Origin of the sequence: Streptomyces seoulensis (genome assembly GCF_022846655.1) — a bacterium.
Classification (GTDB): domain Bacteria; phylum Actinomycetota; class Actinomycetes; order Streptomycetales; family Streptomycetaceae; genus Streptomyces.
Genome location: NZ_AP025667.1, coordinates 1,017,994 through 1,132,975, shown reverse-complemented (window position 1 = coordinate 1,132,975; position 114,982 = coordinate 1,017,994). Strand labels below are relative to the sequence as shown.

General features: G+C 72.8%; 95 protein-coding genes and 1 tRNA gene (2 of these 96 running past the window's edge). 46 read left to right on the top strand and 50 right to left on the bottom strand.

The window, feature by feature from the left end; all coding sequences use genetic code 11:
- Nucleotides 1–1,013, top strand: the 3' portion of a protein-coding gene (locus tag HEK131_RS05210) for an amino acid permease (protein ID WP_217465543.1). 412 nt of this gene lie to the left of the window's left edge; 1,013 of the gene's 1,425 nt are visible here — the last part of the coding sequence; its start codon lies beyond the left edge, outside the window; it ends in the stop codon at nt 1,011–1,013.
- A 306-nt stretch (nt 1,014–1,319) separates the two neighbouring features.
- On the opposite strand, the gene HEK131_RS05205 is transcribed toward HEK131_RS05210, so the two are convergent.
- Nucleotides 1,320–1,898 carry a biotin transporter BioY gene (locus tag HEK131_RS05205; RefSeq protein ID WP_217465544.1) on the bottom strand — a complete coding sequence of 193 codons (579 nt, stop codon included), beginning with the start codon at nt 1,896–1,898 and terminating at the stop codon, nt 1,320–1,322.
- Nucleotides 1,899–2,290: 392 nt separating this feature from the next.
- Between HEK131_RS05205 and HEK131_RS05200 the strand changes: the two genes are divergently transcribed.
- Both HEK131_RS05200 and HEK131_RS05195 read left to right on the top strand, forming a co-directional pair.
- Complete coding sequence (locus HEK131_RS05200) at nt 2,291–3,673, top strand: amino acid permease (RefSeq protein ID WP_217465545.1); 1,383 nt, start codon at nt 2,291–2,293, stop codon at nt 3,671–3,673.
- Between the two features lie 140 nt (nt 3,674–3,813).
- Nucleotides 3,814–4,461, top strand: a complete 648-nt coding sequence (locus HEK131_RS05195) for a superoxide dismutase (RefSeq protein ID WP_217465546.1) — start codon at nt 3,814–3,816, stop codon at nt 4,459–4,461.
- A 111-nt stretch (nt 4,462–4,572) separates the two neighbouring features.
- On the opposite strand, the gene HEK131_RS05190 is transcribed toward HEK131_RS05195, so the two are convergent.
- A complete protein-coding gene (locus HEK131_RS05190) occupies nt 4,573–5,235 on the bottom strand; it encodes a DsbA family protein (RefSeq protein ID WP_217465547.1) in 663 nt (220 codons plus the stop codon).
- A gap of 138 nt (nt 5,236–5,373) precedes the next feature.
- On the opposite strand from HEK131_RS05190, the gene pepN (HEK131_RS05185) reads away from it, so the two are divergent.
- Together pepN (HEK131_RS05185) and HEK131_RS05180 are read left to right on the top strand one after the other, a co-directional pair.
- Nucleotides 5,374–7,944: an aminopeptidase N gene (gene pepN, locus HEK131_RS05185; RefSeq protein WP_244333839.1), complete on the top strand. Its 2,571-nt coding sequence runs from the start codon at nt 5,374–5,376 to the stop codon at nt 7,942–7,944.
- Between the two features lie 206 nt (nt 7,945–8,150).
- Nucleotides 8,151–9,188, top strand: a complete 1,038-nt coding sequence (locus HEK131_RS05180; RefSeq protein WP_244333838.1) for a hypothetical protein — start codon at nt 8,151–8,153, stop codon at nt 9,186–9,188.
- A gap of 25 nt (nt 9,189–9,213) precedes the next feature.
- Here HEK131_RS05180 and HEK131_RS05175 read toward each other — a convergent pair whose 3' ends face one another.
- Both HEK131_RS05175 and HEK131_RS05170 read right to left on the bottom strand, forming a co-directional pair.
- On the bottom strand, nt 9,214–10,971 hold the full coding sequence (locus HEK131_RS05175; RefSeq protein ID WP_244333837.1) for a TIGR03767 family metallophosphoesterase: 1,758 nt from the start codon (nt 10,969–10,971) through the stop codon (nt 9,214–9,216).
- A gap of 205 nt (nt 10,972–11,176) precedes the next feature.
- Nucleotides 11,177–11,677, bottom strand: a complete 501-nt coding sequence (locus HEK131_RS05170; protein WP_244333836.1) for an NUDIX hydrolase — start codon at nt 11,675–11,677, stop codon at nt 11,177–11,179.
- 200 nt (nt 11,678–11,877) lie between these two features.
- Between HEK131_RS05170 and HEK131_RS05165 the strand changes: the two genes are divergently transcribed.
- Complete coding sequence (locus HEK131_RS05165; RefSeq protein ID WP_244333835.1) at nt 11,878–15,180, top strand: S8 family serine peptidase; 3,303 nt, start codon at nt 11,878–11,880, stop codon at nt 15,178–15,180.
- Nucleotides 15,181–15,520: 340 nt separating this feature from the next.
- A complete protein-coding gene (locus tag HEK131_RS05160) occupies nt 15,521–16,537 on the top strand; it encodes an aspartate-semialdehyde dehydrogenase (RefSeq protein ID WP_244333834.1) in 1,017 nt (338 codons plus the stop codon).
- Nucleotides 16,538–16,589: 52 nt separating this feature from the next.
- On the opposite strand, the gene HEK131_RS05155 is transcribed toward HEK131_RS05160, so the two are convergent.
- The 3 genes from HEK131_RS05155 to HEK131_RS05145 all read right to left on the bottom strand — a co-directional run bounded on the left by HEK131_RS05155 (nt 16,590) and on the right by HEK131_RS05145 (nt 19,513).
- The gene (locus HEK131_RS05155; protein ID WP_244333833.1) at nt 16,590–18,011 is read right to left on the bottom strand and encodes an oxygenase MpaB family protein; all 1,422 of its coding nucleotides are present in this window, start codon (nt 18,009–18,011) and stop codon (nt 16,590–16,592) included.
- A gap of 36 nt (nt 18,012–18,047) precedes the next feature.
- Nucleotides 18,048–18,860 (bottom strand): polyprenyl diphosphate synthase, encoded by an 813-nt coding sequence (uppS, locus tag HEK131_RS05150; RefSeq protein ID WP_432215612.1) that lies wholly within the window; start codon nt 18,858–18,860, stop codon nt 18,048–18,050.
- A gap of 161 nt (nt 18,861–19,021) precedes the next feature.
- A complete protein-coding gene (locus HEK131_RS05145) occupies nt 19,022–19,513 on the bottom strand; it encodes a DUF1203 domain-containing protein (RefSeq protein WP_244333832.1) in 492 nt (163 codons plus the stop codon).
- A gap of 112 nt (nt 19,514–19,625) precedes the next feature.
- Between HEK131_RS05145 and pepN (HEK131_RS05140) the strand changes: the two genes are divergently transcribed.
- Complete coding sequence (gene pepN, locus HEK131_RS05140; RefSeq protein ID WP_244333831.1) at nt 19,626–22,196, top strand: aminopeptidase N; 2,571 nt, start codon at nt 19,626–19,628, stop codon at nt 22,194–22,196.
- A 73-nt stretch (nt 22,197–22,269) separates the two neighbouring features.
- On the opposite strand, the gene HEK131_RS05135 is transcribed toward pepN (HEK131_RS05140), so the two are convergent.
- The 4 genes from HEK131_RS05135 to HEK131_RS05120 form a co-directional block, all read right to left on the bottom strand.
- Nucleotides 22,270–23,688, bottom strand: a complete 1,419-nt coding sequence (locus HEK131_RS05135; RefSeq protein WP_244333830.1) for an FAD-dependent monooxygenase — start codon at nt 23,686–23,688, stop codon at nt 22,270–22,272.
- A gap of 158 nt (nt 23,689–23,846) precedes the next feature.
- Complete coding sequence (locus tag HEK131_RS05130) at nt 23,847–24,104, bottom strand: hypothetical protein (protein WP_217465561.1); 258 nt, start codon at nt 24,102–24,104, stop codon at nt 23,847–23,849.
- A 72-nt stretch (nt 24,105–24,176) separates the two neighbouring features.
- Nucleotides 24,177–26,291, bottom strand: coding sequence for a 4-alpha-glucanotransferase (gene malQ, locus HEK131_RS05125; RefSeq protein ID WP_244333828.1), 2,115 nt, complete (start codon nt 26,289–26,291; stop codon nt 24,177–24,179).
- Nucleotides 26,292–26,528 (bottom strand): hypothetical protein, encoded by a 237-nt coding sequence (locus HEK131_RS05120; protein WP_217465563.1) that lies wholly within the window; start codon nt 26,526–26,528, stop codon nt 26,292–26,294.
- Nucleotides 26,529–26,966: 438 nt separating this feature from the next.
- Here HEK131_RS05120 and HEK131_RS05115 point away from each other — a divergent pair, with 438 nt between their 5' ends.
- The 4 genes from HEK131_RS05115 to HEK131_RS05100 all read left to right on the top strand — a co-directional run bounded on the left by HEK131_RS05115 (nt 26,967) and on the right by HEK131_RS05100 (nt 30,054).
- On the top strand, nt 26,967–27,389 hold the full coding sequence (locus HEK131_RS05115) for a hypothetical protein (protein WP_217465564.1): 423 nt from the start codon (nt 26,967–26,969) through the stop codon (nt 27,387–27,389).
- Between the two features lie 339 nt (nt 27,390–27,728).
- Entirely contained in the window at nt 27,729–28,739 is a 1,011-nt protein-coding gene (locus HEK131_RS05110) for a hypothetical protein (RefSeq protein WP_244333827.1), read from the top strand.
- Nucleotides 28,694–29,314 carry a hypothetical protein gene (locus HEK131_RS05105; protein WP_244333826.1) on the top strand — a complete coding sequence of 207 codons (621 nt, stop codon included), beginning with the start codon at nt 28,694–28,696 and terminating at the stop codon, nt 29,312–29,314. Before HEK131_RS05110 ends, HEK131_RS05105 begins: the two co-directional genes overlap by 46 nt.
- On the top strand, nt 29,311–30,054 hold the full coding sequence (locus HEK131_RS05100; RefSeq protein ID WP_217465567.1) for an ATP-binding cassette domain-containing protein: 744 nt from the start codon (nt 29,311–29,313) through the stop codon (nt 30,052–30,054). The genes HEK131_RS05105 and HEK131_RS05100 overlap by 4 nt, the downstream gene beginning before the upstream one ends.
- A gap of 72 nt (nt 30,055–30,126) precedes the next feature.
- On the opposite strand, the gene HEK131_RS05095 is transcribed toward HEK131_RS05100, so the two are convergent.
- Nucleotides 30,127–30,663: an HNH endonuclease gene (locus tag HEK131_RS05095; protein WP_030814019.1), complete on the bottom strand. Its 537-nt coding sequence runs from the start codon at nt 30,661–30,663 to the stop codon at nt 30,127–30,129.
- A 289-nt stretch (nt 30,664–30,952) separates the two neighbouring features.
- On the opposite strand from HEK131_RS05095, the gene HEK131_RS05090 reads away from it, so the two are divergent.
- From HEK131_RS05090 to HEK131_RS05080, 3 genes are all read left to right on the top strand, one after another.
- Nucleotides 30,953–32,062 carry a mechanosensitive ion channel family protein gene (locus tag HEK131_RS05090; protein WP_161150921.1) on the top strand — a complete coding sequence of 370 codons (1,110 nt, stop codon included), beginning with the start codon at nt 30,953–30,955 and terminating at the stop codon, nt 32,060–32,062.
- Between the two features lie 116 nt (nt 32,063–32,178).
- Nucleotides 32,179–33,444: a 6-phospho-beta-glucosidase gene (locus tag HEK131_RS05085; RefSeq protein ID WP_244333825.1), complete on the top strand. Its 1,266-nt coding sequence runs from the start codon at nt 32,179–32,181 to the stop codon at nt 33,442–33,444.
- On the top strand, nt 33,435–34,427 hold the full coding sequence (locus tag HEK131_RS05080) for an N-acetylglucosamine kinase (RefSeq protein ID WP_244333824.1): 993 nt from the start codon (nt 33,435–33,437) through the stop codon (nt 34,425–34,427). The genes HEK131_RS05085 and HEK131_RS05080 overlap by 10 nt, the downstream gene beginning before the upstream one ends.
- Here HEK131_RS05080 and HEK131_RS05075 read toward each other — a convergent pair.
- Nucleotides 34,405–34,830, bottom strand: a complete 426-nt coding sequence (locus HEK131_RS05075) for an SMI1/KNR4 family protein (protein WP_244333823.1) — start codon at nt 34,828–34,830, stop codon at nt 34,405–34,407. The genes HEK131_RS05080 and HEK131_RS05075 overlap by 23 nt on opposite strands.
- Nucleotides 34,831–35,014: 184 nt before the next feature.
- Between HEK131_RS05075 and HEK131_RS05070 the strand changes: the two genes are divergently transcribed.
- From HEK131_RS05070 to HEK131_RS05040, 7 genes are all read left to right on the top strand, one after another.
- On the top strand, nt 35,015–36,430 hold the full coding sequence (locus HEK131_RS05070; protein ID WP_432215611.1) for a hypothetical protein: 1,416 nt from the start codon (nt 35,015–35,017) through the stop codon (nt 36,428–36,430).
- 14 nt (nt 36,431–36,444) lie between these two features.
- A complete protein-coding gene (locus tag HEK131_RS05065) occupies nt 36,445–37,479 on the top strand; it encodes a glutamate ABC transporter substrate-binding protein (RefSeq protein ID WP_244451940.1) in 1,035 nt (344 codons plus the stop codon).
- 49 nt (nt 37,480–37,528) lie between these two features.
- Nucleotides 37,529–38,836 (top strand): hypothetical protein, encoded by a 1,308-nt coding sequence (locus HEK131_RS05060; RefSeq protein ID WP_217465571.1) that lies wholly within the window; start codon nt 37,529–37,531, stop codon nt 38,834–38,836.
- A complete protein-coding gene (locus tag HEK131_RS05055) occupies nt 38,833–41,289 on the top strand; it encodes a serine/threonine-protein kinase (RefSeq protein ID WP_244333822.1) in 2,457 nt (818 codons plus the stop codon). Before HEK131_RS05060 ends, HEK131_RS05055 begins: the two co-directional genes overlap by 4 nt.
- 2 nt (nt 41,290–41,291) lie before the next feature.
- A complete protein-coding gene (locus HEK131_RS05050; RefSeq protein ID WP_244333821.1) occupies nt 41,292–42,596 on the top strand; it encodes a PP2C family serine/threonine-protein phosphatase in 1,305 nt (434 codons plus the stop codon).
- Nucleotides 42,597–42,736: 140 nt separating this feature from the next.
- Entirely contained in the window at nt 42,737–44,062 is a 1,326-nt protein-coding gene (locus HEK131_RS05045; RefSeq protein ID WP_244333820.1) for a vWA domain-containing protein, read from the top strand.
- 42 nt (nt 44,063–44,104) lie between these two features.
- Nucleotides 44,105–45,733: an FHA domain-containing protein gene (locus tag HEK131_RS05040; RefSeq protein WP_244333819.1), complete on the top strand. Its 1,629-nt coding sequence runs from the start codon at nt 44,105–44,107 to the stop codon at nt 45,731–45,733.
- Between the two features lie 9 nt (nt 45,734–45,742).
- On the opposite strand, the gene HEK131_RS05035 is transcribed toward HEK131_RS05040, so the two are convergent.
- Nucleotides 45,743–46,720, bottom strand: a complete 978-nt coding sequence (locus HEK131_RS05035) for a methyltransferase domain-containing protein (RefSeq protein ID WP_244333818.1) — start codon at nt 46,718–46,720, stop codon at nt 45,743–45,745.
- 96 nt (nt 46,721–46,816) lie between these two features.
- Between HEK131_RS05035 and HEK131_RS05030 the strand changes: the two genes are divergently transcribed.
- Nucleotides 46,817–47,221 (top strand): globin, encoded by a 405-nt coding sequence (locus HEK131_RS05030; protein ID WP_161149684.1) that lies wholly within the window; start codon nt 46,817–46,819, stop codon nt 47,219–47,221.
- A gap of 16 nt (nt 47,222–47,237) precedes the next feature.
- Here the strand turns inward: HEK131_RS05030 and HEK131_RS05025 are convergent, their stop codons facing one another.
- From HEK131_RS05025 to ettA, 3 genes are read right to left on the bottom strand one after another with little or no spacing between them, the layout of a single operon-like run.
- Entirely contained in the window at nt 47,238–47,921 is a 684-nt protein-coding gene (locus tag HEK131_RS05025) for a hypothetical protein (protein WP_244333817.1), read from the bottom strand.
- Nucleotides 47,918–48,334, bottom strand: coding sequence for an acyl-CoA thioesterase (locus tag HEK131_RS05020; RefSeq protein ID WP_217465578.1), 417 nt, complete (start codon nt 48,332–48,334; stop codon nt 47,918–47,920). The genes HEK131_RS05025 and HEK131_RS05020 overlap by 4 nt, the downstream gene beginning before the upstream one ends.
- Nucleotides 48,335–48,341: 7 nt before the next feature.
- On the bottom strand, nt 48,342–50,006 hold the full coding sequence (ettA, locus tag HEK131_RS05015; RefSeq protein WP_217465579.1) for an energy-dependent translational throttle protein EttA: 1,665 nt from the start codon (nt 50,004–50,006) through the stop codon (nt 48,342–48,344).
- A 181-nt stretch (nt 50,007–50,187) separates the two neighbouring features.
- Between ettA and HEK131_RS05010 the strand changes: the two genes are divergently transcribed.
- Nucleotides 50,188–50,409 carry a hypothetical protein gene (locus HEK131_RS05010; RefSeq protein ID WP_217465580.1) on the top strand — a complete coding sequence of 74 codons (222 nt, stop codon included), beginning with the start codon at nt 50,188–50,190 and terminating at the stop codon, nt 50,407–50,409.
- 43 nt (nt 50,410–50,452) lie between these two features.
- Here the strand turns inward: HEK131_RS05010 and HEK131_RS05005 are convergent, their stop codons facing one another.
- The 4 genes from HEK131_RS05005 to HEK131_RS04990 all read right to left on the bottom strand — a co-directional run bounded on the left by HEK131_RS05005 (nt 50,453) and on the right by HEK131_RS04990 (nt 56,402).
- Nucleotides 50,453–51,802: a Cys-Gln thioester bond-forming surface protein gene (locus HEK131_RS05005; RefSeq protein ID WP_244451939.1), complete on the bottom strand. Its 1,350-nt coding sequence runs from the start codon at nt 51,800–51,802 to the stop codon at nt 50,453–50,455.
- A gap of 336 nt (nt 51,803–52,138) precedes the next feature.
- Nucleotides 52,139–52,615: a single-stranded DNA-binding protein gene (locus HEK131_RS05000; protein ID WP_244333816.1), complete on the bottom strand. Its 477-nt coding sequence runs from the start codon at nt 52,613–52,615 to the stop codon at nt 52,139–52,141.
- Between the two features lie 355 nt (nt 52,616–52,970).
- Nucleotides 52,971–54,761, bottom strand: a complete 1,791-nt coding sequence (locus HEK131_RS04995) for a GTPase (protein ID WP_432215691.1) — start codon at nt 54,759–54,761, stop codon at nt 52,971–52,973.
- A gap of 30 nt (nt 54,762–54,791) precedes the next feature.
- Complete coding sequence (locus tag HEK131_RS04990; RefSeq protein ID WP_244333814.1) at nt 54,792–56,402, bottom strand: dynamin family protein; 1,611 nt, start codon at nt 56,400–56,402, stop codon at nt 54,792–54,794.
- Between the two features lie 271 nt (nt 56,403–56,673).
- Here HEK131_RS04990 and HEK131_RS04985 point away from each other — a divergent pair.
- Nucleotides 56,674–56,746, top strand: a tRNA-Arg gene (locus HEK131_RS04985).
- Between the two features lie 184 nt (nt 56,747–56,930).
- Here the strand turns inward: HEK131_RS04985 and HEK131_RS04980 are convergent.
- The gene (locus HEK131_RS04980; RefSeq protein ID WP_244333813.1) at nt 56,931–57,377 is read right to left on the bottom strand and encodes a hypothetical protein; all 447 of its coding nucleotides are present in this window, start codon (nt 57,375–57,377) and stop codon (nt 56,931–56,933) included.
- A 415-nt stretch (nt 57,378–57,792) separates the two neighbouring features.
- On the opposite strand from HEK131_RS04980, the gene HEK131_RS04975 reads away from it, so the two are divergent.
- On the top strand, nt 57,793–58,053 hold the full coding sequence (locus HEK131_RS04975; protein ID WP_244333812.1) for a hypothetical protein: 261 nt from the start codon (nt 57,793–57,795) through the stop codon (nt 58,051–58,053).
- Nucleotides 58,054–58,082: 29 nt separating this feature from the next.
- On the opposite strand, the gene HEK131_RS04970 is transcribed toward HEK131_RS04975, so the two are convergent.
- Complete coding sequence (locus HEK131_RS04970; protein WP_244333811.1) at nt 58,083–58,481, bottom strand: hypothetical protein; 399 nt, start codon at nt 58,479–58,481, stop codon at nt 58,083–58,085.
- 160 nt (nt 58,482–58,641) lie between these two features.
- On the opposite strand from HEK131_RS04970, the gene HEK131_RS04965 reads away from it, so the two are divergent.
- Entirely contained in the window at nt 58,642–59,025 is a 384-nt protein-coding gene (locus HEK131_RS04965; protein WP_244333810.1) for a DoxX family protein, read from the top strand.
- A 199-nt stretch (nt 59,026–59,224) separates the two neighbouring features.
- Nucleotides 59,225–59,536, top strand: a complete 312-nt coding sequence (locus tag HEK131_RS04960; protein WP_244333809.1) for a chaplin — start codon at nt 59,225–59,227, stop codon at nt 59,534–59,536.
- Between the two features lie 77 nt (nt 59,537–59,613).
- Here HEK131_RS04960 and HEK131_RS04955 read toward each other — a convergent pair whose 3' ends face one another.
- From HEK131_RS04955 to chpG, 5 genes are all read right to left on the bottom strand, one after another.
- Complete coding sequence (locus HEK131_RS04955) at nt 59,614–60,480, bottom strand: tyrosinase family protein (RefSeq protein ID WP_244333808.1); 867 nt, start codon at nt 60,478–60,480, stop codon at nt 59,614–59,616.
- On the bottom strand, nt 60,464–60,952 hold the full coding sequence (locus tag HEK131_RS04950; RefSeq protein WP_217465589.1) for a tyrosinase cofactor: 489 nt from the start codon (nt 60,950–60,952) through the stop codon (nt 60,464–60,466). The genes HEK131_RS04955 and HEK131_RS04950 overlap by 17 nt, the downstream gene beginning before the upstream one ends.
- 98 nt (nt 60,953–61,050) lie before the next feature.
- The gene (locus tag HEK131_RS04945) at nt 61,051–61,542 is read right to left on the bottom strand and encodes a DUF5949 family protein (RefSeq protein ID WP_244333807.1); all 492 of its coding nucleotides are present in this window, start codon (nt 61,540–61,542) and stop codon (nt 61,051–61,053) included.
- A gap of 156 nt (nt 61,543–61,698) precedes the next feature.
- Nucleotides 61,699–61,986: a hypothetical protein gene (locus HEK131_RS04940; protein WP_161149687.1), complete on the bottom strand. Its 288-nt coding sequence runs from the start codon at nt 61,984–61,986 to the stop codon at nt 61,699–61,701.
- A 204-nt stretch (nt 61,987–62,190) separates the two neighbouring features.
- Entirely contained in the window at nt 62,191–62,430 is a 240-nt protein-coding gene (chpG, locus tag HEK131_RS04935) for a chaplin ChpG (protein ID WP_030813959.1), read from the bottom strand.
- 568 nt (nt 62,431–62,998) lie between these two features.
- Between chpG and HEK131_RS04930 the strand changes: the two genes are divergently transcribed.
- From HEK131_RS04930 to HEK131_RS04895, 8 genes are all read left to right on the top strand, one after another.
- Entirely contained in the window at nt 62,999–64,162 is a 1,164-nt protein-coding gene (locus HEK131_RS04930) for a glycosyltransferase (RefSeq protein ID WP_244333806.1), read from the top strand.
- Complete coding sequence (locus HEK131_RS04925) at nt 64,159–65,571, top strand: exopolysaccharide biosynthesis polyprenyl glycosylphosphotransferase (RefSeq protein ID WP_432215610.1); 1,413 nt, start codon at nt 64,159–64,161, stop codon at nt 65,569–65,571. Before HEK131_RS04930 ends, HEK131_RS04925 begins: the two co-directional genes overlap by 4 nt.
- Nucleotides 65,572–65,574: 3 nt before the next feature.
- On the top strand, nt 65,575–66,888 hold the full coding sequence (locus tag HEK131_RS04920) for an O-antigen ligase family protein (RefSeq protein WP_244333805.1): 1,314 nt from the start codon (nt 65,575–65,577) through the stop codon (nt 66,886–66,888).
- A complete protein-coding gene (locus tag HEK131_RS04915; protein ID WP_244333804.1) occupies nt 66,885–68,543 on the top strand; it encodes a lipid II flippase MurJ in 1,659 nt (552 codons plus the stop codon). The genes HEK131_RS04920 and HEK131_RS04915 overlap by 4 nt, the downstream gene beginning before the upstream one ends.
- A gap of 67 nt (nt 68,544–68,610) precedes the next feature.
- On the top strand, nt 68,611–69,300 hold the full coding sequence (locus HEK131_RS04910; RefSeq protein ID WP_244333803.1) for a polysaccharide deacetylase family protein: 690 nt from the start codon (nt 68,611–68,613) through the stop codon (nt 69,298–69,300).
- A complete protein-coding gene (locus HEK131_RS04905) occupies nt 69,300–70,457 on the top strand; it encodes a glycosyltransferase (RefSeq protein WP_244333802.1) in 1,158 nt (385 codons plus the stop codon). The genes HEK131_RS04910 and HEK131_RS04905 overlap by 1 nt, the downstream gene beginning before the upstream one ends.
- On the top strand, nt 70,454–71,110 hold the full coding sequence (locus tag HEK131_RS04900; protein WP_244333801.1) for a lipopolysaccharide biosynthesis protein: 657 nt from the start codon (nt 70,454–70,456) through the stop codon (nt 71,108–71,110). The genes HEK131_RS04905 and HEK131_RS04900 overlap by 4 nt, the downstream gene beginning before the upstream one ends.
- Complete coding sequence (locus HEK131_RS04895) at nt 71,107–72,240, top strand: GNAT family N-acetyltransferase (RefSeq protein WP_244333800.1); 1,134 nt, start codon at nt 71,107–71,109, stop codon at nt 72,238–72,240. The genes HEK131_RS04900 and HEK131_RS04895 overlap by 4 nt, the downstream gene beginning before the upstream one ends.
- Here the strand turns inward: HEK131_RS04895 and HEK131_RS04890 are convergent.
- The 4 genes from HEK131_RS04890 to HEK131_RS04875 all read right to left on the bottom strand — a co-directional run bounded on the left by HEK131_RS04890 (nt 72,237) and on the right by HEK131_RS04875 (nt 75,889).
- On the bottom strand, nt 72,237–73,529 hold the full coding sequence (locus HEK131_RS04890; RefSeq protein ID WP_244333799.1) for a glycoside hydrolase family 26 protein: 1,293 nt from the start codon (nt 73,527–73,529) through the stop codon (nt 72,237–72,239). The genes HEK131_RS04895 and HEK131_RS04890 overlap by 4 nt on opposite strands.
- Before the next feature lie 305 nt (nt 73,530–73,834).
- On the bottom strand, nt 73,835–74,860 hold the full coding sequence (locus tag HEK131_RS04885; RefSeq protein WP_244333798.1) for a chaplin family protein: 1,026 nt from the start codon (nt 74,858–74,860) through the stop codon (nt 73,835–73,837).
- 121 nt (nt 74,861–74,981) lie between these two features.
- Nucleotides 74,982–75,209, bottom strand: a complete 228-nt coding sequence (gene chpD, locus HEK131_RS04880; protein WP_217465617.1) for a chaplin ChpD — start codon at nt 75,207–75,209, stop codon at nt 74,982–74,984.
- Nucleotides 75,210–75,478: 269 nt separating this feature from the next.
- The gene (locus HEK131_RS04875; protein WP_217465601.1) at nt 75,479–75,889 is read right to left on the bottom strand and encodes a rodlin; all 411 of its coding nucleotides are present in this window, start codon (nt 75,887–75,889) and stop codon (nt 75,479–75,481) included.
- Between the two features lie 259 nt (nt 75,890–76,148).
- Here HEK131_RS04875 and HEK131_RS04870 point away from each other — a divergent pair, with 259 nt between their 5' ends.
- The gene (locus HEK131_RS04870) at nt 76,149–76,559 is read left to right on the top strand and encodes a rodlin (protein WP_217465602.1); all 411 of its coding nucleotides are present in this window, start codon (nt 76,149–76,151) and stop codon (nt 76,557–76,559) included.
- A gap of 225 nt (nt 76,560–76,784) precedes the next feature.
- The gene (locus HEK131_RS04865; protein ID WP_131589631.1) at nt 76,785–77,192 is read left to right on the top strand and encodes a rodlin; all 408 of its coding nucleotides are present in this window, start codon (nt 76,785–76,787) and stop codon (nt 77,190–77,192) included.
- 68 nt (nt 77,193–77,260) lie between these two features.
- Here HEK131_RS04865 and HEK131_RS04860 read toward each other — a convergent pair whose 3' ends face one another.
- From HEK131_RS04860 to iolC, 12 genes are all read right to left on the bottom strand, one after another.
- A complete protein-coding gene (locus HEK131_RS04860; RefSeq protein WP_244333797.1) occupies nt 77,261–78,124 on the bottom strand; it encodes an ABC transporter permease in 864 nt (287 codons plus the stop codon).
- A complete protein-coding gene (locus HEK131_RS04855; RefSeq protein ID WP_244333796.1) occupies nt 78,121–80,757 on the bottom strand; it encodes an alpha/beta fold hydrolase in 2,637 nt (878 codons plus the stop codon). The genes HEK131_RS04860 and HEK131_RS04855 overlap by 4 nt, the downstream gene beginning before the upstream one ends.
- 118 nt (nt 80,758–80,875) lie before the next feature.
- Nucleotides 80,876–82,273 (bottom strand): APC family permease, encoded by a 1,398-nt coding sequence (locus HEK131_RS04850; protein ID WP_244333795.1) that lies wholly within the window; start codon nt 82,271–82,273, stop codon nt 80,876–80,878.
- 306 nt (nt 82,274–82,579) lie between these two features.
- Entirely contained in the window at nt 82,580–85,504 is a 2,925-nt protein-coding gene (locus HEK131_RS04845) for a hypothetical protein (RefSeq protein WP_244333794.1), read from the bottom strand.
- A 2-nt stretch (nt 85,505–85,506) separates the two neighbouring features.
- Entirely contained in the window at nt 85,507–87,351 is a 1,845-nt protein-coding gene (locus HEK131_RS04840; RefSeq protein ID WP_244333793.1) for an HSP90 family protein, read from the bottom strand.
- 89 nt (nt 87,352–87,440) lie between these two features.
- Nucleotides 87,441–88,418, bottom strand: coding sequence for a hypothetical protein (locus tag HEK131_RS04835; protein ID WP_244333792.1), 978 nt, complete (start codon nt 88,416–88,418; stop codon nt 87,441–87,443).
- Between the two features lie 126 nt (nt 88,419–88,544).
- Nucleotides 88,545–90,047 (bottom strand): CoA-acylating methylmalonate-semialdehyde dehydrogenase, encoded by a 1,503-nt coding sequence (gene mmsA, locus HEK131_RS04830; RefSeq protein WP_217465609.1) that lies wholly within the window; start codon nt 90,045–90,047, stop codon nt 88,545–88,547.
- 16 nt (nt 90,048–90,063) lie between these two features.
- The gene (gene iolD / locus HEK131_RS04825) at nt 90,064–91,941 is read right to left on the bottom strand and encodes a 3D-(3,5/4)-trihydroxycyclohexane-1,2-dione acylhydrolase (decyclizing) (protein WP_244333791.1); all 1,878 of its coding nucleotides are present in this window, start codon (nt 91,939–91,941) and stop codon (nt 90,064–90,066) included.
- Nucleotides 91,938–92,750 carry a 5-deoxy-glucuronate isomerase gene (gene iolB / locus HEK131_RS04820; RefSeq protein ID WP_244333790.1) on the bottom strand — a complete coding sequence of 271 codons (813 nt, stop codon included), beginning with the start codon at nt 92,748–92,750 and terminating at the stop codon, nt 91,938–91,940. Before iolB ends, iolD begins: the two co-directional genes overlap by 4 nt.
- A gap of 8 nt (nt 92,751–92,758) precedes the next feature.
- On the bottom strand, nt 92,759–93,658 hold the full coding sequence (locus HEK131_RS04815; protein ID WP_244333789.1) for a Cgl0159 family (beta/alpha)8-fold protein: 900 nt from the start codon (nt 93,656–93,658) through the stop codon (nt 92,759–92,761).
- Nucleotides 93,655–93,918 carry a hypothetical protein gene (locus HEK131_RS04810; protein ID WP_244333788.1) on the bottom strand — a complete coding sequence of 88 codons (264 nt, stop codon included), beginning with the start codon at nt 93,916–93,918 and terminating at the stop codon, nt 93,655–93,657. The genes HEK131_RS04815 and HEK131_RS04810 overlap by 4 nt, the downstream gene beginning before the upstream one ends.
- A complete protein-coding gene (iolC, locus tag HEK131_RS04805) occupies nt 93,915–94,865 on the bottom strand; it encodes a 5-dehydro-2-deoxygluconokinase (RefSeq protein WP_432215609.1) in 951 nt (316 codons plus the stop codon). Before iolC ends, HEK131_RS04810 begins: the two co-directional genes overlap by 4 nt.
- Before the next feature lie 126 nt (nt 94,866–94,991).
- Here iolC and HEK131_RS04800 point away from each other — a divergent pair, with 126 nt between their 5' ends.
- The 4 genes from HEK131_RS04800 (at nt 94,992) to HEK131_RS04785 (ending at nt 99,256) form a co-directional block, all read left to right on the top strand.
- Nucleotides 94,992–95,906, top strand: a complete 915-nt coding sequence (locus tag HEK131_RS04800) for a sugar phosphate isomerase/epimerase family protein (RefSeq protein ID WP_244333787.1) — start codon at nt 94,992–94,994, stop codon at nt 95,904–95,906.
- A gap of 298 nt (nt 95,907–96,204) precedes the next feature.
- Nucleotides 96,205–96,405 (top strand): helix-turn-helix transcriptional regulator, encoded by a 201-nt coding sequence (locus HEK131_RS04795; RefSeq protein ID WP_030816659.1) that lies wholly within the window; start codon nt 96,205–96,207, stop codon nt 96,403–96,405.
- A gap of 232 nt (nt 96,406–96,637) precedes the next feature.
- On the top strand, nt 96,638–96,877 hold the full coding sequence (locus HEK131_RS04790) for a heavy-metal-associated domain-containing protein (protein ID WP_217461810.1): 240 nt from the start codon (nt 96,638–96,640) through the stop codon (nt 96,875–96,877).
- A 123-nt stretch (nt 96,878–97,000) separates the two neighbouring features.
- The gene (locus tag HEK131_RS04785; RefSeq protein WP_244333786.1) at nt 97,001–99,256 is read left to right on the top strand and encodes a heavy metal translocating P-type ATPase; all 2,256 of its coding nucleotides are present in this window, start codon (nt 97,001–97,003) and stop codon (nt 99,254–99,256) included.
- 542 nt (nt 99,257–99,798) lie between these two features.
- On the opposite strand, the gene HEK131_RS04780 is transcribed toward HEK131_RS04785, so the two are convergent.
- Nucleotides 99,799–101,088, bottom strand: a complete 1,290-nt coding sequence (locus tag HEK131_RS04780) for a citrate synthase (RefSeq protein WP_161149461.1) — start codon at nt 101,086–101,088, stop codon at nt 99,799–99,801.
- Between the two features lie 132 nt (nt 101,089–101,220).
- Nucleotides 101,221–103,539, bottom strand: coding sequence for an SF1B family DNA helicase RecD2 (gene recD2 / locus HEK131_RS04775; RefSeq protein ID WP_244333785.1), 2,319 nt, complete (start codon nt 103,537–103,539; stop codon nt 101,221–101,223).
- Nucleotides 103,540–103,718: 179 nt separating this feature from the next.
- Here recD2 and HEK131_RS04770 point away from each other — a divergent pair, with 179 nt between their 5' ends.
- From HEK131_RS04770 to HEK131_RS04755, 4 genes are read left to right on the top strand one after another with little or no spacing between them, the layout of a single operon-like run.
- Nucleotides 103,719–104,777 carry a LacI family DNA-binding transcriptional regulator gene (locus HEK131_RS04770; protein ID WP_217461813.1) on the top strand — a complete coding sequence of 353 codons (1,059 nt, stop codon included), beginning with the start codon at nt 103,719–103,721 and terminating at the stop codon, nt 104,775–104,777.
- Nucleotides 104,774–106,306 carry a sugar ABC transporter ATP-binding protein gene (locus tag HEK131_RS04765; protein WP_244333784.1) on the top strand — a complete coding sequence of 511 codons (1,533 nt, stop codon included), beginning with the start codon at nt 104,774–104,776 and terminating at the stop codon, nt 106,304–106,306. The genes HEK131_RS04770 and HEK131_RS04765 overlap by 4 nt, the downstream gene beginning before the upstream one ends.
- Complete coding sequence (locus HEK131_RS04760) at nt 106,296–108,248, top strand: ABC transporter permease/substrate-binding protein (RefSeq protein WP_244333783.1); 1,953 nt, start codon at nt 106,296–106,298, stop codon at nt 108,246–108,248. Before HEK131_RS04765 ends, HEK131_RS04760 begins: the two co-directional genes overlap by 11 nt.
- Before the next feature lie 41 nt (nt 108,249–108,289).
- Nucleotides 108,290–109,192 carry a ribokinase gene (locus tag HEK131_RS04755; RefSeq protein WP_244333782.1) on the top strand — a complete coding sequence of 301 codons (903 nt, stop codon included), beginning with the start codon at nt 108,290–108,292 and terminating at the stop codon, nt 109,190–109,192.
- A 178-nt stretch (nt 109,193–109,370) separates the two neighbouring features.
- On the opposite strand, the gene HEK131_RS04750 is transcribed toward HEK131_RS04755, so the two are convergent.
- The 4 genes from HEK131_RS04750 to HEK131_RS04735 form a co-directional block, all read right to left on the bottom strand.
- Nucleotides 109,371–111,212 carry a glycoside hydrolase family 3 protein gene (locus HEK131_RS04750; RefSeq protein WP_244333781.1) on the bottom strand — a complete coding sequence of 614 codons (1,842 nt, stop codon included), beginning with the start codon at nt 111,210–111,212 and terminating at the stop codon, nt 109,371–109,373.
- A 158-nt stretch (nt 111,213–111,370) separates the two neighbouring features.
- Nucleotides 111,371–112,804: a S28 family serine protease gene (locus HEK131_RS04745; RefSeq protein WP_244333780.1), complete on the bottom strand. Its 1,434-nt coding sequence runs from the start codon at nt 112,802–112,804 to the stop codon at nt 111,371–111,373.
- Between the two features lie 87 nt (nt 112,805–112,891).
- Complete coding sequence (locus HEK131_RS04740; protein WP_244333779.1) at nt 112,892–113,305, bottom strand: hypothetical protein; 414 nt, start codon at nt 113,303–113,305, stop codon at nt 112,892–112,894.
- 85 nt (nt 113,306–113,390) lie between these two features.
- A protein-coding gene (locus HEK131_RS04735) for an ABC transporter ATP-binding protein (RefSeq protein ID WP_244333778.1) crosses the window boundary here: on the bottom strand, nt 113,391–114,982 show its 3' end. 2,128 nt of this gene lie beyond the right edge of the window; the window shows 1,592 of its 3,720 coding nt (coding positions 2,129–3,720); its start codon lies off the right edge, out of view — the gene reads right to left on this strand; its stop codon occupies nt 113,391–113,393.

Here is a 114,982-nt window from a genome sequence, read left to right as displayed (position 1 = left end):
ACCTGGTCTCGGTCGGCTCCTACGGCGAGTTCGAGTTCTGGTTCGCCGGGATCAAGGTCGTGGCGATCGGCGCGTTCATCGTGGTCGGCGCGCTGGCCGTCTTCGGTGTGCTGCCCGGTGCGCACAGCGACAAGGCCGGGCTGAGCAACCTCACCGCGCACGGCGGTTTCCTGCCGCACGGTCCGGGCGCGATCCTCACCGGTGTGCTGCTGGTCGTCTTCTCCTTCATGGGCAGCGAGATCGCCACGCTGGCGGCCGGTGAGTCGGAGAACCCGCAGCGCGCGGTCACCAAGTCGACCAACAGCATCATCTGGCGTATCGCGGTCTTCTACCTGGGCTCGATCCTCGTCGTGGTCTCGCTGCTGCCGTGGAACGACCCGTCGATCAAGACCGACGGTTCCTACGTCGCCGCGCTGAACTCCCTGGGTATCGCGCACGCCGGCGAGATCATGAACTTCATCGTGCTGACCTCGGTGCTGTCCTGCCTGAACTCGGGCCTGTACACCGCGTCCCGGATGGCGTTCTCGCTGGGTGAGCGCGGTGACGCGCCGAAGGCGTTCGCGAAGACCAACTCCCGCGGTGTGCCGATGGCGGCCATCCTGGCCTCGGTGCTGTTCGGCTTCGTCGCGGTGTTCTTCAACTACAAGTTCCCGGACTCGGTCTTCCTCTTCCTGGTCAACTCCAGCGGCGCGGTCGCGCTCTTCGTGTGGCTGGTCATCTGCTTCTCGCAGCTCCGGATGCGGAAGATCATCCAGCGCGAGGCGCCGGAGAAGCTCGTCGTGAAGATGTGGCTGTACCCGTACCTCACCTGGGCCACGGCCGCGCTGATCGTCTTCGTCCTCGGCTACATGCTGACCGACACGGAGCACGACGGCCGCGAGACGGTCCTGCTGTCCCTGATGGTCGCGGCGGTCGTCCTGATCATCGCCTTCGTGAAGCAGTCGGTCACGGCCAAGCGGGCCCAGCCGGAGATCCCGGCCACGGAGGACCCGGAGAAGGTGCCGGCGGCCTGACGTCCGCCCCGGTACGCACCGAAGCCCGGTGCCGTGAGGGATTCCCTCGCGGCACCGGGCTTTCGCTTGCGCGGGTACGGGGTCGTGCGGGCTGGGGGCTTCCGGCCGGGCGGGGGCTTCCGGCCGGGCGACGACCGGGGGCGCCTCCTGGCGGGACGGTCGGCGCGGGGCACCGCCGGATGCCTCCGGCGGGCGCGGTCATGGACGCGGGAACCGGCTTCGGGACACCCGCGTACCGAGGCCGGGAACGGCGAAGGCCCGCCCGGTCACCTGACAGGTGCGCGGGCGGGCCTTCGTCGCGGAGGCTCAGCTCTTGTTCGTCAGCTTCCAGGCCGTGGGCAGCGCGCCCATCGCCAGGGCGGCCTTCAGGGCGTCACCGATGAGGAACGGGGTGAGGCCCGCCGCGATGGCCGCCGTCGCGGACATGTGGGCCGCGAAGGCGAGGTAGGGGACGCCGACGGCGTAGATGATCGCCTCGCCGAGGAGCATCGTGCCCGCCATCCGCAGCGGGGAGCGGTCCGCGCCGCGGCGGGCCAGCGCGCCGACGGCCGCGGCGGCGAGCAGCATGCCGATGACGTAGCCGAAGGAGACCGACGCACCGGAGCCGCCCTGGGCGAACCACGGCACCCCGGCCAGGCCGGCGGCGGCGTACAGCGCGAGGGCGGCGACACCGCGGCGGGCGCCCAGCGTCGTGCCGACGAGCAGCGCGGCGAAGGTCTGTCCCGTCACCGGCACCGGGGAGCCGGGCACCGGGACCGCGATCTGAGCCGCGAGACCGGTGAGCGCCGCGCCACCGAGCACGAGGGCGGCGTCGCGCACGCGCGAGGTGGGAAGGAGGTCGGCGAGGACGGCGCCGGGCCGAGCGGTGACGCTGGCGGTGCTCATGGGGACTCCGCGGGTATGTGGACAGGTGGCAACACCGTGACGCTATACCGGCCCTCACGCACCGATCACCGTCTGTGCTCGACAAAGGCGTGAACAGGGGCTTGGTGGGCTTCGCACAAAGGATGCGCCTTACACCGGGTACGGCGTGATACCGGTCACTCGGTCGGAGTGGGCCGGGGCACCGCCGACTCGGGGCCGCCCGACTGTGGAGACCCGGCGACCCGCTGTGGAGACCCGCCAAAAGAGTCCGCACCCCCGCAGGGCGCCGTAAGCGGACGTAAGCATTCCGTAAGCGGATCGTCCGTATAGCGGACACCTCCCGTGCCCATCGGCCGACTTCACCCAGACTGGGGGAGTTTTTACCCACCTACCGCACTGGACGAGCCGCGCCGATGCCCAGCACCACCACGCAAGCGCCGCAGGAGCAGAAGCAGGGCGTCCCGCTCTCCTCCGGCCTCAAACAGCGCCATCTCTCCATGATCGCCCTGGGCGGGGTGATCGGCGCGGGCCTGTTCGTCGGCTCCGGCGCCGGTATCGCCGCCGCCGGCCCGTCCATCGTCGTCGCCTACACCCTCTCCGGCCTGCTGGTCCTGCTGGTGATGCGGATGCTGGGCGAGCTGTCCTCGGCGTACCCCTCCTCCGGCTCCTTCTCGGCGCACGCCGAGCGGGCGATCGGGCCGTGGGCCGGGTTCACGGTCGGCTGGTCGTTCTGGGTCATGCAGTGCACGGTGGTCGGCCTGGAGGGCATCGGCGCCGGGAAGATCGTGAGCGGCTGGCTGCCGGGGACCCCGCAGTGGGCCTGGGTCGCGCTGTTCATGCTGATCTTCTGCGGCGCGAACCTGACCGCGGTGAAGAACTTCGGCGAGTTCGAGTTCTGGTTCGCCGCCCTGAAGGTCGTCGCCATCTGCGCGTTCCTGCTGCTCGGCGTACTGGCCATCGCGGGCGTGCTGCCCGGCACCGACTCCCCCGGCGCCTCCCACCTCACCGACTTCCTGCCCAACGGCAGCCAGGGCCTGGTCCTCGGCCTGCTCGCGTCGGTCTTCGCGTACGGCGGCCTGGAGACGGTCACCATCGCGGCGGCCGAGTCGGAGGACCCGGTCAAGGGCGTGGCGAGCGCGGTGCGCACCACGATGTGGCGGATCGCGCTGTTCTACATCGGCTCGATGGCCGTCGTGGTGACCCTGGTGCCGTGGGACTCGAAGGAGATCGTGGCGCGCGGCCCGTACGTCGCCGCCCTGGACAGCCTCGGCATCCCCGGCGCCGGCCGGGTGATGGACGTGGTGGTGCTGGCCGCGCTGCTCTCCGCGATGAACGCCAACATCTACGGCTCCTCGCGCATGCTGCACTCCCTGGTCCAGCGGGGCCTCGGCCCGAAGGTGCTGGCGAAGGTGTCCGGCGGGGTGCCCCGGATCGCCGTCCTGGTCTCGTCCGTCTTCGGGTTCGGCTGTGTGCTGCTGAGCTACTGGCGCCCGGACGACGTGTTCATGTGGCTGCTGAACATGATCGGCGCCGTCATCCTGGTCGTCTGGATCTTCGTCGGCGTCTCCCAGCTCCTGCTGCGCCGCCGCGCCGAGCGCGCCGGTGACGCGGCGCCCGCCGTGCGGATGTGGGCGTTCCCGTGGCTGACCTGGGTCGCCCTGCTGGGCATGGTGGTCATCCTGGTCCTGATGGCCGAGCAGCCCGGCACGCGCGTGCAGCTCTACTCCACCGGCGGCCTGACCCTGGCCCTGGCGGCGGCCGGTTACGTCTGGCAGCGGGCGCGCGCCCGGAGCTGACGCCCCCCCCTCGAAGCCGAAGGCCCCCGCGTGGACGACACGCGGGGGCCTTCGTGCACCCCCCGCACCCGAGGCCGGGCCTCTTGTTGCTAGCGTGCAGTTGCAAGTAAGTTGCAATAAGGCTCGGAGGGGACCCGCCCATGTCCGTCTACACGCTGCCCGAACTGCCCTACGACTACGCCGCGCTCGCGCCCGTCATCAGCCCCGAGATCATCGAGCTGCACCACGACAAGCACCACGCGGCCTACGTGAAGGGCGCCAACGACACCCTGGAGCAGCTCGCCGAAGCGCGGGACAAGGACGCCTGGGGGTCGGTGAACGGCCTGGAGAAGAACCTCGCCTTCCACCTCTCCGGGCACATCCTGCACAGCATCTACTGGCAGAACATGACCGGCCCGAAGGACGGCGGCGGCGAGCCGCTGGCCCAGGACGGCGTGGGCGAGCTGCAGGACGCGATCAAGGAGTCGTTCGGCTCCTTCGCCGCCCTCAGGACCCAGTTGTCCAAGGCGTCGGCCACCACCCAGGGCTCCGGCTGGGGCGTGCTGGCCTACGAGCCGCTGAGCGGCCGGCTGATCGTGGAGCAGGTCTACGACCACCAGGGCAACGTCGGTCAGGGCTCCACCCCGATCCTGGTCTTCGACGCCTGGGAGCACGCCTTCTACCTCCAGTACAGGAACCAGAAGGTGGACTTCATCGAGGCGATGTGGCAGGTCGTGAACTGGCAGGACGTGGCCCGGCGCTACACGGCCGCCAAGTCCCGCGCCGACGTGCTGCTGCTGGCCCCCTGAGGGCCCCCGAGCGTCCCGCCTCGTGATCGTCTTCTCAACCTTCACCCGGCGGGCGGATGAAGGAAGCCCCCTGTGAGGACGTGACTCACAGGGGGCTTCTTCGCGCGTCGGCTACAGGTTGCTGAAGTCCGGGCCCACCGTGCGGCTCCGCTTGAGCTCGTAGAAGCCCGGCACGGAGGCGACCGCGAGGGTGCCGTCCCACAGGCGGGCCGCCTCCTCGCCCTTGGGGGCCGGGGTGACGACCGGGCCGAAGAAGGCGATCTGCTCGCCGTCCGGGCCGGGGACCGCGATGACCGGGGTGCCCACGTCCTGGCCGACCTTCTCGATGCCCTCCTTGTGGGAGGCGCGCAGCTCCGCGTCGAACTCGAAGTCGGTCTGGTCGAAGTAGTCGATCAGGTCGGCGGGCAGGCCGACCTCGGCGAGCGCGCCCACGACGGCCTCGCGGCTCGGGCCCTCGCCCTCGTTGTGGATACGGGTGCCGAGCGCGGTGTAGAGCGGGCCGAGGACGTCGGCGCCGTGCTTCTGCCAGGCGGCGGTGACCACCCTGACCGGCTGCCACGCCTTGGTGGCGAGCATCTCCCGGTACTCCTCCGGGAGCTCGTCGATCCGGTCCTCGTTCAGGACGGCGAGGCTCATGATGTGCCAGTGCACCTCGATGTCACGGACCTTCTCCACCTCCAGCACCCAGCGGGAGGTCATCCAGGCCCAGGGGCACAGCGGGTCGAACCAGAAATCCACAGGGGTCTTGCCCGACGTGGTCGCGGTCTCGGACATGTCTCTCCTCGCGAAAGGTCTTTTCCAGCGCCAACAGCGCCCCCGGCCGCGCAATTCCCCGATGCCGCCGGTCAGGGCCGCATGGCAGGATCGTGCCGTTCAGTGCCTGAATCTTGCGACCACAAGGGAGTGCCGCCCGTGCCCGGTGAGAATCTGTCCCGCGACGAGGCCCGCGAGCGGGCCGCCCTGCTGTCGGTCGACGGGTACGACGTGGCGCTGGACCTGCGCTCCGCCGTGGGCGAGGCCGGCGACGAGCCGCGCACCTTCCGCTCGGTCACCACGATCCGCTTCCGCTGCGCCGAGCCGGGCGCGACGAGCTTCGCCGACCTGATCGCGCCGAGCGTGACCTCGGTGTCCCTGAACGGCCGCGACCTCGACCCCAGCGAGGTGTTCGACGGCACCCGGATCGCGCTCACGGACCTGGCCGCCGACAACGAGCTGATCGTGGACGCCCGGTGCGCCTACTCCCGCACCGGCGAGGGCCTGCACCGCTTCGTCGACCCGGAGGACGGCGAGGTCTACCTCTACACCCAGTACGAACCGGCCGACTCCCGGCGGGTGTTCGCGGGCTTCGAGCAGCCCGACCTGAAGGCGCCCTACCGCTTCGAGGTCCGCGCCCCCGAGGGCTGGACGGTGTGGAGCAACGGCGCTGGTGAACTCGTGGACGGTGTCTGGCGGTTCGCGCAGACCAAGCCGATCTCGACGTACATCACATGCGTGGTCGCGGGCCCCTACCACTACGTCACCGACTCCTACGAGCGGGTGCTGGAGGACGGGAGCAAGCTGGAGATCCCGCTCGGCGCGATGTGCCGCAAGGGTCTGGCGCCCTACTTCGACGCCGACGACGTCTTCCTGATCACCAAGCAGGGCCTGGACTTCTTCCACGAGCACTTCGACTACCCGTACCCCTTCGGCAAGTACGACCAGGCGTTCGTGCCCGAGTACAACCTCGGCGCGATGGAGAACCCCGGACTGGTCACCTTCCGGGAGGAGTTCGTCTTCCGGGGCAAGGTAACGCAGGCGTCGTACGAGGCGCGGGCCAATGTGATCCTGCACGAGATGGCGCACATGTGGTTCGGCGACCTGGTCACCATGGTCTGGTGGGACGACCTGTGGCTGAAGGAGTCCTTCGCGGACTTCATGGGCACCTTCGGCAACGTGGGCGCGACCCGCTTCAAGGACGCCTGGACCACGTTCGCCAACCGCCGCAAGGCCTGGGCCTACCGCGCGGACCAGCTCCCCTCCACGCACCCCATCACCGCCGACATCCGCGACCTCCAGGACGCCAAGCTCAACTTCGACGGCATCACCTACGCCAAGGGCGCCTCCGTCCTGAAGCAACTGGTGGCCTACGTCGGCCAGGACGCCTTCCTGGAGGGCGCCCGGCGTTACTTCCAGCGGCACGCCTACGGCAACACCCGGCTGGAGGACCTGCTGTCGGTGCTGGCGGAGACCAGCGGCCGGGACATGAGCGCCTGGGCCCGCTCGTGGCTCCAGACGGCGGGCGTCAACTCCCTCACCCCGCAGGTGCTGGTGAACCCCGACGGGAGCGTCGACGAGCTGGCCGTGCTCCAGGAGGCCCCCGAGTCGCACCCCGAGCTGCGCCCGCACCGGGTGAAGGTGGGCCTGTACCGGCGCACCGGGGACGGCACGCTGGAGCGCTACCAGAGCACGGAGGCGGACGTCGAGGGCCCGCGCACGGTGCTGCCGGAGCTGGTCGGCGCCGAGGTCCCGGACCTGGTGCTGGTCAACGACGACGACCTCACCTACTGCAAGATCCGCTTCGACGAGACCTCGCTCGCCACCCTCCGCGAGCACCTCGGTGAGCTGACCGACCCGCTCGCGCGCGCCCTGTGCTGGTCGGCGCTGTGGAACCTGACGCGGGACGGTCTGCTGCCCGCGCGGGAGTTCGTGGCGCTGGTGCTGCGGTTCGCGGGCCGGGAGTCCGACATCGGCGTGCTCCAGATGCTCCACGCCTGGGCCGACACCGCGCTGGAGCGGTACGCGGCCCCCGAGTGGCGGGCCACCGGCGCCGAGCTGCTGGCGCGGGGCGCGCTGGAGGAGCTGCGGGCGGCCGAGCCGGGCAGCGAGCAGCAGTTGGCCTGGGCGCGCTTCTTCGCCGCGGTCGCCTCCGGCGCGGCCGACCTGGCCCTGCTGAAGGACCTGCTGGACGGCACCGAGACCGTCGAGGGGCTGACCGTGGACCAGGAGCTGCGCTGGGCGTTCCTGGAGCCGCTCGCCGCGCACGGGGTGGCCGGTGAGGAGGTGCTCGCGGCCGAACTGGCCCGCGACGACACCGCCTCCGGCAAGCGCCACCAGGTGCGCTGCCTGGCCGCGCGGCCCTCGGCGGCCGTCAAGGCGCAGGCGTGGGCCCAGGTGGTGGAGTCCGACACGCTGTCCAACGCCCTGGTGGAGGCGACCATCGCGGGATTCGGCCTGCCGGGTCAGCGGGAGCTGACGGCGCCGTACGCGGAGAAGTACTTCGCGGCGATCGAGCGGGTGTGGCGGGAGCGGTCGATCCAGATCGCCATGCACATCGTCAGCGGACTGTTCCCGGCCCACCAGGACCGGCCCGGAACGCTGGCGGCGACGGACGCGTGGCTGGCGGAGCACGCGGACGCGGCCCCGGCGCTGCGCCGCCTGGTGCTGGAGGCACGGGACGACCTGGCGCGGGCACTGCGCGCACAGGAGTGCGACGCGGGCCGGTGACCTTTGGCCTGAGCTTCGTCGCCCGGTGACCGTTACGGAATCCGGGCACGGCAGCCCGTAACCCCTGGTCCGCCCCGGACGGACCAGGGGTTTTCGCCGCCTACTCGGCATCCGAACACCCGTCCTTTAGTACCGTGTTGTCCGCATTCCTCGACGGACGTGTAACAGCGGTTACGGGTGGGCCGGGAGTAGGGCATTCCAGAGCCATGACGCACAACACCCCGCTCTCCCCCCGCCCGCTCCGCCACCTCGCCGAGGTCCACCGCCGTGTCCTGACCGCCGCCCAGCTCCGCACCCACGGGGTGACGACGGCCGAGCTGAACGAGCGGTGCCGGGCCGACGGACCCTGGCGGCTGCTGCTGCCCGACGTGGTCCTGCTGCACTCCGGGGCGCCCACGAGCGAGGAGCGTCTGCACGGCGCGCTGCTGTACGCCTCCCGCGAGTCCACGCCGGGCGTGCCGGCCCAGCCGAGCGCGGGCGACCCGCACCGCGAGGTCTACGCCGAGGCGATGCTCACCGGCCTGGCCGCGCTGGCCCTGCACGGCCTGCCGTCCGCGCCGCCGCTGGTGTCCCTGGAGCGGATCGACGTGCTGGTCCCGAGGCTGCGCCGGCTGCGCTCGTCCGGGTACGTGCGGGTGGTGCGTACCCCGGACCTGCCGCAGGCGCGGCCGGTGGCGGGGCTGCCGGTGGCGCCGGTGGCGCGGGCGCTGGCGGACGCGGTGGCCCACCTGACGGACGCGGACACGGTACGCCGGCTGCTGACCGAGGCGGTGCACGACGGCAAGTGCGAACCGGCGGCAGTGGTGCGGGAGTTGACCGAGGCGAAGCTGATGGGCCGGGCCCATGTGGCGGACGCGGTGGAGTCGCTGGTGGCCGAGGGGCGCGCGGTCGCGGAGGACCTGCTGTACCGGCTGGTCACCGGGCAGGGGCTGCCCGACCCGGTGTGGAACGTGGACCTGCGGCTGCCCGGCGGCCCGCATCTGGGCGGGGTCGACGCCTACTGGCCGGAGCAGGCCGTCGCCGTCGAGCTGGACACGCGGGCCCCGCGCCAGGACGAGGACGCGACGTGGTCGGAGTACGCCCGCAAGCGGGAGCACCTGGAGCGGCTCGGGATCACGGTCGTGCACATCACGCCGAGGAAGCTCCGGGAGACACCGGAGCAGCAGGCCGCGGTGGTCCGTACGGCGCTGATGGCCGCCGGTGACCGCGACCCGGCCGCGTACGTGATCGTGCTCCCCCGGTAGTCCCGCCCTGTGGTTGCGCCGGTCGTCAGCGCTTCCTCAGCAGCAGCTCCGTGTTGCGGTCGGCCGGGCGCCCGGCGAGTGTCGTGAGGGCGTCGGGGGCGTTGAGGGCCAGCTCGCGGTAGAGCGCGGCCAGGCCGGCCGGGGAGAGGTCGGTGGGGTCGGTGCGGTAGGGGGCCGCGGACTCCACCAGGGTGGTGAAGAGGGACAGGGTGCCGTCGGCGTTGTCCACCAGCTCGATGACACGGGCGAGTTGGGGGTGGTCGAGGTGCGAGGCGGTGGAGATCTCCCAGAAGGCGCCGCCGGAGGACGATCGGTGCGGGGTGACGATGTTCTTGTGGACATGGCCGTTCACCCAGGCCAGCACATTGCGGTGGGCGCTCAGCACGGAGACCAGCGCGGCCCCGTCGTGGCGCCGCTCGTCGGGCCGGGCGGGGTCGGGGCGGGTGTTGGTCATCGACTCGCCGGTGTGGTGGCTGAACACGATCGCGTGGGAGTCGGCGTGCTTCTTCAGGGTGCGCTCCAGCCACCGGAGCTGGGCGGTGCCGACGGAGCCCTGGTAGTGGCCGCCGGGGTCGATGGTGTCGAGGCTGATGCCGATCACGTCGTCGGAGATCCGGAAGGCGTAGTAGAGGGTGCCCGAAGCGACGTTGTGCGCGGCGTAACCGTGGCCCCGCGGACCGTGGCCCCGGTGGGCGGGGTCGAGGTGGGCGCGCACGTACTCGGCCGGGGTGAAGGGGGCGCGCCGCTCGTCCGGAGTGACCTGGCGCATCGCGCGGGCGTGGGCCTTCAGGAAGTCGCGGTACTGCGTGCCCCGCAGGTCCTGGCCGGCCTCGTAGGCCCGTTTGAGCGCCTGGGCCTCGGCCGGGGTGGCGTCCATCAGCTTGCGTCCGCCGACGGACACCTCCGTGAGGTAGGGGTCGTGCCGGGAGGCGAATCCTCCGCCGGGCAGGGCGTCGTGGTTGCCGACGGTGGAGTACCAGGGCATGTCGAGGCCGGGGCTGCGCACCTCACGGACGGCGGCGGCGAGGAAGTCGGGCAGGCGGGGGAAGCCGAGCGCCTTGTCCTGGTCGCGGACGGCGGAGCCGGGCTGCCAGTAGAGCGGCAGGCCGCTGTTCTGGACGCCCTCGTAGTGTCCGGGGTCGCCCGAGTCCGGGGTGATGCGGCCGCCGCTCATCAGCGTCAGGAACCAGTCCAGTTCCAGCCGGGAGTTGTTGTCGGTGTTGTCCCCGGTGGTCATGGCGAACTGGAGCGGGCTGCCGGTGACCGGCCCGCCGCGCAGGGAGTTGATCCGCTCGACCAGCGAGACGGCGCCGGGCACGGTGAGCGCTTCCTGCGGGCGCCAGCCGCGTGGGGTGGCGGCGCGGAGGAACTCCATCCGCCGCGGGTGCTGCACATCGGTCAGGTGCAGGTCGGTGAGCTGCACGAACGCGGCGAGCGTGGTGCGCCGCGCGGACCGTCCGGCACGGGGTGCGGCCAGCTCCTCGCGGACGACGCGCGGCCAGCCGGGCCCCTCGCCGAGTCTGCGGTAGGTGGCGGAGCCGCGCGGTGTGGCCACGGTGGCGAGGGTGGTGCCACGGGTGTACGGGGCGAGCGGGGCCGGGGCGCTCGTACGGGCGGCCGGCGCCGGGGCGGGCGGGGCGGTGGTCCGGGTGGCGGCGCTGCTCTCCACGGGACGCAGGGCGTAGCCGACGCTCGCGGCGAGTGTGACGGCTCCGGCGGCGGTGAGGACGGATCGGCGGTGGAGCCCCTGTTCGGGGGCGTCGGCAGAGCGTGAGCGCGACATACGCGGTCTCCCCTGGGTGCGGACGCGTCGGCGGTCGCGGGCCGCCGCTTCGACCGGCACCCCGCTCGTCTGGATCGTCGGCAGCGGGGATGAAACCCGCGTGAACGCCGGAGCAACACGCGACGCCGAACACCGCACGTCGATCAGCGTGTGCCGAGGGGAGAGCGGGCCGCCGCCGAGCGGTCGGCCGGCGGCCCGGCCCCGGTCACTCCTCGTTCACCGGCCGGGGAAGGGCCGCCTCCGTCTCGCCGGAGGGGGCGTCGAGCCGGCCGGTGGGCGGGCGTTCGCGCCACAGGCGCAGGGCGGTGTCGACCAGTGACACCCGGGTCAGGTCCGTCACGGCGGCCAGGTCGTGCCAGGCGGCGAGGTCGGTGGAGCCGCCCACCTCGTAACGGAGTTCACCGCCGGTGATGCGCGCGGCGTAGAGGATGCGTATGCCGTGGTGGTCGACGGCGCGGCCGGGGAAGCGGCCGGGCAGCACCACCCGGCCGGTGTGCACGCCGAGCAGGTCGGTCACCTCGGCCCGGTACCCGGTCTCCTCGGCGACCTCGCGGCGCACGGCGTCGTACGGGTCCTCGCCGAACTCGGCGCCGCCGCCCGGCAGCACCCACTCGTGGCCGCCTCCCGGTGCGGGCGAACGGGCGAGCAGGAGCTGTCCGTCCCGGACACACACGGCGTAGGCCGCCACCCTCAACTTACGTCGCATGCCGGGACGTTAGCGCGGAGCGCAGGGGAACCAAGTGAATTCGGGCGGATTCGGTCGCCAACCGCACACATCGCATCGCGGGTTTTCCCCATACATGGATCTCGATTCGGTCAACGGACCCCAAAATTCGGTCGCTTGGGAAAGGCTGCGCTGGTCCGGCACTGGACCTCGCGGACAACCCTCACCGACTAAGGGATGCGATGACCCACTCCCCCGACCGTGATCCGATACCTGGCCCGAGACGCCTGGCGCGCCTGACGCTGGCCGTCGGCGTGGTGGCCGCCCTCTGTGCGGCCGGACCCGTGCCGCTGGCCCTCGCCGCCGACTCGCCGCCCGCCCAGGCCGCCGACCCCGGCACCAAGTCCGCGCCCCGCAAGCTCGGCCCGGACGACGCCGACCGGCTCGCCGAGGCCAAGGCGGACGGCGCCAAGAGCGTCACGATGATGATCGCCACCGCGCCGGGCTCCACCGAGCAGGTCGCCTCGCAGCTCGACGCGGCCGGCACCGTGGGCCGCACCTTCGACAAGGTCGGCTACATTCGCGCCACCGTCCCGACCGCCAAGGCGGACTCGGTCATCGCCGCCGCGGCCAAGCTGTCCTCGGTGCACGCGATCGACCTGCGCCAGGAGATCCCGCTGGACGACCCGGCGCCGGGCGCGGACACCGCGAAGGACGCCAGGAACAGCCGTACCGCGGCGACTTACCCGGCGCCCGGCAGCAACACCCCGGCGAAGAACCCGTACAACCCGTCCTTCGAGACCGGTGCCGTCGACTTCGTGAAGAACAACCCGAAGGCGGACGGGCGCGGGGTCACCATCGGCATCCTGGACTCCGGTGTCGACCTCGGCCACCCGGCGCTGCAGAAGACCACCACCGGTGAGCGCAAGATCGTGGACTGGGTCACCGCGACCGACCCGGTGAGCGACGGCGACGGCACCTGGCGGCGGATGACCGCCGCGGTCTCGGGCCCCTCCTTCTCCGTCGGCTCCGGCGCGAGCGCCGAGACCTTCAAGGCCCCGGCCAGCGCCTACAAGTTCAACTACCTGTACGAGTCCGCCACCACCGGCGGCGACATGCAGGGCGACCTCAACCGCGACGGTGACACCACCGACGCCTGGGGCGTGCTGTACGACCCGGCCACCGGCACGGTCCGCGTCGACACCGACGACGACCTGGACTTCGGCGACGACGCGCCGATGAAGGCGTACAAGGACGGCTACCAGGTCGGTTACTTCGGCACCGACGACCCGAAGACGGATGTGGTCGAGCGCATCCCCTTCGTGGTCGAGGTCCGCAAGGACGTCGTCTACAACTCCTCCGGCGCCAAGGCCGATTACGTCAACATCGGCGTGATCGAGTCCGAGCACGGCACCCATGTCGCGGGCATCACCGCCGCCAACGGGCTGTTCGGCGGCAAGATGAACGGTGCCGCCCCCGGCGCCAGGATCGTCTCCTCGCGCGCCTGCACCTGGTCCGGCGGCTGCACCAACGTCGCCCTCACCGAGGGCATGATCGACCTGGTGGCCAACCGGGGCGTGGACATCGTCAACATGTCCATCGGCGGTCTCCCCGCGCTGAACGACGGCAACAACGCCCGCGCCGAGCTGTACACCCGGCTCATCGACACCTACGGCGTGCAGCTCGTCATCTCGGCCGGCAACTCCGGCCCCGGCGCCAACACCATCGGCGACCCCGGCCTCGCCGACAAGGTGATCTCGGTCGGCGCGGCCATCTCCAAGGAGACCTGGGCGTCGAACTACGGCTCCGCCGTGGACACCAAGTACGCGATGATGCCGTTCTCCTCGCGCGGCCCGCGTGAGGACGGCGGCTTCACGCCGACCATCACCGCGCCCGGCGCCGCGATCAACACCACCCAGACCTGGCTGCCCGGTGCCCCGGTCGCCGAGGCGGGCTACACGCTGCCCGCCGGCTACTCGATGCTCCAGGGCACCTCGATGGCCTCCCCGCAGGCCGCGGGCGCGAGCGCGCTGCTGCTGAGCGCGGCGAAGCAGAAGGATGTCGACCTCACCCCGGCCGTGCTGCGCACCGCGCTCACCTCGACCGCGCACCACATCAGCGGCGCCCAGGCGTACGAGGAGGGCTCCGGCCTGATCGACGTCGTGGACGCCTGGAACGCGATCCGGCTCGGCGCCTCGGCGCGGGAGTACACGGTCAAGGCCCCGGTCGACACCGCGATCGACTACGCCCTGAAGACCCCCGGCTTCGGCACCGGCCTCTACGACCGTGAGGGCGGTCTGAAGTCCGGCCAGCGCAAGACGTACGAGGTCACGGTCACCCGCACCACCGGCGCGGACCGCGCGGTCTGGCACCTGCTGAGCTTCGCCAACGACCCGGAGCACACCTTCCGCGTCGTCGGCAGCCACCTGGTGAAGCTGCCGCTGAACCAGCCGGTCACCGTCAAGGTGGAGGCCGCGCCCAAGGCGGCCGGGCTCAAGAGCGCGATCCTCCGGGTGGACGACCCGCTCACCGTGGGCGTCGACAAGCAGATCCTCAGCACGGTCGTGGTGGCGAGCCCGGTGGACTACACCCGCTCCTTCTCCGGCTCGGTGCAGCGCAACAGCACCCGCTCGTACTTCCTGACCGTGCCCGAGGGCGCGAAGTCGCTGGAGGTCGCCATCGGCGGGCTGAAGACCGGCAGCCAGACCCGGTTCATCGCCATCCACCCCTACGGGACGCCGGTCGACAACACCAGCACCCCGTACTGCTACAACAACTACCTCGACGGCAACGGCTGCAAGCCCGACGTGCGCTCCTACGCCGACCCGCAGGCCGGTGTCTGGGAGGTCGAGGTCGAGTCCCGCCGTACCTCTCCCCTGCTGGACAACCCCTACAAGCTGGACGTCTCCGTGCTCGGCGCGGTCTTCGACCCGGAGACCGTGACCGTGCCCGAGGCCAAGGTGGGCGTCCCGGCCACCGCCTCCTGGAAGGTCACCAACAAGTACGCCGCGCTCGACGGCAAGCTGGTCGGCGGCCCGCTCGGCTCCGCGAAGGCCGCCCGCCCGGCGATCAAGGAGGGCGAGACCGCGACCACCACGGTCGAGGTCCCGGCCGGCGCCAAGTCCCTGGACGTGGCCATCGGCAAGGTCTCGGACCCGGCCGCCGACCTCGACCTCACGGTCTACGACGCCTCCGGCAAGCAGGTCGGCCTGTCCGCCGACGGCGACTCGGAGGAAGCGGTCTCCATCCCCTCCCCCGCCGCGGGCACCTACACGGTCGAGGTCGTGGGCTACTCGGTCCCGGCCGGTTCCACCGACTACGACTACCGGGACGTGTTCTTCTCCGACACGCTCGGCGCCGTCACGGTCGACGGCTCGGCCCCGGTGAAGCTCGCCACGGGCGCCTCGGCCACCGTGTCCGGCAAGGTCACGGCCGCCGCCGAGGCCCCGGCCGGCCGCGAGTTCTTCGGCCGCGTCCAGTTGGTGAACGCGCGCGGCACGGTCGCGGGCACCGCCAGTGTGCAGATCGGGAAGGTCACGCCGTGACCGGCTGATCACCTGACCGAGGGGGCGGGCGTCCTGGTGGGCGCCCGCCCCTTCGCCGTGTCCGAGGGGGTGCGGCGTACGTCACACCGCCGTATGGCGCTGGGCCGGACGGGCAGGGACCGGACAGCACGGCTTGCGGCCGACGGGTCCGGGGGAGGGAACTTCTACGGCCGCTCCCGGCACGGAACCGCAGGTCCGCAACCGTCCGCCGCGTACGGATGTCCCACACACCGGGCACACCCGCACAAAGGATTGGACACGCGGCCCTGTGTCGGCCGCATGATGGAAAAGTGCCGGTCAAGCAAGTGACCCGGTATGGGAACAGACAGAGGGAGTCGTCGTGAGGGTCGGAATCGTCGGAGCCACCGGTCAGGTCGGCACGGTCATGCGCAAGATCCTCAAGGAGCGGGACTTCCCGGTCACCGAGCTGCGCCTCTTCGCCTCCGCCCGCTCGGCCGGGTCCGTGCTGGACGGGGTGACGGTGGAGGACGCGGCGACCGCCGACTACTCCGGCCTCGACATCGTGCTCTTCTCGGCGGGCGGCGCCACCTCCAAGGCACTGGCGGAGAAGGTCGCCGCCCAGGGCCCCGTCGTCATCGACAACTCCTCGGCCTGGCGCCGGGACCCCGAGGTGCCGCTCGTGGTGTCCGAGGTGAACCCGCACGCGATCGCGGACCGCCCCAAGGGGATCATCGCCAACCCGAACTGCACCACGATGGCCGCGATGCCGGTCCTCAAGCCGCTGCACGAGGAGGCCGGTCTCGAAGCGCTGGTCGTCGCCACCTACCAGGCCGTCTCCGGCTCGGGTCTCGCGGGCGTGGCCGAGCTGCACGGGCAGGCGCAGAAGGTCATCGCCGACGCCGACAAGCTGACCCACGACGGCGACGCGGTCGACTTCCCCGAGCCGGGTGTCTACAAGCGCCCGATCGCCTTCAACGTGCTCCCGCTGGCCGGCTCCATCGTGGACGACGGCCTGGGCGAGACCGACGAGGAGCAGAAGCTCCGCAACGAGTCCCGCAAGATCCTGGAGATCCCCGCACTGAAGGTCTCCGGCACCTGCGTGCGTGTCCCGGTCTTCTCCGGACACTCCCTCCAGGTCAACGCCCGCTTCGCCCGCCCGATCTCCGTCGAGCGCGCCACCGAGCTGCTGGCGCAGGCGCCGGGTGTCGCGCTGTCAGAGATCCCGACCCCGCTCCAGGCGGCCGGCCAGGACCCCTCGTACGTGGGCCGCATCCGCGCCGACGAGACGGTGGACAACGGCCTGGCCCTGTTCATCTCCAACGACAACCTCCGCAAGGGCGCCGCGCTGAACGCGGTGCAGATCGCGGAGCTGGTGGCGGCCGAGCTGAAGGGCTGACCGGACGCAGGCGCGCGCCCCAGGCATCCCACGGGTGCCTGGGGCGCCGCTGTCACGCCTCGGTGAGCAGGGGGTCGTAGGGGGTGGACCGCCGCCGTCCGGACATGAAGGTGAGGAAGTCCTTCATGAAGGCGCTGCGCGTGTACTCGCCGGCGGCGTCGGCGGTGTCGCGGCGGAACGCGGTCCGGAACAGGGCCCGGTACTCGGCCGCGTCGATGCGCTGGTTCCCGTCCTTGTCGGTGACGTCGAAGAGGACCTCGGCGACCCTGATCAGTGCGGGCCCGGCCAGGGCGGGAGCCGCGGCGGCGTACTCCTCCGCGCTGACCCGGCCGTCGCCGTCGGTGTCGAGGGCTGTCTGGAGTTCCCGCCACCAGTCGGCGTAGGCGTTGTAGAGCCTGGTCTCCTCCGGCTCGTCCAGGTCGAGGCGGGTGGACATCTCGCGGGCCATGGCGGCGAGGTCCGGCCAGTCGAGGAAGCCGTCACCGGTCTGGTCCAGGACCTCTTCGAAGAACTCCTCGGCGCTGCGCCGCGTCCCGGCCCCTCCGGCAGGGGCGGCCTGTTCCGGGACGGGCTCCGCGGGGACGGGCGTGATGAGCCGGAACAGCGCGCCCGCGCGTTTCATCTGCTCACGCAGCGCGGTGACCGTCCGCATACGCGGGTCGTCGCTGTCGGGGGAGAGCGACAGCAGGTCGGCGACGCCCTGGGCGTGGACCCAGCCCCCGGGGAGGAAGCGGGCCAGCCCGGCGGCGAGGTACGTGCCGTTCATCAGGGTCTGCGCGCCGGGTGTCTCGGGCAGCCCGGCCCGGCGGCGGAAGGACTCCGGCAGGGAGGCGACGGTGATCGCACCGATGACCGGTCCGGCGATGGCCCGGCCGGTCCCCCACAGGGTGGGCAGGCCGGCGAGCAGCGGCGGCGCCGGGAGATGGTCGAAGAGCTTGTAGAGGATGATGCGCATGGCCTCCGTGTTCTCCAGCTCCTCCTCGACCACGCGGTCGTAGTACGGCCAGAACTCGTGGAGGGTCGGCGGCAGGAATCCGGCGTCGTCGCCCAGGGCGGTGTGGAACGCCTGGAATCCGGCGTACAGCCGTTCCATGGCGGCCTGTTCGAGGACTTGTCCGCTCAGCCGGTGCATGGTGACGGCGCTTTCGAACATGGTCGCCACGACCCAGGCGCGCGCGTCGGGGTCCATCGCGCTGTACGACCGGTTCTGCGCGTCGGTGCCGTTCATCCGCGCGTGCAGGCGGTTGAGCCGCGCCGACTCGCGGCGTCGCACCTCGTCGTCGGGGCCGAACATGCGCTGCGTGCTCAGGAAGGTGTTGCGCAGCCGCCGCCAGGGGTGGGTCACGAACGACGAGTGGTCGACGAGAGCAGCCCCGATCTGCGGGTGGGCGGCCTCCAGTACGGTCGCGCGGATGAGCGCCAGCGCCCAGCGCGGGTCGTCGAAGAGTTCGCCGTGCTCGTCCAGCCGGCTCATAAGCGGGTCACCATCCCTGCTCGACGAATCCATGGGTCATCCGTTCACGTTCGGCCGTACACCGCCGAAGCGGCGGTCCCGTTGCCGGTAGGCGTGCACGCACTGCACGAAGTGGGGCGCGCGGAAGTCGGGCCAGAGCACCGGCGGGAAGATCCACTCGGCGTAGGCGACCTGCCAGAGCATGAAGTTGGAGATGCGCTGCTCACCGGAGGTACGGATGACCAGGTCCACGTCGGGCGTGTCCGGGAAGGGCAGGTGAGCGGCGAACACCTCCTCGTCCACACCGTCGGCCGGCAACCCGCTGCGGATCAGCGACCGAGCGGCCTCGACGATGTCCCCGCGCCCGCCGTGATCGAACGCGACCGTCAGCGTCATGCCGCGGTTCGCGCCGGTCAGCGTCGTCAGGTCGGTGAAGTCCCGGGCCAGCGCCGCGGGTATCCGCGGATCCGTCACCCCCAGGAACCGGCAGCGGATACCGCGCGCGTGCAGCAGGGGGGCGTGTTTGCGTACCACCCGCCGCACCAGCCGCAGCAGGAAGTCGACCTCTTCGTCCGGACGCCGCCAGTTCTCGGTGGAGAACGCGTACAGCGTCAGCCACTCGACCCCGGCCGCCCGTGCCGCCTCGATGACGTCGATGACCGTCGCCTCCGCGGCCCGGTGCCCCGAGGTGCGCGGAAGCGACCGCTGCGTCGCCCACCGGCCGTTTCCGTCCATCACACAGGCGACGTGACGCGGCACCTCGCGCCGTCCGGCGTCTTCCGGACGGCGACGGGCGGAGCCGGGAAGGGGAGCGGGAAAAGGAGAGGGAGAGGGAGAGACGGAATCGCCGGTCGCTCGCTGAGTGGCCATGACGCCCCTTCGCTGCTCGTCTCCGCGGAGCCGGCCCGCCGGGAACGGCGTGCCGCCCCTGGGCAACAGGAACAGCGTGACAGCGCCCGCTGCCGGGCGGCGGCTCGGGACGGCCCTTTCACCCTTGACGCGCCAGTGCGAATCGCTCCCGCCGCAGACCTCTACGGCCTGCGCACCTCGTACAGGAAGCAGCCGTACTCGACCGCGCGGACGTGCACGAGGGCCACCTCGGGGTCGGTGAACGCCTCGGTGAGCGCGGCCTCGAAGTCCTCGGGCGGGGTGACCAGGGTGCCGCCCATGATGTGACCGTCCCGGGAGTAGCGGCGCAGGACGCGGTGGGCCAGGGTGAAGGCGGGAGCGTCGGACTCCGGTCCATGGCAGGGCTCGGCGTGGATGAAGACCGGACCCTGCTCGTCGTAGGCGGCCGGCTCGGCACCCGTCTCGGCCGCCCAGCGGCGCAGCGGCGCGTAGGAGACCAGCGCGAGACGCTCACCGGGTTCGCTCCGGCGCAGACAGCAGCGCAGCGGGGCGCCGCCCTCGGTGTCGGTGGCCGGGCTCATCGGGCGTCCCGCGTCGTCCGCGGCGCGCAGCTCCGCGAGGACGTGTTCCGCGATGGCGCGCGGGGCGCGGGCGGTGGTGGTGTGTGTCGTCATGTGTCCGATGCTGGCCTCGCGACGGCCTTGTGACCGGCGGGATAAGGACATCGCGCTCGCGGATCTCCCGTGGAAGGATGGCGCAACCCACACATAACGAGGAGATGACCGCGTGCCTGGCACAAACCTGACTCGGGAAGAGGCGCAGCAGCGGGCGAAGCTGCTCACCGTTGACTCGTACGAGATCGATCTCGACCTCTCCGGCGCGCAGGAGGGGGGCACCTTCCGGTCCGTGACCACGGTGCGCTTCGACGTGGCCGAGTCCGGCGCCGAGTCCTTCATCGACCTGGTCGCACCGGCCGTGCGTGAAGTGACCCTGAACGGGGACGCACTGGACCCGGCGGAGGTCTTCAAGGACTCGCGGATCGCGCTGCCCGGTCTGCTCGACGGCCGCAACATCCTGCGGGTGGTGGCGGACTGCGCGTACACCAACACCGGTGAGGGTCTGCACCGGTTCGTGGACCCGGTCGACGAACAGGCTTATCTGTACACGCAGTTCGAGGTGCCGGACGCCCGGCGCGTGTTCGCCTCCTTCGAGCAGCCGGACCTCAAGGCGACGTTCCGGTTCACCGTGACGGCGCCCGAGGGCTGGACGGTGATCTCCAACTCCCCGACGCCGGAGCCCAAGGACAACGTCTGGGCGTTCGCGCCGACCCCGCGCATCTCGTCGTACATCACGGCGCTGATCGTCGGCCCGTACCACTCGGTGCACAGCGTGTACGAGAAGGACGGGCAGAGCGTGCCGCTCGGCATCTACTGCCGGCCCTCGCTCGCGGAGTTCCTCGACTCCGACGCGATCTTCGACGTCACGCGGCAGGGCTTCGACTGGTTCCAGGAGAAGTTCGACTACGCGTACCCCTTCGAGAAGTACGACCAGCTCTTCGTGCCGGAGTTCAACGCGGGCGCGATGGAGAACGCGGGCGCGGTGACCATCCGCGACCAGTACGTCTTCCGGTCCAAGGTGACCGACGCGGCGTACGAGGTGCGGGCGGAGACGATCCTGCACGAGCTGGCCCACATGTGGTTCGGCGACCTGGTCACCATGGAGTGGTGGAACGACCTGTGGCTGAACGAGTCGTTCGCCACCTTCACCTCCATCGCCTGCCAGGCGTCCGCGCCCGGGTCGCGCTGGCCGCACGCGTGGACGACGTTCGCCAACTCGATGAAGACGTGGGCGTACCGCCAGGACCAGCTTCCGTCCACGCACCCGATCATGGCCGAGATCCGCGACCTGGACGACGTGCTGGTCAACTTCGATGGCATCACGTACGCCAAGGGCGCGAGCGTGCTGAAGCAGCTCGTGGCGTACGTCGGTGAGGACGAGTTCTTCCAGGGCGTGCAGGCGTACTTCAAGCGGCACGCGTTCGGCAACACGCGGCTGTCGGATCTGCTGGGCGCGCTGGAGGAGACCTCCGGGCGCGACCTGAAGACCTGGTCGAAGGCGTGGCTGGAGACGGCCGGGATCAACATCCTCCGTCCCGAGCTGGAGACGGACGCCGACGGTGTCATCACCTCCTTCGCGGTCCGCCAGGAGGCCCCGGCCCTGCCGGCCGGCGCCAAGGGCGAGCCGACGCTGCGCCCGCACCGCATCGCCATCGGCCTGTACGACCTGGACGACGCGGGCAAGCTCGTGCGCGTGAAGCGGGTCGAGCTGGACGTGGACGGCGAGCTGACGGCCGTGCCCGAGCTGACCGGTGTCCGCCGTCCGGCCGTGATCCTGCTCAACGACGACGACCTGTCGTACGCGAAGGTCCGCCTCGACGAGGAGTCCCTCGCGGTCGTCACCGAGCACCTGGGTGACTTCGCGGAGTCGCTGCCGCGCGCGCTGAGCTGGGCGTCCGCCTGGGACATGACCCGTGACGGCGAACTGGCCACCCGTGACTACCTCTCGCTGGTGCTGTCCGGCATCGGCAAGGAGTCCGACATCGGTGTCGTGCAGTCGCTGCACCGCCAGGCCAAGCTGGCGATCGACCTGTACGCCGACCCGGCCACCGTCGAGACCCTGCTGACCCGCTGGACCGAGGCGGCGCTGGCGCACCTGCGCACCGCCGAGCCGGGCAGCGACCACCAGTTGGCGTGGGCGCGCGCGTTCGCGGCGACCGCCCGCACGCCGGAGCAGCTCGACCTGCTGGAGGCGCTGCTCGACGGCTCGCAGACCGTCGAGGGCCTGGCCGTCGACACCGAGCTGCGCTGGGCCTTCGTCGAGCGCCTCGCCGCGGTGGGCCGCTTCGACGAGGCGGAGATCGCCACCGAGTACGAGCGGGACCGCACGGCGGCCGGCGAGCGCCACGCGGCGACCGCCCGCGCGGCCCGCCCGACCGCCGAGGCCAAGGCGGAGGCGTGGGCGTCGGTCGTGGAGTCCGACAAGCTCCCCAACGCGGTCCAGGAAGCCGTCATCCGCGGCTTCGTCCAGACCGACCAGCGCGAGCTCCTCGCCCCCTACACGGACCGCTACTTCGACTCCGTGAAGACGGCCTGGGACTCCCGCTCCCACGAGATGGCCCAGCAGATCGCGGTCGGCCTGTACCCGTCGGTCCAGGTCTCCGAGGAGACGCTGCGCAAGACGGACGCCTGGCTGACGTCCACCGAGCCGACCCCGGCCCTGCGCCGCCTGATCTCGGAGTCCCGCGCGGGCATCGAGCGGGCCCTGAAGGCCCAGCGGGCGGACGCGGCGTCGGCGTAGCCGGTAAGCAGTCGAGAGGGGGCGCCCGGCACTGTGCCGGGCGCCCCCCTTCTTTCTCCGCACAGTGAGCCGTTCAGTCCGGCCGCCCCACGTGTTCGAGTAGCGCTGCTTCCAGGGCGGTTGGGGTCGGTGACTTCGCCGTCCAGGCCATGTAGCCGTCCGGGCGGATCAGGAGGGTCCGGGGGCCGGGCCATTCGGAGGTCGTGAGGTGGGAACGGCGGGTGTCGGGACAGGGGGTCTGGGTGAGGAGGACGAAGTCGCCCGCGCGCAGGGCCTCATAGAGGCGGGTGCCGTCCGGCAGGCGGATGTCCGGGGCCCGTCGGCCGGCGAGGCCGCGTCCGTAGGCGTAACCCAGGCCCGTCACCTGGCGCATCGCCTTGCTGCGCAGGGCGGGGAAGTGGGTCATCAGGGAGGTCAGGACGGCTCTGGCCGCCCTGGTCCAGGGGCGGTTGGCCATCGCGAGGCGGATCAGGGTTCCGCTGCTGCGCAGGACCGTGCGGCCCACCGGGTGGCGTTCGGTGTCGTAGGTGTCCAGCAGGGCGGGGCCTGCGCGGCCGGCCAGGACCGCGGCCAGTTTCCAGCTCAGGTTGGCCGCGTCCTGCAGGCCCGTGTTCATGCCCTGGCCGCCCGCCGGGGAGTGGACGTGGGCGGCGTCGCCGGCCAGGAAGACCCGGCCCGCGCGGTACGAAGGGGCCTGGCGTTCGTCGCTGTGGAAGCGGGACAGCCAGCGCGGGTCGTGCATGCCGAAGTCCCGGCCGAGGGCCAGGCGGACGATGTCCTTGATCTCGGCGAGGTCCAGCGGGGCGTCGTCGGAGACGTCGTGGGCCCGGTGCCAGCCGATCACCCGGTGGTAGCCGTCACCGAAGGGGATGAGGAGGGCGAAGGCGTCCCCCACCGTTCCGGCGGTGAGCAGGCCGGGCGGGTCCTCGGCGAGCCGTACGTCCGCGAGGACCACCGAGCGGATGACCGAGCGCCCCGGGAACGGCAGTCCCACCGCCTCCCGTACGGCGCTGCGCATCCCGTCGGCGCCCACGACGTACGCCGCCCGCAGCGGCTCCATGCCCCGCGCCCGCACCGTCACGCCGGACGCGTCCTGCGTCAGCCCGGTCACCTCGGTGTCGTACCGGAACTCGGCGCCCGCCTCCCGCGCCCGGCGCTCCAGTACCCGTTCCACCTCGTACTGCGGGACCACCAGGACGTGCGCGAAGCGGGTGGGCAGGCCGGAGAGGTCGAGGGTGAGGCCGTCGAAGAGGCCCAGCCGGGTCAGGGGGTGACCGAGGGCTTCGAGTCCGTCGGCGAGGCCGCGCATGTCGAGCTGTTCCAGCGTGCGCGCGTGCAGGGCGAAGGCGCGGGTGAGGTTGCTGATCCCGCGCGGCCGTTTCTCCAGCACGGTGACCGGGACTCCGGCGGCCGCGAGGTCACCGGCGAGGAGCAGGCCGGTCGGGCCGCAGCCCACGACCACGACGCCGGTGGTACCGGTGGTGCCTGCCATCTGCGGCTCCTCGGTGGCGCGGTGCGGGGGAACGCGCCGGGGGCGCCGCCAAGGCCCGCGTACGGCGGCTTGCGCGTACGCGGGAGGCGGCGCCCCCGGCGGATTCGGACCGGCGGTCCGTCAGACCTTGGAAGGTGCGTCAGACCTTGGAAGGTCCGTCAGACCTTGGAAGAGGACGAGGTCGCACCCGACCGGGGCCGCGACTTGTCCAGCACCATCACCAGACCGGCGATGACGACGAACAGGCCCAGCGGGATCAGCACGTACAGGCCGATGGTCTCCCACGCGGAGAGACCGGGACCGGGGTCGTCACCGTCGTCGCGGGTGAGCGCGAGCGCGGGGGACGACATGAGCAGCATCATCAGCGTCGTGCCGGCCGCCAGGGCTCCGGCGCGCAGGGCGTTCTTCTTGTCCACGCTCCCCAAGTTAGCGAACCGCCGCACCGGCCGCGCGTCCGGGGTGCCGTACGCGCGGCCGGTGCGGGGGCTTCAAGCACCGCTGTGCCCCAGCCCCGCCCGCACCGCGGCCAGCAGCGCCCGCAGCCTCGGGGACGCGGTCAGCTCCTCCAGCGGTACCGGCCGCCCCTGGGGATCGGACACCGGCAGGCGCCAGTTGGGGTACTGGTCCCAGGTGCCGGGCACGTTCTGCGGGCGCCGGTCCCCGATGCCGTCCGGGAGCCAGACGCCGACCAGGCGGGCCGGGGTGCGCAGCAGGAAGCGGTGGAAGCCCTGGATCTCGGCCTCCTCGTCGGTGCCGGGCGGCCCGGCGGCGGGGCTGTCGAGCAGGCCGAGGCTGCCCAGCAGGGCCAGCCATTCGGCGGTGTCCGCGACCGCCTCGGCGTGCTCGTCGGCGGCCGAACGGGTCAGCAGGCCGAGCCGCTCGCGCAGGTCGACGTGTTCGCCGGTGAGCCGGGCCGCCGTGGGCGGCAGATCGTGGGTGGTGGCGGTGGCCAGGCAGTCCGCGCGCCAGCCCTCGGGCGGCAGCGGCCGGCCGTCGCCGGTCCAGTCCCGCTCGAACCACAGCACGGAGGTGCCCAGCACCCCGCGCCGCTGGAGCGTCTCGCGCACACCGGGCTCCACGGTGCCCAGGTCCTCCCCGATCACCAGCGCGCCCGCGCGGGACGCCTCCAGCGCGAGCAGGGCGAGCATCGCCTCGGCGTCGTAGCGGACGTAGGTGCCCTCGGTGGGCGGGCTGCCCTCGGGGACCCACCAGAGCCGGAACAGGCCCATCACGTGGTCGATGCGCAGCGCGCCCGCGTAGCGGAACAGGGCGCGCAGCAGGTGGCGGTAGGGGGCGTGGCCGGACTCCGCGAGGCGGTCGGGGCGCCAGGGCGGCAGACCCCAGTCCTGGCCGCGCGCGTTGAAGGCGTCGGGCGGGGCGCCGACCGACATCCCGGCGGCGAAGTGGTCCTGCTGGGACCAGGCGTCGGCGCCGACCGGATGCACGCCGACCGCGAGGTCGTGCACGATCCCGATCGGCATTCCGGCCTCCTCGGCGGCCCGCTGGGCGGCCCGGAGCTGGCCGTCGGTGAGCCAGGCGAGCCGGGTGTGGAACTCGACCCGGCCGGCGAGCCGGGCACGGGCGCGCGCGGTGTCCGCCGAGCGGGGGTCGCGCAGCGGCTCGGGCCAGCTCCGCCAGTCGGGGCCGTGCTCCTCGGCGAGGGCGTACCAGGTGGCGTGGTCCTCCAGCGCCTGGCCCTCCTCGGCGCGATAGGCGTCGTAGGCGGCCTGCCGGCCCGGTCCGAGCGGGACCCGTACGACCTGTTCCAGCGCCTCGCGCTTCAGCTCCCACACCGCGTCGCGGTCGATGAGGGCGCCCTTGTCGAGCACGTCGGCGCGCAGCCGTTCGGCCCGCTCGCGCAGCCGGGGGGACGGCTCGGTGTAGGCGTACTCCGGGACGTCCTCGACGCGCAGGTGCACCGGGTCGGGGAAGCGGCGGGAGGAGGGGCGGTACGGGGAGGGGTCGGTGGGCGCGCCGGGTACGGCCGCGTGCAACGGGTTGACCTGCACGAATCCGGCGCCGTGGGTGCGTCCGGCCCAGGCTGCCAGCTCGGCGAGGTCGCCGAGGTCGCCCATGCCCCAGGAGCGGTGGGAGAGCACGGAGTAGAGCTGGGCGAGGAGGCCGTAGGAGCGGCCGGTGGGGGTGGGGAGGCGCTCGGGGGCGACGATGAGGTGGGCGTGGCCGGTGCGTCCGTCGGGGGCGGTGACGGTGACGTGGTGGACGCCGGTGGGCAGGTCGTCGGCGCTGGTCCGGCGTTCGCCCTGCTCGGTGTCGATCTGCACCTGGGTGCCCGGGGGCAGGACGTCGAAGGGGTCGGGGGTGCCGGCGGGCGTGCCCGTGCCCGCGGCGGGCGCGGCGGGCCGGCCGGTCCAGCGGACCACGGTGGGCGGCAGCAGCCGGTCCCGCAGCTCCCGCTCCCGCTCGGCGAGCGCGGTGCGGACGGCGTCCGGGGTGCTCGCGTCGATCTCCAGGGCGGCCAGGGCGGCGATCACCGCGGCGGCGGGCACCGCGACCATGACGTCCGGGGAGGGGCTGTAGGAGGTGGCGACGCCGTGCAGTTCCGCGAGCGCGCGCAGTTCCTCGTCCTCGAGCGCCGCGGCCATCTACTCGGCCGGGCCGAAGCGGACCGGGACGGGGTCGAGGTCACCGGTGAGCGGGACGATGTCGGCGAGCGGGGGCTCGCTGGTCAGCGGCTCGGCGCCGGGCAGCGGCGGCTCGCTGGTCAGCGGAGCCTCCACGCAGGCGCTCTCCGCGCTGAACGCGCAGTCGGCGCTCTCGCCGGGCGTCTCCGCCTCGGGTTTCCACTGGGCGGGCAGAAAGAGGTGAGCCGGTGCGGCCACGGGGGCCTCCTTGGTCGAGTTCGGCATCGTGCGGATTACCGCAGCCCTACCCAGTGCGCGCGAGGGCAGACATGTCCGTGACGAACCGCACGGGACTGATCACACTCCGCAAGCATACGGCGACTCCCGGCCCCACGCCCGCGGTCACCACGTCGCACATCCTGCCGAATTTCTGCGATTTACCGCCCACCGGCGAACGATCATGAACAATCGATACCCCTTTCGCTCATAACCGACATGGAAACCGGATGATGGGGCGACATGGCGGACAAATTCCCGGCCGGTCGATCGATCAAAAAAGGTTGCCCGCCCCTGAACGGCGCTGCTAGATTTCGTTCGCTCAGGCAAAAGCCTCGGCGCACGGGGGAGAGGACAATGTGGGGAGACTTATCTGCTTCACCAGTACCCACCCCCGTATTCAACAGGGGAAGAGGGAAAATGAAGCGTAGTGCACGCATTTCCATGGTCGCCGGAACCGCCGCCGTGATCACGCTCGCGCTGGCACCCATCGCCGAGGCCAACTGGACCAGCTCCATCACTGCCGCCAGCGTGGGCTTCGAGTCCCGTCGCTGGTCGGACGAACTGTACTCGCAGATCACCTTCCACAACTGCGTCACCGACGGCTCGAAGAGCACCGACGTCCAGATATGGAACGACATCAGCCTGCAGCCCGACGAGTCCTACGACAACAAGACGTTCACCGCCTGCTTCAACGGCGACGTCAGCAACGGCGAGTGGACGGACCTGCCGTCCGGCAAGCGTGACTACTACTTCCAGATCATGAAGATCGGTGGCTCCACCTTCGGTCCGCAGCTCACCGTGGGCTCGCTCACCGTGGACACCACCAAGGCCGACGGCTGACATTCTCACCACCGGGGGTGCCCCGCCGGGGCGCCCCCGTCTCCCCCACACGCGGTTCAGTGAGATTCCATGAAATTCAGCACCAGCCTGCGCAGCGGTAGTGTGCGATGGGCCGGCCCGGCCGTCATCCTATTGGCACTGCTCTATTACGTGGTGGGAGAGACGACCCCGCCCTCCAGCTATTACCACTACGCCCCCAGCATTGTCGCGGAGCCACTGAAAACCCTTTACGCCCTGGCTTATGCGGCGGCGGCAGCACTTTCCTGCTGGGAAAGCGGGCGCCTGCGCGAGGCGCGCGTATGGGCATTGGCACCGGCGCGTTCCCGGTATCGCATCGCGGTGAACGCCCTCGCTCCCGTCATCGCCCTTTCGTGGCTGGTCGTACTCGTGCCGCCGGCGGTCTCCCTGGCCCGCTCGGCGACGATGCCCACGCTCGACAGCCTGCGTCTGCCGCTCGCGGCGATGGTGCTGTGCGTGGCGCACGCCGTCATCGGCTTCGCGGTGGGCTGCGTGCTCCCCCGCCTCATCGCCACCCCGATCCTGGCGGTGGCCGTCTGGGTCGTCGTCGCCTTCACCCGGTCCGTACTGCCGTACTGGCCCCGCCACGTCTCGGGGCAGTTCGGCAGCGTCGGCTACGGCGAGGTGCCCGACCTGGTCACCGCCGCGGTCCCCGTGCTGCTGGTGGGCGGCATCGCCGTGGGACTGCTGACGCTCTGGCTGCCCGTGGGCTGGCGCGTGCTGCGCGTCGTGGTCGCGGCCGCGATCGGCGTGGGCGGCGTCCTCGGCGCCTACCGGACAGCCGCCGACTGGCCCGCCACTCCTCCGCTGTCCGGCGGCCACGTGGCGATGGTGTGCGAGGGCAGCGCCCCGCGGATGTGCGTGCCGGAACTCAACGCGGACCGTCTTCCGCAGGTCCAGCGGGACACCGCCAAAGCGCTGCGGATACTGCGCGCGTCCGGGGCGACCTCGGCGGACCCCCGGCTGATCACCGACAGCTACGCCGACGGCCGGCAGCACAAGCCCTCCACCGACACGGAGTGGCGCATGGTCCTGATGGACCCGGTGCGCAACGGCAGCGCCGTGTACCAGGTCGTCGTCCGCGCCCTGCACTTCCGCTGCGAGAACGTCGACGCGGTCTCCGCGCACTCGGCGTGGCTGTGGGCGGCGATCAAGACGGGCCAGGAGAACGTCTACCAGAAGCGCCGGGCGCAGGAAGGGCGCGATCCCCTGGCCCTGAAGCTGGAGCGACAGGTGCGGCTCGACGTCGTCCGGGTCCAGCGCCAGCCGGAGGCCGAGCAGACCCGGTGGATCAAGCGGACGCTCGCGTCCTGCCCGGCGAGGTCGTCGTGAGGTGGTGGTTCAAGGCCCGCCGGGGCCACGCCTTGCTGCCGCTGGCCCTGGTCCTCTTCGCGGGGGGCCTGTACGCGGTGCAGGACACCTCGGTGCTGCTGCCGGCCCTCACCGGGGCGCCCCGTGTGGCGCTGTCCCTGTTCGTGCCCGTGCCGCTGCTCGCCTGCCTCATGGCCGTCCTCGAGTCGCGGCTGCCCGCGGCGGAGGTCTCCGGCGTGCGGTCCGTGACCCGGCTCGACAACGTCCTCGTGGTCTCCGTGGCCGCCCTGGCACTGCTGTGCGGGGTGCTCGTCGCCGCCCTGAACGGCACGTCCACGGCCGTCACGTGCGGCCGTAACGCGGTGTTCCTGACCGGGCTGATGCTGCTCGGCCGGGCCTGGGCCGGACAGACGGCCGTGATGATCCCCGTGGGCTGGCTCGTCACCGTGGTCGTCGTCGGGTTCCGCGGGAACGTGCCCCATCTCTGGACCGTCATCGCGCTCCCCGCGGACAACCTGTTCGCGGCGGCCGCGTCCCTGATCGTGTTCGCCGCCGGCCTTGCTGCCCAGATCCGTTCGTCGAGGAAAACAGCGTGACACTCGAAATCGACAACTGCACCTACGGCTACCGGCGCTGGAAGCCGCCCGTGCTGCGCGACTTCTCCTACGCCCTCCCCGACGGCCTCACCGTGCTGCTCGGCCCCAACGGAGCGGGCAAGTCGACCCTGCTGAAGCTCGCCGCCTCGGTGACCAGGCCGCAGCGGGGGCGGGTGACGCTGGACGGCACCCCGGCCGGCACCGCCGCCTACCGGCAGTCGGTCGCGTGGATGCCGCAGGACATCGTGCCGATGCCCACGCTCACCGCGCGGGAGTACGTCGCCTACATCGGCTGGCTCAAGGGCATGAGCCGCGCCGAGGCGTGGCAGCAGTCCCGCCGGGCCCTGGGCCGGGTGAACCTGGCCGACCAGGCCGGGGCCCGCACCAGCAGCCTCTCCGGCGGCCAACTGCGCCGCGTCGGCGTCGCCGGGGCGCTGGTCCACGGGGCGCGCGTGCTGCTGCTGGACGAGCCCACCGCGGGCATGGACCCCTACCAGCGCCGGGTCTTCCGGGACATCCTGCGCGGCCTCACCGACGACGTGCGGGTGCTGCTGTCCACGCACGACGTGGCCGACCTGGCGGAGGAGGCGGACCACGTCACCGTCATGTACGGGGGCAGCGTCCTGCACCACGGCGACACCGGCAGCTTCCTGACCCACACCCCGCCCGGAACGCTGGAGGGACGCGCCGCCGAGGCCGCCTACACCGCCCTGCTCACCAGCCGGGGCGTCACCGCCTGACCCGCGGGTCCGCCGCCGGTGCCCCGGTGACGCCGGGTTCGCCGGTGGCGGGCGTGAGAAAGGCCCGGAGCGTCAGGCGGAGATGCCGTCGATCCGGGCCAGAGCGGCGTCCGCGCCGTAGGGCTGCAGGTAGGGCAGCCAGCGCGGGTCCCTGTGCCCGGTGCCGATGATGCGCCAGGCCAGGCCGGTGGGCGGGGCCGGCTGGTGGCGCAGGCGCCAGCCCAGCTCGACCAGGTGGCGGTCGGCCTTGACGTGGTTGCAGCGGCGGCAGGAGGCCACCACGTTGTCCCAGACGTGCTTGCCCCCGCGAGAGCGCGGGATGACGTGGTCGACACTGGTCGCGACACCGCCGCAGTACGCGCACCGGCCCCCGTCCCGCGCGAACAGCGCGCGCCGGGTGAGTGGAACGGGCCCCCGGTAGGGAACCCGCACGAAACGCTTGAGCCGGACCACGCTGGGTGCGGGGACTGTGACGGACGCGCTGTGCAGATAGGCGCCGGATTCCTCGAGGGAGACCGCCTTGTTCTCCAGGACGAGGACGAGCGCGCGGCGGAGCGGTACGACGCCGAGGGGCTCGTACGACGCGTTGAGGACCAGGACATGCGGCACAGGGGCCTCCTTGGGCGTCGGCGGCGCGTGGCTCGCGCCGGGACGATCTGGTTCAGTCTCCCCTCATGCCTGGTCCGAGCGCCACCATGTGCCGGTAACGGGCCCGAAGTGTTTTCGACCACATGAGCGGTGCCTTCCGGTCAGCATGGCCTGTTCAGGCGGGGGTGGGGCAGGCGGTCTCCGGTGAAGGGGCGAGTGGGTGCGCAATGCCCCGTTAGTGTGGTGGTTCTGTCCGTCCGGTGACCTTTTCGTGATCTTGCCCGCCCGCCGGAGCGGACCGCGCAGCACCATGGAGGTACCCGCCGTGTCCCTGCCCGTCGCCCTACTGGCCGCCGGAGCGTCGCCGTCTCCCTCGCCCACGGGCTCGGACCCGGCCGTGCCGTCGCTCCAGGACGCCCAGCAGAACGCGGCGGACGCGGCGAGCTGGGTGGAGCAGAACTGGTCGACCTGGCTCGCCATGGGTCTGCAGATCCTGCTGATCGTGGTCATCGCGGTCACGCTGCGCGCCGTGGTGCGCCGGGCCATCACCAAACTGATCGAGCGGATGAACCGCACCGTGCAGGCGGTGGACCACACCGCGCTGGGCGGGCTGCTGGTCAACAACGAGCGGCGGCGCCAGCGCTCGGCGGCCATCGGCTCGGTACTGCGCTCGGTGGCGTCCTTCGTCATCCTCGGCACGGCCGCGCTGATGGTGCTCTCCACCTTCAAGATCAACCTCGCCCCGCTGCTGGCCTCCGCCGGTGTCGCCGGTGTGGCGATCGGTTTCGGCGCCCGGAACCTGGTCACCGACTTCCTGTCCGGCGTCTTCATGATCATCGAGGACCAGTACGGCGTGGGCGACACCATCGACGCCGGGGTCGCGACCGGCGAGGTGGTCGAGGTCGGCCTGCGCGTGACCAAGCTGCGCGGCGACAACGGCGAGATCTGGTACGTCCGCAACGGCGAGGTCAAGCGCATCGGCAACCTCTCCCAGGGCTGGGCGACGGCCAACGTGGAGGTCACCGTCCGCGCCGGCGAGGACCTGGACAAGGTCAAGTCCGTGCTGGACGAGGTCGCGGAGAAGATGGGCAAGGAGGAGCCGTGGAACGAGCTGCTCTGGAGCCCGATCGAGGTGCTGGGCCTGGACAGCGTGCTGATCGACTCCATGGTCATCCGGGTCTCCGCCAAGACCATGCCGGGCAAGTCGGTGTCGGTCGAGCGTGAGCTGCGCTGGCGGATCAAGCGGGCCTTCGACAAGGCGAGCATCCCGATCGTCGGCGGTGCCACGGCCGTGGTGCCGGAGGACGAGACCCCGGACCCGTCGGCGATGGTCGCCGCCCCCTCGGCGTTCGCCAGCTCCACCTCGCCGCAGTCGCTGGCCAGCAACCCGCTCACCACGCCGAAGCCTCCCGTGAAGTAACTGAAGCCTCCCGTGAAGTAGCGGCGCTCCGAACGGCTCGCTTCGTTGACGGACTCTCCCGCCTGCGCCTAGGTTCCTGCTGGCCGAGGAGCCCGTCGTACGCGAGGGAGTCGCCCGTGAGACTGACCGTGGTCGGCGGAGGTTCGACCTACACGCCGGAACTCGTCGACGGCTTCGCCCGGCTGCGGGACACGCTGCCGGTGACCGAGCTGGTGCTGGTGGACCCGGCGGCGGACCGGCTGGAGCTGGTGGGCGGGCTGGCCCGCCGGATCTTCGCCCGGCAGGGGCACGACGGCCGGATCGTCACCACCTCCGACCTGGACGCCGGTGTGGCGGGCGCCGACGCGGTGCTGCTCCAGCTCCGGGTGGGCGGACAGGCGGCGCGCGAGCGGGACGAGACCTGGCCGCTGGAGTGCGGGTGCCTGGGCCAGGAGACGACCGGCGCGGGCGGCCTCGCCAAGGCGCTGCGCACGGTGCCCGTGGTGCTGGACATCGCGGAGCGGGTCCGGCGGGCCAACCCGGACGCGTGGATCATCGACTTCACCAACCCGGTCGGCATCGTCACCCGCGCCCTGCTGCGGGAGGGGCACCGCGCGGTCGGGCTGTGCAACGTGGCGATCGGACTCCAGCGGAAGTTCGCCGCGCTGCTCGGCACCGGGCCGGGCGAGGTCCACCTCGACCACGTCGGCCTCAACCACCTCACCTGGGAGACCGCCGTGCGCCTCGGCGGACCCGACGGCGAGGACGTGCTGCCCCGGCTGCTCGCCGAGCACGGGGACGCGGTCGCCGCCGACCTGCGCCTGCCGCGCCCCCTGCTGGAACGGCTGGGCGCGATCCCGTCGTACTACCTGCGCTACTACTACCTGCACGACGAGGTGGTGGCCGAGCAGCGGGTGAAGCCCTCGCGGGCGGCCGAGGTCGCGGCGCTGGAGCGGGAGCTGCTGGCGATGTACGCCGACCCGGCGCTGGACGAGAAGCCCGCGCTGCTGGCCCGCCGGGGCGGGGCCTTCTACTCGGAGGCGGCCGTGGACGTGGCGGCGGCCCTGCTGGGCGGCGGGGGCAGCCCGTACCAGGTGGTGAACACGGTCAACGGGGGCACGCTGCCGTTCCTGCCCGACGACGCGGTGATCGAGGTGCCCGCCGCGGTGGGCCCGGCCGGGGCGAAGCCGCTTCCGGTGCCGGGCGTCGACCCGCTGTTCGCGGGGCTGATGGCGAACGTGACGGCGTACGAGGAACTCGCGCTGGACGCGGCGCTGCGCGGCGGCCGGGAGCGGGTGTTCCGGGCGCTGCTCGCGCATCCCCTGGTCGGCCAGTACGCGTACGCCGAGACGCTCACCGACCTGCTGCTCGCGCACAACCGGGAGCACCTGGCGTGGGCCTGACCGGGACCGTCCTCGCCGTCGACGCGGGCAACAGCAAGACCGACGTGGCCGTGGTCGGCGCGGGCGGTGAGGTGCTGGCGACGGCGCGCGGCGGGGGCTTCCGGCCGCCCGCGGTGGGCGTGGACCGGGCACTGGACGCGCTGGCGGTGCCGGTGGAGCGGGCGCTGGCCGAGGCGGGGGTGCCGTACGTCTCGCACGTCTCGGCCTGTCTGGCCAACGCCGATCTCCCGGTGGAGGAGGAGCAGTTGGCGGCGGCGGTGACCGCGCGGGCCTGGGGCGCGTCGGTGGCGGTGCGCAACGACACCTTCGCCATCCTGCGCGCCGGGGTGGCCGAGCCGCGGGGCGTGGCCGTGGTGTGCGGGGCCGGGATCAACTGCGTCGGCATGCGTCCCGACGGCCGTACGGCACGCTTCCCGGCCCTCGGCCGCCTCTCCGGCGACTGGGGCGGCGGCTGGGGCCTGGCCGAGGAGGCGCTGTGGCACGCGGCCCGCGCGGAGGACGGCCGGGGCGAGGCGACCGAGCTGGCCCGCACGGTCCCGGCCCACTTCGGCCTGCCCACGACGGCCGCGCTGATCGAGTCCCTCCACCTGGGCCGGCTCGCCCCGGAGCGCCGCCACGAACTGGCCCCCGTGCTCTTCTCGACGGCGGCCGGAGGCGACCCGGTGGCCCGCTCCCTGGTCGACCGCCTTGCGGAGGAGGTGGCCCTGATGGCCACGGTCGCCCTGACCCGCCTGGACCTCCTCACCGAGCCCACTGCGGTCCTGCTGGGCGGCGGCGTCCTGGCGGCGGGCCATCCTCAGCTCGACCAGGGCATCCGCACCCGCCTGGCCGCTCAAGCCCCCCTGGCGGAGCCCCAGTTGATCACCGCTCCCCCGGTCCTGGGCGCGGCCTTGCTGGGCCTGGACCATCTCGGTTCCCCGCCCGGCGCCCAGGCGCGGGCCCGCGCGCACTGGGAGGCGGCTACAAGTCGAACGCCCCGCTGACCGACCGCTCCAGGTGGTCGGCGAGGCTCCCGGCGACCCAGGTGCGGCTGTCGGTCTCGTGGTCCCAGACGAACACGTCGGGCCGGTCGATGCGCGCGAGGACGGCGTGGAGGTCGCCGCCTCCGGTCTCCCCGAAGAAGACCAGCGGGTCGAACGGCATGTACAGCGAGGCGAATTCGGCGCCGCCGCGCAGCGCCACGTTCTCCGCCGCGAGTCGCTCGGCGGGCCAGAGGAGTTCGGTGCCGTACTCGCCGGTGATGCCGTCGGCGGCCGCGAGGAGCGTGGCGAGGGCAGGGGGCAGGGCGTGCCCGAGTGCGGTCGCGCAGTCGGCGAGCGCCGCCTCGGTGGCGGGCGGAGCTGCCTCGGCGGTCTCGGGCAGCGTCGCGATGAATTCGGGCCACATGGCAGGTTCGTGCTCCAAGTAGTCACCGGTGGGGAACCGTTGGGGAATGGTATGGCGTGTTCCTGGACAGAGGGGGTAGAGCCCGCTTCTCGGCCTGATCCGATCAAGATGCGGTGAAGGCTGGTGCGAAGGGGGGCGGGTGCGGCGATACTGACGGCCAACGGATGACCATGGGGGAGGTCAGGTGACACAACCGCCGCAGAGCAGTACCGCGTTCGCACCACCGGTCACCTCGGCCACCGCGACCGTCCCCGCCCAGCGCGGCCGGTCCGGCCTGCCGCCCGTGCGGCGCACCGCGTTCGTCGAGGGCGCCGAGCGGCTGCGTGCCGCCGCGACCACCGAGCCGGGCCGCTTGCGGGTCATCGGTGCCGTACTCGCCCTGGTGGTCGTCGCGTTCGGCGCCGTCACCGCCTGGCAGAGCGGCGAGCGGGCGAGCGCCGCCGACGACGTGCTCACCCGCAGCCAGCCGCTCAGCTCGGGCGCGGCCGCCATCTACCGCTCGCTGGCCGACGCCAACACCGCGGCCTCCACCGGCTTCCTGGCCGGCCCCCGGGAGAGCGCCGCGAACCGCGCGCGGTACGAGGACGACATCCGTACCGCCGCCTCCGGCCTCGTCCGCGCGGCCGCCGACACCGAGCCGGGCTCCCCCTCCGAGGCCACCGTCCGCAAGCTGAACCGACTGCTGCCCGAGTACAAGGGTCTGGTCGAGCGGGCCCGTGTCTACAACCGCCAGGGCTATCCGGTCGGCGGCGCCTATCTGCGCTACGCCAACGAGAAGATGCAGACGGAGATGCTCCCGGCCGCCCAGGACCTGTACACCAAGGAGAACCAGCGGCTGGACGCCGACTACGCGGACGCCACCCCCTACCCCTGGGCGGCGATCGCGCTCGGTCTGCTGGCGCTCGCCGCGCTGGGCCTGGCCCAGTACCGGGACTTCCGCCGCACCAACCGCGTCCTGAACCACGGCCTGGTCGCCGCCTCCGCCGCGACCGTGGTGGTGCTGCTGTGGCTGGTCGTCGGCCACACCGTCGCCCGCTCCGGCCTGTTCGGCTCCTACGACCACGGCATCCGCTCGCTGAACGTCCTGCACAACGCCCAGATCGCCGCCCTGAAGGCCCGCGGCAACGAGAACCTGAGCCTGGTGGCGCGCGGAGCGGAGACCGTCGAGGTGAACGGCACCAAACAGGACGCGTACTACCACGCCTTCGACCAGGACCTCGCGGCGCTCGGCACCCGGCTCACCGAGGCCCGGCGGCTCGCCGACGACGTCGAGGGCGGCGCCCCGGTCGACGCGGCCCGTGCCGACGCGGACGAGTGGCGGGACCGGCACGGCACGGCCCGCGGCGAGGACGAGAAGGGCAACTACCAGCGGGCGCTGGACCTGGTGATCGGCGCCGACGGCACGACCGGGGCGTCCTTCGACGGCGTCGACCGCAGCCTGTCCCGTGCCCTCGGCCACGAGCAGGCGGAGTTCGACCGCGCCGCGACCGGCGGCCGGGACGCCATGACCGGGCTGCCCGAGGGCGCCGCCGTGCTCGGTGTACTGGGCGCGGCGGGCGCGGTGTTCGGCATCGGGCGCAGGCTTTCGGAGTACCGGTGACAGGGGGCCAGGTGATGGACGCGGCGCGGATACGCGCACGGCTGCGCGGCTGGGGCGGGGTCGGCACGATGGCGGTGCTGTGCGCGCTGGCGCTGGCGTTCGTGACCCTGCTCCCGCGCACCCAGGCACACCCGACGTCCGGTGCCGGTCCGGCGGGCCGGAGCCTGGTCACCGGCACCCCGGCCCGCGCGGACGACTGCGAGGAGTCCGAGGCGCAGAACCGGACCCCGTCCCCCTCCGGCGCGGACGGCCCGACGATCGACGCCATCAAGGCCCGCAAGGGCGACAAGCGCAAGCTGGTCGTCGGCGTCGACCAGAACAGCTACCGCTGGGGCTACCGCAACCCGGGCACCGAGGGCGCGGAGCTGGAGGGCTTCGACATCGACCTCGTCCACCGCATAGCCGAGGACATCCTCGGCAGCCCGGACGACGTGCAGTTCAAGGCGATCCCGACCAGCCAGCGCATCACCGCGATCCGGGACGGCCGGGTCGACATGGTGGTGCGCACGATGACGATCACCTGCGAGCGGCTGCGCGATGTGGCCTTCTCCGCCCCCTACTTCAAGACCGGCCAGCAACTGCTGGTGCCCGACGTCTCCGGCATCGAGGGCTACGACGAGACGCTGGCCGGCAAGAAGGTCTGCACGGCGGCCGGTTCGACCGCCTACGGCAAGCTGAAGGCCGACCGGGAGCGCAAGGTGCTGCCCACGACCACCGACTTCTCCGCGACCGTCCCCAACCAGCTCGACTGCCTGGTCCGGCTCCAGCTCGGCGAGGCGGACGCGGTGGTCACCGACGGCGCGCTGGCCGCCAGCCAGGCGGCCCAGGACCCCACGGTGCGGGTGCTGGGCAAGCCGTTCACCACCGAGTACTACGGCGTGGCGATGCGGAAGGACGCCACCGACCTGGTGCGCCGCGTCAACCGCGTACTGGTGGACTACCGCGGCGACGGCTGGCAGGCGTCCTACGACAAGTGGCTCTCGGCCACACTGGGCAAGGACGCGCGCTCCTCCAGACCGCCCGCCCCGAAGTACCTGCGCGAGAGCTGAAGCAAGCACGCACGGGCCGAAGTGACCACACAGCAGCGAGAGGTGATCGATGGGCGTCACGGACCCCGCCGGGCCGGTGATGGACCGGGACGAGGTGGACCGTGCGCTGGCGCGGCTCGGCCAGGAGCACGAGGCCATCGAGACCTCGCTGTTCGCGCTCCAGGACCACGCCGGCCGCAGGCTCCTCGAAGGTGCCGAGCTGACCGGTGTCACCAAGGAGCGGTGGGCCGCCACGGAGGCGTCGATCACCCTGCTGTGGACCTGCTTCGACGCGTACACCGCCGCTCTGCGCGGGGCCCGCGAGATCCGCGCCCGGCGCCGCTGGTCCAGCCGGGAGGACCTGGTGGAGCTGACCGGTCTGCTGCGCGGGGAGTCGGTCACGGTGGCGGGCGGCGCCCAGCCCTCGGGCTCGGCCGTGCTCAGCGAGAGCTTCACCCTGGCCGCCCTGGTGGACCGGATGAACGAGCTGTACGCCTCCTCGCTGGACATGGTGGTGGCCGCCGACGCCGTCTGGTCGGCACTGCCCGCCCGCATCGACTTACTGGCCGCCGAACTCCAGCGCACCCGCAGACTGGCCCACTCCGTCGGCGTCCGCCCCGGCGAACACCCCTCCGGTGACGACCTGGAGGGCATCACCCGCACCCTGACCGGGCTGCGCGAGGAGGTCGTCCGCGATCCGCTCGCCCACTGGGTGCCGGCCGGGGGCAGTTCGGCGCCCGGCGGCGGCCGCCCGGACACCACGGTGTACGACCGGGAGGCGCGGGCGCTGGAGGACGTGCGGCGCGAGATCGACGCGGTGCTGACCGTCCGGCAGGACGCCGAGGAACGGCTGATCCGGCTGCGGGACGTGCTCTCCCGCGCCGACCGCACCCTGGCCGAGGCGCGCACCGCGCGCGGCGAGGTGCTGGCGAAGATCGCCGCGACCGAGGTGCCGGTGGTCAGCGGACCGCCGACCGCGCTCCAGGAGCAGTTGGCGACGGCGGCGGAGTACCGGCGCCAGGCCCGCTGGCACCGCCTCTCCCCGCTGCTGGAGTCCCTGGAGCAGCGGGCGGAGGACGAACTGCTGCGCGCCCGCGAGTCGTTGACGGCCGTCACCGCGCCGCTCGCGGTCCGCGCCGAGCTGCGCGGCCGCCTGGACGCCTACCGGGCGAAGGTCACCCGGCACGGCCTGGCCGAGGACCGCCTGCTGATCGAGCGGTACGACGCGGCCCGCCGGATGCTGTGGAGCGCGCCCTGCGATCTGCGCGTGGCCGAGCAGGCCGTACTGCGCTATCAGCAGGCGGCGGCCGAGCTGCTGGCCCCGCCGAGGGTCCCGGAGCAGTACGCGCCCGAGGACGGCAAGGGGGACGGGGAATGAGCGAGGAACGGCGCACCTGCCAGCGGCCGGACTGCGCGGGCGTCTACGAGGACATGGGCGGCGGCGAGCTGTACTGCGACACCTGCGGGCTGGCTCCCGTGGTCTCCCCGGCCGTCAACTCCGTTCCACAGCAGGTGGGTTCCATCGGTTCGGCGCCGACCGGGATCAACGGCGCCGCCACGCGCAGCTCCTCCCAGTCCTCCCGCTCCCGGCGCTCGGTGTCGGGGCGGCTCTCCCGCTCGGTGTCGGGGAAGTCGGGCGGCCGCTCGGTGTCGGTGCGCGGCTCGGGCTCGGCGTCCGGAGCCTCGGGGCGCGGGCGGCTGGGCGCCGGCCTGGTCGTGGTGCCGCAGGTGCCGAGGCCCGACCCGCGCGCGATGGTGCTGGACAACCCGGAGGTGCCCGAGCGCAAGCGGTACTGCTCGCGCTCGGACTGCGGGGCGCCGGTCGGCCGGGCACGCGGGGAGCGGGCGGGCCGTACGGAGGGGTTCTGCACCAAGTGCGGGCACCCGTACTCCTTCGTGCCCAAGCTGCGGTCCGGGGACATCGTGCACGGCCAGTACGAGGTGGCGGGCTGCCTCGCGCACGGCGGGCTCGGCTGGATCTACCTCGCGGTGGACCGGGCGGTGTCCGACCGCTGGGTGGTGCTCAAGGGCCTGCTGGACACCGGTGACCAGGACGCGATGGCGGCGGCGATCTCCGAGCGCCGGTTCCTCGCGGAGATCGAGCACGCGGGGATCGTGCGGATCTACAACTTCGTCGAGCACCTCGACCAGCGCACCGGCTCCCTGGACGGCTACATCGTCATGGAGTACGTCGGCGGCAAGTCGCTGAAGGAGATCGCCAACTCCCGCCGCACCCCGGACGGCAGGCGGGACCCGCTGCCGGTGGAGCAGGCGTGCGCGTACGGCATCGAGGCGCTGGAGGCGCTCGGCCATCTGCACAGCCGCAACCTGCTGTACTGCGACTTCAAGGTCGACAACGCCATCCAGACCGAGGACGAGCTCAAGCTGATCGACATGGGCGCCGTGCGCCGCATGGACGACGAGGAGTCCGCGATCTACGGCACGGTCGGCTACCAGGCCCCCGAGGTCGCCGACGTCGGCCCCTCGGCCGCCAGCGACCTGTACACGGTGGGCCGCACCCTGGCCGTCCTCACCTTCGACTTCCAGGGCTACACGACCGTCTACGCCGACTCGCTGCCCGACCCGGACACCATCGAGGTCTTCCGCCGCTACGAGTCCTTCTACCGCTTCCTGGTCCGCGCCACCGACCCGGACCCGGCGCGCCGGTTCGCCTCCGCACAGGAGATGGCCGACCAGCTCACCGGCGTGCTGCGCGAGGTCGTGTCGCTGAGCACCGGGCAGGCGCGCCCCGCGCTGTCCACCCTGTTCGGGCCCGAAGTACGCGTGACGGACACCGAGTTGTTCCCCGCGCTGGACGGCGAGGTGTCCCGGCTCGGCGCCCGCGAGCTGCCCGGACCGGGCCGTCCGCCCGCGCTGCCGCCCGCCCTGGTCAGACCGGTCGGCACCCCGGCCGCCGCGCTCGCCCTGCCCGTCCCGCTGGTCGACCCCGGCGACCCGGACGCCGGTTTCCTGGCGGGCCTGGCCGCGTCCGCGCCGGGCGAGCTGATCGGCGCGCTGGAGGCGGCGCCCGGCCAGAGCGTGGAGACCCGGCTGAGACGGGTGCGCGCCCGGCTGGAGCACGGCGACCGCGAGGCCGCGCTGACGACCCTGGCCCGGCTGGACGAGGAACGGCCCGACGACTGGCGGGTGGTGTGGTGCCGCGGCGTGGCCGCGCTGGTCACCGGCGACTTCGAGAACGCCGCGCTCTCCTTCGACGCGATCTACGACGCCTTCCCCGGCGAGGCCGCGCCCAAGCTGGCGCTCGGCCTGTGCGCGGAGGTGCTGGGCCAGTTGGACAACGCCGCCGAGTACTACCGGCTGGTGTGGGCGACCGACCCGAGCTTCGTCAGCGCCGCGTTCGCCCTGGCGCGGGTGCGCCTGGCGAGCGGCGACCGGAGCGGGGCCGTACGCACGCTGGAGTCGGTGCCGGAGTCGTCGATCCACTACACGGCCGCGCGGGTCGCGGCGGTGCGGGCGCGACTGCGGGGACGCACGGCGGCCGCGGGTGACGTACCGTTCCTGGACGACCTGACCGCCGCGGCGGGCCAGGTCGAGGCGCTGGACGCGTACGGGCTCGACCCGGCGCGACGCGAGCGGTTGTCGGCCGAAGTCCTCGGCTGCGCCCTTGACTGGATACTCTCCAGAGGTCAGGGCACCGCTCGGCCGGTCACCGGCGGGCGGGTGCTGCTCGGCAGCGGTCTGGACGAGCGGGGTCTCCGCTTCGGCCTGGAGCGCGCCTACCGCACGCTGGCCCGGCTGGCGCCCGGCGGCGAGGAGAGGATCGAACTGGTGGAACGGGCCAACCGTTACCGCCCCCGGACGTGGGTGTAGTCATGTCACAGATGCCCCAGCAGGCCGCACTGTCCAGGTGCCCGAGCTGTGCGGAGCCGCTCGAACCGGGCGACCTCTTCTGCGGCGCGTGCGGATACGACCTGTCGGCCGTGCCCGCGCCGCCCGAGGACCAGCCCACGCTCACCATGACCGGCGCGCCGGACGGCGACGTCGACTGGCCCGAGCCGGAGCCGGCCACCACCGGCAGCACCGAGCCGAGCGCCCACCGGGCGGCCGACGTACCCGGCACCGACTCCGGCGGCTCCCCGCTGTCCGCGCCCGCACCGGCCGCGTCCGGGGTGCGTTTCGACCGGCCCGCCGAGCCCGACGAGTACCCGCTCCAGGCCCCGGACCCGCGCGCCGAGACCCCCGCCGCCGAGGCGGGCGGCACCGCGCAGGTGTGCGTGGCCTGCCGTGCGGGCCGGGTGGACGGCGACGGCTACTGCGAGAACTGCGGGCACGCCCAGCCCCGCGAACGCGACCACATGGAGCGGGAGTCGGGCCCGGTGGCCGCGGTCAGCGACCGGGGTCTGCGCCACCACCGCAACGAGGACGACTTCGCCGTCGCGTACACCGCGCTGCCCGACGGCTCGCCCGCCACGCTCGCCGTGGTCTGCGACGGCGTGTCCTCCGCGACCCGGCCGGACGAGGCGTCGACTGCCGCTTCCCGCGCGGCCGGTGACGTACTGCTGGCCGCCCTGCCGCGCGGCACGCACCCGCAGGCGGCGATGCACGAGGCGATCGTGACGGCCGCCCGCGCGGTGGACGCGCTCGCCGGGGAGCCCGAAGCGGCCCGCGAGCACGCCCCGCACCAGAACGCCCCGGCCTGCACGATCGTCGCCTCGGTGGTCGCATCAGGGCTGCTGGTGGTCGGCTGGGTCGGCGACAGCCGCGCCTACTGGGTGCCGGACGACCGCTCCGCGCCCGCGGCCCGGCTGACCGAGGACGATTCCTGGGCCGCGCAGATGGTGGCGGCCGGCCTGATGAACGAGGCGGAGGCGTACGCCGACGAGCGCGCCCACGCCATCACCGGCTGGCTCGGCGCCGACGCCTACGAACTGGAGCCGCACACCGCGTCGTTCAAGCCCGACCGGGCAGGTGTGGTGCTGGTGTGCACCGACGGTCTGTGGAACTACGCCGAGGCGCCCGAGGAGATGGCCGAGGTGCTGCCCCCGGACGCGGCCGCCCGCCCGCTGCACGCCGCGCGGGTGCTGGTGGGGCACGCGCTGGACGCTGGGGGCCACGACAACGTAACAGTGGCCGTCGTGCCGTTCCCCGCGCCGCCGCAGGGGGCAGGATCGGCCTGAGGGCGTCGCCGCGCGGGTGACCGCGCGCGGCCGCGGCGGCCTCGCGTACGGGGAAGCAGGGGCGGACGCGGAGGGGACCGGTCCGCCCGAACGCACGGCCTCGCCTCGGCGGGGCGTGTCCTAGGGGGATGTGAACCAGCATGGCCAACTTCGCCAGACCGGGTGCGCCGCGGTTCTCGGTGGACGTCTACCAGAACGAGTACCTGCCCGAGGGCGGCCGCGAGGTCAACGCCATCGTGACCGTGACGGCGACCGGCGGCGGCAGGCTCGCCGGGGCACCGGCCGGGCGGGGTGCCTCCGCCGCCGTGGTGCTCATGGTCGACTGCTCGGGCTCGATGGACCACCCGCCCACCAAGATGCGCAACGCCCGCGACGCCACGGCCGCCGCCATCGACACCCTGCGCGACGGGGTGCACTTCGGGGTCGTAGACGGCACCCATGTCGCGCGCGAGGTCTATCCGGGCGGCGGCCGGCTCGCGGTGGCCGACGCCACCACCCGCGCCCAGGCCAAGCAGGCGCTGCGCAGACTGAGAGCGGGCGGCGGCACCGCGATCGGCACCTGGCTGCGGCTGGCCGACCGGCTGCTGGCCGGGGCGGACGTGGAGATCCGGCACGGCATCCTGCTGACCGACGGACGCAACGAGCACGAGTCGGCCGGAGAGCTGAAGGACACCCTCCAGGCGTGTGCCGGGCGGTTCACCTGTGACGCGCGGGGCGTGGGCACCGACTGGGAAGTGAAAGAAGTCACAGGCATCGCCTCCGCCCTGCTCGGCACCGCCGACATCGTGGCCGATCCGGCCCGGCTCACCGACGACTTCACCCGGATCATGGAGTCGACGATGAGCAAGGGCGTCGCCGACGTCGCCCTGCGGGTGTGGACGCCGGTCGGCACGAGCATCAAGTTCGTCAAGCAAGTGGCGCCCAATGTCGAGGAGTTGACCGACCGGCGCACCGAGGCGGGCCCGCGCGCCGGGGACTACCCCACCGGCTCCTGGGGCGACGAGTCCCGCGACTACCACCTCTGCGTGGAGGTCCCGGCGGCCGGACTGGGCCAGGAGATGCTGGCCGCGCGGGTGTCGCTGGTGGTGCCCCAACCGGACGGATCGGTACAGAATCTCGGCGCGCAGGGGCTCGTACGAGCCGTGTGGACCGACGACATGGCGGCCTCGACCTCGCTCAACTCCCAAGTCGCCCACTACACCGGCCAGGCCGAACTGGCGCAGGCCATCCAGGAAGGGCTGGATCTACGGAAAGCGGGCGATATGGACGGAGCAACGGCCAAACTGGGACGTGCCGTTCAGCTCGCGGGAGTGTCGGGGAACGCGGATACTGCGAAACTGCTTGCGAAGGTGGTGGACGTGGTCGACGCCCCGACCGGTACTGTGCGGTTGAAGGCGAAGGTCGCGGAGGCCGACGAGATGACTCTCGAGACCCGGTCCACGAAGACTGTTCGCGTCAAGAAGTGACCCTGTAGAAACCGATACCTCAGCAGAAGGGGTACCACCGACATGCCGACCTGCCCGAACGGACACCAGTCGGGTTCCGACGACTGGTGCGAGGTCTGTGGTCACCGCATGGCCGGTGCCGTGCCTCCGCCCCCGCCCCCGTCCGGCGGCGGCTACGGATTCCCGCCGCCCCGCGCCCAGGGGCGGCCCGCCTCCGGCGGGGAGGCGGAGCTGTGCCCGCAGTGCCGTACGCCCCGCGAGGGCGGCGCGCCCTTCTGCGAGGAGTGCCGGTGGAACTTCCTGACCAACACCGCCACCTCCTACACCCCGGCGGCCCCGCCCCGGCAGCAGCAGCCCCGCTACCAGCCGCCGAGCCAGCCGTTCGGCGGCGGTGACGGTGACGGGTTCGACTACCAGGGCTCGCGGCCCTCGCAGGTGAACCGGCCCGCCGAGCCGATACCCCCGTTCGACAACGAGCCCTCCGGCCCGACGCCGTTCGGCGCCGGGCGCGGCCAGGCGTCCCCGCCGCCCACCTCGGGCGGCTCCTCCCCCTTCGGCGAGCGTCGGCAGGGCCCTCCGCCGGGCTTCGGCGGGGGTCCGGGTCAGCGGCCCGGTGGCCCTGGTTCCGGTCCCGGCCAGCAGGGCGGGCCGGCGGGTCCGGGTGGTCCCGGTGGTCCCGGTGGTCCCGGCGGCCCCGGCTATGGCGGTCCCGGCCGTCCCGGCGGCCCGGGTGGTCAGAGCGGTCCCGGTGGCCAGGGTGGTCCCGGCGGCCAGGGCGGCCCCGGTAGCTTCGGCGGCCAGCGCGGCCCCGGCGGCTCGGACAACTTCGGTGGCCAGCGTGGCCCCGGTGGCCCCGGCGGCCAGGGCGGCCCCGGCAACCCCGACAGCTTCGGCGGCCAGCGCGGTCCGGGCGGCCAGAGCGGTCCCGACAGCTTCGGCGGCCAGCGCGGCCCCGGTGGCCAGGGTGGCCCCGGCGGCCCCGGTGGCCAGTCCGGTCAGGGCGGCCAGTCCGGCCCGCCTCCCTTCGGGCGTGAGCCCTCCGCGTTCGGCAACGCCCCCTCCCGGCAGGCCGCGCCGCCGTCCGGCCCGTCCGCGCCCACCGGCTTCCCGCCGGAGGGCGGCCGTGCCCCGGCCTCAGGCCCGTCCTTCGCCGACGACGACTGGGTGATCTCCCCGCCGCCGTCGAACGGCCCCACCGGGAACCCCGGTGGCGGCTACGGCTACCCGCAGCCCGGAGCCGGACAGACGCCCGGCTTCCCGCAGGGCGGCCGGAACCCGCAGGGCCCGGCCACCTGGTCCGCGACCATCGGCCCGGACCGCGAGTACTTCATGGCGATGATGCACCGCTCCGGCCCCGAGGCCGCGGGGCTCAACCTGCCCGCGTACTCCCCCGAGCAGCAGCGCGCGCTCAGCGGCAACCAGGTGACCATCGGCCGCCGCCGGCACTCCACCGGCGACACCCCCGACATCGACCTGTCGGTGCCGCCGGAGGACCCCGGTGTCTCGCACCAGCACGCGGTGCTGGTGCAGCAGCCGGACGGCAACTGGGCGGTCGTCGACCAGAACTCGACGAACGGCACCACGGTCAACGGCTCCGACGAGCCGATCCAGCCGTTCGTGCCGGTACCGCTCCAGGACGGCGACCGGGTGCACGTGGGCGCCTGGACGACGATCACCGTCCACCGGGACTGAGCCGGACGTTCACGGCAGCGGCCAGGCGTGGCGGCCCTCCGGGTCGTCCAGCCAGGCCCAGGCGCGGGGGCCGCTGACCGTGACGCCGTACCGTTCGCGGTCCGGCATCCCCGCGCTCTCCCACAGCGCGTACGCCCGCGAGGGCTCCAGCCTGTTGCGGACCAGGCCGAGCAGGAAGCCGAACGACTCCTGGTCCCGTGCCCGCCCCGGCAGCCCGCGCAGCGACACCGGCTCGGCCGGGGCCCGGCTCTCCCCGCGCAGCGGCACGAAGTAGGCGCCGGTGCGCAGGAAGCGGCCCTCGGCGCGGCCGGACCCGTCGACGGTGAGGGTGAGCAGCCCGTTGTTCAGCGGCGCGACGATCCGGGCGCCGGGCGCGCACTGGCCGATCCAGGGGCGCGGCACCGTGGGCAGCATGCAGGTGGCGATGATCCCGTCGTAGGGCGCGTGCGCGGGCACCCCGTACGCCCCGTCGCCGGTGACCACCACCGGGCGGTACCCGGCCCTCGCCAGGTTCCGCGTGGCCGGCCCGGTGATCTCCGCTTCCATGTCGACGGTGGTGACCAGCGAGTCGTCGCCGAGGCGGTGGGCGAGCAGGGCGGCGTTGTAGCCGGTGCCCGTGCCGACCTCCAGCACCCGGTTGCCGTCCCGGACGCCCAGCGCGACCAGCATGCGCGCCATCAGCGAGGGCTGGCTGCTGGAGGAGACCAGCTCACCGTCGTGCAGCCGGGTGGCCAGCGGGGCGTCCGCGTAGGCGCCGCGCGCCCAGCGCTCGCGCCCGGCGGGGTCGGGGTCGTCGGCCGTGTGGCGCTCGTAGCCGCCGAGGACGCCGACGTAGTAGTACGGCACGAACAGATGCCGGGGCACCTCGGCGAACGCCTCCCGCCAGACGGGGTCCGCGCGCCAGGCGCCGTCGCCGTCGATCTGCCGGACCAGCGCGGCCCGCGCCTCGGCGGCCACCTGGGTCAGCTCGGAGTCATAGGCGCCCATACATCCAGATTAGGGGTGATCCGGGGGCGGCAGGGGCGGGCGATGGCCGGTCCTACGCCTTGAGTCCTCGGCCCCCCGGTCTGAGACCATGGACGGGTGAACGAGATCCGACGTGGCACGCTTCAGGAGCAGACCTTCTACGAGCAGGTCGGCGGGGAGGAGACCTTCCGCCGGCTGGTCGGCCGTTTCTACGAGGGCGTCGCCGAGGACCCGCTGCTGCGGCCGATGTACCCGGAGGAGGACCTCGGCCCGGCCGAGGAGCGGCTCACCCTGTTCCTGATCCAGTACTGGGGCGGACCCACCACCTACGGCGAGAACCGCGGCCACCCCCGGCTGCGGATGCGGCACGCGCCGTTCGCCGTGGACCGGGCCGCGCACGACGCGTGGCTCAAGCACATGCGGGTGGCGGTGGACGAGCTGGAGCTGTCCGAGGAGCACGAGCGGACGCTCTGGAACTACCTGACGTACGCGGCGGCCTCGATGGTGAACACCGCCGGCTGAGGCGTCCGGGCGCCGGTCAGCGCACGCTGACGCCGAGCCTCCCCAGGCCCGCGCGCCGCACGGCGATGGAGCCGTAGGGGGTGCGCAGCCGGAGCCACGGTCCGGAGGAGAACAGCCCGGTGTCCTCGCCGACGGCGGGATCGGGCGGCCGCAGGAAGCCCAGTGAGTGCGCGGCGTGGACGGCGCGCACCGGAAGAGGGGTCGGGCCGACCTCGCGGGACCAGATCTCCCGCCCGATCCGGTCCAGTTCGGCACGGGTGCGCTGTTCGGGCGCCAACGCCTCGGTACGGGACCGGAATTCGGCCACCGAGTCGACGACGGTCCGGTGCAGCGCAGCCGGGCCGGGCAGCCCCGTCTCGGGCTGCCAGCCACCGCGCGGCGGCAGCACCCCGGCCCAGGGCGGTCCGGTGACGGGGGCGGGTACGACGGCGGTGACCGATCGCTCGTCCACCGACTCCAGCAGTTCACCCGCCGAGACGGTCACGTCGAGCGTGGCGTCCAGCCCGTCCTCGTACGGCTTGGCGAGGCGCACCGCGCGGACGGCGAGCACCTCGAAGGAGGGCGGCCGCCCGAACACGGCGAGCGCGGTCCCGGCCGCCTGGAGGCGTACGGCGGCCGCGCGGTCGTAGCGGAGCAGCCGGGTGAGGAAGGCGGCGAGGTCGGCCGCCTCCGTATCGTCGGCGAGGTGGAGCACCGTCATGCGGCGACGGCCTTCTCCTCGGCGGCCTCGTCCCGGTACTCCTGGAGGAACTCCCGTTCCTCCGCGGTGATCCGGCGCGGCCGCTGGGCCTCGAAGTCGAAGGGCACGACGACGGTGGAGGCCCGTACGTACACGGTGTCCGCGTCCTTCACCTCGTAGGTGATGGTGAAGGACGCGGCCCGGACCTCGGTGATCCACAGCTCGACGTCCACCGGGTGGTGCCGGTGGACGAGCTGCCGCTTGTAGTCGATCTCGTGGCGCGCCACGACCGACCCCTGCTGGAAGTCCTTGTCCGGGCGGAACAGGAAGTCGATACGGGCTTCCTCCAGGTAACGGAGGAACACCACGTTGTTGACGTGGCCGTACGCGTCCATGTCCGCCCAGCGCAGGGGGCAGCGGTAGATGTGGCGCAAGGTGTGATCAGCCCCGGGTCAGCTTCTTGTAGGTGGCGCGGTGCGGACGCGCGGCGTCGGCGCCGAGCCGCTCGATCTTGTTCTTCTCATAGGACTCGAAGTTGCCCTCGAACCAGAACCACTTGGACTCACCCTCGTAGGCGAGGATGTGCGTGGCGACCCGGTCCAGGAACCACCGGTCGTGGGAGACCACGACGGCGCAGCCGGGGAAGTCCAGCAGCGCGTTCTCCAGGCTGGAGAGGGTCTCGACGTCCAGGTCGTTCGTGGGCTCGTCGAGGAGCAGCAGGTTGCCGCCCTGCTTGAGGGTGAGCGCCAGGTTGAGGCGGTTGCGCTCACCGCCGGAGAGCACGCCGGTCGGCTTCTGCTGGTCCGGGCCCTTGAAGCCGAACGCGGAGACGTAGGCGCGGGACGGCATCTCGACCTGGCCGACGTTGATGTAGTCGAGCCCGTCGGACACGACCTCCCACAGCGTCTTCTTGGGGTCGAGGTTGGCGCGCGTCTGGTCGACGTAGGAGATCTTGACGGTCTCGCCGACCTTGATGGCGCCGGAGTCCGGGGTCTCCAGGCCCTGGATCATCTTGAACAGCGTGGTCTTGCCGGCGCCGTTCGGGCCGATGACGCCCACGATGCCGTTGCGCGGCAGGGTGAAGCTCAGGCCGTCGACGAGGATCTTCTCGCCGAACGCCTTGTTGAGGTCGTTGACCTCGACCACGATGCTGCCCAGACGCGGGCCCGGCGGGATCTGGATCTCCTCGAAGTCCAGCTTCCGCATCTTGTCGGCCTCGGCCGCCATCTCCTCGTAACGGGCGAGGCGGGCCTTGGACTTGGCCTGACGGCCCTTGGCGTTGGACCGCACCCACTCCAGCTCTTCCTTGAGCCGCTTGGCGCGCTTGGCGTCCTTCTGACCCTCGACCTTCAGACGCGTCTGCTTGGTCTCGAGGTAGGTGGAGTAGTTGCCCTCGTACGGGTACGCGCGGCCCCGGTCGAGCTCGAGGATCCACTCGGCGACGTTGTCCAGGAAGTACCGGTCGTGGGTGATGGCCACGACGGTGCCCGGGTACTTGGCCAGGTGCTGCTCCAGCCAGTTCACCGACTCGGCGTCGAGGTGGTTGGTGGGCTCGTCGAGGAGCAGCAGGTCGGGCTGCTCCAGCAGGAGCTTGCAGAGCGCGACACGGCGCTTCTCGCCACCGGAGAGGGTGGTGACGGGCCAGTCGCCGGGCGGGCAGCCCAGGGCGTCCATGGCCTGCTCGAGCTGGGCGTCGAGGTCCCAGGCGTTGGCGTGGTCCAGCTCCTCCTGGAGCTTGCCCATCTCGTCGAGCAGCGCGTCGGAGTAGTCGGTCGCCATGAGCTCGGCGATCTCGTTGAACCGGTCGAGCTTGCCCTTGATCTCGGCAACACCCTCCTGGACGTTCTCCAGGACGTTCTTGCTCTCGTTCAGCGGGGGCTCCTGGAGCAGGATGCCGACGCTGTAGCCCGGGGAGATGAAGGCGTCACCGTTGGACGGCTGCTGCAGCCCCGCCATGATCTGCAGCACGGTCGACTTACCGGCACCGTTCGGACCGACGACGCCGATCTTCGCCCCCGGCAGGAAGTTCAGGGTGACGTCGTCGAGGATCACCTTGTCGCCGTGCGCTTTGCGCGCCTTGCGCATGGTGTAAATGAACTCAGCCAAGAGAAACCGTCCGGCAGCTTGAAATCTGGCAGTGGGCAGATACACCCCATCTTGCCGTACGGCCACCCCTGGGAGGAAACGCGTTCCGGCGGGGGGCTGTGAGCTGGGGGTTCGGGTGGAGGCGCCGTCAGCCGCGGCGATCGGCTCCGGCCAGGCGAGATCCACTCCTACGATCAAGCCCATGACGAGCTCTCCCGAGTCCTGGACCGTGCGCCACTTCTCGCAGGCCAACCCTGCCGGTCCGGGGTGCGACAGCGTGCCGGCGCTGCTGCGGAGGCTGGCCGACTCCGTGGAAGCGTTGGGCCCGGCCGAGATCCAGGACGTCGTCATCGAGTCGGAGATCACCGAACACGGACCCTGGTGGTCGGGGACCGTCTACTTCCACCTGCCGGAAGACGACTGATCACCGGTTCCGGCACCCACGGGCGGAACCGGGCGCGGGGCCGTCACTCCCCGGCCCGGTTCTCCCGCCCGCGCAGAACGACCAGCACAGCCCCGCCGATCACGACGAACCCGATGGCCGCGCCCGTGATCACCGGCGTCAGCGCGGACCCGCCCGTGGACGCCAGGTCCGTCCCCGTGGGGGCCTCGCCGGGCAGGGCGACCGGGGTGGGCTCGCTCAGGGTCTGGGCGGACTCGGTCGTGGCCGGGCCCTGGGTGGCGCAGTCGAGGATGCCGGTGAAGCGCTGGGTGAAGCCGTTCGGGCCGGTGACCGTGAAGTCGTAGGACTGGTCCTCCTCGAGGGGGACCGTGATCGTGTCGGCCTTGCCGGGGGCGACCGTGTGCTCGGTGCCCATCAGCTCGAAGGTGAACGGCTGGTCGCCCTTGTCGGCGACCGTGACGTCCACCCCGCCCTCGGCGCAGTTCTTGCGGGCCGACACCGCCGGTACGGCACCCTCGGCCGCCCAGGTGGCGTCGACGGTCGCGGAGACCGTGGACTCGCTGGAGCCGGCCAGGATCTGCGTCTGGCTGCGCGACTCGGAGGCGAAGGCGCGGCCCACCGGCACGGTGGTGGAAGCCTGCACGGCGACCTGCACCGTGGCGTCCGGAGCACTCTCGGGGATGTCGAAGTAGAGCTGGCTGCCGTCGTGCGCCGAGGTGATCACCTTGCCGGTGCGGTCGATGATCCGCACCCCCTCGGCCGCCGCGTCCACCGGAGGCGAGACGATCACACCGGCGGCGTCGGTGTGCACGGTCACCGGGCCCAGCAGGTCGCCGGGGCGGCCGGAGACAGCGGGCGGGTCCAGGGTCAGCGAGGCGCGGGGCTCGGCGGCGGGGCGGGCGCTCTTCTCCAGGTAGTCGGCGAGCTTCTCCGCCTGCGGGTCCGTCGCCTCGACCTTCGCCGCGTCCGAGTAACGCCAGATGGCCACCTGGGTCCCGGCCGCCGCGTCCTGCTCGGTCAGCCCGGTCGCTCCGGCCTTGTGGGCGAGCGCGTCGAGGTCGTTCACCTGCGGGTAGGAGTGCTGGAGTATCCAGCGGATGCGTCCGGCGTTCGCGTTGGCGCCCAGCGAGGTGCCGCTCCAGGGGGTCTCCTGGTACTTGGCGTCGCGCTGCGTGGGGTTGTGCAGGTCGACGCAGTACGTCTGGAGGGTGCCGCCGCCGTCCACGGACATGTCGAACAGGCCCGCCGGCACCCGCAGGTCGGTGCCGTTCTCATGGATCACGGCCTCGCCGTACGTCTTGAGGCCGTTGATCGTGGCGGTCGCCCCGTTCTGCGTCTGCGGTTTCTCGTCGGCCAGGGCCGTACCGGCACCGGACAGCACACCCGCTGCCGCCAGCCCGCAGGCCAGCGCCATGGCACCGGCCCGGACGGGCACGGTGGACCGGGTGGACCCAGAGAACGCAGCAAGCACAGAATTCCCCTTCGAGCAGGACCCGTTGGACATGTGGGGGCGGTCCCACCAGCAGAAATCACCAACCCCTAGGGGCACGCCTGGGCATCCTATGGATCAACAGACCCGCTACCCGGCGGTCAGATGGCAGGACGGGTGATCCGAGCTGTAATCGTTATCGCGGGCACACATCTTGAGCTGGGCTCATCGACAAATCCGTCACTTCACAAGGGGCGTTCGAGGGCGCATTCGCCGATAAGCCGCGTCTCGGCCGGAGCGCCCCCAGAACAGTCCCTGACGTCACGTCATCAACACTGCGGGTGCGTCCTGTTGATCCGGCACATCCGCCTCCGGCTCCGCGGGTGGTGTCTCCCACTGCGGCTCCGGACGCGCGGCCGGCCTCGGTGGCGTCTCCGGTTTGGCCGCGCGGCGGAACGCGGCCGTGCCCCGCGTCAGATCGTGGCCGATCGTCACCGCGTCGATGTCGGCCGACGCCCACGCCTGCTGTCCTTCGCGCGCCTCGGTCCGCACCTTGAGCCGGCCCTGCACCACCAGCGGCTGCCCCACCTCCACCGAGGCGGCCACGTTGACCGCGAGCTGCCGGTTGGCCCACACGGTGAAGAAGTTGGTGTGCCCGTCGGTCCAGAGACTCTTCTCCCGGTCCCAGTACCGCGCGGTCACCGCGAGCCGGAACCGGGCCGAGGGACCGCTCGGCAGCTCCCGGTACACCGGCGGTGTCGCCACATTGCCCACCACGCACAGCACGGTCTCGTTCATCTGAACCCCTCCCTCACCGGCGCTCACCGCCGGACAGCCGGTGCCGGTACGGGCCCGTCCCGTACGGCTTCCTGTGCCGTGCGGCGCGCACCGGTCTCACTCGTGGCGCGCCGCACGGCCGCCGACCGCGAGGTCCGCCCGCCCAGCTTCCTCACCTGGTCCGCCGGGCAGGCGGTGCGATCGCCGTGGCACCAGACTGCCCCCGCCCCGGCCGACCCCGCCGACCGCTGTGGACGGCTCCCCGGTTGTGGACAACTCCCTCACCCGACCAGGTGGTCACCAGGTCCCGAAGCCCCGCCCCGCCGTCCCGAAGCCCCGCCCCACCATCCCGAAGCCCCCCGTCGTACAGCCGGCCTCACCGGCCGACCCCCACCCCCGCGATCCGCCCGTACTGCTCCCGCACCTCCCGGTACCGCAGCAGCTCCGCCGCCACCGGGTCCAGCACCCGCGCCCGTCCGCAGCTCGCGGCCGCCTCCCGCAGCCGTCGCTCCGCCTCCTGGCCGTACCGCCGTGCGGGCCCCCGCGCCGCCAGGCGGCAGCTCCACTCCACCAGCGGACCGCCCACGATCCCGCACAGCATCAGCAGCACCGGCACACCCAGGTTGGGCGTCAGCAGGCCCGCGATCTGCCCCGCGAGCCACAGCCCGCCCACGATCTGCAGCAGCGTCATCGCCGCCTGCACCAGCACCGCCAGCGGCCACCAGCCCGGCCGGGGCGGGCGGCCCGACGGCAGCCCGGCCTGCCCCGCCAGCTCGTCCAGCGACTCCGACAGCCCCTGCGACCCGCGTACGGCCGCCTCGCGCACCGCCTGCGCCCAGGGCGTCGGCAGCTCCGCCGCGGCCTGGTCGGACACCGTACGGACCGCCTGCTCCACCCGCTGGCGCGCGGTCGCCTCGGCGTCGGTCTGCGGGCGTACCAGCAGGCTGCCGGTCTGCGGACCGCCGCGGTCGTGGTACCAGCGCCACAGCCGCAGCCAGGGCGTGCCGCAGGCGCGGTTGGCGCTGCGCAGCCAGGCGCGTTCGGCGGCTTCCCCGGCCGCCGTGGCGCCGACCGCGTCCGCGAGCCGGCCGGAGAACTCCTCACGTGCCTGTTCGCTCAGGCCCACGCCCTGCCCGGCGGCGTACACCGGCCGCAGATCCGCCGCGGCCGCGTCCACGTCGGCCGAGACCCGGCGGGCCGCCGCTCCCCGCTCGGCGACGAACTTGCCGAGCACCTCGCGCAGGTCGGCCACGCCGTCGCCGGTGAGCGCGGACAGGGCGAGCACGGTGGCGCCGGGTTCGTCGTACTCGCCGAGCGCGATGCCGTCCTCGTCCAGCAGTCGGCGCAGGTCGTCGAGGATCTGCTCGGTGGCCTCGGCGGGCAGCCGGTCGGTCTGGTTGAGGACGACGAACATCACCTCGGCGTGGCCCGCCATGGGCCGCAGATAGCGCTCGTGGAGCGCGGCGTCGGCGTACTTCTCGGGGTCGACCACCCAGATGACCCCGTCGACGAGCTTGAGGACCCGGTCGACGTGCTCGCGGTGCCGCACGGCGGCCGAGTCGTGGTCGGGCAGGTCGATCAGGACCAGCCCGCGCAACTGCGCCTCGGCCTCGGCGCTCTGCAGCGGGCGGCGGCGCAGCCGGCCGGGGATGCCGAGGCGGTCGATGAGGGTGGCGGCGCCGTCGCTCCAACTGCACGCGATCGGCGCGGCGGTCGTCGGACGGCGTACCCCGGTCTCCGAGATGGGCACTCCGGCGAGCGTGTTGAAGAGCTGGGACTTGCCGCTGCCGGTCGCGCCCGCGATGGCGACGACGGTGTGCTGCCCGGACAGCTTGCGCCGCGCGGTGGCCTCGTCCAGGACGCGGGCGGCCTCGGCGAGGGTGTGGTTGTCGAGGCGGGCACGGGACAGCCCGACGAGTTCGCGCAGCGCGTCTAGCCGGGAGCGCAGGGGCCCGTCGTACGCCAGGGGCGCCGGGGGGCCGCCGCCGGTCACGCCGCGCGCGGGGGCTTCGGCGGGTGTGGTGCCCTCGGTGGCACGGCGGGCGATGAGGCCGTCGTCCCAGGCGTCGCTCTCGACGGGGGCCTCGTCGCCGTCGGGACGCTGGTCGCCCTCCACGCGCGCGTGCGCCTCCTCATCGGCGGGACCCGTGTCGTCGACGTGATCCATCTGGTCCTGTTTGGCGACGGCGGTCACCGGTCACCTCTCCTTCTGCAGTACGGACAGCGCGGCGATGAGTTCGGCCTGCGACTCGGCGTGGACGTCCAGGGCGTCGAGCGGGGAGAGCCGGCGTTCCCGCTCGCCGTGCAGCACCCGGTCCACGTGCTCGGTGAGCAGGCGCCCGGCGCGGTCGCGCAGCCGCAGCGCGCCGTGCGCCCCGATCCGCTCGGCCAGCCCCTCGCCCGCCGTACGCGCCCGGCGTCCGCCGAGGACGACGGCGGCGGCGAGCGCGGCGACCGTCTCGGGTTCGGGGGCGTTGCCGCGTTCCAGCTCGCGGACCTCGTCCTCGGCGTACTCCTCCAGCTCGCGTCGCCAGCGCCGTACGGCGAGCCCGATGCGGTGCTCGGCGCCCTCCGGGGAGGGCTCGCGGTCGGCGAGTTCCGGGGCGCGGGCGGCGGGTTCGCGGCGCCACGCGTCGTCCACGCGCTCGTCGGCGGCGGTGACGGCGCACAGCAGCAGCGCGCCGAGGCTCTCCACGAGGGCGTCGAGGAGTTCACCGGCGGTGCAGTCCAGCGGGAAGGCGCGCCAGCGTTTGAGGGCGTCCCCGGCGAGGACGGTGCCGGACTGGAGCCTGCCGCGCACGCGCGTGTGCTCGCTGTCGTAGGCGCCGTCCACGGCGGTGGTGAGGCGGAGGGCGGCCGCGTACTGGGCGGCGGCCGCGCTCGCCAGCTCCGGCAGGCGGGCGCCCAGCGAGTCGAGCAGGCCGTACGCCGTCCGGGTGAGGGCGCTGCGGCGGGCGCCGGGGTCCTGGGCGTGGTGGTGCAGCCAGGTGCGCAGCGGGGCGACGGCGGAGGCGGGCAGCAGTCCGCCGCCCCCGGCCGACTCGGGCAGCTCGGGCACGGTGAACCTCGGCACCTCGCCGAGCCCGGCCTTGGTGAGCAGGGCGCCGTACTGGCGGGAGACCTCGGCGACGACCTGGTGGGGCACCCGGTCGAGGACGGTGATCAGGGTGGCCCGGTACTCCTTGGCGGTGCGCAGCAGGTGCCAGGGGACGGCGTCGGCGTAACGGGCGGCCGTCGTCACCATGATCCAGATGTCGGCGGCGCAGATCAGTTGGGCGGCGAGGACGCGGTTGTCGGCGATCAGCGAGTCGACGTCCGGGGCGTCGAGCAGGGCGAGCCCGCGCGGGAGGGTCTCGGCGGTCTCGACGCTCAGCACGCGCGCGTGGTCGTCGCCGGGGGCATCGCTGTCCTTGGCGGGTCTCTCCTGGTGAGGAACCCAGCGGCGGGTGAGGTCGGGGAGTACGCGCATGCCGCTGAACCAGTGCTGGTCCTCCGGGTGGCAGACGAGTACGGGGGTGCGGGTGGTCGGCCGGAGCACGCCCGCCTCCGTGACCCGCCGCCCGACCAGGGAGTTCACCAGGGTCGACTTGCCGGTCCCGGTCGACCCGCCGACGACGGCCAGCAGCGGCGCCTCGGGCGAGCGCAATCGGGGTACGAGGTAGTCGTCCAGTTGGGCGAGCAGCTCGTCCCGGTTGGCGCGCACGCGCGGGGCTCCCGCCAGGGGGAGCGGAAAGCGTGCGGCGGCGACACGGTCGCGCAGAGCAGCGAGTGCGTCGAGTAGCTGAGGGCGTACGTCCAAGGTCACCACATGTGAAGAATGCCCAATTTTAGGGGAATTCTGAAGCATATGGACATGCCTGCGCGCCGAATGGACAGACCGGACGGAAGGGACGACTGGGACGCGGGCCCCCTCCCGGCATAACGAGTGCACAACACCCGGCGCGTCTGGGCGCGAAAGCGATGCATGATTCGTACCCGCCTGCGATTATCTTGACCGCTTCACCGAACCTCCACATCGAGCCACGGAGGCGCGGCGACAAGGTCAAGGAACGGGGAGCTTTATCCTTGACCCGCACCAGGCCCCCGTAGCTCAGTGGATAGAGCAGGCGCCTTCTAAGCGCTTGGCCGCAGGTTCGAGTCCTGCCGGGGGCGCAAAACGGCCTCTCACCGGCGGTGACGCGTGAGGGGCCTTTTTCATGTCCTGATGCGGATCGCCGCGCCCCTGCGACCGGGGCCGGACCGTGGTCGCCGGGGCAGCTCGCGGCTTGATCCTGGTCTGATCCTGGTCACCGCCGGCAGGCCCCGGCGCCCCCTCCCTACTGGGGCGATCAGCGGTTCACTGCTTGACCGGCGGGCACGTACCCGTGTCCTCGCCGATGGAGTTGATCTCGGCGTTCGAGCGGGAGTCACCCGCGTAGTCGATCTGGTCCGTGCACTTCGTGCCGGAGTCCTTCGGCGTACCCGACGCCTCACCGGACTTCTGCACCGGCGGGCACGCACCCCTGTCCTCGCCGATGGAGTTGATCTCGGCGTTCGAGCGGGAGTCACCCGCGTAGTCGATCTGGTCCGTGCACTTCGTGTCGGACTTGGCGGGCGTGCCGGACGGCTTGTTCTCCGCGGTGTCGGACTGCGGGGCGTCGGACTGCGGGGTGCTCGTGGCCGTCGTCGGTGAGCTGCTCGCGGAAGAGGACGCGCCGCCGCCACCGTCGTTGTCGCATGCCGTCAGCGCCAGGCCGAGGGCCACCGCGGTCATGGTCAGTACCGAGATCTTCCGAGTGCGCATGCTGGTGCCTGTCCTCTGCGTGGGGCTGCCGCTCGTGGGGAGCGGGCGAGTGGGCCGGGCGACTGTTCGCCCGAGTGGCTTGCTGTTTCCCGAGACGGCCGGTGCCGGCGCCCCAGTTGCCTCTTGATCGTCTTCAGGACGCGTTCGTGACATGACAGTGGTCGCGCCGTGAAACCGCCCCAGCCGCCCCGTGAGGCCGGGAAGCCGCCCCTCGGCACACCGGGCGCCGATGGCCCGGGTCCACTCGTGCGCGGTCGACCGTTGACCGCTTCCGGACCCGAACCCGATCATGGCGCGCATGAGCAGAGACTGTGAAGTCATCGTCATCGCTCGCGGAGCCCGCGACGTGATGGAACCTCTTACCCAGCCCGACGAGCATCGCGAATGGCACCAGTGTTTTGACCTCATCCCTGGCATGGACGCATGGTCCATCGACTTCTGGCGACTCAACTGGGCAGGACTCCTGCCGCACCTGGAGCAGATGGCCTGGCCCAGCCCCGAGTCGGTCCAGGTCCTGCTCCGGGACCAGGACGACGAATGCTTCGGGCTCTGGATGCTGCACGAGGGCAGGCTGAGGGAGGTTCCACTCCCCTGCACCGCCAGGAAGGCCGACGACGTGGCTCCGCTGGGCTCGATACTCACCCGCACCGACCGGGAAGGATGCCCCGCCGACTGACGACCGACCCAGCGTCGTCGCCGGCCCGTTCACACCGGAATCCACCCCGGCCACTGCGGCGGGACGTTGCTCGCCGGGCACAGCCCGGAGTCCCCGGGGTACCCCGCCAAGGTCCCCCGGGACGCGAAGAACCACCACGCCGACCCCACCGTCACGAGGACCACCACCAGTGTGGGCAGCCAGCCGCGGACCACCTCCGGCGTGCCACGCGCCAGGCGTCGGCCGATCGCTCGCGCGAAGAGCCCGGCGAGCACCTCCGCTCCCACGATCACCGGGAGCAGGAGGTTGAGCTCGAAGCGGCCCCCGGCGTCGTACCCCGCGTCGCAGTACGCGCGGGCCCAGACGGTCAATGACCACGCGGCGCTGCCCACCAGAGCGCCGAACAGCGCGGAGGCCGCCCAAGGGAGGCAGGTGTCGGGTTCGTTCACGACAGGACACGACAACGGACACGCCACGGACGGTTCCGCCAAGGAACCGCGCGACGGCCGTCGGTACACGAGTTCCGCCGCGCCGGGGCATGTCACAAACCGCGGACATCAACCGTCCCACTCCTGGAAGCGATGCCGACCGGCAAGGGAAGTAGGACAGATGAACCTCGCTCTGTGGATCAGCGCCTGGCTGCTGGCCGGGCTGGCTCTCGCCGGAGGGGTCAGCAAGACCTTCGTACCGAAGGAGAAGCTGGCCTCCGTGCACGGGGGAGGGTGGACCGAGGGGGTCGGTGGCGGGAGCGTCAAGGCGCTCGGGGTGCTGGAACTGCTCGCCGCCGTCGGGCTCGTCCTGCCCGCGCTGGTCGGCCGGGTGCCCGTCATGGTGCCGGTGACCGCCGCCTGCTGGGTGCTGTTGATGATCGGCGCGATGCTCGCCCACGGCCGGCGCCGCGAGTTCGGCTTCGTGGCGCTGAACTTCGCCTACCTCGCGCTCGCCGCCTTCGTCGCCTGGGGACGGTTCGGGCCCGAGTCCTTCGCCGGATGACCCTCACCCGTACTCCCCGAAAAGACGCTCACGCGGCCGGACACACCGTCACGAATCACCCACCCCGGAGATTCGGTCCAGTAAAAGGGTGATCCCGCACCTTTCCCCCGTGACCACCTCTCCGGCGTGCCGTTGTACGGGAAGTGCGGCGGCGATTCCTGCCGCCTCCCCCTCCCCCGAGCGACATAAGGAGAACGTGATGTCTCGCATTGCGAAGGCAGCCGTCGTGGCCCTCGGCACCGGTGCCGTGATGGTCGGTGGCGCCGGTCTGGCGCTGGCCGACGCGAACGCCGGGGGCTCGGCCGTCGGCTCGCCCGGCGTGGGCTCCGGCAACGTGGTCCAGGTTCCGGTCAACATCCCGGTCAACCTGTGCGGCAACACCATCGACGTGGTCGGCCTGCTGAACCCGGCCTTCGGCAACACCTGCGCCAACGTCGGCGAGCCCACCGAGCCCGAGCCGGTGCAGGAGACGCCCGAGGGCGGTTACGGCGACAGCGGCTACGGCAACTGACACCTTCCCTCCGCGAAGAGCCCCGGCACCCTGAGCGCCGGGGCTCTTCGCATGCCCGCGCGGCATGCCCGCCCGCCTCAGGCGTACCGGTAGATCCCGCTCACGTCCTCCAGCGAGTCCGGGGTGACGTTCCACGGCGGCAGCTTGTCGAACCGGGCGACGACCCGGCCGCGCTGCTTGTCGCCGGGCGCGGGCTGGGCGGCCGGCAGGTACCGGTGGGTCTTGTGCGCCCGCTGCCAGCGGTACCACTGGAGGTCGAGGAAGGCGTGGTGCAGCCAGAACACCGGGTCGTTGACGGAGGCTCCGCCGAGCATCACGCCGCCGACCCAGCGGTGCACCCGGTTGTGGTTGTGCCAGGAGGCGCTGCCGCCGCCGGTCCCCCACCCCTCCAGCTTGTTGCGGAAGCCCCGGGTGACGGTCGAGTCCCACGGGGAGACGTCGTACGCCGGGTCGTCCAGGGCCCACTGCAGCTCGCTCCTGGTGGGCAGTTGGAGCGGGGAGGCGGCGCGGCCCAGGTCGCGGGTGAGGTACTTGCCGTCGGTGATGCCCTCCTTGATGGTCCAGTGCCCGGCCCCGTAGGCGAACGGCCCGGTCGTGACCTGCCGGTCGCTCTTGCGTCCGTTGCCGCCGAGGAGGTCCTTCGTCCAGGGCGCCGAGGTCGTGCCGCGGTCGCGCGTCCAGTCCCAGTACGGCACGGTCACCGAGGAGTCGACGCGGCGCAGCGCCCGCTCCAGCTCCAGCAGGAAGCGGCGGTGCCAGGGCAGGAAGGAGGGGGCCATGTGGGCGGCGCGCAGGCCCTTCTCGCCGTCCGCCGTGTAGTAGTCGATGTGCGTGCGGACGAAGTCGTCGTACTCGCCGCGCCGCTTCACCTCCAGCAGGGCGTTGACGAACCGCCGCCGCTCGCTCGCGGTGAGCGTGGCGGCGTTCTTACGCACGTACGCCATGCATGCCCCCCATCCCGTGTCCCGCGTGCTCGCCGCCGACCGGCCCCGGGGCCACTTCGCGCAGCCGCTGGCCGGGCCCGATCTCGTCCACGGCGGCACGGGCCGCTTCCAGCGGGGTGGCGTACGAGGTGTAGTGGTCGACCATGCTCATCCAGGTGCCGTCGGCGCGGCGCATCAGGTGCAGCGGGCGTCCGTCGACGGTGATCTGCCAGTCGCCCTCGCCCGCCCCGCGCGCGACCGCCGGAACCAGGAAGCCCTGGATGCGGTGGCCGCGGTAGGTCTCGTCGAAGGAGTTGTCGTCCCGGCCCTGGGCCGGGGGCAGCGGCCGGGAGGCGGCGACCACCGGGGCCAGCGCCAGGGCCGCCGCCGAGGCCAGCAGGCCGCGGGTCACCTCCCGTCGTGAGGGTCTGCCCGTACCCTCTCTGACCTGCCGTTCCGTCCCCACGGCCACACCACCGGCACCGACGACCATCGCTCACTCCCTCGTCCGCAGTTGGGCTGTCGACAGCGGTAACCGCGCGAGGGCGCCCGGAGTCACCGCCTGGAGGCCATCCGGGTAGGGAGCCGGGGTCAGGCGCGCAGGCTGCGGGCGGGCAGCTTGAGGTGGACGGCGGCGGTCAGGGTCTCGTCGGCACCGGCGAAGGCGACCAGCGCGGCGGGGTCGACCTCCACTCCGGGGCGGCCCTCGGGCCAGGGGCGGGTGGTGAAGACGAGGTGGGCGTGACCGCGCCGGGCGACGGCGTCCAGCCACTCGGGCGGGGCGGTGGCCTGGGCGACCAACTGGGGCAGCCGGACGACGGCCTGGCCGGCCTCGACGAGCAGGGAGACGGGGAGGCTGGGCCGGGTGGCGCCGTCGACGACGGTGCCGATGGACAGGCCGTTCATGGCCAGGAGTTGGGTGACGGCGGCCGAGGTGGCCTGCGGTCCGCCCTCGGCGTCCCCGAGGGAGTACGCCAGCAGGTAGGGCATGTCCATGCCGTCGGGGGCTTCGCCGCTCCAGGCCAGGACGACGAGGGTGCCGAGGTCCCCGGCGCGGAAGGCTTCGCTTGTGGTTGAGGTCACCGCGCGACCCTATCCACGGGCCGGGGCCCGGACGGGGCCCCGCTCACTCGTCCGGGGGACTGCCGGGAGGTGCTCCACACGATCGGGGGACGCGGCCTCGAACACGGCAGGAGGGCCGGTCCGCGCGGCGCGGACCGGCCCTCCTGCCACCGGGGCTCAGCTCTGCAGGGGCAGCCCGCCGAGCAGCGGGTTGTGCGAGTTCAGGGCGGTGGTGGCGCCCTTGACGGTGCTGAGGACGGAGTCCTTGTTCTCGGTGTTCAGCGCGTCCGACTGGTGCTGGAGCGGCATCACGTCACGCACCGTCAGTCCGCCCTTGGCGATCTGGTCGACGGCGCCGTTGACGCTGCTGGGCGTCAGGTCGCCGGAGTAGGCGAACGCGGGGGCGGCGACGCCGGCGAGGGCGACGGAACCGGCCAGGACGGCGGCGGCCTTCAGGGACTTCATCATGTTCCTCTCCTCGGCAACTCGCGTCGCCCGGGGTTTTCCGACGCCGTGCCTAACGAGTCGGGGCAGGGCCGGAAACCCTGTGTGCACAAGACATATGAGATTCCCCCGATGCAAGGGGGGGTGGTCACACATGAAAGCGGCCCGGCCGCCCACTCGCGCGGTAAGACGCGTGCGGACGGCCGGGCAGGGGTGCGTGACGACTCAGTCGTTGACGCAGGTGTTGCCGAAGGCCGGGTTCAGCAGGCCGATGACGTCGATGGTGTTGCCGCAGACGTTGACCGGCACGTGGACCGGGATCTGGACGACGTTGCCCGAGAGGACGCCCGGGGAGTTCGCGGCGACGGCCTGCGCGCCGGAGTCGGCAGCGGCGATACCGGCACCGCCGGCGACGGCCGCCACGGCGGCGGAGGTCAGGACCAGACCCTTCGCGATACGCGACATGGAGAGGTGCTCCTTGAAATTCGAGACAAACATCCGGGCGGGCTGCCCGACGCTGTGTCAACGCGTCCCACCCCGAGGGGTTGTGCCGCCAAAGGGGTGATCTGCGCGAGAAGCGCCGTGCCGGGTGCCGCGCGCTCGCGTCGTTGCGCCGTGCGGACCCCGGCGCTCACTAGAGTCACGGCCCTCTCCTCCGTACCAGGTCCGGACGCCGTGCGTGGCGGGCACCGGCTCACGCTTCCGGGAGGCACCGTGCCGCGCCGTCGTACGCCGGGCGCGCGGAAGCGGCCGGGCGGGGGTCCACCGGACGACGTACCGGAGCGCACGACCGGCGCGGCGGGGCGCGTACGGGTCCGGAGCCAGCCCGGCTACGCCGTGCCGTCCGGACGGGCGCCCGAGGATGGCCGATCTCGGCCGTGCCGCGCGTCCGCGGCGGTGACCCGCCGGGCCACCTGCTCGTTCCCCACCGGGACGCGGCGAGGGCCGGTGTGCTCTTCACCGCGGAGGACGCCCGGCAGCGAGGCGCGGTCCCGACCAGATCCGAGCGCCCTGTGAGCGAGGTACCCCGCCCATGCACCAGCCAGTTCCCGACGCCCGAGAACGCGTCCTGCATCTCGCGCAGCCCGTCGACGGCGGTGTCGCGCGGGTGGTTCTCGACCTGGCGCGGGCCCAGCTCGCGGCGGGCGTGCGCGTCGTGATCGCCTGCCCGGGCGGCCCGCTGGCCACGGAAGCACAGGAGATAGGCGCCGAGGTGCGGCTCTGGCGGGCCACCCGGTCCCCGGGGCCCGCACTCCCCGGCGAGGTACGGCGGCTCGCCCGCCTCGTCGGGGAGGTACGGCCCGCACTGGTGCACGCGCACAGCGCCAAGGCCGGTCTCGCCGCCCGGCTCGCCCTGCGCGGCCGGGTCCCGACCGTCTTCCAGCCGCACGCCTGGTCCTTCGAGGCCGTCGGCGGGGCCACCGCCGCGCTCGCCCTGCGCTGGGAGCGGTTCGCCGCGCGCTGGGCCGAGCGGGTGGTGTGTGTCAGCGAGGCGGAGCGTGCGACCGGCGTGCGCGCCGGGGTGCACGCCTCGTACACGGTGATCCCCAACGGCATCGACCTCGAACGCTTCTCCCCCGCGCCCGCCGCGGCGGCCCGCGCCGGACTGCCGGGGGAACTCGGGGCCGGCCCACTGGTGGTCTGCGTCGGGCGGCTGTGCCGGCAGAAGGGCCAGGACGTGCTGCTGGCCGCGTGGGAGCGGGTGCTGCGCGCGGTGCCGGAGGCCCGGCTGGTGCTGGTCGGCGACGGACCCGACCGGGAGACCCTCGGCCGACAGGCCCTCCCCGGCGTGCTGTTCGCCGGTGAGGTCGCCGATGTACGGCCCTGGTACCGGGCCGCCGACCTGGTGGTGCTGCCCTCCCGCTGGGAGGGCATGGCGCTGGCCCCGCTGGAGGCGCTGGCCTGCGCCCGGCCCGTCGTGCTCAGCGATGTCGACGGGGCCCGCGAGAGCCTGCCGTCCGGGCTCGCCGGGCGCTGTCTGGTGCCGTCCGAGGACCCGGCCGCGCTGGCCGCCGCCGTGACCGGGCTGCTGTCCGACGCGCCGCTGCGCGCGGAACTCGGCGCCCAGGGCCGCCGGCACGTCCTGAACACGCACGACGTGCGGCTGACCGCCGAGCGGATCGCGGACCTCTACCGCGGCCTCCTCGGCCCCCGGCCGGCCGTGTCCTTTGAGTGCAGGGAGTCGACCCACCCGTGACCGCGGAAAGCATCGTCCCCTCCCCCAGCGCCTCCGGCATGGAGTCCGGGTACGCCGGAAGCACCGTCCGGCCCGTACCGGGCTTCCGGTTCCCGGTCCGGCGCCCGCACTCCCCCACCGACTCACCGGTGCCGCGGCTCGCCGCCGACCTGGCCGCTGCGCTCGCGGGCGCGGCCGCGCTGGACGCGTCCGTGCGGCGGCCGTTCGTCGTGGTGGCGCTGGTCGGCGCCGCCCTGCTGCTGCGGCCGCGCCCGCCGCGCGCGGTGACCGGTGTGCTCGACGAACTCCCCTCCGTCTGCGGCCGGATCGCGGTGGTCTGGCTGGCGCTCGGCACGCTGGCCGCCGCCCAGCACCCGGACCGCGCCCTGTCCCTGACCGCCCTGCTGCTCGGCTGGTCCGTGCACGCGGCGGTGGCCTGCGCGGGCCGGGCGCTCGTGCACCGGCGGCGCCGGGTGCTGCGGCTGCGGCAGCCGAGCACGGCGCTGGTGATCGGCCCCGCCGCGACCGCCCAGCGGGTGGCGTCCGCGCTGCTGCGGCAGCCGGACTGCGGGGTACGTCCCGTGGGCGTGGTCACCGACCACCCGGACGGCAGCGCCGGACTCCCCGTGCTGACCTCGGGTGAGCAGGTGGAGCGGGCGCTCATCCAGAACGGCGTGGGCACCGTGCTCACCGTCGACCCCGCCGTGCGCACCGAGAAGGGCCCGCTGCTGCGGGCGCTCGCCGAGTCGGGCTGCGCCGTGTGGGAGGTGGACGCGGACTGCCCGGCGTACGAGATGCGCGAGCAGCTCGCCGGGTTCTCCGTGCGCCGCCTCGACCTCGGCGCGGGGCGCCGCGGCAGCCTCGGCAAGCGGCTGCTGGACATCGGGGCGTCGGGGGCCCTGCTGCTGCTCGCCGCCCCGCTGCTGCTCGGCTGCGCGCTGGTGCTGCGGCTCGTCGAGGGGCCCGGCGTGGTGTTCCGGCAGGAGCGCATCGGCCAGGACGGGCGCCCCTTCACCCTGCTGAAGTTCCGCACCCACCGCCCGGTGGACGAAGGGGAGTCGGCGACCCGGTGGAGCATCGCGGGCGAGCAGCGGATGAACCCGTTCTGCCGGTTCCTGCGCCGCACGTCGCTGGACGAGCTGCTCCAGCTCTGGAACGTCTTCCGGGGCGACATGAGCCTGGTCGGCCCGCGCCCCGAACGCCCCTACTTCGTGACCCAGTTCAGCCAGTGCTACCCCGGTTACGCCGCCCGGCACCGGATGCGGGTGGGCATCACGGGGCTGGCGCAGGTCAGCGGGTTGCGCGGGGACACCTCGATCGAGGACCGGGCCCGCTACGACAACGCCTACATCGACAACTGGTCGCTGTGGCAGGACATCTGCATCCTGCTGCGCACCGCGGCCGCCGTCATGCGGTCCACCGGGAGCTGACGGATGAGCCTCGTGCTGCCGCTCGGCCGCCCCCGGCACTGGTCCCCGGTGCTGCCGGTGCTCGCCGTGCTCGCCCTGCTCGCGCTGCCCCTCGCCTCCAGCGAGGGGGGCGGCGCCGGCCCCGCCGACGCGGCGTCCGCGCTGGTGGTCGGCGCCTGCGTGCTGCGGCTGCTGCGGGAGCGGGCCCGCCCGCTGTCCGCCAGGTCCGCGCTGGTGCTGGGGCTGCCGGTGGCCGGGGCGGCGCTGGCGGCGATGGGCGCCGCCTCACCGGGCGCCGGGCTGGCCGGACTCGGCCGCTACCTCCAGGTCTTCGTCCTGGTCCCGGCCGCCGTACTGCTCCTGATCCGCGACCGCCGGGACTTCCGGCTGCTGGCCTGGGCGCTGGTGGGGCTCGCGCTGTGGCAGGGAGCGGTCGGCGTCAAGCAGTACGCCACCGGGACCGGTGCCTCCTACCAGGGCCGGATGATCCGCGCGGTCGGGACCTTCGGGCCGTACGACGTGATGGGCATGGCCACCGTGGTGGCGTTCGGGCTGCTGTGCGCGGTGGGACTGGCACTGGGGAAGGCGCCGGTGCGCGAGCGGGCGGTCGCGGCGGTGTGCGCGTCGGCGCTGCTGGTGCCGCTGGCGCTCTCCTTCAGCCGGGGCGCGTGGATCGCCACGGCCGTCACCCTCACCGCCCAACTGCTGCTGGCCGGGGTGCGCCGGGCGCTGAAGGTGGGCGCGGTCGTGGTCGCGGCCGGCGTGGTGCTGGTCGGCGGTCTCGGGGTGGGTACGGCGATGCTCCAGGAGCGGATCGACAGCATCACCAAGGTCGCCGACGCCCCGGACCAGTCGGTCACCGACCGGTACACCATGTGGGCGGCGGCCACCGGGATGTGGCGCGAACACCCGCTGACCGGAGTCGGGTTGAAGGGCTTCCCCGAGTACCGGGACGGGCACGCCTCGCTCGCGCTGTCCTCGGGCAGCGACACCGAGGGCGCGGGCGTGGGCTTCCGCAGGCAGCCGTTGCTGTCCCCGCACAACATGTATCTGCTGGTCCTCGCCGAGCAGGGGCTGATCGGGCTGCTGTGCCTGGCGGGCGGCTGGCTGGCCCTGCTGACGCTCGGGCTGCGCGGACTGCGGGCGGCCCACCGCTCGGGCCGGGGCCTGGACTGCGCGCTGATCGGCTGCGGCCTGCTGCTCTGGCAGCTCGTCGACTTCGTGTACGCCGACATCGGCGGCCCCTCCACCGTGCTGACGGCCGTGTGCCTCGGGCTGGTGGCGTGGTGGGCGCTGGTGGGCGCCGGACCGGCCGCGCCGGACGGGGGTGCGCGATGACGCTGACGCCCGCTCCGGGACCGGGGACGACCGAGTGGAAGCCTGCGCCGCCCGAGCCCGAACACGCCCCGGTGACCCGGCGTTTCCTCGCCAGGGCCGCCCTGCTCACCGCCTCCCTGTCCGCCGCCGGGGCGCTGCTCGGGCTGGTCCGGGACCAGTCGCTGGCCCGGCTGTTCGGGGCCGGGCAGGACACCGACGCGTTCCTGGTCGCCTGGACGGTGCCCGAGTTCGCGGCCACGCTGCTGATCGAGGACGGGCTGGCGTTCGCGCTGATCCCGGCGTTCAGCATGGCGCTCGCTCGCCGCGCCCAGGGCGCTCCGGGGGACCCCGTACGGGCACTGGTCGCGGGCACGCTGCCCCGGCTGATGCTGGCCTTCACCGTGGTGGGGGCGGTGCTCGCGGCCGGTGCGCCGCAGCTCGTGCGGGTCCTGGCGCCCGGCCTGCCAGACCCGGCCCTCGCGGTGGACTGCACCCGGCTCACCGCGACCTGCGTGCTCACCTTCGGGCTCGCCGGGTACTTCAGCGCGGCCCTGCGCGCCCACCGCCGCTTCCTGGCCCCGGCCGCGATCTACGTCGCGTACAACACGGGCATCGTCACGGCGATGTTCGCGCTCGGCGGGGTCTGGGGGGTGCGGTCGGCGGCGTTCGGGGTCGCTGCGGGCGGGGTGCTGATGGTCCTCACCCAACTGCCCTTCCTGGTGGCCCGGTTACGCAGTCGCCTGCCCGAGGACCCGACCCCGGCCGTCCCCTTGGCCAAGCCGCACTCGGTGGACCTGCCGCTGATGGCGACCGTGCTGCTGTTCGCGCTGTGCCGCCAGTCGCAGGTGCTGATCGAGCGGTTCCTCGCCTCCAGCCTGCCGTCCGGGGCCATCTCGCACCTGAACTACGCGCAGAAGATCGCGCAGATCCCCATGACGATGTCGATGATGCTGTGCACGATCACCTTCCCGGTGGTCGCGCGGGCGCTCGCCGAGGGCGACACCGAGCGGGCCCGCGTCCGGGTGGAGCGGGACCTCGCGGTCGCCTCCGGACTGGTGCTGCTCGGCACGGCGGCGGTCGTGGCCTGCGCCCCGCAGATCGTGCAACTCCTCTTCCAGCGCGGCGCGTTCACGGCCGAGGACACGGCGGCGACGGCGGGCGTGATGCGCGTCTACGCCGTCGGCCTGCTCGGCCAGACCCTGACCGGCGTCCTGGTCCGCTCCTACTTCTCGGCGGGCCGCCCCACCTGGTACCCGCTGGGCGCCATGACCGCCGGCGTGCTCGCCACCTGCGCCATCGGCGCGGCCACCGTCGGCACCTGGGGCGTCACCGGGATCGCCGCGGCCAACGCCACCGGCATCACCCTCACCGCCGCCCTGCTGCTCTCCGGGATGCGCCGCCCCCGGCACGGCAGACGGCGCGGGGTGCCGATCCGCACCCGACACGTGCTGGGCGAGCTGAGCCGCCCGGCCGGCGCCGCCCTCGGGGCCGGCCTGGCCGGGGCCTGGGCGGCGACCCTGCCCGCCGGACCTCTCGCCGGGCTCGCCGCCGGGGGCCTCACCGTGACCACCGTCTTCGTCCTGCTCGGCTGGGCCCTGGGCGCCCAGGGCTTCGCACCCGCCCTCCGTTCCGTCCGCACCCACACCCGAAGGCTCGCCCATGCCGTCTTCCGTTGAGTCCGAGACAGTCCTCCGCGCCGGCTTCTCGGGACCGGGCAGAGGAAGCCCCGTCCCGTGGATCGCCATGTACCACTCCGTCGGCGACTGCTCCGACGACCCCTACCGCGTCACCATCACCCCGGCCCGGCTCGAGCGCCAGCTCCGCTGGCTGCGCGGGCGGGGGCTGCGGGGCGTGTCGGTCGGCGAGCTGCTGGCCGCCCGCGCGCGGGGCGCCGGGCGCGGTCTTGTCGGGCTCACCTTCGACGACGGGTACGCCGACTTCGTCACCGACGCCCTCGCGCTGCTGGCCCGCTGGGAGTGCACGGCCACCCTGTTCGTGCTGCCCGGCAGGCTGGGCGGGGAGAACACCTGGGACCCGCTCGGCCCGCGCAAACCCCTGCTGACCGCCGACGCCGTGCGCCGGGCTCACCGGGCCGGGGTGGAGATCGGCTCCCACGGCCTGACCCACCTCGACCTCACCGGCGCCGACGACGCCACCCTGCACGCCGAGGTCGCCGACAGCCGGGCCCTGCTGACCGAGCTGACCGGTGCCCCGGTCGAGGGCTTCTGCTACCCCTACGGCACGGTCGACCAGCGTGCCGTGGACGCGGTGCGCGCGGCCGGTTACCGCTACGCCTGCGCCATCGACCCCGGCGAGCTGAGCGGCCCGCACGTCCTGCCCCGCGTGCACGTCGGGCAGGACGACAACGCCCTGCGGCTGTTCCTGAAGTACCGGCTGCACCGGCTGCGCCGCCGACCCGTGGCGGGGCTGTGATGCGGGCGCTGCACATCATCACCGGCCTCGGGATCGGCGGCGCCGAGCAGCAACTCCGGCTTCTGCTGCGCCACCTGCCCGTCGAGTGCGACGTGGTCACGCTGACCAACCCCGGCCCGGTGGCCGCCGGGCTGCGGGCCGACGGGGTACGGGTGGCCGACCTCGCCATGGGCGGCAACCGGGACCTGGCCGCGCTGCCGAGGCTGGCCCGGCTGATCCGGCGCGGCCGCTACGACCTGGTCCACACCCACCTCTACCGGGCCTGTCTGTACGGCCGGCTGGCGGCCCGGCTCGCCGGGGTGCGCGCGGTCGTCGCCACCGAACACTCCCTGGGCGATTCACAGATGGAGGGCCGTCCGCTCAACTCCGGTGTACGCGCGCTCTATCTGGCCGGAGAGCGGCTGGGCCGGTCGACCGTCGCCGTCTCCCCCACGGTCGCCGCCCGCCTGAACCGCTGGGGCGTGCCCGAGCCGCGCATCGCGGTCGTCCCCAACGGCATCGACCTCGAACCCTTCCGCTTCGACGCGGAGCGCCGCCTGCGCGTCCGCGCCCGACTCGGCATTCCCGAGGACGCGTTCGTGATCGGCGGTGTCGGCCGGCTGGCCCCCGGCAAGCGCTTCGACATCCTGGTGGGAGCACTCACCCGACTTCCCGATGATTGCCGCCTGTTACTGGTGGGCGGCGGTCCCGAGGAAGGCGCACTGCGCCGCGCCGCCGCCACGGCCGCAGTGGCCGACCGGGTGGTGTTCACCGGCGAGGTGCCCGGCCTCCCCGACGGCTCGCCCGGCCCGGACCTGCCCGCGCTGACCTCCGCGATGGACGTGCTCGCCGCCCCCTCCCCGGAGGAGGCGTTCGGCCTGGCCGTGGTCGAGGCGCTCGCCGCCGGGCTCCCGGTGCGCTACGCCTCCTGCCCCGCCGTCGAGGACCTGCCGCCCGAAGCCGCCCCCGACGCCGTGCGCGTACGCGGCGGAGCCCCGGAGTACGCCGCCGCGCTCGCCGGGGTCCGCGCCGCAGGCCCCGGCCCGCGCACCGTCCCGGAGGCGGCCCGCCACTACTGCATCACCCGCAGCGCCGCCCGACTGATGGACGTCTACGCGTCCGCGCTCACCCGTACCGTCCCCTCGCCCCGACACCCTCACGGAGGCAGCCCCTCATGACCGAGACTCCCAACCGGCGCCACCGCACCGGCCGTCTGCCGGGCTCCCGTTCCCTGCCGCCGTGGTCACTGGTGGCCGCCGGGGTCGTCGCGGGCGGGCTGATCGGCGGCGGTTACGGCCTGCTGAAGCCGCCCGCGTACACCGCGACCAGCTACGTCATCGCCGTCCCCGCCGAGCGCTCCGACACCTCCACCGCGCTCGGCTTCGCCCAGGCGTACGGCAGGGTCGCCACCCAGCTCGCGGTGCTCGGCGAGGCGCAGGCGCGGGCCGGGGTGCCGGTGGCGACCCTGGAGAAGAGCGTGCGCACGGCCACCTCGCCGGACGCCCCGATGGTCGCCGTCTCCGCCACCTCCGACCAGCCGGCCCAGGCCGCCGCCATGGCCGACGCGGTGGCCGCGGCGCTCACCGAGCAGGCCGACGCGAGCAAGAAGGCCACCCGTGTCGAACTGCTGCAGTTCTCCCGCGCGGTCCGGCCGACCGAACCCTCCTCGGCGTCCGCCGGGGTGACCGCGCTGGTCGGCGCGGGCGCGGGCGGCCTGCTCGGCGGGCTCGCGCTGCTGGTCCGGCCGGGCCGCCGGGAGGAACCCGACAGCGCCCTCCCGGCCCCGCTGCCCGGCCCCGCCTTCGCCGCCGACGCCCACGGCCGGCTGTGACGGCGACGTACGCGGCACGCCCGGCCTTCCTCGAGCGTCCCGCGCTCACCACCGAACTTCTCACCGACGAAGCCGAGTTCGCGGCCCTCGCCCCGGCCTGGGGCCGGCTGTACCGGCGGTGCGCCACCGCGACCCCGTTCCAGAGCCACGCGTGGCTGCACTCCTGGTGGCTGTCCTACGGCCGGCCGGGACGGCTCCGCGTGCTGCTGGTCCGCTCCGGCCGCGACCTGCTCGCCGCCGCCCCCCTGACCCTGACCCGGCACCCGCTGCCCGCGCTGGTCCCGCTCGGCGGCACGGTCTCCGACTACGGCGACGTCCTGCTCGACGACGCCGACGACGGCCGCGCCCTCAGCGCCCTGACCGAGGCCCTGTGGACGGCGGCCCGCACCGCGCTGATCGACCTGCGCGAGGTGCGCCCCGGCGGCACGGCGGAACGCGTCTACGACCGCTGGCGCGGCCCCCGCCGACGGCTGCCGGACTCCCTGTGCCTGGAACTGCCCCCGGTGCCCATGGACGAGTTGCTCGCCCGGCTGCCGTCCGGCAAGGCCCAGCGGGTGCGCGCCAAGCTGCGCAAACTGGCCGCGCTCGGGGTGGCCCGGCACACGGCCGGTCCCGGCGAGGCGGAGGGCGCGGTGGCCAGGCTGCTGGAGCTGCACCGGCTCCAGTGGCAGGACCGGAAGGTCACGCCCGAGCATCTGCGGCCCCGCTTCCAGGAGCACCTGGTGCGCGCGGTCGAGCCGATGGTGCGCTCCGGGGACGCGGTGGTGACCGAGTTCCGCATCGGCGACGAGGTGCTCGCCGTCGACCTCACCCTGCTCTCCCCGAGCCTCGCGGGCGGATACCTCTACGGCGCCCACCCCTCCCTGCGCGAACGCAAGGCGGACGTCGCCGTCATGCTGCTGGACGCGTGCGCCGCGCACACCGCCGCGGGCGCCCACGGCACGCTGAGCCTGATGCGCGGCGATGAACCGTACAAGCACCACTGGCGCCCCGACCCGGCCCCCAGCGGGCGCCTGCTGCTGGCCCGCCGCCGCACCGCCCCGCTGCTGTCGGCCGCCCTGTACGACGCGGCCGCCCGGCGCCACGGCAAGGCGGCACTGGCCCGCCTCGGCGAGCGCCGGCCCGGCTAGCGGGAGCCCGGCACCCGGTCGAAGCGGAGGCAGATCCGGCCCCCGGCCCAGAACTCCACCCAGTCACCCAGCGCCAGTTCCGAACAGTCGGCGGGCGACTTGGTCCCGGAGGAGGCACCCGGGTCCGGCTCCGGGGTGGGTGTGGGGCTCGGCGTCGGGCTGACCGGTGCGGTCGGGCTCGGCTTCGGGGTGGGAGTGGGGGTCGGGGTGGGCGTCGGGGGCGCTGTGGGGGTCGGTGTCGGCGTCGGCTGGTCGGTACGGCCGTACAGCGTCGACCGGTACACCTTGGCCGCCCTCGGATTCGTCGGGCACTGCCACACGCCGTGCGGGCAGTAGTCGGTGAGAGTGTTGTACAGCGGCTTGTGCTCGTCCATCCACGCGAGCATCCGCCGCATGTACTCGGGGTTGTCGCCGTTGCGGAACAGCCCCCACTCCGGGTACGACACCGGCTTGCCGTGCGCCTTGGCGAAGTCCACCTGGGCCTGGAGGCCGTAGGGCTCGCTGATCTGCTCGTCGAAGGGCATGCCGGCGGGCTGGTCGTAGGAGTCCATGCCGACGATGTCGACGGCGTCGTCGCCGGGGTAGCACTCGGTCCACGGCACGGCGTCCCGGCCTCTGCTGGGCGCGAAGTCGAAACGGAACCGCTGCCCCGGCACCGAGCGCATGGTGGTGACGATGCGCTTCCAGTACGTCTTCCACGCCTCGGGGTCGGGCCCGCAGCGGTGGGTGTAGGTGATGCCGTTCATCTCCCAGCCGAGCACGAGCACCGTGTCGGGTACGCCGAGCCGGACCAGCTTCTCGGCCAGCGTGCGGAAGTGCTGGTCGAACTGTCCGGCGGCGGCCTGCCGCAGCAGCAGCCGTACCTGCGCGTCGGACAGATGCTCCTCGTTGCGCTCCTGCAGGGGCACGTTGAGGACGAGGGTGCGCTCTGGCTTCTCGCGCCGCCAGTGCGCCCACGGTTCCAGGAAACCGGGCGAGCCCTCGATGTCGCTCCAGCGGCCGCCCGGCAGATAGGTGTGCGCGACCTTCAGCTCGGCGCCGCCCAGCCAGTGGCTCAGTCCGGGAATCCGGGCGATCCCGAGCGGTCCGGAGTCGAGGAACGCGCCGAAGTCGGGGCCCGTCCTGGCAGCGGGGGGTGCCGCGGTCGCGGTCGGCGCGGGGGTCGGTTCCGGGGCCGTCCGGTGCGGTCCGGCCGCGAAGCCGGGGCCGGCCAGGAGGACCGACACGGTGATCGCCGCGGCCAGCACGGACGTCCGTCCGCGCCGGGTCCTGCGCCACTGTGGAGCCATGTTCGGCCCCTCCCTCCGCCGTCCCTGCCCTCGCGCCTTGCGCGGCGCCTTCACTGACACCCAGTCACACCCGCCGGGTGCGCGCCAGCGCGGTTACCGCGTGCGGGTGGCCGGGGCCCCCGCGTGGGTGAACGGCGAAGGCCCCGCCGGAGTTCTCCGTGCGGGGCCGCTCGGCTGGCCGCTCCCGGCCCGACGGCGTGGCGAGGTGCCGGACGGGAAACGGCCCGAAAGGATGCTGTACGGCGCCGTGGCGGTACGGCGCCGTCACCCCTGGGTGCCGGGCGCTCGGGTCCGGCACCCGGTGGTCACCGGTGGCGGGACGTGGTCCGGCCGCGGCGGTACAGCAGGACTCCACCGGCGATCAGCACGGCGCTGGCGGCCGAAGTGGCCCACATCGCCCGCGAGTCACCACCGGTGTGCGGAAGGGTGGGCGGCGTGGTGTGTCCGCCAGGAGGCGGTGTGGTGTGACCTCCCGGAGGGGGCGTGGTGTGCCCGCCGGGAGGTGGTGTCGTGTGACCTCCGGGCGGAGGCGTGGTGTGGCCACCCGGAGGAGGAGTGGTCTCCTCGCCGCCATAGGGCGGAGGCGTGCTGTGCCCGCCCGGAGGAGGCGTGGTCTCCTCGCCCCCGTAGGGCGGAGGGGTGCTGTGCCCGGTCGGCGGAGGCGTGGTCTCCTCACCTCCGTAGGGCGGAGGCGTGGTCTCCTCACCCCCGTAGGGCGGGGGCGTCGTCTCGTCGTCGCCGTACGACGGAGGCGGCGTGGTCTCGTCGTCGTGTCCGTACGACGGCGGGGGCGTCGTCTCCTCGTCGTCGCCGTACGACGGAGGCGGCGTCGTCTCGTCGTCGCTCCCGTACGACGGAGGCGGCGTCGTCTCCTCGTCGTCCCCGTACGAGGCGGGCGCGGTCGTCTCCGGGGCGCTCGGCTCGTCGTGGCCGTAGGACGGCGGAGGAGTGGTTTCCTCGTCCTTCCCGTACGACGCGGGCGGTGTGGTCTCCACCTCGGAGCCGTACGCGGGCGGCGTCGTCGTCGGCGCGCTCGGCTCGTCGTCACCGTAGGAGGCGTGCGGGGCCTTGGTCGGCGCCTTCGAGATCGCCGCGTCGACGCAGGCGTTGCCGAGGGCGGGGTTGAGCGCGGCCGCCACGTCGACGGTGTTCCCGCAGATGTTGACCGGGACGTGCACCGGCAGGTGGGCGGTGTTGCCGGACAGCACGCCGGGAGAGCCCTGTGCGGCTCCGTGCGCTCCCGTATCGGCGAGCGCCTGACTGACGTACAAGGACAGCACACCCGTCGCGGCGGCGGCCACGACCATGCCCTTGCTCAGGGTCTGTCGCAATCTCGTGGTCTTCCTGCTCGAAGAAGTGGGAAGGCCGGCCCCGGAACGCAGATTCAAAATGGATCAACGGTCCGGGGCCGGCCTGAACGCAGCCGTGGGGCTGGTACCTGGCGGTTGTGCGTCAGTCGTTGACGCAGGCGTTGCCGAACGCCGGGTTGAGCAGGCCGATCACGTCGATGGAGTTGCCACAGACGTTGACCGGGATGTGGATCGGGACCTGGATCACGTTGCCGGACAGCACACCCGGCGAACCGACCGCGGCACCCTCGGCACCGGCGTCGGCGAAGGCGGGAGCCGCCCCACCCAGAGCCAGGATGGCGCCGGCGATGACAGCAGCGCTCTTCTTCATGGTCTTTCCCTTCTCTGCGGTCATGCACAGTGACGGCCGAAACCGAGCGAGCACAACTGAGCGGCTCGCACCATGACCGGCAGGCTGTAGAACGAGGGATAGACGGCGGAAGAAACCACTGAACGCGAGTCGCCCGTCAATTCACTCGAACGCCCCCAGGGAATTGACAGGTTGGAGCAACCCGGAGGCCCTGGAAAAGGGCGACGAAAAAAGCCCGGACAGCACGGTTTCCCGTGCCGCCGGGCGATTTCCGGAGCGCTGAGCGTGCGTCAGTCGTTCGCGACGCCGTTGCCCGCGAGGACGGAGATGTCGTCGAGCACGTGCGAGAGCGGCTCGTCGTTCTTCGCCTGGGTGGAGTTCTCGGCGCACTGCTGGTTCTGCGGGGAGGACAGGACGGGGATGTCCTGGACACCGACGTTGACCAGGGCCAGCACCGACTGGACGTTCGCCTTGACCGGCAGGCCGACGCAGAGCTTGTTCAGCGAGCTCTGCACCAGCGTGGCCTGCGGGCTGAGGTCGCCGTTGGTCACGTTGTTGCCGAACGCCTCCGTGGCGCCGTTGCCGCTGAACGACGTGGTGCCCGTGTCGTTGCCGATGGCAAGCGCCTGAGGGGCCGCCGCCGCCGACACGCCCACGAAGGACGCGGCGACCGCCGCCGCGGCCATTGCCTTCTTCAGCATTTCGCTTTCCTTTCCTGGCTGCTCGCCAGACGTTCGTTCCTGCGGAGACATCAACCGGTGGGGCGCCGATTGGTTGCGGTAAGTCACCCGATCGGATCGATCCCGGTGCACGGAGGAGACGGAATTCCCCCGGCCGCGCACAGCCGATTTCCCGCGCGCCCCGTCGGCCGTTGGGGTGAACGGGAGCAACCCCGCGCCCGGCACGGCAGTTGAGCCGGTCACCCCCGATGGACGGGGTTTCTCCGGAAGGGAATCGCAAGTGATCAAGAAGGTTCTGGCCGCCGCCGCGGTCGCCGCGTCCGTCGCCGGTGTGTCCGCCGCCGCCGCGGCGCCGGCCCTGGCCATCGGCAACGACACCGGCACCACGTCGTTCAGCGGCAACGGCGCCTCCCAGGCGTTCGGCAACTCCGCCACCTACGGCAACATGAGCCCGCAGATGGCGCTCATCCAGGGCTCGCTGAACAAGCCCTGCATCGGCCTGCCCGCGAAGGTCAACGCGCAGTCCCTGGTGGGTCTGCTCAACGTCGGCGTGCAGGACATCCCGATCCTGTCCTCCCCGCAGAACCAGCAGTGCGTCGAGAACTCGACCCAGGCCAAGGGCGACGAGCCGCTGTCGCACATCCTGGACGACATCTCCGCGCTGTCCGGCAACGGCGCCGGCAACAACTGAGCCTTCGCACGCTCTCGGACCCCGCGAGGGGCCCGGCCCTCCGGGCCGCCGACACGATCGGCGGCCCGTCGGTGTTTCCGGGGCCGGACGAGACGAGGGGGGGCGTTTGTGCACTCATCGGACTGCGCTGCCCCGATAGGGTCAAAGACCGCAACCCCGGCGGCCCCTTCCCCGTTGACGATCACGCAGCTCCTCCCCGGAGTCCGCCTTTCGAAGGGAACCAACATGAAGAAGCTGTGGGCAACCGCGGCCGTCGCCGCCTCCGTCGCCGGTCTCGCGGGCGCGGCCGCCCCGCAGGCCCTGGCCATCGGTGACGACCACGGCACCACGTCGTTCAGCGGCAACGGCGCCTCGCAGTCGTTCGGCAACTCGGCCACCTACGGGAACATGAGCCCGCAGCTCGCCCTGGTCCAGGGTTCGCTGAACAAGCCCTGCATCGGCCTGCCGGCGAAGCTCAACGCCCAGTCCCTGGTGGCCCTGGTCAACGTCGGCATCCAGGACATCCCCGTCCTGTCCTCGCCGCAGAACCAGCAGTGCGTCGAGAACTCGACCCAGGCCAAGGGCGACGAGCCGCTGTCGCACATCCTGGACGACATCTCCGCGCTGTCCGGCAACGGTGCCGGCAACGGCTGATCGAGCCCTCCGCAGCGGCGGCCCACCGGTTCCGACCGGTGGGCCGCCGCCGTGTGTACGGGCGCTCGCTAGGACACGATGTCCTTGCGGGTGAAGGCGCGGAAGGCCAGGGCGAACAGGACCAGGGCGTAGGTGACCGAGACCGAGGCGCCCTGGGCCATGCCGGCCCACTCCGCGTGCGGCTGGAGGAGGTCCGCCCAGGCGAACTGCCAGTGCGCGGGGAGGAAGTCCCGCCAGTGGCCGAGGGCCGTCACCGCGTCCAGGACGTTGCCGACGATGGTCAGCCCGACCGCCCCGCCCACCGCGCCGAGCGGGGCGTCCGTACGGGTGGAGAGCCAGAACGCGAGCCCCGCGGTGACCAGTTGCGAGACGAAGAGGTACAGCACCACCACGGCCAGCCGTCCCACCGCCGTCCCCGCCTCCACCGCCCCGCCGGTCGGGACGAGCAGCGGACCCCAGCCGTACGCGGCCGTCCCCACCGCCAGCGCCACCACGGGCAGCAGGATCATCGCGGCCAGGCTCATCCCCAGCGCAACGACCAGCTTGGACCACAGCAGCCGGGCCCTCGGCACCGGCGCCGCCAGCAGATAGCGCAGCGAGGACCAGCCGGCCTCGGAGGCGACGGTGTCCCCGCAGAACAGGGCGACCGGGATCACCAGCAGGAAGCCCGCCGAGACGAACAGGCTGACGGCGGCGAAGTTGGCGCCGGACGCGGTGGCCGTGTCCATCAGGCTGATCCGGCGCCCCCGTCCGGCCGGGTCCCCGCCGACCGCGAACGCGGCCAGCAGGACCAGCGGCAGCGCGGCCAGGATCGCGCCCATGACGAGGGTGCGGCGCCGCCCGAGCTGGCGGACGAGTTCCACGCGTACGGGCAGGGTGCGGGAGGCGCGGTAGCCGGGAGCCGTCTCCGCGCTCTCGGTGAGCGTGCTCACGCGGAGCCTCCGATCAGGGTGAGGAAGGCGTCCTCCAGACGCCGGTGCGGACCGACCGAGACCACGGGCACCTCCAGCCGGACCAGGTCCACGACCAGTTCGCCCGCGCTGCCGCCGGGTCCGAGACGGATCAGCAGCCCGTCCTCGGCGCGTACGGCGGAGGCGACGCCGGGCAGCGCGGCCACCTTCTCCACCACCGGCTCGGCGACGGGGGTGCCGGTGCCGACGAGCAGGGTGTCGCCGGAGCCGACGATGTCCCGGACCGGGCCCGCCTCGACCAGCCGGCCCCGGTCCATGACGACCAGGTGGGTGCAGGACTGCTCGACCTCGGCCAGGAGGTGGCTGGAGACGATGACCGTGCGTCCGGCGGCCGCGTAGCGGATCAGCACCTCGCGCATCTCGCGGATCTGGGGCGGGTCGAGGCCGTTGGTGGGCTCGTCCAGGATCAGCAGGTCGGGCAGGCCCAGCATGGCCTGGGCGATGGCCAGGCGTTGGCGCATGCCCTGGGAGTAGGTGCGTACCGCGCGGGCCAGGGCGTCGCCGAGTCCGGCGATCTTCAGGGCCTCGTCCAGGTGGGCGTCCTCGGGCGGGCGGCCGGTGGCCCGCCAGTACAGCTCCAGGTTCTCCCGGCCGGTGAGGTGGGGCAGGAAGCCGGCGCCCTCCACGAAGGCGCCGACGCGGGAGAGGACGGGTGCGCCGGGGCGGATGGCGTGGCCGAAGACGCGGATCTCGCCGCCGTCGGGGCGGATCAGGCCCATCAGCATGCGCAGGGTGGTGGTCTTGCCCGCGCCGTTGGGGCCGAGCAGGCCGAGCACCTGGCCCTTCTCCACGCGGAAGGAGAGGTCGCGGACGGCGTACCGGTCGGCCGAGCGGGCGTAGCGCTTGCTCAAGTCGGTGATGACGAGCGGCACTTCGGCCAGCTCGGGATCGGGGGCCGGGGCGGTGGTGCGGCGGCGGGCGGTGAGGAGGAGGGCCAGGGCCGCGGCGGCGCCCGCGAGGGGCAGCCACCACACCCAGGCGGGCAGCGGGGTGGCCGCGGTGGTGACGGCGGGTGCCGTGGGCACGCTCAACGGGCCCTTGAGGGAGACCGTGTAGGTCGCCGGGGTGGTCGGGGAGGCGTAGCCGAGGTCGGTGGAGGCCAGGACCAGGCGGAGCCGGTGACCCTGCTGCACCTCGTGGTCGATGGGCGGGAGGGTGACCGTGACGTCCTTGCCGGACCTGGCACCGGTGATCCGCAGCGGGGTGACGAGCTGGCCGGGGAGCACCTGGCTGCCGCTGGGGCCGACGTCGTAGAGCTTGGCGAAGAGGACCGCGTCGTCGGTGGTCGCCTTGACGTGGACGCGGGCGGTCGGGGAGCCGGTGACGCGGAGGGCGGTGCGCTGGGGCCTCGCGTCGAACTTGGCGTACTGGCCGGGGAAGTCGAGGGAGACGCCGGTGCCGAGGGCGGAGAGCTGGGCGAGTCCGCCGAGGCCGCCGAGGCCGGGCAGGGCGGAGACGGAGGGCGGGCTGGCGCCGGCCGGGTTGGTGACGCGCTGCTCGCGGCCGCCGAGGGGGATCGTGCGCGGGTCGCCGCGCAGGCCGGGGTAGGTCTCGGCGGTGGCGCCCCGGCTGCGGGTGCTGCCGTCGGTGGAGTCGACGCCTCCGGTGCGGGTGATCCGGAAGGCGGGCCCGGTGCCGGTCGCCGTCTCGCCCTTGAGGTAGTGGTCGAACCAGTTCCGCATCCGCCCCTGGACCCGGTCGGTCTCCAGGTCTCCCCCGTCGTGGCCGCCCGCGATCCAGTCGACCTCGACGGGGGCGCCGTTGGCCCTGATCGCGCGCTCGGCGGCGTCGGACTGGGCGAGGGTGAACAGGGAGTCGGTCTGGCCCTGGAAGAGCAGGGTGGGGACCTTGATCCGGTCGGCCACGGCGGAGGGTGAGCGCCGCTGGAGGAGGGCGCGGGCGTCGGCGTCGGGGACGCCGGACTGGGCGACGCGCTGGTACATCCGGCACAGCGCGGGCTCGAACTGGGCGCAGCCGCCGCCGGAGTTGAAGAAGACGCCGGTCCACAGCTTCTTGAACACGCCGTTCGGGAACAGGGCGTCGGAGAGGTCCCAGTAGGTGACGGCGGGCGCGATGGCGTCCACGCGCGGGTCGTGTCCGGCCGCCAGCAGGGAGATCGCCCCGCCGTACGAGCCGCCCGCGATGCCCACGCGCGGGTCGCCGGGCTTGTCGAGGCGGACCTCGGGCCGGGTGGCCAGCCAGTCGATGAGCCGGGAGACGTCGGTGACCTCGTGCGCCGGGTCGTTGAGCCCGATCTTGCCGCCCGAGTGCCCGAACCCCCGTGCCGAGAAGGTGAGTACGGCGTATCCGTGACCGGCGAGGTCCTCCGCCTGGGCGCGCAGGTCGTCCTTGCTGCCGCCGAAGCCGTGGGCGAGCAGCACGGCGGGCCGGCGTCCGCCGCCCCCGGAGGTGAAGTAGGAGGTGTCCACCCGGGTGCCGTCGGCCATGGTCAGGACCCGGTCGCCGCGGTGGGCGCGGGGGGTGTCGGCGGCGGCCGCCGGCCAGACGCCGGTGAGGGCCAGCAGCACGGCGGCCCCCAGCGCGGCGGCCGCCCGCCGGGGCCTTGTCAGCGGCCGGGGCACTCGGAGATCCATGACCCAACGGTACGGGCCGCACCGGCCGCCGGGCGGTGCCGCCGGGCTGAACCCCCGCCCCTCCTTCGGGAGTACGGGCCCGGTCGGGTGTACTGCGGGCGCGGTAGCGGCAGTCGGGTCAGGCCCGGGTGTCCTCGGGGAGCGAGACCAGCCAGTGGGTGTCGCGGCGGGGCCGCAGGTACAGGGCCCAGTAGAGGGTGGCGACGGCGGTGATGCCGCCGGTCCACAGCAGGTAGGCGGGGTCCTGCTGGACGAGGACGTAGCCGAGGACGGCGATGAGCAGGACGGGCACGGCCGGCCACAGCGGCATCCGCCAGGCGGCGGTGTGCCGGTGGGTGTCGCGGCGGCCCAGCAGGGCGGCGATGGCGACGAGCAGGTACATGGCGGTGACGGAGACCCCGGTGACGCCGTAGAGGGTGTCCAGGTCGACGAAGCAGAGCAGCGCGCCGGGGACGCCGACGACGAGGGTGGCGACCCAGGGCGAGCCGAAGCGGCCGAGCCGGGACAGCAGGCCGTTGACCGGGGCGGGCCATGCCTTGTCGCGGGCGGAGGCGAACAGGACGCGGGAGTTCTGGATGACCATCACGATGCCCGCGTTGACGATGGCGAGGGCGACGCAGAGGCTGACGAAGGTGCCGACGGCCGTGTCGGACCAGGCGGTGACCATGGCACTGAGGTCGCCGCCGGTCAGCTCGGCCAGGTCGGTGGCGCCCAGGGTGATGGCGGCGACCGGCACCAGGATGATCACGGTGGAGATGGCGAGGGTGGCGAGCACGGTACGGGCCACGTCGCGGCGGGGGTGCTCCAGTTCCTCGGAGAGGTAGACGGCGGTCGAGAAGCCCTGGGTGACGAAGAGGGCGATGGCGAGGCCGGAGACGATCAGCGCGGCGGTGACAGGGTCGGTGCCGTGGGCTCCGGCCACCTCCATGGAGACCAGACTGCCGGGGCCCCGGTGGGCGTGGGAGAAGCCGAGCACGGCGACGACGGCCGCCGCGATCACCTCCAGGACCAGGAAGACGCCGGTGATCCAGGCGTTGGCGCGCAGGTCGAGCAGTCCGGCGAGGGTGGCGAGCAGCATGACGGCGGCGCCGGTGAGCGCGGGGTCCAGGTGGACGAGGGGGGCGAGGTAGTCGGCGGTGCCCATGGCGATGACGGGCGGCACGATCACGACGACCAGCAGTGACAGCACGAAGACCAGCCAGCCCGCGAGGCGTCCGGCGAGGGTGGAGACCATGGCGTACTCGCCGCCCGCGCTCGGGATGAGGGTGCCCAGCTCGGCGTAGCAGAAGGCCACGGCGATACAGAGCAGGGAGCCGATGGCGATGGTGAGGGCGGTCGCGGTGCCGAGGGTGCCGAAGAGGTCGGGGACGACCACGAAGAGGGTGGAGGCCGGCGTCACGCAGGAGAGGGTCAGCAGGGTGCCGCCGACGACGCCGATGGAACGCTTGAGCTTCTGCCTCCCGTCGCCGGTCTCTGCGGCGGTGGCGGGCTCGGCGGGACGGAGCGTGTCGGTCATGCGGCGGTCCGATCGACTCGTGCGGTGAGGACTCGGGCGGGAGCGGTATCGCCTCCGGCGGCTCGCTGTGTGTCGTACGTCTCGCTCCCGGCGCTGCATGGAACACCGACGAAAACCATCACGTCAATGGCTGTTCACCTACGAAATCCGCAGCTCTGGCGACCTGTTGGCGACCGAAACAGCATCATCTCGCAAGCGCCCGCGCCGTTGTCGGCCGTACGGGAACCGCAGGCCCGTGGCCGAAAAAAGCCGGGCCCGAGGACGGCGGGGAGCTGTCCTCGGGCCCGGTCGGGTGGTGGTTCCCTGTTACGTGCGCCTGGCCAGCCGGTCCTCCAGCTTCGCCAATTCCCCGGTCTCCTCGGTGTGTCCGGCGGCGGTCAGGAGGGTGATCGCCGCGGTGAGGCGGGCGCGGGCGTCGTGGCGGCGCTCCTGGTGGAGACCCTCCACGGCGGCCGCGAACCGGACGCACTCGGCCCACTCGGCGGCGCTCCCCGACTCGGGCCCCGGCTCTCCGAGCAGGGCGAGGGCCTTCTCCAGGGCGGTCACCGCGTCCTCGTACTGGCGGGCATAGGCGTTGACCCGGCCGTACTCATAGGCCAGGGCGGTGTCCAGGGAGCGGCCTCGGGCCTGATGACCTGCGGCGCGGGCCTCGTCGGCGATCCGGCCCGCGTCGGCGAGCAGGGCGAGGGCGTCGGCCAGTCCTTCGGGGCCCTGCCGCTCGGCCTGGAGGCGGGCGAGTTCGCGCAGAGCACCGCTGAGCCGGTCGTAGCGCGGGGCACGGGAGTGAGCGGCGAGCGCCTGGTCCACGGCCTCGCGGGCCCGGGGGAATTCGCCCGACTCGGCGAGGAGTACGGCCGTCTCGGCGGCGATCATGGCGTGACTGCCCGGGTCGTCGTCCCAGGCCGCCGACTCGGCGGCGAGCGCGGCGAACTCCGCCATGGCGGCCCCCAGGTCGTCCGCCGCGTGGAACGCGCGAGCGCGGGCCAGGCGGAGCTGCGCCACCAGCCGGTCGTCCACCTCCCCGCGGACGACGTCCGGTTCGGCGAGGAGGGAGTCGAACAGGGCGATGCAGTCCTCCTCGCGGCCGAGGTCCAGGCTGAGGTGGGCCACGTCGGTGTAGGCGCAGAACGCGTCCACGCGGTTGCCGTCGCGGAGATCCAGCTCGGCCGAGCGGGTCATGTGCCGCAGTGCCTCGTCCGGCTCGCCGAGGCCCAGGTACGCCTGCGCCAGATCGGCGTGGAGACGGGCGGTGCCGGAGTGACGGGCGGGCTGTTCGGCGGCCAGGCGCAGAGCCTCGGTCAGGCTCTCGTGGGCCGCCCGGGCGTCCCGGAGTCCGAGGTGGACACGGCCGTGGAGCCCGAGGGTGCGGGGCAGGTGCCAGTCGGGCCCGTGCGCCCTGAGCCGGTCGACGAGGGCGTCGAGTTCGGTGACCGCGCCGGGCAGGTCCCCGGAGAGGGCGTGGGTGCTAGCCCGCATCATCAGGGCGCCGGAGATCTGGCCGGCGAGGTCGTGCCGGGTGGCGAACGCGTGCAGCAGATCCACCTCGGCGAGGACCGGCGCACCGTGCTCCTCGTTCCGCGACGCCTGCAACCGCAGGGCGAGCGCGGTCACCCGCAGACGCAGCATCCGGGCCTCCTGGTATGGCGCCAGGCCGGGTGTCTCCTCCTGCAGGCGGACGATCGCCGCGTGGGCGGCGGTCAGCGCGGTGGTCCTCGCCTCGGTCCCTTCGACGGCGCCCTCCGGGGTGAGCTGGGCCCGGGCGAGCAGGACGCGGGCACGGGCGACCGCCGCGGCAGCCGGTTCCCCGGCCTCGTCGTACAGGGCGGCGGCCTCCTCCTGGAGGGCCGCGGCGGCCTCGAACCGGTTCTTCTCGCCCGCCTGCTCCGCCTCGTCGGTCAGCAGGTCGGCGCGAAGCCGGGCGAGCGGGCCCACGGCGGGGTCGTCGGGATGGGCGTAGCCGGGGGCGGCGACGAGGGCGCGCAGCCGCGCCCAGTGGGCCGCGTCGTCCGGGTGCCCCTCCCGCTCCAGCTCCCGCGCCCGCAGGATGAGCGCGGGCAGCGACTCGGCGAGGTCCGCCGCGGGTACGGCGACGGGCGCGGCCGGGGCCACGTCGTCGAGGGTGCGGGTGCGCAGGGTGAGTTCGAGCTTCTCCAGGAGCGGGGCGCGGTCGAGGCGGGCGCGGCGGCGGTCGGTGTGGGCGGTGGTGCCGTTACGGGCGTCGAAGCGGGCGGCGAGGTCGTCGGCGCGGTCGCGCACCTCGGCGCGCAGGGCGGTGACCGTCCAGGCGCGGCCGGGTGGTCCCGCGGCGGGCAGCCCGCCGTGGCCGATGGCCTCGACGCGTCGGAGGAGGACTTCGACGCCGGTGAGGAAGTCGTACTGGTCCAGCGGGGAGTGCACCTCCTCGAACAGGTTCCGGTTCTCGGCGAGGAGTTCCAGGCCGCGCGCCTCGTTGCCGGTGAGTGCGCAGAACTCCAGGTGCCGGCCGACCTCGCCGGACATCGAGGGGTTGCGGCGGCAGGCGCGGTACCCGGAGAGGTGCAGCTCGCGGGCCCGGTCGGCGCGGCCGGTGCGCACCAGGGGCAGCAGCGCGTACGAGACGGAGCGGGCCGGTTCCTCCTGGCAGGACTCCTTGCCGGCCAGGACGGGCTCCCAGATGTCCAGCGCCCGCTCATCGTCGTCCGCCGCGAGGTGGTGGCGGGCCCGCTCGCAGATCTCGCACGCCTCGCAGTCGCTGAGCGGGGTGCGGGTGCGGCTCGCCCAGAGTTCGTAGGCGAGGTCGGTGCCCTCACCGGTGTGGGCGGCGAACTGGAAGGACTGCCCGTAATAGGGCTGGAGGCCGAGGTCGGCCTTCTCGTACCGCTCCCGCATCTCGGTCAGCCACTGGCGCAGGGCGGTCAGCGGGACCTCGGGGATCGCGCGCAGGGCGTTCCCCACCCACTTGAACCGCCAGAACAGCGAGTGGCGCAGTGAGGCGTCGAAGACGTCGGGCTGCTCGTCGAAGAGGGCGAGGATGCGGGCGAAGACGACGGGCGACTTCCGGGGCTCCGCGCCGTAGGCGTACGCCTCCTGGAGGTCCATGAGGGTTACGGCGAGCAGCTTGGGGTCGCCGAACTGCTCGGCAGCCTCGGCCAGTTCTTCGGCGGCGACGGTGCGGGTGCGGCCGTAGGGGCGCCCGTCGTTCTCGCGGAGAGCCTGGTACAGCTCGTCGGTGGTCCGGGGTGCGGTCGGCATCGTCAGCTGTCCTTGCGCAGGGCGTGGGCGAGAAGGTCGAGGAAGGAGCGGTTGATCAGGCTCGACTCGGCCGGCCTGAGCGGCCGCCGGGACAGCATCGCCGCCTGCCCGTAGAGGGCTTCGGCGCTGGTGCGGGCGAGTTCGGGTTCGTCGATGGTGACGGCGGTGCGGACCAGCGGGTTGAGCTGGTTGAGGATGAGCTGGGCGCGCGGGGCCTCCTGGCGCAGGTGGCCGAGGATGTCGCCCCACAGGCCGCCCTCCTGCTCTCGGGCGAGTTGGGAGCGGGTGCGCTCGTGCCGTGCCTCCCGGCTGTCCACCAATAGGGCGGGGGCGGAGGCGGGCTGGAAGGTGCGCAGCGCCACGTCGCAGTCGAAGACGGCGAGGGCGTCGCGGGCCAGGGCGAGGAAGGCCGCGGCGGCCAGCTCCGTCTCACGTTCGACGGTGTCCAGGTGGGCGGTGAGCGTGGCCGGATCGAGGTCGGCCACCGTGACCTCGGTCCTGATCTCGGGCAGCCGGTGAACCAGTTCGCGGTCGTAGGTGTAGCCGCCGTTGACAACGCCGAGCCCGGCGGCCGAGGCGATCGCGGCGACCTGCCGGAACTCCTCCACGCTGGAGGTGACGAGCACGCTGCGGTGGGCGCGCGCGAATTCGTCCAGGGTGGCGTGCCCGTCGGTGGTCTCGAACGGCAGCCAGGGCAGCAGCATCCGCAGGATCTCGTCGTCGTGCACCGCGAGCGACTTCACCGCCAGGTGGTGGACCTGGAGGAAGCGGCCGAGCAGGTCGGGGTCGCTGGCGGCGGTCTTCGCGAGCCATGCGCGCAGCCGCTCGGCGAGGGCGTCACGGACGGCGGCGAGGGTGTCGTCCTCGTACAGCGCCTCGCGGGACGCCGTCGGGCGCAGGCTCTCGGCGTCGACCACGCAGCGGACGAAGAACGCCCACTCGGGCAGGATCTCCTCGGCCTGCTCGGACAGCAGCATGCCCTTGACGTGTACGCGGTGGCCGTGACGGCGCCCGGCGGGAACCGTGTCCGGCAGGACGCACGCGATGCCCCTCAGTCCGACGGCCGGCAGGTCCAGCTCGATGGTGTCCAGCGGGGTGAACCCGAGGATCTCCTCGCCGTACGCGGCCAGCGCCCGGGACCGGGCCCCGGGCGTGGGGTGGGTACGGGTCCAGGGCGCGGGCTCGGGGTTCACGGGCGCCGGGCCGGAACTGCCGTCGTCGAAGGTCACCGGGTGGCGCAACAGAGAGCCGAAGTGGCGGGCCAGTGAGCGCACTTGGGCCGGGGCGGTCCACTCGGCCGCGTCGGCACGCGGGGTCAGCGTGACGGTGGTGCCGGGGCGGGGACGGGCGGAGGCAGGCAGGGTGCGGACGGTGTAGCTGCCGTCGCCCCGGCCCCGCCACTCCACGGCGGGGGCGCCGGGGGTGCGGGCGGACCGGCTCAGCACGTGGATCTCGTCCGCGACCAGGAAGCAGGAGAGCAGACCGATGCCGAACTGGCCGATGAAGTCGCCGCGCTGCTCGGCTATGCGGTCCGCGCGCTTGCTGCTGCGGCCGATCGTGGCGAGGAAGGTGTGCACATCGGCCGCGGTGAGACCGACACCGTCGTCCTCGACGCGTACGAAGGAGCCGTCGGCGTACAGCCGGATGCCGAAGTCGCCCTGGGAAGCGGCGGGTTCATGTGCGTACCGGGCGGTCAGGGCGTCCACCGCGTTCTGCAGGAGTTCCCGCAGGTAGACGCGGGGGCTGGAGTAGAGGTGATGGGAGAGGAGGTCGACGAGGCCGCGCAGGTCCACCTGGAAGGTGCGGTCGGCGCCGGCCGGAGCCATGGAGGTGTCGGGCAGAGTCATCACGGAGTCCGGGGTGTGGTCGTCGGGGGGGGCGACATCTGAACGTGGGTGCGCGCGGAACGGAGGCGAGGGGAGAGGGGCCGACGCTCTCAGGCCCGGCTCCGGTAGCAGGCGTACAGCTTCTCGGGATGGTTCACGTACCGCCACGGCCACCGGGTGTACGCCCGGCGCAGCTCGTAGTAGACGCGGGGGGCGACGATGCTCTCGCCGGACACCGACAGAGCCATGGCGAAGACGTTGAAGTCCTCCTGCCAGCCCAGGCGCCGCTCGTAGGCCGGGTGGAGGATGCTGTGCTTGGCCGCGTCCCGCAGTTCGGTCTGGATGTGCCGGTCGTCGAGGCAGTCGCCGCGGTCCGACTCCACCCAGTCCTCGAGGTGCGCCAGGGCCAGTACGCAGCCGAGACGATGGCCCTCCGGCGCGCTGTGGAACGCCTCGCGCGCGAACGCCAGGGCCTGGCCGGGCTTTCCGTGCCATCGCGGCTGCCGGAACGTCACCCACTCGTAATGGGTCTCCAGGTCCAGCGGGTCGCGTCGCAGGGCGGCGTCGCGCCGGGCCCGGTTGACGTCGTCGCCGAGCGACATGCCGCGGCCGGACTTCAGCAGGGGGCGCCACGGGGTGATCCACTCGGGGCGCAGCTCGGCGGCCTCCAGGAGGTGTTCCTCGGCGATGCGCAGCCGCTCGTGGAAGACCTGCCACTGTGCCGGTGAGACGTGTTGGGCCTCATACCTGGTGCGCGCCTCCCAGCCCCAGACGACGTGCCGCGCCCCGGAGATCAGCAGGGCCGTCGCGCGATGTTCCCCGCCCTCCTCGACGGCCCGGCCGATCCAGTCCTGCACCCCGGCCACCTCGGCCAGTTCGTCCAGGAGCTGGTGGTCACGGCCGAGGCCGAAGGGGGTCAGCGCCTCCTTGACCGCTCCCCAGTCCCCCGCCTCGGCCGCCCGCAGCAGGGTCCGCACCCGGGTGTCGCCGAGCGCCTCCAGCCGGTAGACGCCGAATCTGCGGGGGGCCGGCAGGACGTACGGGTCCGCCTCCGGTCTCTTCCCACCCCTGGTCAGCCTGCCGAACATGCCGCGCCCTCCCCTGGCCCCGGTGATCTTGGGGGGCAGCATAAGCGGCACCACCGACACCACTGCCACAGGGTTTTCGGCGGCCGGCCCCGGAAAGAGCGGGTCCGGCCGCCGGACGGCGTCGGCTCAGTGGTTGCGCGGGAATCCCAGGTCGACGCCCGCGGGGGCGTCGGCCGGGTCGGGCCAGCGGGTGGTGACGACCTTGCCGCGGGTGTAGAAGTGCGTGCCGTCGTTGCCGTAGATGTGGTGGTCGCCGAAGAGAGAGTCCTTCCAGCCACCGAAGGAGTGGTAGCCGACGGGGACCGGGATGGGGACGTTGACGCCGACCATGCCCGCCTCGATCTCGAGCTGGAAGCGCCGGGCGGCGCCGCCGTCGCGGGTGAAGATCGCGGTGCCGTTGCCGAAGGGCGAGGCGTTGATGAGGGCGACACCGTCCTCGTAGGTGTCGACGCGGAGCACGGACAGCACCGGGCCGAAGATCTCGTCCTGGTACGCCTTCGCGCCGGTCGGCACCTTGTCGAGCAGGGAGATGCCGATCCAGTGGCCGTTCTCGTGGCCCTCGACGGTGTATCCGGTGCCGTCGAGCACGACCTCGGCGCCCTCGGCGGCGGCGCCCGAGACGTACGACGCGACCTTGTCGCGGTGGGCCTTGGTGATCAGCGGGCCCATCTCGGCGGTGGGGTCCGTGCCGGGGCCGATCTTGATCTTCTCGGCGCGCTCGCGGATCTTCTGCACCAGCTCGTCGCCGACGGCACCCACCGCCACCACCGCCGAGATGGCCATGCAGCGCTCGCCCGCCGAGCCGTAGGCGGCGGACACGGCGGCGTCGGCGGCGGCGTCCAGGTCGGCGTCGGGCAGGACCAGCATGTGGTTCTTGGCACCGCCGAGGGCCTGCACCCGCTTGCCGTTGGCGGAAGCGGTGGTGTGGATGTAGCGGGCGATCGGGGTGGAGCCGACGAAGGACACCGCCTTCACGTCCGGGTGCTCCAGCAGCCGGTCCACGGCCACCTTGTCGCCGTGCACGACGTTGAACACACCGTCCGGCAGCCCGGCCTCGGCCAGCAGCTCGGCGAGCCGGACGGCGGCCGACGGGTCCTTCTCCGACGGCTTCAGCACGAAGGTGTTGCCGCACGCGATGGCCAGCGGGAACATCCACATCGGCACCATCGCCGGGAAGTTGAACGGGGTGATGCCCGCGACCACACCGAGCGGCTGCCGGATCGCGGCCACGTCGACGTTGGTGGCGACCTGGGTCGACAGCTCGCCCTTGAGCTGGACGCTGATCCCGCAGGCCAGGTCGACGATCTCCAGGCCGCGCGCGACCTCGCCGAGCGCGTCGGAGTGCACCTTGCCGTGCTCGGCGGTGATCAGCGCGGCGATCTCGTCGCGGTGCTCGTCCAGCAGCGCGCGGAACTTGAAGAGGATCGAGGTGCGCTGGGCCAGCGAGGACTGTCCCCAGGTGGCGAAGGCGTCCTTGGCGGCGGCGACCGCCGCGTCCACCTCCTCGACGGCGGCGAAGGCGACCTTGGTGGTGACCTCACCGGTCGCCGGGTCGGTGACCGGCCCGTACGTGCCCGACGCGCCCTCGGCGGTCTTGCCGCCGATCCAGTGGTTGACGATCTTCGTCATGTCCTCGGACTCCTTGTCACAGATGGCGGCGGCGGGCCGGCAGGTGCCGTTCGTACAGCTCGCGTGCCTCGACCGCGGACGGCCTGGTCGCGGTCTCGGCCACAGGAACATCCCACCAGGCCGCGGCGGGAGGCGCGCCCGACACACTGTCGGCCGTTTCGGTCTCCACGTAGACACAAGTGGGAGTGTCGGCGGCGCGTGCCTCGGCGAGGGCTTCCCGCAGCTCGGCCACGGTCCGTGCGCGCAGCACCCGCATGCCGAGGCTGGCCGCGTTGGCGGCGAGGTCGACGGGGAGCGGCGGCCCGGTGAAGGTGCCGTCGGCGGCGGTGTACCGGTAGGCGGTGCCGAAGCGCTCGGCGCCGACCGACTCCGACAGCCCTCCGATGGACGCGTACCCGTGGTTCTGGATCAGCACCATCTTGACCGCCACGCCCTCCTGCACGGCGGTGACGATCTCGGTCGGCATCATCAGGTACGTGCCGTCGCCGACCAGCGCCCAGACGTTCCGCTCGGGCGCGGCGAGCTTCACGCCGAGGGCAGCCGGGATCTCGTAGCCCATGCAGGAGTAGCCGTACTCCAGGTGGTACTGGTCTCGGGCGCGGGTCCGCCAGAGTTTGTGCAGGTCGCCGGGGAGGGAGCCGGCCGCGTTGACGATGATGTCGCTGGCGTCCACCAGGGCGTCGAGCGCGCCGATCACCTGGGTCTGGGTCGGGATCGCGTCGGGGTCGTCGGCGGCGAAGCAGGCGTCGACGCGCGCCTCCCAGTCCGCCTTGGTCGCCCTGTAGCTCGCGAGGTACGCGTCCGGCACCCGGTACCCGTGCATCGCCAGCGCCTCGGTCAGCTCGCCCAGGCCGCTGCGGGCGTCGGCCACCAGCGGGAGCCCGGCCATCTTGTGGCCGTCGAAGGGAGCGATGTTGAGGTTGAGGAAGCGCACGCCGGGGTCGGCGAAGAGGGTGCCGGAGGCGGTGGTGAAGTCGGTGTACCGGGTGCCGATCCCGATCACCAGGTCAGCGCCGCGGGCGAGTACGTCGGCGGTGTCGGTGCCGGTGTGGCCGATGCCGCCCACGTCCTGGGGGTGGTCATGCACCAGCGATCCCTTGCCCGCCTGGGTGGAGGCGACCGGGATGCCGGTGGCGGCGGCGAACTCCGCGAGCGCTTCCTCGGCGCGGCTGTGGTGGACCCCGCCGCCCGCGACGACGAGGGGACGGCGGGCCGACCTGATCACCCGTACCGCTTCGGCGAGTTCGGTGGGGTCGGCGCCCGGACGGCGTACGGTCCAGACCCGGTCGGCGAAGAACTCCTCGGGCCAGTCGTACGCCTCCGCCTGCACGTCCTGCGGGAGGGCGAGGGTGACGGCGCCGGTGTCCACCGGGTCGGTGAGCACCCGCATGGCGGCGAGCGCGCTCGGGATCAGCACCTCGGGGCGGGTGATCCGGTCGAAGTACCGGGAGACCGGGCGCAGGGTGTCGTTGACCGACACGTCGCCCGCGTAGGGGAGTTCGAGCTGCTGGAGGACGGGGTCGGCGGGGCGGCCGGCGAAGACGTCGCCGGGGAGCAGCAGGACGGGAAGGTGGTTGATGGTGGCGAGGGCGGCGCCGGTGACCAGGTTGGTGGCGCCGGGGCCGATGGAGGTGGTGACCGCGTGGGTGGAGAGGCGGCCCGACTGGCGGGCGTGGCCGACGGCCGCGTGCACCATCGCCTGCTCGTTGCGGCCCTGGTGGAACGGCATCAAGTCCCGGTGTTCCACGAGTGCTTGGCCGATTCCGGCGACGTTGCCGTGCCCGAAGACGCCCCAGGTGGCCCCGATGAGCCGCTGCCGGGCGCCGTCGCGTTCGGTGTACTGGGCGGCGAGGAAGCGGACGAGCGCCTGCGCGACCGTGAGCCTGGTGGTCACCGATAACCCCCTGCGTGGTCCGGGTGGAAACTGATCCGCCACTCACGGCCGGCGCCGGGTCCGGCCATCACGTTCAGGTAGTACATGGCGTGGCCGGGCTGGGCGATCGACGGGCCGTGCCAGCCGTCGGGGACGAGCACCGCGTCACCCGTGCGGACCTCCGCGAGCAGGTCGGCACCGCCCGTGCGGGAGGGGAAGACGCGCTGGTAGCCGAAGCCGCCGTCCTCGATCTCGAAGTAGTAGATCTCCTCCAGCTCGGACTCCTCGCCCGGCCGGTGCTCGTCGTGCTTGTGCGGCGGGTACGACGACCAGTTGCCGCCGGGGGTGATGACCTCCACGGCGATGAGCTGGTCGCACTCGAAGGCGTCGGCAGCGGCGAAGTTGCGTACCTGGCGGGCGCAGTCGCCGCTGCCGCGCTCTTCGACGGGGACCTCCGGCGCGGGGCCGTAGCGGGCGGGGAGTCGTCGCTCGCACTTCGCTCCTGCCAGGGCGAAGCGGCCTCCCGCGCCGGAGGCGATCTGGACCCGGCTGTCGCGGGGGGCGTACGCGAAGTCGGAGACTGCCGCGAACACGTTCTCCCGGCCCCGGATATGAAACTCGTTCTCGTCAATTTGTACGGTACATGCACCCTGGAGCGGGAGCACGATCCATTCGCCGTCACCGGTGTCGAAGGTATGGGTGCCGCCCGGTTCCAGCTCCACGACGCGCAGGCGGGTGTGCGACCAGCCCTCCTGACCTGGCCCGATGTCGAGCGCGTACGGGCCGCTTCCGGCAGAGCCGTGCGGAAGGTGGAGTCGGGTGCTGGTCATGCGGGCCCTCACAGCAGTCCTGCGGCGGTGTCCACGGCGGCGGCCACGTCGCCGTCCGCCGGGTACAGCAGTGTGCGGCCGACCACCAGGCCGCGCACGGTGGGGAGTCGGAGCGCGCCGCGCCATTTCTCGTAGGCGGCCGTCTGCTCCTGGGGGGAGCCGCCCGCCTCGCCGCCGAGCAGGACGGCGGGCAGGGTGGTGGTCGCCATGACCTCGGCCATGTCGTCCGGGTTCTCGGTGACGGGCACCTTCAGCCAGGTGTAGGCGGAGGTGCCGCCGAGGCCGGAGGCGATGGCGAGCGAGGTGGTGACGGCCCCGGCGGACAGATCGTTGCGCAGCCGCCCGTCCGGGCCGCGTCCGCTGAGGAACGGCTCGACGAACACCGGGAGTCGGCGCTCCGCCATGGCGTCGACCGCGCGGGCGGCGGCCTCCAGGGTGGTCAGCGAGCCGGGGTCGGTGTGGTCGATGCGCAGCAGCAGCTTGCCGGCGTCGAAACGGCGGCGCTGGATGTCCTCGGGGCGGTGTCCGGTGAAGCGGTCGTCGAGTTCGAAGCGGGCGCCCTGGAGCCCGCCCCGGTTCATGGAGCCGAGGACGACCTTGCCGTCCAGGGCGCCGAGCAGCAGCAGGTCGTCGAGGATGTCGGCGGTGGCCAGCACCCCGTCGACGCCGGGCCGGGACAGCGCCAGGCACAGCCGGTCCAGCAGGTCGGCGCGGTTGGCCATGGCGAAGGGCCGGCCGCCCGCGCCGAGCGCACCGCGGGCCGGATGGTCGGCGGCGACGATCAGCAGCCGCTCGCTCGGCCCGAGCAGCGGGCGCCTCGTCCGGCGGGCGGCCGCCTCGGCGATCGCCTCGGGGTGCCGGGTGCGCAGGTGGACGAGCGCGGCGACGTCGACCTGGGCGGTGCTCATCGCACCGCTCCGGCGGCGGCCTCGGCGGGGCGGGCTCCGGAAGCGCTCCGAGCCCCGCGGACGGCACGGGCTCCGGCGACGGCACGGGCTCCGGCGGCGGCCCGCGCCTCGGTGGTGACGCGCGCCCCGGTGGTGGCCCACGCCCCGGCGGCGGTCCGCGCCCCGGCAGCCCGCACCCCGGCGGTCAGCGCCCCGGCGGCGGCGCCTCGCCCCGAGGGAACCCCCACGGCGGCCTCCGCGCCCGCCCGGACCGGGCTCATCGCACCGCTCCGGCGGTCAGCGCGGCCGATACCTCGTCCGGGGTCGGCATCGCCGACGAGCACTCCAGGCGCGAGGCCACGATGGCCCCGGCGGAGTTGGCGTGCCGCATGACCGTCTCCAGATCCCAACCCGCCAGCAGCCCGTGGCACAGCGAGCCGCCGAACGCGTCGCCCGCGCCGAGGCCGTTGAGGACGGTGACGGGCAGCGGGGGCACCTCCGCGCTCTCGCCGTCGCGGTGGACGGCGAGGACGCCCTTGGGGCCCTGTTTGACCACGGCCAGCTCCACCCCGGCGGCCAGCAGCGCACGGGCGGCGGCGTGCGGTTCGCGGGTGCCGGTGGCGATCTCCACCTCGTCCAGGTTGCCGACGGCGACGGTGGCGTGCCGCAGGGCCTCGGCGTAGAAGGGGCGGGCCGCGCCGGGGTCCTCCCAGAACATGGGCCGCCAGTCGAGGTCGAAGACGGTGGTGCCGGACCTGGCCCGGTGGGCGAGGGCGTCGAGGGTGGCACCGCGGCTCGGCTCCTCGCTCAGGCCGGTGCCGGTGACCCAGAAGACGCGGGCCGCGCGGATGGCGTCGAGGTCGAGTTCGCCGGGGTGGATCTGGAGGTCGGGGGCCTTGGGCAGCCGGTAGAAGTACAGCGGGAAGTCGTCCGGCGGGAAGACCTCGCAGAAGGTGACCGGCGTGGGCAGGCCGGGGACCGGGGTGACCCAGCGGTCGTCGACGCCGAAGCCGCGCAGGGCCTCGTGGAGGTAGGTGCCGAATGGATCGTCACCGGTACGGGTGATCACGGCGGTGCCGAGACCGAGCCGGGCCGCGGCGACGGCGACGTTGGTGGCGGAGCCGCCGAGGAACTTGCCGAAGGAGGACACCTGGGCGAGCGGGACGCCGGTCTGGAGGGGGTAGAGGTCCACCCCGATGCGTCCCATGGTGATCAGGTCGTACGCCATCGACTCCCCTTCGTCAGGACTCTCCCCCGGCTTTCTAGTCCGGTCCGGTGAGCCCTGTCAACGTTTTGTCCAGACATTCGGACCAGCTCTTGACACCCTCTCCGGGCGGCCCGCACGCTGGCCGCCATGACGTCGATGCCGTCCTCCCCGCTGTCCCGCGTCCGCGTCGGGTCGGCGCCCGACTCCTGGGGCGTCTGGTTCCCGGACGACCCCCGGCAGGTCCCCTGGCGGCGCTTCCTCGACGAGGTGGCCGAGTCCGGCTACGAGTGGATCGAACTGGGCCCCTACGGCTATCTGCCGACCGACCCCGGGGCGCTCGCCGAGGAGACGGCCCGGCGCGGCCTGAAGGTGTCGGCGGGGACCGTCTTCACCGGGCTGCACCACGGACCGGCGGTGTGGGAGAAGACCTGGGAGCACGTCTCCGCCGTCGCCGCGCTGACCCGGGCGGTGGGCGCCCGCCATCTCGTCGTCATCCCCTCCTTCTGGCGGGACGACAAGTCCGGCGAGGTGCTGGAGCCGTCCGAGCTGACCCCGGCCCAGTGGCGCGACCTGACCGCGCAGACCGAACGGCTGGGCCACGAGGTGCGCGAGCGCTACGGCCTGACGATCGTCGTCCACCCGCACGCCGACACCCACATCGACACCGAGGCCAACGTCACCCGCTTCCTCGACGCCACCGACCCCGCCCTGGTCTCCCTCTGCCTGGACACCGGCCACTACGCCTACTGCGGCGGCGACAGCGTGGAGCTGATCGAGACCTACGGCGAGCGGATCGGCTACCTCCACCTCAAGCAGGTGGACCCCGCGGTCCTGGCCGAGGTGCGCGCCGAGGGCACGCCGTTCGGGCCGGCGGTCGCGCGGGGCGTGATGTGCGAACCCCCCGCCGGGGTACCCGCCCTGGGCCCGGTGCTGGACGCGGCGGCGAAGCTGGACACCGACCTGTTCGCCATCGTCGAGCAGGACATGTACCCGTGCGATCCGGGCGCCCCGCTGCCGATCGCGCGGCGCACCCGGGCGTTCCTGCGGTCCTGCGGAGCCTGACCTCCGCTCCGTTCCACCCGATGTGACGTTTCTGCGGAGCGGCCGGGACCGCTCGGGTCAACCTGCCACGCCCGGCGTGCGCCGGCTTCTTCCGCTGCGGTCATGTCACGAAAACCCCGTTCCTGTCACATATGTCGCGCCTACGCGGGTTCTCGGTCACACCCGGCCCACAAGCACAGGCCCGCGCTCACTCTGCGTCGTTGACCGGGCACAGGCTTGGTGATCACCAGCACAGCGCCGGGCTCCCCCGACGGCCGTCCCCCGGCCGCCGCCGCGGCGCGCGCAGGAGGTGCGACTCATGACCGACCGCAGGCTCTGGTCCTACAAGGAGATCGCGGCACACATCCGGGTGCAGCCGGACACCGTTCGGTCGTACCGCAAACACGGCCTGCTGCCACCGCCCGACCTCGTGGAGAGCGGCAAGCCCTACTGGTACGCCGACACCGTGCGCGCCTGGGTCGCCTCCCGGCCCGGCAACCGGGGCCGCAGGGACGGCTGACCCGCACACCACCCGGCTCCGGACGCCCGCAGACCTCCCCCAGGGGCGGCCTGCGGGCGTTCGTCACGCTGCGACAAAGCGGGCGTGTACATAGGGTTCTGGAGTATCCACCCCTCACTCGACTCCTCCTTGGGGAATACCCCCTAGGGGTATAGTGTTCGAAGAGTGAGGGTCCCCGAGGACCCCTAGGGCATCAACCGCCCCCCACCGCCTGTCCGACGAGGAGAACGACATGAGCGCCCAGACCGACACCCCCGGCTCCGTCACCGCCGTCTACCAGGTGAGCGGCATGAGCTGCGGCCACTGCGAGGGCTCCGTCTCCGGCGAGATCTCCCAGCTCCCCGGCGTCACCTCGGTGAAGGCCGTCGCCTCCAGCGGTGAGGTCACCGTCGTCTCCGAGTCCCCGCTCGACGAGGAGGCCGTGCGCGCCGCCGTCGACGAGGCGGGCTTCGAGCTGGCCGGCCGGGCCTGAGCACCACCGCGGGCGAACGGCCGCGCGCCCTCGCGCGGCCCACGAGAACCTTCCCCGACCGGGCCGTACCGACCAGCTCATACTGGATTCCGTAAGGTCCGGTCCGATGTCTGGAGTCCGGGCATGACCAGCACCACCGCAGAGACAGGGCGTACGGCCCCCGCGGAGGCCGGCAACCGGGTCGAGCTGCTCATCGGCGGCATGACCTGCGCATCCTGCGCCGCACGCGTGGAGAAGAAGCTCAACCGCGTGGACGGCGTGAGCGCCACCGTGAACTACGCGACGGAGAAGGCGAAGGTCAGCTTCGGCGACGGCGTCCGCGTCGCGGACCTGATCGCGGTCGTCGAGAAGACCGGGTACACCGCCGAGGAACCCCCGCCGCCCGAGCCGGAACCGGCCGCCGGGGCCCCCGAGCCGACCGAGCCCGACCCCGAACTCGCCGCGCTCCGGCAGCGCCTGCTCGTCTCCGCCCTGCTCGCCGCGCCCGTCATCCTGATGGCCATGGTCCCGGCGTTCCAGTTCGACAACTGGCAGTGGCTCTCGCTCACCCTCGCCGCGCCCGTCGTCGTCTGGGGCGGGTGGCCCTTCCACCGGGCCGCCTGGACCAACCTGCGGCACGGCGCGGCCACCATGGACACCCTCGTCTCGGTCGGCACGCTGGCCGCCTTCGGCTGGTCGCTGTGGGCGCTCTTCTTCGGCCACGCGGGCATGACCGGCATGCGGCACGCCTTCCGGTTCACCGTCTCGCGCACCGAGGGCACCTCCGTCATCTACCTGGAGGTGGCCGCCGGTGTCATCGCGCTGATCCTGCTCGGCCGCTATCTGGAGGCCCGCTCCAAGCGCCGTGCCGGGGCCGCGCTGCGGGCGCTGATGGAACTGGGCGCCAAGGACGTGACCGTACTGCGGGACGGGCGCGAGACCCGGGTGCCGGTGGGCTCGCTCGCCGTGGGCGACCGGTTCGTGGTCCGGCCCGGCGAGAAGATCGCCACCGACGGCACGGTCGTCGAGGGCGTCTCCGCCGTGGACGCCTCCATGCTGACCGGCGAGTCCGTCCCCGTCGACGTCTCCCCGGGCGACCGCGTCACCGGCGCCACCGTGAACGCGGGCGGCCGGCTGGTCGTGGAGGCCACCCGCGTCGGCGCCGACACCCAGTTGGCCCGGATGGCCCGGCTGGTGGAGGACGCGCAGAACGGCAAGGCCGAGGTGCAGCGCCTGGCCGACCGGATCTCCGCAGTGTTCGTGCCCGTCGTCATCCTCATCGCGCTCGGCACGTTCGGCGTCTGGCTCGGCGTCACCGGGGACACGGTCGCCGCGTTCACCGCCGCCGTCGCCGTGCTGATCATCGCCTGCCCCTGCGCCCTGGGCCTCGCCACGCCGACCGCGCTGATGGTCGGCACCGGCCGGGGCGCCCAGCTCGGCATCCTCATCAAGGGTCCCGAGGTGCTGGAGTCCACCCGCCGCGTCGACACCGTCGTCCTCGACAAGACCGGCACCGTCACCACCGGCCGGATGACCCTCCAGGAGGTGTACACCGCCCCCGGCGAGGACGAGAAGGAGGTGCTGCGCCTCGTCGGCGCCCTGGAGCACGCCTCCGAGCACCCGGTGGCCCGCGCGATCGCCGCCGGCGCCGAGGAGCGGGTCGGCACGCTGCCCCCGGCCGAGCACTTCGAGAACGTCCCCGGCCGGGGCGTGCGCGGCCGTGTGGACGGCCGCGAGGTGACCGCCGGACGGCTCTACGACACCCTGCCCGAGGAACTGGCCGCCGCCCGCTCCAGGGCCGAACAGGAGGGCCGTACGGCCGTCGTGGCCGGCTGGGACGGCGAGCCGCGTGCCGTGCTCGCCGTGGCGGACGCGGTCAAGGAGACCAGCGCCGAGGCGGTACGGGAGCTGCGCGCGCTGGGCCTGACGCCCGTGCTGCTGACCGGGGACAACCGCACAGTCGCCGAGGCGGTCGCGCGCGAGGTCGGCATCGACGAGGTCATCGCCGAGGTGCTGCCCGAGGACAAGGTGGACGTGGTCCGCAGGCTGCGGAGCGAGGGACGGACCGTCGCCATGGTCGGGGACGGGGTGAACGACGCGGCCGCGCTGGCCACCGCCGACCTCGGACTCGCCATGGGCACCGGTACGGACGCGGCCATCGAGGCCGGCGACCTGACCCTGGTCCGCGGCGACCTGCGGGTGGCCGCCGACGCCATCCGGCTCTCCCGGCGCACCCTCGCCACCATCAAGGGCAATCTGGTGTGGGCTTTCGGCTACAACGTCGCCGCCCTGCCGCTGGCCGCGGCCGGACTGCTGAACCCGATGATCGCGGGAGCGGCGATGGCCTTCTCCTCGGTGTTCGTGGTCACCAACAGCCTCAGGCTGCGGCGGTTCCACTGACATCGGCCGAGGAGAAGTAAGAGTCCCCCTAGAGTCCGGCGCGCACCTCACATAAGCTCTTCACAAGGCTCGCGCATCTTCCTTACGCTTGGGTCCCGATCGCCGTATCGGGGCTCTTGCGCACCTATGGGACGTATGCAAGAGACGCAAGTCACAGTGACGCGAACGTAACCATCGAAGGGGTTCGAAGGTCTAAGTTGGCGGTGTCAGTCCAGCGTCTTGGGGGGCGCCGGCTGGCATCTGGAGTCGTCTTGGGGGACTTCTCCAGAGATGCGTTGCCGGGGCACGTACACCGGGAAGCTTTGAGCGGCCCTCCCAGCGTGCGCTGTCCCGGCAGACCGCAAACGTTTTACGTCACTGGAGCATGACGGGTCCGCCCGTCCTGCTCAGGCAGCGAAATTCAGGCGCTGCCCTCCGAGCGCCCGGCCCGGATCCCGTGGGGGGAATCCGCACCGGGGCATGGGAAGGCGCCCTGGACGTCGGCCCGTGGGGGGACCGACGCCAGGGCGCCTTCCGCTTTTCGGCTCTTGGCCTTAGCGCTCCTAGCGCTCCTCGACCGGCACGAAGTCGCGCTCGACGACACCCGTGTAGATCTGGCGCGGGCGGCCGATGCGGGAACCCGGCTCCTTGATCATCTCGGTCCACTGGGCGATCCAGCCCGGCAGGCGGCCGAGGGCGAACAGGACCGTGAACATCTCGGTCGGGAAGCCCATGGCCCGGTAGATCAGACCGGTGTAGAAGTCGACGTTGGGGTAGAGGTTGCGCGAGACGAAGTAGTCGTCGGAGAGCGCGTGCTCCTCCAGCTTCAGCGCGATGTCCAGCAGCTCGTCGGACTTGCCGAGCGCGGAGAGGACGTCGTGCGCGGCGGCCTTGATGATCTTGGCGCGCGGGTCGAAGGACTTGTACACCCGGTGGCCGAAGCCCATCAGGCGGACGCCGTCCTCCTTGTTCTTCACCTTGCGGATGAAGGAGTCGACGTCGCCGCCGTTGGCCTGGATGCCCTCCAGCATCTCCAGCACCGACTGGTTGGCGCCGCCGTGCAGCGGGCCCCACAGCGCGTTGATGCCGGCGGAGATCGAGGCGAACATGTTGGCCTGCGAGGAGCCGACCAGACGGACCGTGGAGGTCGAGCAGTTCTGCTCGTGGTCCGCGTGCAGGATCAGCAGCTTGTCCAGCGCGGAGACCACGACCGGGTCGAGGTCGTACTCCTGCGCCGGCACCGAGAACGTCATGCGCAGGAAGTTCTCGACGTAGCCGAGGTCGTTGCGCGGGTAGACGAACGGGTGGCCGATCGACTTCTTGTACGCGTACGCCGCGATCGTCGGAAGCTTCGCGAGCAGGCGGATCGTGGAGAGGTCGCGCTGCTTCTCGTCGAACGGGTTGTGGCTGTCCTGGTAGAAGGTGGACAGCGCCGAGACGACCGACGACAGCATGGCCATCGGGTGGGCGTCGCGCGGGAAGCCCCGGTAGAAGTTCTTGACGTCCTCGTGCAGCAGGGTGTGCCGCGTGATGTCGTTCTTGAACGTCGCCAGCTCGTCGACGGTCGGCAGCTCACCGTTGATGAGCAGGTACGCCACCTCGAGGAAGGTGGAGCGCTCGGCGAGCTGCTCGATCGGGTAGCCGCGGTAGCGGAGGATGCCCGCCTCGCCGTCGAGGTAGGTGACGGCGGATTTGTAGGCGGCCGTGTTGCCATAGCCGCTGTCCAGGGTCACCAGACCGGTCTGGGCGCGGAGCTTCCCGATGTCGAAGCCCTTGTCACCAACGGTGCTGTCGACCACCGGATAGGTGTACTCGCCGTCGCCGACCCGCAGTACTACAGAGTTGTCGCTCACGTCTTCCCTCACCGACTTAGTGCCTCATCTTCGAGGTGCCCTGACTGTCTCTACCATCCCCCATTTGGCTCAGGAGAGTGCACTCGGGGTCGCCACTTGGCCCATCGGCGGCACTCAGTGCCGTCAACCTGCTCATCCTGCCCCCTGGCCGGGGGTTCCGGAAGTGCTCTGTGACCTTCGTGACTCATTTGATCGATCATTTTTGCCGACGAGCCTGAAGTCGAGCGCCGTACACCGCCGTCCGGCCGACACCGTGCGCACGGCCTGCGCGATCGCCTTGCGTGAACCCACCAGCACCACGAGCCTCTTGGCGCGGGTGACCGCCGTGTACAGCAGGTTCCGCTGGAGCATCATCCAGGCCCCGGTGGTGACCGGGATCACCACCGCAGGGTATTCACTGCCCTGGGAGCGGTGAATGGTCACGGCGTACGCGTGGGCCAGTTCGTCCAGTTCGTCGAATTCGTACCCCACCTCCTCGTCCTCGTCCGTCAGCACCGTCAGGCGCTGCTCGACCGGATCGAGTGAGGTGACCACTCCCACGGTGCCGTTGAAGACGCCGTTCTCGCCCTTCTCGTAGTTGTTGCGGACCTGGGTGACCTTGTCGCCGACCCGGAAGACCCTGCCGCCGAACCGCTTCTCCGGCACGTCGGGCCGGCCGGGGGTGACGGCCTGCTGGAGCAGGCCGTTGAGGGCGCCGGCGCCCGCCGGGCCCCGGTGCATGGGGGCGAGGACCTGCACGTCCCGGCGCGGGTCGAGGCCGAAGCGGGCCGGGATGCGGCGGGCGGCCACGTCCACGGTGAGCCGGCCGGCCTCCTCGGTGTCGTCCTCGACGAAGAGGAAGAAGTCCTCCAGGCCCTCGGTGAGCGGGTGTCGGCCCGCGTTGATCCGGTGCGCGTTGGTGACCACGCCGGACCGCTGGGCCTGGCGGAAGACGCGGGTGAGCCGGACGGCGGGCACCGGGCTGCCGTCGGCCAGCAGATCCCGCAGCACCTCCCCGGCGCCGACGCTGGGCAACTGGTCCACATCGCCGACGAAGAGCAGATGGGCGCCGGGCGGCACGGCCTTGACCAGCTTGTTGGCCAGCAGGAGGTCCAGCATGGACGCCTCGTCCACCACCACGAGGTCGGCGTCCAGCGGGCGGTCGCGGTCGTAGGCGGCGTCGCCGCCGGGCTTCAGCTCCAGCAGCCGGTGCACGGTGGACGCCTCGGCGCCGGTCAGCTCGGCCAGCCGCTTGGCGGCGCGGCCGGTGGGCGCGGCGAGCAGCACTTTGGCCCGCCGGGCGCGGGCGAGTTCCACGATCGAGCGGACGGTGAAGGACTTGCCGCAGCCGGGGCCGCCGGTGAGGACGGCGACCTTCTCGGTGAGCGCGAGCCGGACGGCGGCCTCCTGTTCGGGCGCGAGCTCGGTGCCGGTACGGCCCTTCAGCCAGCCGAGCGCCTTGTCCCAGTTCACGTCCCGGAAGGCCGGCATCCGGTCCTCCCCGGTGCGCAGCAGGCGCAGCAACTGCGCGGCGAGGGCGAGTTCGGCCCGGTGGAAGGGGACGAGATAGACGGCGGTGACGGGCTCGCCGCCGTCCGGGCCGGGGACCTTCTCCCGCACGACACCGGGCTCCTCGCCCTCCTCGCCGGGGGCCGCGAGTTCGGCCAGGCACTCGATGACCAGGCCGGTGTCGACCTGGAGGAGCTTCACCGCGTCCGCGATCAGGCGTTCCTCGGGGAGGAAGCAGTGGCCCTGGTCGGTGGACTGGGAAAGGGCGTACTGCAGGCCCGCCTTGACGCGTTCGGGGCTGTCGTGCGGGATGCCGACCGACCGGGCGATCTTGTCGGCGGTGAGGAAGCCGATGCCCCAGACGTCGGAGGCGAGCCGGTACGGCCGGTTCTTCACCACGGAGACGGAGGCGTCGCCGTACTTCTTGTAGATGCGCACGGCGATGGAGGTGGAGACCTCGACGGTCTGGAGGAAGAGCATGACCTCCTTGATCGCCTTCTGCTCCTCCCAGGCGTCGGCGATGCGGGCGGTGCGCTTGGGGCCGAGTCCGGGCACCTCGATCAGGCGCTTCGGCTCCTCCTCGATGATCCGCAGGGTGTCCAGGCCGAAGTGCCGGGTGATGCGGTCGGCGAAGACCGGGCCGATGCCCTTGACCAGGCCGGAGCCGAGGTAGCGGCGCATGCCCTGGACGGTGGCGGGGAGGACGGTCGTGTAGTTCTCGCAGGTGAACTGCCTGCCGTACTGCGGGTGCGAGCCCCAGCGGCCCTCCATGCGCAGCGACTCCCCCACCTGCGCGCCGAGCAGCGCGCCGACCACGGTGAGCAGATCGCCGCCGCCCCGGCCGGTGTCGACGCGGGCGACGGTGTAGCCGGTCTCCTCGTCGGCGTAGGTGATGCGCTCCAGCACGCCTTCCAGCTCGGCCAAGTGCCGTTCGCCCGGGGGGTTTCCCGCCTTTTGAGCCATGGAGCGACGGTACCGGCGGGGGCCGACAGCGAGCCTCGCGGCGGTCGCGCTCATCTGAGCGGAGTTCATCACAATCTGATTTCAGCCACCGGGGAGGGGGTTGTCCGGAACCCGTGTAATCGATTCCAATCCTCCGGACACGTCGTTGAAATCGATTCCACAAGGAGGTGGAGCCGTCGATGGCGAGCATCAAGGACGTCGCCGCCGCGGCGGGTGTCTCCGTCGCCACGGTCTCGCGCGTGCTGAACGCCCACCCTTCGGTGAGCGCCGAGGCGCGCTCCCGTGTGCTGGCCTCCGTGGCCGCGCTGGGCTACCGGCCCAACGCCGTGGCCCGCTCCCTGCGCACCGACCAGACCCATGCCCTCGGCCTGGTGATCGGCGATGTGCTCAACCCGTACTTCACCGAGCTGGCCCGCTCGGTGGAGGAGGCGGCACGCGCGCTGGGCTACAGCGTGATCATCGGCAACGCCGACGAGCGGCCCGACCTCCAGGACCACCACGTCCGCACCCTGCTGGACCGGCGGATCGACGGTCTGCTGGTCTCCCCGGCCCCCGGTGACTCCCCGCTGCTGCTGGACGCGGCCCGCGCGGGCACCCCGGTGGTCTTCGTGGACCGCTGGATCCCCGGCGCCGAGGTCCCCGTGGTCCGGGCCGACGGACGGCGGGCGGTACGGGACCTGGTGGCGCATCTGCACGGGCTCGGGCACCGGCGGCTCGCCATCATCGCGGGCCCGGCCGGCACCACGACCGGCAGCGAGCGGGTGACCGCGTTCCGGGACGCGATGGCCGCGTACGGACTGCCGCTGGCGGCCGAGTACATCGGGCACGGCGACTTCCAGGCGGCCAGCGGGCGCCGGGTCACCGAGGGCTTCCTCGCGCTGCCCGAGCCGCCCCGGGCGGTGTTCGCCGCCGACAACCTGATGGCGCTGGGCGCGCTGGACGCGATCCGGGCGCGCGGGCTCCGGGTGCCGGACGACATCGCGCTGGCGGTGTTCGACGACATCCCGTGGTTCGTGCACACCGAACCGCCGATCACCGCCATCGCCCAGCCCACCGGCGAACTGGGCCGGGCCGCCGTACGCGCCCTGGTCGACCGGATCGAGGGGCGGGCCGCCGAGTCCGTGACCCTCGACGCCCGGCTGGTCGTGCGCCGCTCGTGCGGAGCCCCGGCGCCCGTACTGATTCCTCCCACGTCCCCCATGCGAAGGAGCACCCCCGTGCAGAGGAGCACACCGTGAGCGATCCCGACGAACTGCTGCGCGTCGAGGGCATACGCAAGGCGTTCCCCGGTGTGGTCGCGCTGGACGGCGTCGACTTCGGCCTGCGCCGGGGCGAGGTCCATGTCCTGCTCGGCGAGAACGGCGCGGGCAAGTCCACCCTGATCAAGACCCTCTCCGGCGCCTGCCCGCCCGACTCCGGGCGCATCCTGGTCGAAGGCACCGAGGTCCGCGTGCGCAGCGCGCGGGACGCGGAGGCGCTCGGGATCGCCACCATCTACCAGGAGTTCAACCTGGTCCCCGATCTGACGGTGGCCGAGAACATCTTCCTGGGCCGTCAGCCGCGCCGCTTCGGCATGGTGGACCGGGGGCGGATGGAGGCCGACGCCGAGGTCCTGCTGAAGCGGGTCGGGCTGGCCGTCTCCCCGCGCACCCGCGTGCGTGAACTGGGCATCGCCCGGCTCCAGATGGTGGAGATCGCCAAGGCGCTCAGTCTGGACGCCCGGGTGCTGATCATGGACGAGCCGACCGCCGTGCTCACCTCCGAGGAGGTCGGCCGGCTGTTCACGCTGGTGCGCTCGCTGCGCGCGGACGGCGTCGGCATCGTGTTCATCACCCACCACCTGGACGAGATCGCCGCCCTCGGCGACCGGGTCACCGTGATCCGCGACGGCCGCAGCGTGGGCCAGGTCCCGGCGTCCACGCCCGAGGACGAACTCGTCCGGCTCATGGTGGGCCGCTCCATCGAGCAGCAGTACCCGCGTGAACGCCCCGAGCGGGGCGAGCCGTTGCTCGCCGTGGAGGGGCTGACCCGTGACGGGGTCTTCCACGACGTGAGCTTCGAGGTGCACGCCGGTGAGGTCGTCGGCATCGCCGGGCTGGTCGGCGCGGGCCGTACCGAGGTCGCGCGGGCGGTGTTCGGCGCCGACCCGTACGACGCGGGCACGGTGAAGGTGCGCGGCACCGCGCTGCGACGGCACGACGTCGACGCGGCGCTGACGGCCGGGATCGGTCTGGTGCCCGAGGACCGCAAGGGCCAGGGCCTGGTGCTGGACGCCTCCGTGGCGGAGAACCTGGGCCTGGTGACCCTGCGTTCGGCCAGCCGGGCCGGGCTGGTGGACCGCAAGGGCCAGCACGAGGCCGCCGGGCGGATCGCCGAGCGGCTGAACGTGCGGATGGCCGGCCTCGGCCAGCACGCGCGCACCCTGTCCGGCGGCAACCAGCAGAAGGTCGTCATCGGCAAGTGGCTGCTGGCCGACGCCCGGGTGCTGATCCTCGACGAGCCGACGCGCGGCATCGACGTCGGCGCGAAGGTCGAGATCTACCAGCTCGTCAACGAACTCACCGCGGCCGGTGCGGCCGTCCTGATGATCTCCAGCGACCTGCCCGAGGTGCTCGGCATGAGCGACCGGGTGCTGGTGATGGCCCAGGGCCGGATCGCGGGTGAACTCAGCTCCGGCGAGGCCACCCAGGACGCCGTCATGTCCCTCGCCGTGGGCACCCCCACGATCGACCCCAGTACCGAAACGGAGGCCCCCGGTGGCCGCTGACACCCTCAAGAGCCGGGCGGGCTCCGGCGACGCCCCGGCGCGCGGCATCGGCCGCCTGCTGCTCGACAACGGCGCGCTGACCGCGCTGATCGTCCTCGTCATCGCGCTGTCGGTGCTCTCCGGGGACTTCCTGACCACGGACAACCTGCTCAACATCGGTGTGCAGGCGGCCGTGACGGCGATCCTCGCCTTCGGTGTGACCTTCGTGATCGTCTCGGCGGGCATCGACCTGTCGGTGGGCTCGGTGGCCGCGCTGTCGGCGACCGTGCTGGCCTGGAGCGCCACCTCGCACGGGGTGCCGGTCGCCCTCGCGGTGGTCCTGGCGCTGGCCACGGGCATCGCGGCGGGCCTGGTCAACGGCTTCCTGACGGCGTACGGGAAGCTGCCGCCGTTCATCGCCACACTGGCCATGCTGTCGGTGGCGCGCGGTCTGTCGCTGGTCATCTCCGGGGGCGTGCCGATCCCGTTCCCGGACTCCGTCTCGCACCTCGGGGACACCCTCGGCTCCTGGCTGCCGGTACCCGTGCTGGTCATGGTGGTGATGGGGCTGCTCGCGGCGTTCGTGCTGGGGCGGACCTACATCGGCCGGTCGATGTACGCGATCGGCGGCAACGAGGAGGCCGCGCGCCTCTCCGGCCTGAGGGTGAAGCGGCAGAAGCTCGCCGTGTACGCGCTGTCCGGCGTGTTCGCGGCCGTCGCCGGTGTGGTGCTCGCCTCCCGGCTCTCCTCGGCGCAGCCGCAGGCCGCCGACGGCTACGAGCTGGACGCCATCGCGGCCGTCGTCATCGGCGGTGCCTCGCTGGCGGGCGGCACCGGCAAGGCGTCGGGCACCCTGATCGGCGCGCTCATCCTCGCGGTGCTGCGCAACGGCCTCAACCTGCTCTCGGTCTCCGCGTTCTGGCAGCAGGTCGTCATCGGTGTCGTCATCGCGCTGGCGGTGCTGCTGGACACCGTGCGCCGCAAGGCCGGGGCGACCCCGGTGGCGGCCGGTACCGGCGGCGGGAACCGGGGCAAGCAGGCGGCGACCTACGGGCTCGCGGCCGTGGTGACGGTGGCGGTCGTCGGCGCGACCTCCTTCCTGCACAGCGGCTCCGCCTCGGCGAGCCCCAAGCTGGGTCTGTCGCTGTCGACGCTGAACAACCCGTTCTTCGTGCAGATCCGCGACGGCGCCCAGGCGGAGGCGAAGAAGCGGGGCGTGGACCTCACCGTCACCGACGCCCGTGACGACGCCTCCCAGCAGGCCGACCAGCTCCAGAACTTCACCAGCTCCGGCTACGGCGCGGTCATCGTCAACCCGGTCGACTCCGACGCGGCCGGCAACTCGGTGAAGGCCGCGGGCAAGGCCGGCATCCCGGTGATCGCCGTGGACCGCGGCGTCAACAAGGCGAAGATCGCCGCGCTGGTCGCCTCCGACAACGTGGCGGGCGGCGAGCTGGCCGCCAAGACGGTCGCGGAGAAGCTCGGCGGCAAGGGACGGATCGTCGTCCTCCAGGGCCAGGCGGGCACCTCCGCCGCGCGCGAGCGCGCCGAGGGCTTCGCCAAGGGGCTGAAGAAGTACCCCGGCATCAAGGTGCTGGCCCAGCAGCCCGCCGACTTCGACCGGGCCAAGGGTCTCGACGTGATGTCCAACCTGCTCCAGGCCCACCCCGATGTGCAGGGCGTCATCGCGGCCAACGACGAGATGGCCCTCGGCGCCATCAAGGCACTCGGCGCGAAGGCGGGCAGGTCGGTGCAGGTCGTCGGCTTCGACGGCACCCCGGACGGACTGAAGGCCGTCAAGGGCGGCAGTCTGTACGCGTCGGTGGCGCAGCAGCCGACCCAGCTCGGCCGGATCGCCGTGACCAACGCGCTCAAGGCGCTGGACGGCGGCAAGGTCGCGCCGACGGTGATGGTGCCGGTCAAGGTGGTCACCCGCGAGAACGTGGACGGCTTCACCGGCTGACAGCGCCTCACCTCTTTGCCCACATCTGCAAGGGAGCCTTGATGTACGACTACGACCTGCTGGTCGTGGGGTCCGCCAACGCCGATCTGGTGGTCGGTGTGGAGCGGCGGCCGGGTGCCGGGGAGACGGTGCTCGGCGGTGACCTGGCCGTCCATCCGGGCGGCAAGGGTGCCAACCAGGCGGTCGCCGCCGCCCGCCTCGGCGCCCGTACGGCGCTGCTGGCGCGGGTCGGCGACGACGGCCACGGCACGCTGCTGCTGGACTCGCTCCGCTCGGCCGGGGTGGACACCTCGGCGGTGCTCGCGGGCGGGGCACCGACCGGGGTCGCGCTGATCACCGTCGACCCGTCCGGGGACAACAGCATCGTGGTCTCCCCCGGCGCCAACTCCCGCCTCACCGAAGGTGATGTGCGAGCGGATGTGGTGGGCGCGGCCAGGGTGGTGTCGGCCCAGTTGGAGATCCCGCTGGAGACGGTGGCGGCCGTGGTGCGGGCGCTGCCCGAGGACACCCGGTTCGTGCTGAACCCGTCCCCGCCGCGCCCGCTGCCCTACGAGGTGCTGGCCGCCTGCGATCCGCTGGTGGTCAACGAGCACGAGGCGCGGGTGCTGCTAGGCGACCAGGAGGCGGGCGACGACCCGGCCGACCGGGCCCGGCGCCTGCTGGCCCTGGGTCCGCGCTCGGTGGTGGTGACGCTGGGCGCGAAGGGCGCGCTGGTGTGCGACGCCTCGGGCGTATGCGCGGTGCCGTCGGTGGCGGTGGCCGCCGTGGACACCACGGGTGCCGGGGACGCCTTCACGGCCGCGCTGGCCTGGCGGCTGGGCGCGGGCGAGGAGCTGCCGGTGGCTGCGGCGTACGCGGCTCGCGTCGGTGCGGCGGCGGTGACCCGGCGCGGGGCGCAGGAGTCGTACCCGACGGCGGCGGACGTGGCGGCGCTGGACGCCTGAGAAAGTTTCGAGGGGGCGTCCCCGGTCTCGTCGACCGGGGACGCCCCCTCGGCTTTCCCCCTACGTGCCGGAGCTTCGCAATCCCCCCACGGAATCCCCCCCGAAGCCCTGACGCGTAGTACGACACCGGATGGCGGCGAAGGGTTGCACGCTCGGGAGAAGTTTTTTTCGCGGGCCCCTAGTAGCTCAGCCCGTGTCCCAGGGGATACAGCTCCTTCGCCGGGTCGTCCGCCCGCGCGATCGGCACCGGGAGCTTGCCGCGCGGCTTCACCCGGCCCGCGATGACCCGTGCTGCGGCGCGGAGTTCGACGTCGGTCCAGCAGTAGGCGGCCAGGTGTGCCTTGACCTCGGTGAGCTGGGCGATGTCGTACGGGTTGCGGACCGCCAGCGCGACGACCGGGCGGCCGGTGGCCAATAGCCGTTGCACAAGCGTGCGTTGGGAGCTGGCCGCCGTGACGTTGTACGTGGCCACGATCACCGCGTCGGCGTCCTGGGCGGCGGTGACCGCCTTGGTGATGGCGTCCGTCGTGGGTGCGGTGCCGGTGGACAACGCCGTTGCGGTGAAGCCCAGTTCGGTGAGCGCGGCGGCCAGTACGCCGGTGGGCGGGCCGGTGGTGCCGGACGGGGAGGCCGGGTCGGCGCCGACGACCAGGACCTTGGGCTGCCTGCGCCGGTCCAGCGGGAGCAGCCGGCCCTCGTTGGCCAGCAGGGTGGTGGTGCGGTCGGCGATGTGGTCGGCGGCGGCCAGGTGCCGCTTGTTGCCCACGGTCCGGTCGACACCGGCGCGGGTGACGCGGGTGCCCCGGAAGAGGCCGAGCCTCGCCTTCATGCGGAGGATGCGCAGAACCGATTCCTCCACGCGGGCCTCGGTCAGCTCCCCGTTGCGGACGGCGGCCAGCACCGCGTTCCAGGCCACGTCCATGGAGGGCGGGTTGAGCAACTGGTCGACCCCGGCCTTGAGCGCCAGCACCGGCACCCGGTCGTCGCCGTACTTGGTGCGGACGCCCTCCATGCCGAGGGAGTCGGTGATGACGACGCCGTCGTAGCCGAGTTCGCCGCGCAGGATGCCGGTGACGATCGGGTGGGAGAGGGTGGCGGGGTCGCCGGACGGGTCTAGCGCGGGGAACTGGATGTGCGCCGTCATGACGGAGTCGATGCCCGCGGCGACGGCGGCCCGGAACGGCACCGCGTCCAGCCTGTCCCACAGCTCCCGGCTGTGGGTGATGACGGGGAACCCGGTGTGGCTGTCGACGGCGGTGTCCCCGTGCCCCGGGAAGTGCTTGGCGGTGGCGGCGACCCCGGCCGACTGGTAGCCCTTCACCTCGGCCGCGACCAGGGTGCCCACCAGCTCCGGGTCGGCGCCGAAGGAGCGGACGCCGATGACCGGGTTGGCGGGGTTGACGTTGACGTCGGCGTCGGGCGCGTAGTCCTGGTTGACGCCCATCGCGCGCAGCTCGGTGCCGGAGATCCAGCCGGTGGTGCGCACATCGGTGCGGGAGCGGCCGGCGGCCAGGGCCATGGCGCCGGGGAGCAGGGTGGCGGGCTTGCCGATGCGGCAGACCGCGCCGTGCTCCTGGTCGGTGGCGATGAGCATGGGCAGCCCGCGCGGCCGGGTCAGCGACGAGCGCTGGATGCCGTTGGAGAGGTCCGCGATCTGGTGGGGGTCGCGGGTGTTGTGCGCCCAGGTGAAGTAGATGATGCCGCCGACCCGGTAACGCCCGATCAGCTCGTCGGCGGTGCGGACGCCCAGTTCCTTGACGTTGGCGTCGATGTCGGCCTGGTCGGGGGCGGTGGCGGAGTGGCCGTAGACGCGCGAGACGAAGAGCTGGCCGACCTTCTCCTCCAGCGTCATCCGCGCGATGAGCGCGCGCAGCGCGGCGTCGCCCGGGGTGGCGGCCTGGGCGGTGCCGGAGGCGGTGGGGACGGCGAGGGCGGCGCCGAGGCCGGCCGTCGCCGCGAGGAGGGCCCGTCTGGAGGTCCGTGCGGTGTTTCCCGTGCTTCCCGTGCTGGTGTGGTGCACGTGCGCCCCTTCCGAAGGAGAGAACCGCTGAAGGAAACTTTCGGAAATCACCAATATCCGGGAAGTTTCTTTCCGTCAAGGGAACTCACGGGGCATCACCCACCGCCACGGAAAAGGGGGGCGCCGGACGAACCGGCGCCCCCCTTCACGTCTCTGCCCTACGGGCGCAGCGCGGGCTCGCGCTCCACGTCCCGTACGTCCAGCTTGCCGTCGAACCGGGCCAGCGGCTTCGCCGCCGACGGGTCGGCCTGGACCGCCGGGGACGCCACCCCGGCCCACTCGAGGATGCGGGCGGTTGCGAAGGCCCGCTCGTCGGCGACGAGACCGGCGACATTGGCGCCGTGGTTCATGCCGGGCGCGGTGTACACGTGGGAGTCACGGGCGCCCGCGCCGGGGCGGAACCGCTCCGAGCCCCAGGGGTCGTTCTGCCCGTACACGAAGAGCATCTGCCGGGCGTGGTGCCTGACCCAGGTGTCCACGTCCCGCATGGCGCCCTTCTGGAAGCGCATCGGGATGGAGCGGGGCACGAAGTTGCGCGGCGGCTGGTAGCCGTAGCGGATCAGCTTCCGCTCGATGTGCGGGAAGCCGATGGTGGGCGCGCCGAGCTGGGTGCCCGCCTGGTAGTAGTACGGCGTGTACTGCTCCAGGCCCTGGTCGGCGTAGGCGGAGAAGCCGGAGATGGTGTCGACCGAGTCCCAGATCGCGTCGTCGGTCGCGGTGGCGGCGCCGGACGGGATCGAGTCGCAGTCGGCGAGGCCGCTGTACTGCCAGAAGCCCCACACGTAGTCGAGGACGACGGCCTCGTACGCCTTGTCCAGGGAGCCGACGGTGGTGAAGGTGTAGCCGTTGTCGGCGGCGTACTGGGCGTACCGCCGCTCCAGCGGCTCGCGGCGGACCAGGGCCTCGCGCTGGACGGCGTTCAGCTTGTCGCGGCACTCCTTGGTGCCGACGCGCTCGAAGAAGCGGTCGTAGGCCGAGTCCTCGTCGTTCACGACGTCGTTGGGGGCGACGTAGGCGACCACGCCGTCCATGTCGCGGGGGTAGAAGCGCTCGTAGTAGGTGGCCGTCATGCCGCCCTTGGAGCCGCCGGTGGCCAGCCAGTTGGCGGAGTACAGCGGCTTCAGCGCCTCGTAGACGGCGTGCTGGTCGCTCGCGGCCTGCCAGATGTCCAGCTTGGACCAGTCGGCCGGGGCCGGGCGGGACGGGGTGAAGAAGCGGTACTCCAGCGAGACCTGGTTGCCGTCCACGATCTGGGTGGGCTCGCGGCGCGACGGCGTGGTGGAGACGTTGTAGCCGCTGGTGTAGAAGACGGTCGGGCGGCTCACGTCCTTGTGCAGCACGGTGATCCGCTGCTGGAAGGTGCCCCTGGCCGGGTGCCGGTGGTCGACCGGCTGGGTGAAGTTCAGGACGAAGTAGCGGTAGCCGGTGTACGGCTTCTCCTCCACCAGGCTGATGCCGGGTATCGCCAGCAGCCGGTCCTTGATGTCCGTGGGTGCCTGCGGTGCGGTGGTGGCCGCCCCCGCTGTGCCCGCCGTGCCCAGTGTGCCGATGAGCACCGTGAGCGCCAGCAGCCATCTCAGCGCCTTGCGCATGCGCACTCTCCCCTGTGAGACAGATGTCCGCCGGAAGCTATCCGAGCAACTGCCTTCACACCAGAGGGGATTGGCCGGATCGCGCGATCAGCACAGAATCCAGCCGGAGCTGACCGTCCCCGTGCCGACCGCTCCGCGCACCTTGACGCACCGGTGCCCTGCGTGGACGGTCACGGGTCCGGCGTGGTGTTTGTAGCGGCCCAGGTCGGTCACCGGCCGGTTGCCGCGCGCCTGCAGGCTGACCGACAGGACGCGGCCGGCGCCGGAGGACTTGGCGACGGTGACCGCGCAGACGTAGCCGTTGCCCCGGTACAGGTGGACGGTGCCGGTACGGAACGGCAGCGCGCGCACCTGACGTCCGGCGCACCACCCGCCGGTGGCGGCCCCCGCGGTGCCGGGGGCGGCGAGGGCGAACGCCCCGGACAGGGTCAGCGCCGTCGCGCCGAGCGCGGCCCACCGCCGTATCGCACCACCGTCCACGGCCGTCCTTCCCCGCCCCATGGGCACACTTCTGCGATCTACGTACTGATGTACGGACGCAGCGGATGTGCCGGATGGTTGCACGGCCGTCAGCGAAACGCGCCGCTCAGGGGGTCGCGCCGACCGGCTCCTCCGGCTCCGACTGGCCCACGAAGGTCCGCCACATGTCGGCGTACCGGCCGTCGAGGGCGAGGAGTTCGGTGTGGTGGCCGTCCTCCACGACCCGGCCGTGCTCCATGACGACCACCCGGTCGGCGCGGGCCGCGGTGGTCAGCCGGTGGGCCACCACCAGGGTGGTGCGGCGGCCCGAGAGCCGGTCGGTGGCGTGGTTGACCTGCGCCTCGGTGGCGAGGTCCAGCGCGGCCGTCGCCTCGTCCAGGAGCAGCACGTCGGGGTCGACGAGCTCGGCGCGGGCGAGCGCGATGAGCTGGCGCTGGCCGGCCGAGAGGTTGCGGCCGCGCTCGGCGACCTCGTGCAGATAGCCGCCCTCCAGGGTCGCGATCATCTCGTGCGCGCCGACCGCCCGCGCCGCCGCCTCCACCTCCGCGTCGGTCGCCTCGGGCCGCCCGTAGGCGATGGCGTCGCGGACCGTGCCGGGGAACAGGTACGCCTCCTGCGGCACCACACCGAGCCGGTGCCGGTACGAGGTGAGGTCCAGGGAGCGCAGATCGGTGCCGTCGGCCGTGACCCGGCCCGAGGTCGGGTCGTAGAACCGCGCGACCAGCTTGACCAGGGTGGACTTGCCCGCGCCGGTCTCACCGACGAACGCGACGGTCTGCCCGGCCGGGATGGCCAGGTCGATGCCGGTGAGCGCCTCCTCCTCGTCGCCGTAGGCGAAGGACACGTCCTCGAAGGCGATGTCGCCGCGCAGCGAGAGCACGTCCAGCGGGGCGGCGGCGGACCCGGTGGAGGCGGGTTCGCGCAGCAGCTCCTGGATGCGGCCCAGCGAGACCGTGGCCTGCTGGTAGCCGTCGAAGACCTGGGACAACTGCTGCACCGGGGCGAAGAACAGGTCGATGTAGAGCAGGTAGGCGACCAGCGCGCCCGTGGTCAGCGTGGCCGCCTCCACCCGCCCGGCGCCCGAGATCAGCACGGCGGCGGCCGCGACCGAGGACAGGAGCTGCACGAAGGGGAAGTAGATCGAGATCAGCCACTGGCCCCGTATGCGGGCCTGCCGGTAGGAGTCGCTGCGCTCGGCGAACCGGCGCCCGCCGTCCCGCTCGCGCCGGAACGCCTGCACGATCCTGAGGCCCGCCACCGACTCCTGGAGCTCGGCGTTGACCACCGACACCCGCTCGCGCGCCAGCTCGTACGCCTTCACGCTGGCCCGGCGGAAGAAGAAGGTGGCGATGACCAGCGGGGGCAGGGTGGCGAAGACGACGAGCGCGAGCTGGATGTCCAGCACCAGCAGGGCGCCCATGATGCCGAAGAAGGTGACGACCGAGACGAACGCGGTGACCAGGCCGGTCTGGAGGAACGTGGACAACGCGTCCACGTCCGTGGTCATCCGGGTCATGATCCGGCCGGTCAGCTCGCGCTCGTAGTAGTCCAGGCCGAGCCGCTGGAGCTGGGTGAAGATCTTCAGCCGCAGCGCGTACAGCACGCGCTCGCCGGTGCGGCCGGTCATCCGGGTCTCGCCGTACTGCGCCGTCCACTGCACCAGCACGGTGAGCAGACCGAGCAGGGAGGCCGCCCACA

Excerpts from the sequence above, each read along its gene's own strand:
- HEK131_RS05205 (WP_217465544.1), bottom strand. The coding sequence starts at position 1,898 with ATGAGCACCGCCAGCGTCACCGCTCGGCCCGGCGCCGTCCTCGCCGAC.
- HEK131_RS04920 (WP_244333805.1), top strand. The coding sequence starts at position 65,575 with ATGAGCCTCGTGCTGCCGCTCGGCCGCCCCCGGCACTGGTCCCCGGTG.
- HEK131_RS05170 (WP_244333836.1), bottom strand. The coding sequence starts at position 11,677 with ATGCGACGTAAGTTGAGGGTGGCGGCCTACGCCGTGTGTGTCCGGGAC.
- HEK131_RS05090 (WP_161150921.1), top strand. The coding sequence starts at position 30,953 with ATGGAGGTACCCGCCGTGTCCCTGCCCGTCGCCCTACTGGCCGCCGGA.
- mmsA (WP_217465609.1), bottom strand. The coding sequence starts at position 90,047 with ATGACGAAGATCGTCAACCACTGGATCGGCGGCAAGACCGCCGAGGGC.
- HEK131_RS04930 (WP_244333806.1), top strand. The coding sequence starts at position 62,999 with ATGCACCAGCCAGTTCCCGACGCCCGAGAACGCGTCCTGCATCTCGCG.
- HEK131_RS05200 (WP_217465545.1), top strand. The coding sequence starts at position 2,291 with ATGCCCAGCACCACCACGCAAGCGCCGCAGGAGCAGAAGCAGGGCGTC.
- HEK131_RS04910 (WP_244333803.1), top strand. The coding sequence starts at position 68,611 with ATGTACCACTCCGTCGGCGACTGCTCCGACGACCCCTACCGCGTCACC.
- HEK131_RS04790 (WP_217461810.1), top strand. The coding sequence starts at position 96,638 with ATGAGCGCCCAGACCGACACCCCCGGCTCCGTCACCGCCGTCTACCAG.
- HEK131_RS05040 (WP_244333819.1), top strand. The coding sequence starts at position 44,105 with ATGCCGACCTGCCCGAACGGACACCAGTCGGGTTCCGACGACTGGTGC.
- HEK131_RS04840 (WP_244333793.1), bottom strand. The coding sequence starts at position 87,351 with ATGACTCTGCCCGACACCTCCATGGCTCCGGCCGGCGCCGACCGCACC.
- HEK131_RS04890 (WP_244333799.1), bottom strand. The coding sequence starts at position 73,529 with ATGGCTCCACAGTGGCGCAGGACCCGGCGCGGACGGACGTCCGTGCTG.
- chpG (WP_030813959.1), bottom strand. The coding sequence starts at position 62,430 with ATGTCGCGTATCGCGAAGGGTCTGGTCCTGACCTCCGCCGCCGTGGCG.
- HEK131_RS05005 (WP_244451939.1), bottom strand. The coding sequence starts at position 51,802 with ATGGCGCTGGCCTGCGGGCTGGCGGCAGCGGGTGTGCTGTCCGGTGCC.
- HEK131_RS04905 (WP_244333802.1), top strand. The coding sequence starts at position 69,300 with ATGCGGGCGCTGCACATCATCACCGGCCTCGGGATCGGCGGCGCCGAG.
- HEK131_RS04755 (WP_244333782.1), top strand. The coding sequence starts at position 108,290 with ATGTACGACTACGACCTGCTGGTCGTGGGGTCCGCCAACGCCGATCTG.
- HEK131_RS05025 (WP_244333817.1), bottom strand. The coding sequence starts at position 47,921 with ATGACGGTGCTCCACCTCGCCGACGATACGGAGGCGGCCGACCTCGCC.
- HEK131_RS04995 (WP_432215691.1), bottom strand. The coding sequence starts at position 54,761 with ATGGATCACGTCGACGACACGGGTCCCGCCGATGAGGAGGCGCACGCG.
- HEK131_RS05065 (WP_244451940.1), top strand. The coding sequence starts at position 36,445 with ATGGACGCGGCGCGGATACGCGCACGGCTGCGCGGCTGGGGCGGGGTC.
- HEK131_RS04815 (WP_244333789.1), bottom strand. The coding sequence starts at position 93,658 with ATGAGCACCGCCCAGGTCGACGTCGCCGCGCTCGTCCACCTGCGCACC.
- HEK131_RS04900 (WP_244333801.1), top strand. The coding sequence starts at position 70,454 with ATGACCGAGACTCCCAACCGGCGCCACCGCACCGGCCGTCTGCCGGGC.
- HEK131_RS04835 (WP_244333792.1), bottom strand. The coding sequence starts at position 88,418 with ATGTTCGGCAGGCTGACCAGGGGTGGGAAGAGACCGGAGGCGGACCCG.
- HEK131_RS04785 (WP_244333786.1), top strand. The coding sequence starts at position 97,001 with ATGACCAGCACCACCGCAGAGACAGGGCGTACGGCCCCCGCGGAGGCC.
- HEK131_RS04740 (WP_244333779.1), bottom strand. The coding sequence starts at position 113,305 with ATGGGGCGGGGAAGGACGGCCGTGGACGGTGGTGCGATACGGCGGTGG.
- HEK131_RS04955 (WP_244333808.1), bottom strand. The coding sequence starts at position 60,480 with ATGGCGTACGTGCGTAAGAACGCCGCCACGCTCACCGCGAGCGAGCGG.
- HEK131_RS04770 (WP_217461813.1), top strand. The coding sequence starts at position 103,719 with ATGGCGAGCATCAAGGACGTCGCCGCCGCGGCGGGTGTCTCCGTCGCC.
- HEK131_RS05195 (WP_217465546.1), top strand. The coding sequence starts at position 3,814 with ATGTCCGTCTACACGCTGCCCGAACTGCCCTACGACTACGCCGCGCTC.
- uppS (WP_432215612.1), bottom strand. The coding sequence starts at position 18,860 with ATGGCCACTCAGCGAGCGACCGGCGATTCCGTCTCTCCCTCTCCCTCT.
- HEK131_RS04940 (WP_161149687.1), bottom strand. The coding sequence starts at position 61,986 with ATGAAGTCCCTGAAGGCCGCCGCCGTCCTGGCCGGTTCCGTCGCCCTC.
- HEK131_RS04875 (WP_217465601.1), bottom strand. The coding sequence starts at position 75,889 with ATGCTGAAGAAGGCAATGGCCGCGGCGGCGGTCGCCGCGTCCTTCGTG.
- recD2 (WP_244333785.1), bottom strand. The coding sequence starts at position 103,539 with ATGGCTCAAAAGGCGGGAAACCCCCCGGGCGAACGGCACTTGGCCGAG.
- HEK131_RS05165 (WP_244333835.1), top strand. The coding sequence starts at position 11,878 with ATGACCCACTCCCCCGACCGTGATCCGATACCTGGCCCGAGACGCCTG.
- HEK131_RS05000 (WP_244333816.1), bottom strand. The coding sequence starts at position 52,615 with ATGAACGAGACCGTGCTGTGCGTGGTGGGCAATGTGGCGACACCGCCG.
- HEK131_RS05045 (WP_244333820.1), top strand. The coding sequence starts at position 42,737 with ATGGCCAACTTCGCCAGACCGGGTGCGCCGCGGTTCTCGGTGGACGTC.
- HEK131_RS04845 (WP_244333794.1), bottom strand. The coding sequence starts at position 85,504 with ATGCCGACCGCACCCCGGACCACCGACGAGCTGTACCAGGCTCTCCGC.
- HEK131_RS05175 (WP_244333837.1), bottom strand. The coding sequence starts at position 10,971 with ATGTCGCGCTCACGCTCTGCCGACGCCCCCGAACAGGGGCTCCACCGC.
- HEK131_RS04800 (WP_244333787.1), top strand. The coding sequence starts at position 94,992 with ATGACGTCGATGCCGTCCTCCCCGCTGTCCCGCGTCCGCGTCGGGTCG.
- HEK131_RS04865 (WP_131589631.1), top strand. The coding sequence starts at position 76,785 with ATGAAGAAGCTGTGGGCAACCGCGGCCGTCGCCGCCTCCGTCGCCGGT.
- HEK131_RS04915 (WP_244333804.1), top strand. The coding sequence starts at position 66,885 with ATGACGCTGACGCCCGCTCCGGGACCGGGGACGACCGAGTGGAAGCCT.
- iolB (WP_244333790.1), bottom strand. The coding sequence starts at position 92,750 with ATGACCAGCACCCGACTCCACCTTCCGCACGGCTCTGCCGGAAGCGGC.
- HEK131_RS04965 (WP_244333810.1), top strand. The coding sequence starts at position 58,642 with ATGAACCTCGCTCTGTGGATCAGCGCCTGGCTGCTGGCCGGGCTGGCT.
- HEK131_RS04950 (WP_217465589.1), bottom strand. The coding sequence starts at position 60,952 with ATGGTCGTCGGTGCCGGTGGTGTGGCCGTGGGGACGGAACGGCAGGTC.
- HEK131_RS05035 (WP_244333818.1), bottom strand. The coding sequence starts at position 46,720 with ATGGGCGCCTATGACTCCGAGCTGACCCAGGTGGCCGCCGAGGCGCGG.
- HEK131_RS04795 (WP_030816659.1), top strand. The coding sequence starts at position 96,205 with ATGACCGACCGCAGGCTCTGGTCCTACAAGGAGATCGCGGCACACATC.
- HEK131_RS05190 (WP_217465547.1), bottom strand. The coding sequence starts at position 5,235 with ATGTCCGAGACCGCGACCACGTCGGGCAAGACCCCTGTGGATTTCTGG.
- HEK131_RS05135 (WP_244333830.1), bottom strand. The coding sequence starts at position 23,688 with ATGGCAGGCACCACCGGTACCACCGGCGTCGTGGTCGTGGGCTGCGGC.
- HEK131_RS05145 (WP_244333832.1), bottom strand. The coding sequence starts at position 19,513 with ATGACGACACACACCACCACCGCCCGCGCCCCGCGCGCCATCGCGGAA.
- HEK131_RS05060 (WP_217465571.1), top strand. The coding sequence starts at position 37,529 with ATGGGCGTCACGGACCCCGCCGGGCCGGTGATGGACCGGGACGAGGTG.
- HEK131_RS05180 (WP_244333838.1), top strand. The coding sequence starts at position 8,151 with ATGACGCACAACACCCCGCTCTCCCCCCGCCCGCTCCGCCACCTCGCC.
- HEK131_RS05115 (WP_217465564.1), top strand. The coding sequence starts at position 26,967 with ATGAAGCGTAGTGCACGCATTTCCATGGTCGCCGGAACCGCCGCCGTG.
- HEK131_RS04960 (WP_244333809.1), top strand. The coding sequence starts at position 59,225 with ATGTCTCGCATTGCGAAGGCAGCCGTCGTGGCCCTCGGCACCGGTGCC.
- HEK131_RS05155 (WP_244333833.1), bottom strand. The coding sequence starts at position 18,011 with ATGAGCCGGCTGGACGAGCACGGCGAACTCTTCGACGACCCGCGCTGG.
- HEK131_RS04975 (WP_244333812.1), top strand. The coding sequence starts at position 57,793 with ATGGACGCATGGTCCATCGACTTCTGGCGACTCAACTGGGCAGGACTC.
- HEK131_RS04980 (WP_244333813.1), bottom strand. The coding sequence starts at position 57,377 with ATGCGCACTCGGAAGATCTCGGTACTGACCATGACCGCGGTGGCCCTC.
- HEK131_RS04855 (WP_244333796.1), bottom strand. The coding sequence starts at position 80,757 with ATGGATCTCCGAGTGCCCCGGCCGCTGACAAGGCCCCGGCGGGCGGCC.
- HEK131_RS04745 (WP_244333780.1), bottom strand. The coding sequence starts at position 112,804 with ATGCGCAAGGCGCTGAGATGGCTGCTGGCGCTCACGGTGCTCATCGGC.
- HEK131_RS04810 (WP_244333788.1), bottom strand. The coding sequence starts at position 93,918 with ATGAGCCCGGTCCGGGCGGGCGCGGAGGCCGCCGTGGGGGTTCCCTCG.
- HEK131_RS05050 (WP_244333821.1), top strand. The coding sequence starts at position 41,292 with ATGTCACAGATGCCCCAGCAGGCCGCACTGTCCAGGTGCCCGAGCTGT.
- HEK131_RS05075 (WP_244333823.1), bottom strand. The coding sequence starts at position 34,830 with ATGTGGCCCGAATTCATCGCGACGCTGCCCGAGACCGCCGAGGCAGCT.
- chpD (WP_217465617.1), bottom strand. The coding sequence starts at position 75,209 with ATGAAGAAGAGCGCTGCTGTCATCGCCGGCGCCATCCTGGCTCTGGGT.
- HEK131_RS05055 (WP_244333822.1), top strand. The coding sequence starts at position 38,833 with ATGAGCGAGGAACGGCGCACCTGCCAGCGGCCGGACTGCGCGGGCGTC.
- HEK131_RS04850 (WP_244333795.1), bottom strand. The coding sequence starts at position 82,273 with ATGACCGACACGCTCCGTCCCGCCGAGCCCGCCACCGCCGCAGAGACC.
- HEK131_RS05010 (WP_217465580.1), top strand. The coding sequence starts at position 50,188 with ATGACGAGCTCTCCCGAGTCCTGGACCGTGCGCCACTTCTCGCAGGCC.
- iolC (WP_432215609.1), bottom strand. The coding sequence starts at position 94,865 with ATGGCGTACGACCTGATCACCATGGGACGCATCGGGGTGGACCTCTAC.
- malQ (WP_244333828.1), bottom strand. The coding sequence starts at position 26,291 with ATGGCCGCGGCGCTCGAGGACGAGGAACTGCGCGCGCTCGCGGAACTG.